This window comes from Streptomyces sp. NPDC006140 (genome assembly GCF_040628815.1).
Lineage (GTDB): Bacteria > Actinomycetota > Actinomycetes > Streptomycetales > Streptomycetaceae > Streptomyces.
Genome location: NZ_JBEXTS010000001.1, coordinates 1026498 through 1117799, shown reverse-complemented (window position 1 = coordinate 1117799; position 91302 = coordinate 1026498). Strand labels below are relative to the sequence as shown.

At 71.1% G+C, this 91302-nt stretch carries 83 protein-coding genes (1 of these 83 cut by a window edge); 31 read left to right on the top strand and 52 right to left on the bottom strand.

All coding sequences use genetic code 11. The features are described 5' to 3' along the window. Positions 1–175 precede the first annotated feature (175 nt). The 4 genes from ABZ386_RS05165 to ABZ386_RS05150 form a co-directional block, all read right to left on the bottom strand. The gene (locus ABZ386_RS05165; protein ID WP_351349351.1) at positions 176–541 is read right to left on the bottom strand and encodes a DUF3618 domain-containing protein; all 366 of its coding nucleotides are present in this window, start codon (positions 539–541) and stop codon (positions 176–178) included. Then, a complete protein-coding gene (locus tag ABZ386_RS05160; protein WP_351349353.1) occupies positions 538–957 on the bottom strand; it encodes a phage holin family protein in 420 nt (139 codons plus the stop codon). The genes ABZ386_RS05165 and ABZ386_RS05160 overlap by 4 nt, the downstream gene beginning before the upstream one ends. An 82-nt stretch (positions 958–1039) precedes the next feature. Then, positions 1040–1762, bottom strand: coding sequence for a hypothetical protein (locus tag ABZ386_RS05155; protein WP_358963650.1), 723 nt, complete (start codon positions 1760–1762; stop codon positions 1040–1042). Continuing rightward, positions 1759–1914: a hypothetical protein gene (locus tag ABZ386_RS05150; protein WP_351349359.1), complete on the bottom strand. Its 156-nt coding sequence runs from the start codon at positions 1912–1914 to the stop codon at positions 1759–1761. The genes ABZ386_RS05155 and ABZ386_RS05150 overlap by 4 nt, the downstream gene beginning before the upstream one ends. A 154-nt stretch (positions 1915–2068) precedes the next feature. On the opposite strand from ABZ386_RS05150, the gene dapA reads away from it, so the two are divergent. Continuing rightward, positions 2069–3013, top strand: a complete 945-nt coding sequence (gene dapA, locus ABZ386_RS05145) for a 4-hydroxy-tetrahydrodipicolinate synthase (protein ID WP_355727265.1) — start codon at positions 2069–2071, stop codon at positions 3011–3013. On the opposite strand, the gene ABZ386_RS05140 is transcribed toward dapA, so the two are convergent. The 6 genes from ABZ386_RS05140 to ABZ386_RS05115 all read right to left on the bottom strand — a co-directional run bounded on the left by ABZ386_RS05140 (position 3014) and on the right by ABZ386_RS05115 (position 7372). Then, positions 3014–4225: a WD40 repeat domain-containing protein gene (locus tag ABZ386_RS05140; protein ID WP_351349365.1), complete on the bottom strand. Its 1212-nt coding sequence runs from the start codon at positions 4223–4225 to the stop codon at positions 3014–3016. It lies immediately after the preceding gene. Next, a complete protein-coding gene (locus ABZ386_RS05135; RefSeq protein WP_356619244.1) occupies positions 4222–4779 on the bottom strand; it encodes a SigE family RNA polymerase sigma factor in 558 nt (185 codons plus the stop codon). Before ABZ386_RS05135 ends, ABZ386_RS05140 begins: the two co-directional genes overlap by 4 nt. A gap of 166 nt (positions 4780–4945) precedes the next feature. Next, positions 4946–5170, bottom strand: a complete 225-nt coding sequence (locus tag ABZ386_RS05130) for a hypothetical protein (RefSeq protein WP_114251346.1) — start codon at positions 5168–5170, stop codon at positions 4946–4948. A 106-nt stretch (positions 5171–5276) separates the two neighbouring features. Continuing rightward, positions 5277–6266 carry a 2,3,4,5-tetrahydropyridine-2,6-dicarboxylate N-succinyltransferase gene (gene dapD, locus ABZ386_RS05125; protein WP_351349226.1) on the bottom strand — a complete coding sequence of 330 codons (990 nt, stop codon included), beginning with the start codon at positions 6264–6266 and terminating at the stop codon, positions 5277–5279. Positions 6267–6482: 216 nt separating this feature from the next. Beyond that, positions 6483–7052, bottom strand: a complete 570-nt coding sequence (locus tag ABZ386_RS05120; RefSeq protein WP_356619223.1) for a TetR family transcriptional regulator — start codon at positions 7050–7052, stop codon at positions 6483–6485. Beyond that, on the bottom strand, positions 7052–7372 hold the full coding sequence (locus ABZ386_RS05115) for a multidrug efflux SMR transporter (protein WP_114251359.1): 321 nt from the start codon (positions 7370–7372) through the stop codon (positions 7052–7054). The genes ABZ386_RS05120 and ABZ386_RS05115 overlap by 1 nt, the downstream gene beginning before the upstream one ends. A 182-nt stretch (positions 7373–7554) precedes the next feature. Here ABZ386_RS05115 and ABZ386_RS05110 point away from each other — a divergent pair, with 182 nt between their 5' ends. Then, complete coding sequence (locus tag ABZ386_RS05110) at positions 7555–8388, top strand: AbfB domain-containing protein (protein ID WP_351349233.1); 834 nt, start codon at positions 7555–7557, stop codon at positions 8386–8388. 58 nt (positions 8389–8446) lie between these two features. On the opposite strand, the gene ABZ386_RS05105 is transcribed toward ABZ386_RS05110, so the two are convergent. From ABZ386_RS05105 to ABZ386_RS05070, 8 genes are read right to left on the bottom strand one after another with little or no spacing between them, the layout of a single operon-like run. Further along, the gene (locus ABZ386_RS05105; RefSeq protein ID WP_031117370.1) at positions 8447–8779 is read right to left on the bottom strand and encodes a metal-sulfur cluster assembly factor; all 333 of its coding nucleotides are present in this window, start codon (positions 8777–8779) and stop codon (positions 8447–8449) included. Further along, complete coding sequence (gene sufU / locus ABZ386_RS05100; RefSeq protein ID WP_351349237.1) at positions 8776–9246, bottom strand: Fe-S cluster assembly sulfur transfer protein SufU; 471 nt, start codon at positions 9244–9246, stop codon at positions 8776–8778. The genes ABZ386_RS05105 and sufU overlap by 4 nt, the downstream gene beginning before the upstream one ends. A gap of 18 nt (positions 9247–9264) precedes the next feature. After that, a complete protein-coding gene (locus ABZ386_RS05095; RefSeq protein WP_351349240.1) occupies positions 9265–10521 on the bottom strand; it encodes a cysteine desulfurase in 1257 nt (418 codons plus the stop codon). Continuing rightward, positions 10518–11282, bottom strand: a complete 765-nt coding sequence (sufC, locus tag ABZ386_RS05090; RefSeq protein ID WP_114251363.1) for a Fe-S cluster assembly ATPase SufC — start codon at positions 11280–11282, stop codon at positions 10518–10520. Before sufC ends, ABZ386_RS05095 begins: the two co-directional genes overlap by 4 nt. Positions 11283–11289: 7 nt before the next feature. Continuing rightward, positions 11290–11607, bottom strand: a complete 318-nt coding sequence (locus ABZ386_RS05085; protein WP_358963647.1) for a non-heme iron oxygenase ferredoxin subunit — start codon at positions 11605–11607, stop codon at positions 11290–11292. Continuing rightward, a complete protein-coding gene (sufD, locus tag ABZ386_RS05080) occupies positions 11604–12788 on the bottom strand; it encodes a Fe-S cluster assembly protein SufD (RefSeq protein WP_358963644.1) in 1185 nt (394 codons plus the stop codon). The genes ABZ386_RS05085 and sufD overlap by 4 nt, the downstream gene beginning before the upstream one ends. A gap of 59 nt (positions 12789–12847) precedes the next feature. Next, positions 12848–14269, bottom strand: a complete 1422-nt coding sequence (gene sufB, locus ABZ386_RS05075) for a Fe-S cluster assembly protein SufB (RefSeq protein ID WP_031117376.1) — start codon at positions 14267–14269, stop codon at positions 12848–12850. After that, a complete protein-coding gene (locus ABZ386_RS05070; protein WP_356504099.1) occupies positions 14266–15009 on the bottom strand; it encodes an ArsR family transcriptional regulator in 744 nt (247 codons plus the stop codon). Before ABZ386_RS05070 ends, sufB begins: the two co-directional genes overlap by 4 nt. 161 nt (positions 15010–15170) lie before the next feature. Between ABZ386_RS05070 and ABZ386_RS05065 the strand changes: the two genes are divergently transcribed. From ABZ386_RS05065 to ABZ386_RS05050, 4 genes are read left to right on the top strand one after another with little or no spacing between them, the layout of a single operon-like run. Then, entirely contained in the window at positions 15171–15965 is a 795-nt protein-coding gene (locus tag ABZ386_RS05065; RefSeq protein WP_358963641.1) for an AAC(3) family N-acetyltransferase, read from the top strand. Between the two features lie 49 nt (positions 15966–16014). Further along, positions 16015–16938, top strand: coding sequence for an ABC transporter ATP-binding protein (locus ABZ386_RS05060; RefSeq protein WP_351349257.1), 924 nt, complete (start codon positions 16015–16017; stop codon positions 16936–16938). Beyond that, positions 16935–17711, top strand: a complete 777-nt coding sequence (locus ABZ386_RS05055; RefSeq protein ID WP_351349260.1) for an ABC transporter permease — start codon at positions 16935–16937, stop codon at positions 17709–17711. The genes ABZ386_RS05060 and ABZ386_RS05055 overlap by 4 nt, the downstream gene beginning before the upstream one ends. A gap of 54 nt (positions 17712–17765) precedes the next feature. After that, positions 17766–18773, top strand: coding sequence for a COX15/CtaA family protein (locus ABZ386_RS05050; protein WP_351349263.1), 1008 nt, complete (start codon positions 17766–17768; stop codon positions 18771–18773). Here the strand turns inward: ABZ386_RS05050 and ABZ386_RS05045 are convergent. From ABZ386_RS05045 to ABZ386_RS05035, 3 genes are all read right to left on the bottom strand, one after another. Next, a complete protein-coding gene (locus ABZ386_RS05045) occupies positions 18770–19876 on the bottom strand; it encodes an amidohydrolase family protein (RefSeq protein WP_351349266.1) in 1107 nt (368 codons plus the stop codon). The genes ABZ386_RS05050 and ABZ386_RS05045 overlap by 4 nt on opposite strands. A gap of 149 nt (positions 19877–20025) precedes the next feature. Further along, complete coding sequence (locus ABZ386_RS05040) at positions 20026–20358, bottom strand: hypothetical protein (RefSeq protein ID WP_355717118.1); 333 nt, start codon at positions 20356–20358, stop codon at positions 20026–20028. A 67-nt stretch (positions 20359–20425) separates the two neighbouring features. Beyond that, on the bottom strand, positions 20426–21343 hold the full coding sequence (locus ABZ386_RS05035) for a heme o synthase (protein ID WP_020273976.1): 918 nt from the start codon (positions 21341–21343) through the stop codon (positions 20426–20428). 383 nt (positions 21344–21726) lie between these two features. On the opposite strand from ABZ386_RS05035, the gene tkt reads away from it, so the two are divergent. Genes tkt through pgl form a run of 5 tightly spaced genes read left to right on the top strand, consistent with a single transcriptional unit; the run spans position 21727 to position 28365 of the window. After that, positions 21727–23814: a transketolase gene (gene tkt, locus ABZ386_RS05030; RefSeq protein ID WP_351348803.1), complete on the top strand. Its 2088-nt coding sequence runs from the start codon at positions 21727–21729 to the stop codon at positions 23812–23814. A 34-nt stretch (positions 23815–23848) separates the two neighbouring features. Further along, a complete protein-coding gene (gene tal, locus ABZ386_RS05025; protein WP_355717112.1) occupies positions 23849–24967 on the top strand; it encodes a transaldolase in 1119 nt (372 codons plus the stop codon). Positions 24968–24971: 4 nt separating this feature from the next. Further along, positions 24972–26495: a glucose-6-phosphate dehydrogenase gene (zwf, locus tag ABZ386_RS05020; RefSeq protein ID WP_355717109.1), complete on the top strand. Its 1524-nt coding sequence runs from the start codon at positions 24972–24974 to the stop codon at positions 26493–26495. Then, positions 26492–27583 carry a glucose-6-phosphate dehydrogenase assembly protein OpcA gene (gene opcA, locus ABZ386_RS05015; protein WP_351348812.1) on the top strand — a complete coding sequence of 364 codons (1092 nt, stop codon included), beginning with the start codon at positions 26492–26494 and terminating at the stop codon, positions 27581–27583. The genes zwf and opcA overlap by 4 nt, the downstream gene beginning before the upstream one ends. Next, the gene (gene pgl, locus ABZ386_RS05010) at positions 27580–28365 is read left to right on the top strand and encodes a 6-phosphogluconolactonase (RefSeq protein ID WP_351348815.1); all 786 of its coding nucleotides are present in this window, start codon (positions 27580–27582) and stop codon (positions 28363–28365) included. The genes opcA and pgl overlap by 4 nt, the downstream gene beginning before the upstream one ends. Before the next feature lie 68 nt (positions 28366–28433). Here pgl and ABZ386_RS05005 read toward each other — a convergent pair whose 3' ends face one another. From ABZ386_RS05005 to ABZ386_RS04980, 6 genes are all read right to left on the bottom strand, one after another. Beyond that, positions 28434–33356, bottom strand: coding sequence for a DUF3320 domain-containing protein (locus tag ABZ386_RS05005; protein ID WP_358963638.1), 4923 nt, complete (start codon positions 33354–33356; stop codon positions 28434–28436). 158 nt (positions 33357–33514) lie between these two features. Continuing rightward, positions 33515–34354, bottom strand: coding sequence for a carbohydrate ABC transporter permease (locus ABZ386_RS05000; RefSeq protein ID WP_355717101.1), 840 nt, complete (start codon positions 34352–34354; stop codon positions 33515–33517). After that, entirely contained in the window at positions 34351–35718 is a 1368-nt protein-coding gene (locus ABZ386_RS04995; protein WP_355717098.1) for an ABC transporter permease subunit, read from the bottom strand. The genes ABZ386_RS05000 and ABZ386_RS04995 overlap by 4 nt, the downstream gene beginning before the upstream one ends. Positions 35719–35724: 6 nt before the next feature. Next, the gene (locus tag ABZ386_RS04990) at positions 35725–37050 is read right to left on the bottom strand and encodes an ABC transporter substrate-binding protein (protein ID WP_351348829.1); all 1326 of its coding nucleotides are present in this window, start codon (positions 37048–37050) and stop codon (positions 35725–35727) included. A 37-nt stretch (positions 37051–37087) separates the two neighbouring features. Further along, positions 37088–38710 (bottom strand): glycoside hydrolase family 13 protein, encoded by a 1623-nt coding sequence (locus ABZ386_RS04985; protein ID WP_351348832.1) that lies wholly within the window; start codon positions 38708–38710, stop codon positions 37088–37090. Positions 38711–38845: 135 nt separating this feature from the next. Continuing rightward, positions 38846–40117, bottom strand: coding sequence for an ABC transporter substrate-binding protein (locus tag ABZ386_RS04980; RefSeq protein WP_358963634.1), 1272 nt, complete (start codon positions 40115–40117; stop codon positions 38846–38848). 121 nt (positions 40118–40238) lie between these two features. Between ABZ386_RS04980 and ABZ386_RS04975 the strand changes: the two genes are divergently transcribed. From ABZ386_RS04975 to ABZ386_RS04965, 3 genes are read left to right on the top strand one after another with little or no spacing between them, the layout of a single operon-like run. Beyond that, entirely contained in the window at positions 40239–40754 is a 516-nt protein-coding gene (locus ABZ386_RS04975) for a PadR family transcriptional regulator (protein ID WP_351348838.1), read from the top strand. Then, complete coding sequence (locus ABZ386_RS04970; RefSeq protein WP_114251384.1) at positions 40751–41506, top strand: ABC transporter ATP-binding protein; 756 nt, start codon at positions 40751–40753, stop codon at positions 41504–41506. Before ABZ386_RS04975 ends, ABZ386_RS04970 begins: the two co-directional genes overlap by 4 nt. Before the next feature lie 48 nt (positions 41507–41554). Next, positions 41555–43837, top strand: coding sequence for an FtsX-like permease family protein (locus tag ABZ386_RS04965; RefSeq protein ID WP_351348841.1), 2283 nt, complete (start codon positions 41555–41557; stop codon positions 43835–43837). 103 nt (positions 43838–43940) lie between these two features. On the opposite strand, the gene pgi is transcribed toward ABZ386_RS04965, so the two are convergent. The 12 genes from pgi to uvrC all read right to left on the bottom strand — a co-directional run bounded on the left by pgi (position 43941) and on the right by uvrC (position 59565). After that, positions 43941–45593: a glucose-6-phosphate isomerase gene (pgi, locus tag ABZ386_RS04960; RefSeq protein ID WP_358963631.1), complete on the bottom strand. Its 1653-nt coding sequence runs from the start codon at positions 45591–45593 to the stop codon at positions 43941–43943. A gap of 75 nt (positions 45594–45668) precedes the next feature. Next, complete coding sequence (locus ABZ386_RS04955) at positions 45669–46937, bottom strand: MFS transporter (RefSeq protein ID WP_351348847.1); 1269 nt, start codon at positions 46935–46937, stop codon at positions 45669–45671. A 122-nt stretch (positions 46938–47059) separates the two neighbouring features. After that, entirely contained in the window at positions 47060–47395 is a 336-nt protein-coding gene (locus ABZ386_RS04950; RefSeq protein ID WP_078066843.1) for an RNA polymerase-binding protein RbpA, read from the bottom strand. Positions 47396–47603: 208 nt separating this feature from the next. Further along, positions 47604–47834, bottom strand: coding sequence for a preprotein translocase subunit SecG (gene secG, locus ABZ386_RS04945; protein WP_009300451.1), 231 nt, complete (start codon positions 47832–47834; stop codon positions 47604–47606). Between the two features lie 101 nt (positions 47835–47935). Further along, positions 47936–48712 (bottom strand): triose-phosphate isomerase, encoded by a 777-nt coding sequence (gene tpiA / locus ABZ386_RS04940; RefSeq protein WP_351348851.1) that lies wholly within the window; start codon positions 48710–48712, stop codon positions 47936–47938. A gap of 5 nt (positions 48713–48717) precedes the next feature. Next, a complete protein-coding gene (locus ABZ386_RS04935; RefSeq protein WP_356619234.1) occupies positions 48718–49929 on the bottom strand; it encodes a phosphoglycerate kinase in 1212 nt (403 codons plus the stop codon). 140 nt (positions 49930–50069) lie between these two features. Further along, entirely contained in the window at positions 50070–51077 is a 1008-nt protein-coding gene (gene gap / locus ABZ386_RS04930) for a type I glyceraldehyde-3-phosphate dehydrogenase (protein ID WP_351348857.1), read from the bottom strand. A gap of 245 nt (positions 51078–51322) precedes the next feature. Next, complete coding sequence (locus ABZ386_RS04925) at positions 51323–54277, bottom strand: M14 family zinc carboxypeptidase (RefSeq protein ID WP_358963628.1); 2955 nt, start codon at positions 54275–54277, stop codon at positions 51323–51325. 149 nt (positions 54278–54426) lie between these two features. Continuing rightward, complete coding sequence (gene whiA / locus ABZ386_RS04920) at positions 54427–55416, bottom strand: DNA-binding protein WhiA (RefSeq protein WP_351348863.1); 990 nt, start codon at positions 55414–55416, stop codon at positions 54427–54429. Then, positions 55407–56486 (bottom strand): uridine diphosphate-N-acetylglucosamine-binding protein YvcK, encoded by a 1080-nt coding sequence (gene yvcK / locus ABZ386_RS04915; RefSeq protein WP_351348866.1) that lies wholly within the window; start codon positions 56484–56486, stop codon positions 55407–55409. The genes whiA and yvcK overlap by 10 nt, the downstream gene beginning before the upstream one ends. Beyond that, a complete protein-coding gene (gene rapZ / locus ABZ386_RS04910; protein WP_037757037.1) occupies positions 56483–57442 on the bottom strand; it encodes an RNase adapter RapZ in 960 nt (319 codons plus the stop codon). The genes yvcK and rapZ overlap by 4 nt, the downstream gene beginning before the upstream one ends. Beyond that, on the bottom strand, positions 57439–59565 hold the full coding sequence (gene uvrC / locus ABZ386_RS04905) for an excinuclease ABC subunit UvrC (protein ID WP_355727437.1): 2127 nt from the start codon (positions 59563–59565) through the stop codon (positions 57439–57441). The genes rapZ and uvrC overlap by 4 nt, the downstream gene beginning before the upstream one ends. Before the next feature lie 264 nt (positions 59566–59829). Between uvrC and ABZ386_RS04900 the strand changes: the two genes are divergently transcribed. The 4 genes from ABZ386_RS04900 to ABZ386_RS04885 all read left to right on the top strand — a co-directional run bounded on the left by ABZ386_RS04900 (position 59830) and on the right by ABZ386_RS04885 (position 63262). After that, entirely contained in the window at positions 59830–59979 is a 150-nt protein-coding gene (locus tag ABZ386_RS04900; RefSeq protein ID WP_198678498.1) for a hypothetical protein, read from the top strand. Positions 59980–60234: 255 nt separating this feature from the next. Beyond that, entirely contained in the window at positions 60235–61185 is a 951-nt protein-coding gene (locus tag ABZ386_RS04895) for a hypothetical protein (RefSeq protein WP_351349371.1), read from the top strand. Between the two features lie 128 nt (positions 61186–61313). Further along, a complete protein-coding gene (locus tag ABZ386_RS04890) occupies positions 61314–62357 on the top strand; it encodes a LacI family DNA-binding transcriptional regulator (RefSeq protein ID WP_355727177.1) in 1044 nt (347 codons plus the stop codon). After that, positions 62354–63262: a carbohydrate kinase gene (locus ABZ386_RS04885; RefSeq protein ID WP_358963624.1), complete on the top strand. Its 909-nt coding sequence runs from the start codon at positions 62354–62356 to the stop codon at positions 63260–63262. Before ABZ386_RS04890 ends, ABZ386_RS04885 begins: the two co-directional genes overlap by 4 nt. Positions 63263–63511: 249 nt before the next feature. Here the strand turns inward: ABZ386_RS04885 and ABZ386_RS04880 are convergent, their stop codons facing one another. Continuing rightward, entirely contained in the window at positions 63512–64375 is an 864-nt protein-coding gene (locus tag ABZ386_RS04880) for a helix-turn-helix domain-containing protein (protein WP_358963621.1), read from the bottom strand. A 101-nt stretch (positions 64376–64476) separates the two neighbouring features. On the opposite strand from ABZ386_RS04880, the gene ABZ386_RS04875 reads away from it, so the two are divergent. Beyond that, positions 64477–65028 carry a YceI family protein gene (locus tag ABZ386_RS04875; protein WP_356504122.1) on the top strand — a complete coding sequence of 184 codons (552 nt, stop codon included), beginning with the start codon at positions 64477–64479 and terminating at the stop codon, positions 65026–65028. A 69-nt stretch (positions 65029–65097) separates the two neighbouring features. Here ABZ386_RS04875 and uvrA read toward each other — a convergent pair whose 3' ends face one another. Beyond that, positions 65098–68118 (bottom strand): excinuclease ABC subunit UvrA, encoded by a 3021-nt coding sequence (uvrA, locus tag ABZ386_RS04870; protein ID WP_356501395.1) that lies wholly within the window; start codon positions 68116–68118, stop codon positions 65098–65100. Positions 68119–68340: 222 nt separating this feature from the next. Here uvrA and ABZ386_RS04865 point away from each other — a divergent pair, with 222 nt between their 5' ends. The 5 genes from ABZ386_RS04865 to ABZ386_RS04845 all read left to right on the top strand — a co-directional run bounded on the left by ABZ386_RS04865 (position 68341) and on the right by ABZ386_RS04845 (position 72556). Next, positions 68341–69027 (top strand): maleylpyruvate isomerase family mycothiol-dependent enzyme, encoded by a 687-nt coding sequence (locus ABZ386_RS04865; RefSeq protein WP_358963618.1) that lies wholly within the window; start codon positions 68341–68343, stop codon positions 69025–69027. 35 nt (positions 69028–69062) lie between these two features. Then, the gene (locus ABZ386_RS04860; protein ID WP_358963616.1) at positions 69063–69719 is read left to right on the top strand and encodes an MBL fold metallo-hydrolase; all 657 of its coding nucleotides are present in this window, start codon (positions 69063–69065) and stop codon (positions 69717–69719) included. Between the two features lie 322 nt (positions 69720–70041). Next, positions 70042–70917 carry an ABC transporter substrate-binding protein gene (locus tag ABZ386_RS04855; RefSeq protein ID WP_356618334.1) on the top strand — a complete coding sequence of 292 codons (876 nt, stop codon included), beginning with the start codon at positions 70042–70044 and terminating at the stop codon, positions 70915–70917. Then, entirely contained in the window at positions 70914–71807 is an 894-nt protein-coding gene (locus ABZ386_RS04850) for an amino acid ABC transporter permease (RefSeq protein ID WP_355720699.1), read from the top strand. Before ABZ386_RS04855 ends, ABZ386_RS04850 begins: the two co-directional genes overlap by 4 nt. Then, the gene (locus ABZ386_RS04845) at positions 71804–72556 is read left to right on the top strand and encodes an amino acid ABC transporter ATP-binding protein (protein WP_114251403.1); all 753 of its coding nucleotides are present in this window, start codon (positions 71804–71806) and stop codon (positions 72554–72556) included. The genes ABZ386_RS04850 and ABZ386_RS04845 overlap by 4 nt, the downstream gene beginning before the upstream one ends. Positions 72557–72622: 66 nt before the next feature. Here ABZ386_RS04845 and aroQ read toward each other — a convergent pair whose 3' ends face one another. Beyond that, a complete protein-coding gene (gene aroQ / locus ABZ386_RS04840) occupies positions 72623–73096 on the bottom strand; it encodes a type II 3-dehydroquinate dehydratase (RefSeq protein ID WP_356527104.1) in 474 nt (157 codons plus the stop codon). Positions 73097–73199: 103 nt separating this feature from the next. Here aroQ and ABZ386_RS04835 point away from each other — a divergent pair, with 103 nt between their 5' ends. Together ABZ386_RS04835 and ABZ386_RS04830 are read left to right on the top strand one after the other, a co-directional pair. Beyond that, positions 73200–74246, top strand: coding sequence for a S66 peptidase family protein (locus ABZ386_RS04835; RefSeq protein WP_358838714.1), 1047 nt, complete (start codon positions 73200–73202; stop codon positions 74244–74246). Between the two features lie 95 nt (positions 74247–74341). Further along, positions 74342–75616, top strand: coding sequence for an MFS transporter (locus tag ABZ386_RS04830; protein WP_355720709.1), 1275 nt, complete (start codon positions 74342–74344; stop codon positions 75614–75616). Positions 75617–75624: 8 nt separating this feature from the next. Here ABZ386_RS04830 and ABZ386_RS04825 read toward each other — a convergent pair whose 3' ends face one another. The 7 genes from ABZ386_RS04825 to ABZ386_RS04795 form a co-directional block, all read right to left on the bottom strand. After that, positions 75625–76725, bottom strand: a complete 1101-nt coding sequence (locus tag ABZ386_RS04825; RefSeq protein WP_355720712.1) for an ionic transporter y4hA — start codon at positions 76723–76725, stop codon at positions 75625–75627. A gap of 71 nt (positions 76726–76796) precedes the next feature. After that, positions 76797–77102, bottom strand: a complete 306-nt coding sequence (locus ABZ386_RS04820) for a hypothetical protein (protein WP_355720715.1) — start codon at positions 77100–77102, stop codon at positions 76797–76799. A 130-nt stretch (positions 77103–77232) separates the two neighbouring features. Continuing rightward, positions 77233–78234: a TerC/Alx family metal homeostasis membrane protein gene (locus ABZ386_RS04815; protein ID WP_351331609.1), complete on the bottom strand. Its 1002-nt coding sequence runs from the start codon at positions 78232–78234 to the stop codon at positions 77233–77235. A gap of 231 nt (positions 78235–78465) precedes the next feature. After that, positions 78466–80475, bottom strand: coding sequence for a TerD family protein (locus tag ABZ386_RS04810; RefSeq protein WP_358963612.1), 2010 nt, complete (start codon positions 80473–80475; stop codon positions 78466–78468). Between the two features lie 76 nt (positions 80476–80551). After that, the gene (locus ABZ386_RS04805) at positions 80552–81130 is read right to left on the bottom strand and encodes a TerD family protein (protein ID WP_114251411.1); all 579 of its coding nucleotides are present in this window, start codon (positions 81128–81130) and stop codon (positions 80552–80554) included. Positions 81131–81269: 139 nt separating this feature from the next. Beyond that, positions 81270–83414, bottom strand: coding sequence for an excinuclease ABC subunit UvrB (uvrB, locus tag ABZ386_RS04800; protein ID WP_351331614.1), 2145 nt, complete (start codon positions 83412–83414; stop codon positions 81270–81272). A gap of 40 nt (positions 83415–83454) precedes the next feature. Continuing rightward, positions 83455–84327, bottom strand: a complete 873-nt coding sequence (locus ABZ386_RS04795) for an MHYT domain-containing protein (RefSeq protein WP_351331616.1) — start codon at positions 84325–84327, stop codon at positions 83455–83457. A gap of 286 nt (positions 84328–84613) precedes the next feature. Between ABZ386_RS04795 and ABZ386_RS04790 the strand changes: the two genes are divergently transcribed. Together ABZ386_RS04790 and ABZ386_RS04785 are read left to right on the top strand one after the other, a co-directional pair. After that, complete coding sequence (locus ABZ386_RS04790; RefSeq protein ID WP_356669479.1) at positions 84614–85486, top strand: glycerophosphodiester phosphodiesterase family protein; 873 nt, start codon at positions 84614–84616, stop codon at positions 85484–85486. Positions 85487–85537: 51 nt separating this feature from the next. Next, positions 85538–86092, top strand: a complete 555-nt coding sequence (locus ABZ386_RS04785; protein ID WP_356669481.1) for a methylated-DNA--[protein]-cysteine S-methyltransferase — start codon at positions 85538–85540, stop codon at positions 86090–86092. 34 nt (positions 86093–86126) lie between these two features. Here the strand turns inward: ABZ386_RS04785 and ABZ386_RS04780 are convergent, their stop codons facing one another. After that, positions 86127–86555 carry a VOC family protein gene (locus ABZ386_RS04780; protein WP_351331621.1) on the bottom strand — a complete coding sequence of 143 codons (429 nt, stop codon included), beginning with the start codon at positions 86553–86555 and terminating at the stop codon, positions 86127–86129. 106 nt (positions 86556–86661) lie between these two features. Here ABZ386_RS04780 and ABZ386_RS04775 point away from each other — a divergent pair, with 106 nt between their 5' ends. Next, on the top strand, positions 86662–87570 hold the full coding sequence (locus ABZ386_RS04775; RefSeq protein ID WP_358963609.1) for a pseudouridine-5'-phosphate glycosidase: 909 nt from the start codon (positions 86662–86664) through the stop codon (positions 87568–87570). Positions 87571–87884: 314 nt separating this feature from the next. Beyond that, positions 87885–88790, top strand: coding sequence for a sugar kinase (locus ABZ386_RS04770; protein ID WP_358963606.1), 906 nt, complete (start codon positions 87885–87887; stop codon positions 88788–88790). A 33-nt stretch (positions 88791–88823) separates the two neighbouring features. Here the strand turns inward: ABZ386_RS04770 and ABZ386_RS04765 are convergent, their stop codons facing one another. Continuing rightward, entirely contained in the window at positions 88824–89627 is an 804-nt protein-coding gene (locus ABZ386_RS04765) for a methyltransferase domain-containing protein (RefSeq protein ID WP_351331627.1), read from the bottom strand. Positions 89628–89888: 261 nt separating this feature from the next. On the opposite strand from ABZ386_RS04765, the gene ABZ386_RS04760 reads away from it, so the two are divergent. Beyond that, positions 89889–91016, top strand: coding sequence for a magnesium and cobalt transport protein CorA (locus ABZ386_RS04760; protein ID WP_351331629.1), 1128 nt, complete (start codon positions 89889–89891; stop codon positions 91014–91016). A gap of 47 nt (positions 91017–91063) precedes the next feature. Here the strand turns inward: ABZ386_RS04760 and ABZ386_RS04755 are convergent, their stop codons facing one another. Further along, on the bottom strand, positions 91064–91302 hold the 3' portion of the coding sequence (locus tag ABZ386_RS04755; RefSeq protein ID WP_351331631.1) for a CBS domain-containing protein. It continues 187 nt past the right edge of the window; only the last 239 of its 426 coding nucleotides appear in the window; its start codon lies beyond the right edge, outside the window; its stop codon occupies positions 91064–91066.

Sequence of the window (91302 nt, the reverse complement as noted above, 5' to 3'; positions counted from 1 at the left end):
CGGGGGGTGTCCGCCCGCAGCGGTTGGCGCGTCAACGAACGGTTAGTCGGTTCGCAAGTCGATCGCGCCGTTCCGAGGACGGACACCCCCCGACACGGCCCCGACCCACCACCCGGCGTCAGGCGAAGACGCACACCCCCACACAGCCGCACAGGCCGCCGCAGGCGTTCCCACGTCACCGATGCCCGTGCGCATGCCTCCACCGCACGACCCCGACAGCCACCACGGCCCCCGCCGCCCCGGCCATCAGCACCGGCTTCGGATGCCGCATCCCGGCCTGCACCACAGTCCGCACCGGCCGAGGCCCCACATGCGCGGCCCGATCCTGCACGGAGTGCCCCGCCTGCGCCGCACTGCTGCGCAACTGCACCGTCATCGCCCCGGCCTTGTCCCGAAGGTCGGCGGCCCGCGCCAGCGCACGCCCCTTCACATCGGCCTTCCCGGCCAACTCCTCCACGGTGTTCCCGAGTTCACCCCGCGTCCGCTCGATCTGACGCCGCAGCTCATCGGGCCCCTTCGCGCCACCCGTCGGCTCCGTCATCGATGCGCCCTTTCCTTGATCTCCTCGACGTCCGCCTTCACGCTGCCGATCGCCTGCTCGGGCGTCGGCGGCGCGGCCCGCCGCAGCTGCCCCCGCCCCATCGCGGCCAGCACCGCCGCGATCAGGAACAGCACCCCCGTCACGATCAGCGCCGCGGCCCACACGGGCAGTACCAGCGAGAGGGCGGCGACACCCGTACCGGCCAGCGCGAGCAGCCCGGCGTACGCGACAGCGCCCGCCGCACCGAGCAGCCCACCGCCACGCCCTGCCCGCCGCCCCTTCTCGGCCAGCTCCTCCTTGGCGAGAGCCACTTCCTGCCGTACGAGCCGGGAGAGCTGCTCCGCGGCCTGTCCGACGAGCTCACCCACGGAGTGGTGCTCGTCGTGCACGGCCCGATGTTCCATGGTCCCGGTCACGGTGTTCCGCCTCCTCTCGAAGTAGGAAACCCCGAGTACCCGGACACCCCCCGACTACCCACACGGCCAGGCCCCACCGCTCCTACCCCCGGGAGGCACCCCCACTCCCCCGCTCCCGAAGCCGAGCCAGCTGCACCTGAAACCAGTCGAGCCGCGCCTGCAACAACGCGGCCTCGGCGACAAGTTCAGGCACCCCCATCCCCTCCGCCGCCTCCACCCCCATCACTCCGCCCGGCCTCGTCGCTCCGCCCGGCCCCACCCGCACCCTGCCACCACCGGCCACGACCCGCACCCCGTCCCCCGCCAGCCGCACGAACCCGGCCGGCGACAGGGAAGCCCGCCCCCGCAGGCACCCCCGGCAGCAGGGCGCGAGCGCCCGCCACCCGACTCGCCCCCACCCGGCGTCGACCAGCGCACTCGCCCCGGCGCCGCAGGCACAGGGCCCCACTGTCACGACCCGCACCCGCTGCCGCGCATAGCGGAACCCACGCTCGAAGCGGATGTAGGCCCCGAGGACGGAGACCTCCAGCAGGACGGCGGCCCGATGGTCGTCCGCGCACAGCAGCGCCTCCGCCGCGGCCCGGTCGTGCACGCAGTGGAAGCCGCAGTCGCAGCGGCGGTGCGGCACCCGGTGCCGCAGCCCGTACACGCAGGACGCGTCGGCCACCACGCCGTACGGCAGCGCGCCACCCAGCGACACGCCGGTGAACCCGGCCCGGGTGCCGTCCTGGGACAGCACCGGGTGGGCGATCTTGTATCCGGTCGGCGGCTCCGTCGGACGCTCCGCCGGAAGCCGCAGCCTCATCGGACGACCGGAACCTCTTCGGACGCGGTCTCCTCGACGTCCCGGAGGTCAGGGAGGTCAGCGAGGGCAGGGAGCTCGATCCCCTCGTCCCGGACCTGGTCCTGCGGCTGCTCCTCCGCGACCCCGATGGCCAGTGCCTTGCCGAGCTTCATGACGCCTCCCATGACATCCCGTCCGCGACCGTCCTGGCCATGGTGACTCATCCCGCCCCCGCTGGGAAGAACACCCACTCCTGAAGCAACCCTTAAACATATCCTGAAGAAAAATTAAGTAGAGCTACGCAATCACGCTGCCGACACTACTCGCATGACAACATCACCCCCCGCCAGCGCCCCTCATCACCCCGCCCGCACAGCCCACAGCGCCCGCACCCCCCACTTCGGTCGCACGCTGTGCGCCATGGTCACCCCGTTCTCCCGCTCCGGCGCCCTGGACCTGGACGGCGCCCAGCGCCTCGCCGCCCACCTGGTCGCGAACGGCTGCGACGGCCTCGTCCTCTCCGGCACGACGGGTGAGTCCCCGACCACCACCGACGCCGAGAAGTCCGCCCTGATCGCGGCGGTCCGCGAGGCCGTGGCGGACCGGGCCTCGATCGTCGCGGGCGTCGGCACCCCCGACACCCGCCACACCGCCGAACTGGCCCGGGAGGCCGAGAAGGCGGGCGCGGACGGCCTGCTGGTGGTGGCGCCGTACTACAGCAGGCCCCCGCAGGACGCGATCGAGGCCCACTTCCGCGAGATCGCCGATGCCACCGGACTCCCGCTCATGCTCTACGACATCCCGGCCCGCACCGGCACCCGCATCGAACCGGAGACGCTCCTCCGCCTCGCCGGCCACCCCGGGATCGTCGCGGTCAAGGACTGCTCCAACGACTTCCTTGCCGCCCAGAAGGTCCTGGCCCGCACGGACCTGGCGTACTACGCGGGCTGCGATGAGCACAATCTCGCGCTGTACGCCGTGGGCGGCGCCGGTTACGTCAGCACGGTCGCGAACGTGATCCCGAACCACCTGCGAGCCGTACTCGACGCGTTCGACGCGGGCGACACGGCAGAGGCCGCCCGCCTCCAGCAGCGGGCCACTCCCCTCATCGAGGCGATCATGTCGGCAGGCCTGCCGGGCACCGTCACCACCAAGGCGCTCCTCACCGCACTGGACCTGCCCGCGGGCCCGGTCCGCGCGCCCCTGCGGCCCGCCGGCCGCGCCACGGCCGACGGGCTGCTCTCGCTGCACGGGGACCTGCTCAACAGGTGATCACCGCTCGGCGAACACCGGCTCCCACCGCCCCTTGGTGTTGTCCTCGGGCGACCGGAATCCACTGAGCGGAGTCGTCTTCTCGCCGCCGATGGTCACCAGCACCAGCCGCTGGTGGTACTCGTTGCCATCGGGCCCGATGTCCCAGGCGACGAGCGAGTTCCCGTCCGCCCAGGCGAGCAGCTGCTGCCCGCGCACCTCGCGCTGCTTGCCGGTGCGCGCGTCGAGGACGAAGGAGGACGTCTTCCACTTCTGCCCCGCGAACGGACCGGCGACGAGCTGCCCGTCCGGCGACACCCTCGCCTCGACGGACCAGTCCAGGTACCGGTCCGGCACGGGCCCGGGGACTTCCTTGCCGGTGAAGTCGTAGAACGTCTCACCGGGTTCGGTGGTCATCCCGGACCAGACGAGACGGCCGTCGCGGGTGAACGCGAAGTCCTGGCGGGAGTTGATGGACCCGTCGGGGTTGTGCGCGCCCCCGCCGACCCTCACCCCGGCCCAGGAACTGCTTCCGGAGGCCACGTCGATGACGTGGAACCCGGTCCGGGACGACTCCGTGAACGGGGGGTCCCATCCCTCGGAACCCTCGATCTTCACCAGCCGGTCGGGATTCTCGCTGTACGTCGTCGCGACGAGCTTCCTGCCGTCGGACGAGAACTCCACACCCGCCACCGGCCGGTCGACCGGGATCCACCGCTTGACCTGGCCGCTCGCCAGATCGAGCAGCCCGATGCGCGGCACGGGCAGGTCCCGCTCCAGGACCGCGGCGGTCGTCATCCCGGGGGCGACGGCGACGTACGACCAGCGGTCGTCCTTCGCGTACTTCTTCGTCCTCGGGTTCAGCAGCCAGTACGTACGTTCCGAGACGGCACGGTCGGCGGACTGCTCGACGGTCGCCCTGGTGAAGTACGCGGCCAGCGCGACCCGCCCGGCCGCGATCATGTCGCGCGGCGGCGACTGGTCCGGGTGAGCGGTGATGCCGCTCTGCTCCACCCCGCCCGAGGGACGGACGTCCTCCTTGCCGGAGTCCAACACGGGCACGGCCACGGCCACGGCGACCACGGCGGCGGCCGCCGCGGCGACGGTCGCGAACCGCCGGCTGCGACGGCGCCGGCGCACGGCCAGCACGCGGTCGGCGAAGCCGGGCGGCGCGGGCTGTTGCCCGGCGGCCTGGTCGCGCAGCGCGTCACGCACGAGTTCGTCGACGTTCACTGACGGACCTCCACGGGCGAGTAGTCACGGGACGACGGCTGCTCGGCGGCGGCCGGCCCCAGGGCGGCCAGCTCGGGCGCGAGGGCACGCAGCCGGGCGAGGGAGCGGTGGGTGGCGGACCGGACGGTGCCGACGGAGCAGCCCAGGATGCGGGCCACCTCGCCCTCGGGCAGGTCCTCGAAGTAGCGCAGCACCAGCACGGTGCGCTGCCGCGCGGTCAGCCGGGCCAGCGCGCCGCGCATGACCAGACGCAGCTCGGCGGCGCCGGAGGCGTCCGGATCGGTACCGGTCTCCGGCGGTTCGGCGACGCTCAGCTCGCGCCGCGGCCACTTCAGCCGCCAGCGGCTGACCTGCTGCCGGTAGAGGACCTGCCGGACGTAGGCCTCGGGTTCGTCGATGCGGTGCCAGCGGCCCGCCGCCTTGATCAGCGCGTTCTGCAGCAGGTCCTCGCCCGCGTGCCGGTCGCCGCCGCTCAGCAGGACCGCCGTCTTCAGCAGCGCGGACGACCTGTTCGCCACGAACTCCCGGAAGCTCTCCTGCGCTTCGGCATCCATCGTCACCTTCGCTCTCCCCCGGGGCGGGCCCGGTGCCCGCTCCCCGTACTCCTTGTGACGCGCGCGAGGTCCTCCCGCTATGCCACCTGCCAGGAACAAAAACGGGACGGCCCGTATCGCAGGCGCCTGCGATACGGGCCGTCCCCTCGACGTGCCCTCCGGCGGCTCAGTTCCAGGCGTACCCGTCACCGAACAGCAGCGTGTGCTCCAGCACGTCCTCCATCGGGTCGTCGACCTGGCCCGTGTTGATCAGGCCGATTCGGGGGCCGTTGTGCGAGTTCTTGTTGGTCTCGTCGGCGTGCGCGGCCCCTGCCGGCAGCCAGTACACCGCCAGCACCGCGACCGCCCCCACCAGACAGCGCGCCACGGCCCGCCCCCGCTCGTTCCTCATGCCCCGGTCCTCGTTTCGTCGGTTCGGCGAATGATCGGACACTGCGTCCACCCGTTCATCTGCCAAGCCCACCACGAGGTCACGCCCGGTCATCCGTACGGGATCGTCAGTTGTGACTGTGCAGGATCTCGTTCAGCCCGCCCCACACCGCGTTGTTCGGCCGGGCCTCGACCGTGCCGGTGACCGAGTTGCGGCGGAAGAGGATGTTGGAGGCGCCGGACAGCTCGCGGGCCTTGACGATCTGGCCGTCGGGCATGGTGACGCGGGTGCCGGCGGTGATGTACAGGCCGGCCTCGACGACGCACTCGTCGCCGAGCGCGATGCCGACGCCCGCCTCGGCGCCGACCAGGCACCGCTCGCCGATGGAGATGATCACGTTGCCGCCGCCGGACAGCGTGCCCATGGTCGACGCGCCGCCGCCGATGTCGGAGCCGTCGCCGACCACGACACCCGCCGAGATACGGCCCTCGACCATCGACGTGCCGAGCGTGCCGGCGTTGAAGTTGACGAAGCCCTCGTGCATGACGGTGGTGCCCTCGGCGAGATGGGCGCCGAGGCGGACCCGGTCGGCGTCGGCGATGCGGACGCCCTTGGGGGCCACGTAGTCGGTCATGCGCGGGAACTTGTCGACGGAGGTCACCTGGAGGTGCAGGCCCTCGGCGCGCGCGTTGAGCCGGACCTTCTCCAGGTCGTCGACGGCGACCGGGCCGAGCGAGGTCCAGGCGACGTTGGCGAGGAAACCGAAGATGCCGTCCAGGCTCTGGCCGTGCGGCTTGACCAGGCGGTGGGAGAGCAGGTGCAGACGCAGGTAGGTGTCGTGCGCGTCGATCGGCTTCTCGTCGAGCGAGGCGATGACCGTGCGGACCGCGACCACCTCGACGCCCCGGCGGGCGTCCGGGCCGATCGCCGCGGTCGCGCCACCGCCGAGCAGCTCCGCGGCACGCTCGGCGGACAGCCGCTCGGTGCCGGACGGGCCGGGCTCTTCGACGAGCTCGGGCGCGGGGAACCAGGTGTCGAGGACGGTGCCGTCGGCGGCGATCGTGGCGAGGCCGGCGGCCACGGCGCCGGTGGTGCGAGGAGCAGTCGTGTCGGTCATGAGGGCAACCTAACCGGCGGACGGCGGTCGATGCGAACCGGTGCGGGGCCGTCTCACGGGACGGGCGGTATCCACCCCTCGAAGACGCCCCTCAGCAGCACGGACACCGCCGCCACGACGCCCGCGGCGGCGACCCCACACCCCAGAGACATCACCACCACCGGCATCACGCACCCGCATCACCACCACCGCCCCCGTCGCCCCCATCGCCCCCCGTCACCGTCTCCCCTCCCCCGCGCCCCCGCCAGCACCCGCGAGCACCCGCCCCAACACCTCCCGCGCGTACGCCTCGTCATACGGCACCCCCGTCAGCAGCACCTGCAGGCAGATCCCGTCGACGACCGCCACCAGCGCCCGCGCGGTGACGGGATCCGTCCGCCGGGACAGCTGCTCGGCGACGTCCTCGGCCCACTCGGCGGCGACGGGCCGCAGGGCGGGCCGGCGCAGGGCGGCCAGGTACAGCTCGTACTCCAGCTCCACCCCCGTGCGGTCGCCGGAGAGCCACTGCCCGATCCACCCGGCGAGTTCGGCGGCCAGGTCGGTCCGGGGGTCGTCCAGGCCACCGCACGAGGCGATCACCTTGGCGAAGCCCTCGTTGGTCTGCCGCAGCGCGGCGACCAGCAGCTCGTCGAGGGTCTTGAAGTGGTACGTCGTGGAGCCGAGCGGCACGTCGGCCTCGGCGGCGGCGGTGCGGTGGCTCAGCCCCGCGATCCCCTTCGAGCCGACGACCCGGATCGCCGCGTCGATGATCCGCTGCCGCCGCTCGGGGTCGTGGCGCCGGGGCATCAGTGGGCACCGCCCAGGTTCAGCACCACGACGCCGACGATGATCAGCCCGATCCCGGCGGCCTTGGCGACGGTCATCCCCTCGCCCAGGAAGACGATGCCGATCGTGGCGATGGCGGCCGTGCCGACCCCGGCCCAGATGGCGTAGGCCGTGCCGACGGAGACGGTCTTCAGCGTCTGCGCGAGCAGCCCGAAGGAGAGGAGGTAGCCCAGGAGCGTGAGGAGCGAGGGCCCGAGCCTGCTGAACCCGTCGCTGTACTTCATGGCGGTGGTCGCGCCCACTTCGGCGGCGATGGCGCCGGCCAGCAGCAGATAACCCATGTGTACGAGCGTACACATCATTTGTACGGCCGTACATAACGAGGCCCCGGATACCGAAGAGAAACCGCTCTCACCAAACGAGCCACACCAGTCCCACGTGTCCACTACGGTGTCCACCCGATCACACACCGGGCCCCCACAACCGCGCCGCCGTCAAGGGTGCCCCGCCGGAGGAACAGCGCATGTCAGAAGAGAAGTCCCGGCCGCCTCAGGACCGACCCTGGGAGAGCGGCTGGGCCCCGGACACCACCCGGGCACCGGGAACGCGACGGCTGTGGCTGGCGGGGGCCCTCGCCCTGGCCACGGTCACCGCGTGCGTCACGGCCATCACCGTGATGAACCGGGAGTCCGCCGAGCCGACCCCCCAGGCGGCGGAGCCGACCACCCTCAGCAGTTCGGCCCCGGGCGGCCTGATCTCGTTCGCGACGCCCTCCGAGGGCGGCTCCGCGAAGCCCGGCGCGGGCCGCGCCCACCCGTCCCCCACTCCGGCGAGCAGCGCTCCCAGCGCCTCTCCGAGTCCGGAGCCCCGTACCACGGCCCCCGAGCCGCCGAAGGCGTCCACCGCTCCGTCGAAGCGCCCGAAGCCCCCGTCCTCCCCCGGCATATCCATACGCGCGGTCAACTTCCCCGACCGCTACTGGCGGGTGCGCGACGGCTATGTGCGCCTCGACCAGATCGGCTCGGGTTCCGAGCAGCGCGAGGACGCCACCTTCCGGCGCGTCGCCGGCCTCTCCGACTCCTCCTGCTACTCCTTCACCACCGCGGACGGCCGCTACCTGCGCCACCGCAGTTTCGTCCTGGTCGCGAACCGGGACGACGGCTCGTCCCTGTTCCGCAAGGACGCCACGTTCTGCCCCCGCGTCTGGTCCCCGTCGGGAACGCTCTCGCTGGAGTCGGTCAACTACCCGGGACGCTTCCTGCGGCACCGCGACTTCCAGGTCCGGCTGGACCCCTACGAGCACAGTCACCAGTACCACTCGGACGCGTCGTTCCAGCTCGTGCCCGGGCTGGGCTGAGCATGCGTGAGGGCGGCACCCCGGGAAGGGTGCCGCCCTCACGTGCGTCAGCGGGATCTCAGACGTTGAACCCGAGCGCCCGCAGCTGCTCCCGGCCATCGTCCGTGATCTTGTCCGGGCCCCACGGCGGCATCCAGACCCAGTTGATGCGCAGCTCGTTCACCAGGCCGTCCGTGGCGGACTTGGCCTGGTCCTCGATGACGTCCGTCAGCGGGCAGGCCGCCGACGTCAGGGTCATGTCGACGGTCGCGATGTTCGCGTCGTCGATGTGGATGCCGTAGATCAGGCCCAGGTTGACGACGTCGATGCCCAGCTCGGGGTCGACGACGTCCATCAGGGCCTCACGGAGTTCCTCCTCCGAGGCCGGCTTCATCTCCACGGTCTCGCTCATGCCGTCGTCTCCTTCTCGGCGTCGGCTCCGCCCAGCACCTGGGCCGTCGCGTCCTTCCAGGCCATCCAGCTCAGCAGGGCGCACTTCACCCGGGCCGGGTACTTGGACACCCCGGCGAACGCGACCGCGTCCTCCAGGATGTCCTCCATCGCGTCGTCGGGCTCGAGCTTCCCCTTGGACTGCATCAGCTCCAGGAAGCTCTCCTGGATCTTCCGCGCGTCCGCGAGGTCCTTGCCGACGAGGAGGTCGTTCAGTACGGACGCGCTCGCCTGGCTGATCGAACAGCCCTGGCCCTCGTACGAGACGTCCTCGATCCTCGTGCCGTCGTACTTCACACGCAACGTGATCTCGTCGCCGCACGTCGGGTTGACGTGGTGCACCTCGGCGTCGCCATCCCGAAGACCACGCCCGTGCGGGTTCTTGTAGTGGTCCAGGATGACTTCCTGGTACATGGAGTCCAGCTTCACGGTCTCAGCTCACGCCCTTCAGCCGAAGAAGTTCCGAACGTGCTCCAGGCCGTCGACCAGCGCGTCGATCTCGGCCGGCGTGGAGTACAGATAGAACGACGCTCGCGTGGTCGCAGGAATTCCGTACCTCAGGCAGACCGGCCGGGCGCAGTGGTGGCCGACCCGGACCGCGATGCCCTGCTCGTCGAGGACCTGGCCCACGTCGTGCGGGTGGATGTCCCCGAGGGTGAAGGAGATCGCCGCGCCGCGCTCCTCGGCCGTGGTCGGGCCGATGATGCGCAGGTCGGGGACCTCCAGCAGCCGCTTGACGGCGTACTCGGTGAGCGCGTGCTCGTGGGCGAGGATCTTGTCCATGCCGATCGAGTTGAGGTAGTCGATCGCCGCGCCGAGACCGACCGCCTGGGCGACCGGCGGGGTGCCCGCCTCGAACTTGTGCGGGGCGGGAGCGTACGTCGACGAGTGCATCGACACCGTCTCGATCATCTCGCCGCCGCCGAGGAACGGGGGCAAGTCCTCCAGCAGCTCCTGGCGGCCCCAGAGCACGCCGATGCCGGTCGGGCCGCACATCTTGTGGCCGGTGAAGGCCACGAAGTCGGCCTGCAGGGCCTGCACGTCCAGCGGCATGTGCGGGGCGGCCTGGGAGGCGTCGACGCAGACCAGGGCGCCGACCTCCTGGGCGCGGCGCACGATCGCCTCGACGGGGTTCTGGGTGCCGAGGATGTTGGAGACCAGCACGAAGGAGACGATCTTCGTCTTCTCGGTGATGACCTCGTCGATGTTCGACAGGTCCAGGCGGCCGTCGTCGGTGAGGCCGAACCACTTCAGCTTCGCGCCCGTGCGCTGCGCGAGCAGCTGCCACGGCACGATGTTGGAGTGGTGCTCCATCTCCGTGACGACGATCTCGGTCTCGGAGTCCACGCGGTAGGGCTCGTCGGCCCAGCCCAGCATGTTCGCCACGAGGTTGAGCGACTCGGAGGCGTTCTTGGTGAAGATCACCTCGTCGCGGCTCGGCGCGTTGATGAACGCGGCGACCTTGTCGCGCGCGCCCTCGTACAGCGCCGTGGCCTCCTCGGCGAGCACATGCACACCGCGGTGGACGTTGGCGTTGTAGCGCTCGTAGTACTCACTGAGGGCGTCCAGCACCTGGCGCGGCTTCTGGCTGGTCGCCGCGTTGTCCAGGTACACGAGCTTCCGGCCGTCGTGGACCTGGCGGTCCAGGATCGGGAAGTCCTTGCGGATCGCCTCGGTGTCGAGAAGGCCCGGCAACTGTGTCACTCGGATGCGCCACCCTTCGTGTAGGCCTCGTAGCCCTCTTCCTCCAGCTTGTCGGCGAGCTCGGCGCCGCCGGACTCGACGATCCGGCCGCCGGAGAAGACGTGCACGTGGTCGGGCTTGATGTAGCGGAGGATGCGCGTGTAGTGCGTGATCAGCAGGGTGCCGACCTCGCCCGTCTCGCGGACGCGGTTCACGCCCTCCGACACGACGCGCAGGGCGTCGACGTCCAGGCCGGAGTCGGTCTCGTCGAGGATCGCCATCTTCGGCTTGAGCAGCTCCAGCTGGAGGATCTCGTGGCGCTTCTTCTCACCGCCGGAGAAGCCCTCGTTGACGTTGCGCTCGGCGAAGGCGGGGTCCATGTTGAGGCGCTCCATGGCCTCCTTGACCTCCTTCACCCAGGTGCGCAGCTTGGGGGCCTCGCCGCGGATGGCGGTGGCGGAGGTGCGCAGGAAGTTGGAGACGGAGACGCCGGGGACCTCGACCGGGTACTGCATGGCGAGGAAGAGGCCGGCGCGGGCGCGCTCGTCGACGGACATCTCCAGGACGTCCTCGCCGTCGAGGGTGACGGTGCCGCCGGTGATCGTGTACTTGGGGTGACCCGCGAGGGAGTAGGCGAGGGTCGACTTGCCCGAGCCGTTGGGGCCCATGATGGCGTGCGTCTCGCCCTGCTTCACGGTGAGGTCGACGCCCTTGAGGATCTCCTTCGTGGCGTTGTCGGCCTCGACGGTGACGTGCAGGTCTCGGATTTCAAGCGTTGCCATGGGTGCCTCAGGACTCCTGGGTGAGGGAGACGAGCACGTCGTCCCCTTCGATCTTTACGGGGTATACGGGGACGGGGCACGTCGCCGGAAGGGCGTCGGGCTTGCCGGAACGGAGGTCGAAGCGCGAGCCGTGCAGCCAGCACTCGATGTGGCAGTCGTCGACCTCGCCCTCCGACAGGGAGACGTTCGCGTGCGAGCAGATGTCGTGGATCGCGAACACCTCGCCCTCGGTCTGCACGATGGACACGGGCGTGCCGTCGAGTTCCACCCGCTTCGGGGTGTCGTCCTCCAGCTCGCCCAGTCCGCAGGCGCGTACGAAGGTCATGCGACCGCCGCCTCCAGCTCCTCCTCGATCTTGGCGATCAGGCGCTCCTCGATGTCGGGGAGGCCGATCTGCTGGACCAGCTCGGCGAAGAAGCCACGGACCACCAGGCGGCGCGCCTCGTACTCCGGGATGCCGCGGGCCATGAGGTAGAAGAGCTGCTCGTCGTCGAAGCGGCCGGTCGCCGAGGCGTGGCCGGCGCCGACGATCTCGCCGGTCTCGATCTCGAGGTTCGGTACGGAGTCCACGCGCGCCCCGTCCGTGAGGACCAGGTTGCGGTTCATCTCGTACGTGTCGGTGCCCTCGGCCTTGGCCTCGATGAGCACGTCGCCGATCCACACGGCGTGCGCGTCGTCGCCCTGGAGGGCGCCCTTGTAGACGACGTTCGACTTGCAGTGCGGGACGTTGTGGTCGACGAGGAGGCGGTGCTCCTGGTGCTGGCCCTGGTCGGTGAAGTAGAGGCCGAACAGCTCGGCCTCGCCGCCGGGGCCGGCGTACCGCACCCGCGGGTGCAGCCGGACGACGTCGCCGCCGAAGGTGACGACGACGGACTTGAAGGAGGCGTCGCGGCCGACGAGCGCGTTGTGCTGGGCGACGTGGACGGCCTTCTCGTCCCAGTCCTGGACGGAGACGACGGTCAGCTTGGCGCCGTCGCCCAGGATGTAGTCGACGTTGGCCGCGAGCACCGCGTCGCCGGTGTGGTCGATGACCACGACGGCCTCGGCGAAGGCGCCCAGCTCGATCACCTGGTGGCCGAAGGCCGTGCCGCCCTCGCCGTGCACCGCGATACGGATGGGCTCGGTGAGGACGGTCTCCTTCGGGACGGTCACGACCGAGGCCTTCTCGAAGGCCGAGTAGGCCTGGGCGGCGACCCGGTCCACCGGGGTGCCCGCCTTGCCGAGCCGCGCGTCGTCGCGTCCGACGGCCTCGACGGTGACGCCCTCGGGGGCCTGGACGTCGACCTTCACGCCGTTTCCGTTGGCGACGGCGGTGCCGTCGTGCAGACCGCGCAGGCGCTCCAGCGGGGTGAACCGCCACTCCTCCTCACGGCCGTGCGGGACGGGGAAGTCCGCCACGTCGAAGGAGGGGGGCGCGCTCATGCGCGTGGCGACGGTCGACTCCGCGGCGACCGCGATCGAGCCCGCGGTCGTCGACCCCACGGGGATGTTCTGGGCCTCAGCCATGGCTGTCGTAGTGCTCTCTTTCCGTTACGTAAGGGCTTGATGGACGGACGGCGGCGGGATCAACCGACCGCGCCCTCCATCTGCAGCTCGATCAGCCGGTTGAGCTCCAGCGCGTACTCCATGGGGAGCTCCTTGGCGATGGGCTCGACGAAGCCGCGCACGATCATCGCCATGGCCTCGTCCTCGCTCAGGCCGCGGCTCATCAGGTAGAAGAGCTGGTCCTCGGAGACCTTGGAGACGGTCGCCTCGTGGCCCATGGACACGTCGTCCTCGCGGACGTCCACGTAGGGGTAGGTGTCCGAGCGGGAGATCGTGTCGACGAGCAGCGCGTCGCAGAGCACGTTCGACTTGGAGCCCGGGGCGCCCTCGCCGATCTCGATCAGACCGCGGTAGGAGGTGCGGCCGCCGCCGCGCGCCACCGACTTGGAGACGATGTTCGAGGAGGTGTTCGGGGCCATGTGGACCATCTTGGCGCCCGCGTCCTGGTGCTGGCCCTCGCCGGCGAAGGCGATGGACAGGGTCTCGCCCTTGGCGTGCTCGCCCATCAGGTAGACGGCCGGGTACTTCATCGTCACCTTGGAGCCGATGTTGCCGTCGATCCACTCCATGGTCGCGCCCTCGTAGGCCACGGCGCGCTTGGTGACCAGGTTGTAGACGTTGTTCGACCAGTTCTGGATGGTCGTGTAGCGGCAGCGGGCGTTCTTCTTGACGATGATCTCGACGACCGCGGAGTGCAGCGAGTCCGACTTGTAGATCGGGGCGGTGCAGCCCTCGACGTAGTGCACGTACGCACCCTCGTCGACGATGATCAGGGTGCGCTCGAACTGGCCCATGTTCTCCGTGTTGATGCGGAAGTAGGCCTGGAGCGGGATCTCCACGTGGACGCCCGGCGGCACGTAGATGAAGGAGCCGCCCGACCACACGGCGGTGTTCAGCGCGGCGAACTTGTTGTCACCGGCGGGGATGACCGTGCCGAAGTACTCCTTGAAGAGCTCCGGGTGCTCCTTCAGCGCGGTGTCCGTGTCGAGGAAGATGACGCCCTGCTCCTCCAGGTCCTCGCGGATCTGGTGGTAGACGACCTCCGACTCGTACTGCGCGGCGACACCGGCGACGAGGCGCTGCTTCTCCGCCTCGGGGATGCCGAGCTTGTCGTAGGTGTTCTTGATGTCCTCGGGCAGGTCCTCCCAGGACTCCGCCTGCTTCTCCGTGGAGCGCACGAAGTACTTGATGTTGTCGAAGTCGATGCCGGAGAGGTCCGAGCCCCAGTTCGGCATGGGCTTCTTCTCGAACAGGCGCAGGCCCTTGAGACGGAGCTTGGTCATCCACTCCGGCTCGCTCTTCTTGGAGGAGATGTCCCGGACGACGTCCTCGCCCAGGCCGCGACGCGCCGACGCACCGGCATCGTCCCGGTCGGCCCAGCCGTATTCGTACTTGCCCAGGCCCTCGAGCTCAGGGTGGGCAGTCTCCGTGGGGAGAGTCATGCGGGGTTCCTCCCGGCCGTGCTTGCAGATGCGTTGTGGGAAATCTTGGGGATGAACGTCGTGCAGACGCCGTCGCCGTGCGCGATGGTGGCGAGCCGCTGTACGTGCGTACCGAGCAGCTCCGCGAAAAATTCCGTCTCCGCCTCGCACAGCTGCGGGAACTGCTCGGCGACGTGGGCGACCGGGCAGTGGTGCTGGCAGAGCTGCTCACCCTTCTGGGGGTGGGGCGCGCTGCGCGCCGTAGCAGCGTACCCGTCCGCGCTCAGGGCCTTGGCCAGCGCTTCCGTCCGCTTCTCGGGCGGAGCGGCCTCGACCGCCGAGCGGTAGGCGCCCGCCTGGGCGGCGATCCGCGCGCGGGCGAAGGCGGCGATCGCCTCGCTGCCGCCCTCGCGGTCGGCGATCCAGCGCAGGGCGTCGGCCGCGAGCTTGTCGTACGACTGGTCGAAGGCGTCCCGGCCGCAGTCGGTCAGGGCGAACACCTTGGCGGGCCGGCCGCGGGTGCGCGCGCCGTAGACCCGCTGCTCGCGGGCTTCCACGACACCGTCGCCCGCGAGGGCGTCGAGGTGCCTGCGTACGGCCGCCTGGGTGAGGCCGAGCCGCTCGGCGAGCTCCGCGACGGTCGAGGGGCCGTGGTCCAGGATGGATCGCGCGACCCGGTTGCGCGTCGAGCGCTCCCCGGTCGCGAACTCCTCCTGCGGGGCCCCCGTGGGGGTCTCCCGAGCCTCGCCGACGTTTTTCACAACGCCATTGTTGCGTAATTCCTCCGGGGCGGGCAAGCCGCGTCCGGCCCGCCCTACGGTGCCCTGCGTCACTTAGGCATACCTAAACTGACCTGCGGAAATGATCTCTGATCGATCAAACCGGTGGCATGCCACAGCCACTTCCGGGACACTCCCGAACCATGCCCACACCCCCTCCGACCGGCCCTCTTGTCACCCAGGACACCCTGCGCGCACAGCTGCGCGAGCTGGGTGTGCGGCCCGGCGAGACCCTCCTCGTGCACTCCTCGCTCAGCTCCCTCGGCTGGGTCAACGGCGGCGCCGTCGCGGTCGTGCGGGGACTGCTCGACGCGCTCGGCCCGGAGGGCACGCTGGTGGTCCCCACCCAGACCGGCAAGCTCTCCGACCCCGCCCTGTGGAGCAAGCCGCCGGTACCCCCCGAGTGGTGGACGGCCATCCGCGCCACGATGCCCGCCTACGACCCGAGGATCACGCCCGCGAGCGGGGTCGGCGTCGTTCCGGAGACCGTGCGCACCTGGCCCGGCGCGCTGCGCAGCGCGCATCCCCAGACCTCGTTCGCGGCGATCGGGCCCCGCGCGGCGGAGGTGACCGAGGGGCACGCGACCGACTGCCGGCTCGGCGAGCACAGCCCGCTGGCGACCCTGGAGGCGATGGGCGCCCGGGTCCTGCTGCTCGGCGCGGGCTACGCCACCTGCACCAGCTTCCACCTCGCCGAGTACCGGATCCCGTCCCCGCGCGTCGCCGTGGGCCGGCCCGGGCCGAAGGGCTGGGAGACGGTGATCGAGGTGTCGATCAGCTCGGACCGCTTCGACGAGCTGGGCTACGACTTCGAACGGGACCGTCCCGTCGTCCGCGGCAAGGTCGGGGCGGCCGAGGCGCGGCTGTTCCCGGTGGCGGACGCGGTGGCCTACGCCGAGCGGTGGCTGGCGGTGCACCGGCCGCGCGAGGAGGAGTAGCCGCACCCCCCGGACCGGGACCCCACGCGCGTACCTAGACTCTGGACCCATGCGAAGTGAGCCCGTGGTCCAGGTCCAGGCCCTGGTGAAGCGGTACGGCACGAAGACCGCGGTGGACGGGCTCGACCTGGTGGCCCGCCAGGGCGTGACCGCCGTGCTCGGCCCGAACGGGGCGGGCAAGACGACCACGGTCGAGACCTGCGAGGGGTACCGGAAGCCGGACTCCGGCACGGTGCGCGTCCTGGGCCTCGACCCGGTCCGGGACTCCGCTGACCTGCGGCCCCGCATCGGCGTGATGCTCCAGTCCGGCGGCGTCTACTCGGGCTCCCGCGCCGACGAGATGCTCCGCCACGTGGCCAGGCTGCACGCCCATCCCCTGGACGTGGACGCGCTCATCGAGCGCCTCGGACTCGGCTCCTGCGGCCGTACGACGTACCGGCGGCTGTCGGGCGGGCAGCAGCAGCGGCTCGCCCTCGCCATGGCCGTGGTCGGCCGCCCGGAGCTGGTCTTCCTGGACGAGCCGACCGCCGGGCTCGACCCGCAGGCCCGCCGCGCCACCTGGGACCTGGTCCGGGACCTGCGCGCCGACGGCGTCTCCGTGATCCTCACCACGCACTACATGGACGAGGCCGAGCAACTCGCCGACGACGTGGCGATCATCGACGCCGGCCGGGTCATCGCCCAGGGCTCCCCGGAGGAGCTGTGCCGGGGCGGCGCCGAGAACACCCTCCGCTTCACCGGCCGGCCCGGCCTGGACGTGGGCTCGCTGCTCAAGGCCCTGCCCGCCGACTGCTCCGCCGCCGAACTGACACCGGGCTCCTACCGGGTCACCGGCAAGGTCGACCCGCAGCTGCTCGCCACGGTCACCTCCTGGTGCGCCCAGCACGGCGTGATGCCGGAGAAGATCTCGGTCGAGCGGCACACCCTGGAGGACGTCTTCTTGGAGCTCACCGGCAAGGAGCTGCGCTCATGACCGCCACCGGCACGGGGATGTACACGCCGAAGCCCGGCGCGGCCCCCCTCCCCCGCATGATCGCGGCCCAGGCCGCACTCGAGACGAAGATGCTGCTGCGCAACGGCGAGCAGCTGCTGCTCACCGTCGTCATCCCGACGCTGCTGCTGGTGCTCTTCAGCACCGTGGACATCGTCGACACGGGCTCCGGGAAGGCGGTCGACTTCCTCGCCCCGGGCATCCTCGCGCTGGCGGTGATGTCGACGGCGTTCACCGGCCAGGCGATCGCGACCGGCTTCGAGCGCCGCTACGGCGTGCTGAAGCGGCTCGCCTCCTCGCCCCTGCCGCGCTGGGGCCTGATGACGGCGAAGACGCTGTCGGTGCTGGTCACCGAGGTGCTCCAGGTGGTCCTGCTGACGGTGATCGCCTTCGCGCTCGGCTGGTCGCCCCAGGGCAACCCGCTCGCCGTGCTGCTGCTCCTGGTCCTCGGTACGGCGGCCTTCTCGGGCCTCGGGCTTCTGATGGCCGGGACCCTGAAGGCCGAGGCGACGCTGGCCGCCGCCAACCTGGTGTTCCTGCTGCTGCTCGTCGGCGGCGGGGTCGTCGTCCCGCTCGACAAGTTCCCGGCCGGAGCGCAGGACGTGCTCGGCCTGCTGCCCATCGCCGCGCTGTCGGACGGTCTGCGGGACGTCCTCCAGCACGGGGCCGGGATGCCCTGGGGCGACCTGGGGATCCTCGCGGTCTGGGCGGTCGCGGGGCTGGCGGCGGCCGGGAAGTTCTTCCGCTGGGAGTAGGCAAGGTGTCCTGTGACCGACCCTCGTGAAAGCGTGCACAAGCGGCCGCCTACGATGGGACGCGTGCCGAAAGTGACCCCCGCCGACGCCAGGGCGGCCCTGCGCAACCCGCTCGCCTTCATCGCCGAGCGCTGGACCCCACAACCCCGTACGGTCCAGCGCGCGGCCCTCTCCGCGATCCTGATGTCGGTGCTCATCGTGGTCACCGGCGGTGCCGTACGGCTGACCGGCTCGGGCCTGGGCTGCCCGACCTGGCCCAAGTGCACCGACGACTCGCTCACCGCCACCAGCGCGATGGGCTTCCACGGCGCCATCGAGTTCGGCAACCGCATGCTGACGTACGTGCTGTGCGCCGCCGTCGGCTGGGCGATCATCGCCGCGCGCTCGCAGAAGCCGTACCGGCGCGGTCTGACCCGGCTGGGCTGGGCGCAGTTCTGGATCGTGATGAGCAACGCGGTGCTCGGCGGCATCGTGGTGCTGGTCGGTCTCAACCCGTACACGGTCGCGGCGCACTTCGTGGCGACGTCCGCGCTCATCGCGGTGGCCACGGTGATGTGGCAGCGCACCCGTGAGGGCGACGCGCCGCCGCGCCCGCTGGTCGGCAAGGCCGTGCAGCAGCTGGTGTGGTTCCTGGTGGCGGCGGCCGTGCTGCTCATCCTGGTGGGCACGGTGGTCACCGGCGCGGGTCCGCACGCGGGCGACTCCAGCGAGGTCGAGCGGATGCCGGTCGACTGGGAGACGGTGAGCAAGCTGCACGCCGTGCTCGCGTGGATCGTGGTGACGCTGACGTTCGCCCTGTGGTTCGTCCTCAAGGCGGTCGACGCGCCCAAGGGCCCGCTGCACCGCACCCGCGAGCTGTTCCTGATCCTGCTCGCGCAGGGCGTCATCGGTTACGTCCAGTACTTCACCGACCTGCCCGAGGTCCTGGTCGGCCTGCACATGCTGGGCTCGGCCGTGATGTGGATCTGGGTCCTGCGGGTGGTGCTGTCGCTGCGGGAGCGCCCGGAGGTCATGGCCGACGTGCCCGGCCCCTCGACCGAGGCGACTCTGAGCAAGGCCTAGCCGAGTCCGTAGACCCGCCGCGCGTTCCCCGACGCCAGCATCCCCGCCACCCGCTGCGCGTCGGTCAGTGACCAGGCGCCCTCGGCGACCCAGGTGCCGAGCACCCTGCCGAGGGCCTCGCGGAAGAGGCGGGCGCCCACCACGTGCAGTTCGGGCAGGCCCTGCGCCCCGGTGGAGAAGAGGATCTTGCCGAAGGGGGCCAGCTCCAGGATCTCCGCGAGGACCGTCGCGGCGCGGGCGCCGGTGCGGACCAGGGCGGCGCCGGAGTCGACGTAGACGTGCGGGAAGACGCCGGCGAGATGGGCGGCGTGCCGGTGGTACGGATAGCCGTGCAGCAGGACCAGATCCGTGCCGAGCCCGGCCGTGGCCCGTACGAAGTCCGTCAGCAGCACCGGGTCCGTACGGTCGATGCGCAGGCCCGGCGCGCCGAGCCCCGCGTGCAGTTGGAGCGGCCGGCCCGAGGCGACCGCGCTCCACAGCAGGTGCCGCAGCAGCACGGGGTCGCTCAGCTCCCCGCCGACCCCGCGCCCGGCGAGCCAGCGGCCGACGGCACCGCGCACCTCCCCCGGCCCGGGCGGCTCGGGCGCGAGCGCGAGGCCGTGCCGTACGCCGGCCACGGAGGTGAACGCGACGGCGTGCGCGGCGGCGGCGTGCACCGACTCGGCGAGGTTGGCGAGGAAGGACTCGACGGTTCCGGAGGTGTCCGCGACCTGCTCGGCGAGCAGTTCCAGGCGGACGATCTCGTGGGCCTCGGCCGACCCGGCGGTGGCCAGCTCCCCGGGGCCGGTCAGATCCCCGGGCAGGCCGGTGTCGACCAGGTAGGTCGTGATGCCGCTGCCGCGCAGGAGACGGCGGCCGGACTCCAGGACGCCCAGTTCGCGGCGGCGGGCGAGGTAGCGGGCGGGCGGGCAGTGCGGTTCGAGACCGAGCAGGGGCGGGCACCAGCGCCGCACGGCGAAGCCGGTCTGGGTGTCGAAGAGGGTGGTGCCGGCGGCGGGTGGGCCCTCGGTGCGGGAGAGGTGGGCCTCGAAGGTGCCGAGGCCCAGCTCCGTGCGGAGTACTCCGTGGCAGTACTGGTCCACCAGTGACGGCGTTTCGATCATCCGGGCCTCCCGGTGTGGACCCTGTTGTTCCTGTGGGTCCTAACGGGTGAACCGGGTTCAGGTCGCGGTTCCGGGGTGGGGTGCCCGTGTTGTTCGGCGGGTGCGGGGCGGTTGTGGCTGGTCGCGCAGTTCCCCGCGCCCCCGGAAAGTCAGTCGTTCTTGGGGCCGCCTACTTGGATGCCCGCCATGCGCGACCACTCGTAGCGGCCCGTCTTGACCTTCGCGGCGAATTCACCGTCGAAGGACTCGTGGCGGGTGATGCCCGACTTCTCCAGCGCCTTCTCGGCGATCTGGAAGGACGGGGCGACCAGGTCGCCCCAGTTGCCGTCCTCGCCGACCAGGACGATGCGGGCGCCGCGCTCGCCGAGGTAGGCGACCTGGCCCTCGGCGCCGCCGTGGGCCTTGGAGAACGAGGTGATCTGCTGGGCCAGCCGGGCCGCCTTGCGCTCGGCCTTCGGGTCTGCCTGCTGCGTCTCTGCCATGACCAGGATGCTACTCACGGGTAGATCCACTCGCGAGGGCAGGGCGGTGTGACGTACGTCCGTCGCCTCAGCGCAGGAACGGGTCGACCGCGACCGCCACGAACAGCAGCGACACGTAGGTGATCGACCAGTGGAACAGGCGCATCTCCTTCAGCTTGGCGCCCGTCACCTCCGCCTTCGCGCGGTTCTGCAGGCCGTGCGCCTCCCAGAGCCAGAAGCCGCCCGCCAGCAGGGCGACCGAGGTGTAGAACCAGCCGGTGTAGCCGAGCGGGGTCAGCAGCAGCGAGACGGCGACCATGACCCAGCTGTAGATCACGATCTGCTTGGCGACGACCTTGTTGGAGGCGACCACCGGCAGCATCGGCACGCCCACGCGCGCGTAGTCCTCCTTGACCTTCATGGACAGCGGCCAGTAGTGCGGCGGCGTCCAGAAGAACATGACGAGGAAGAGGATGATCGGCGCCCACGACATGGAGTTCGTGACCGAGGACCAGCCGATCAGCACGGGCAGGCAGCCGGCGATGCCGCCCCACACGATGTTCTGCGAGGTACGGCGCTTGAGGATCATCGTGTAGACGACCACGTAGAAGAGGAGCGCGCCGAGGGAGAGCCAGGCGCTCAGCCAGTTCACGGTGAGGCCGAAGAGCAGGGTGGAGGTGATCGCCAGGGTGATGCCGAAGGCGAGGCACTCGCGCGGGCTGACCATGCCGGTGACCAGCGGGCGCTGCGAGGTGCGGTCCATCAGCGCGTCGATGTCGCGGTCGATGTACATGTTGAGCGCGTTGGCGCCGCCCGCGGACATGTAACCGCCGACGCAGGTCAGCAGCACCAGCGTCAGGTCGGGCACGCCCTGCTGCGCCAGGAACATCACCGGGACGGTGGTGATCAGGAGCAGCTCGATGATCCGCGGCTTGGTGAGAGCCACGAACGCCTTGACACGGGCCCCGAACGGCCGGTGGGCCGGGCTCTGGTCCGTCCCGAGCATCCCCGCTGGACGGGATTCAACGGCCGTCACGCACACCCCTACAGAGACATCCCAGCGAGCCTCAGCCGTGTGAAGTCCCGGTAAAGGCTCGCGCGTACCACGCCACTTTAGACGTTGCCCAGAGCCGGACATTCGCGGGGGTCCGGTCGTGTTGGAGGGCGGCTCCCGAAGGGCGCGCCGAAGCTCGATTGAGCACCCGGATGAGCGGCTCCGTATTCACCTGTCGAATGCGGTACGGCCCAGTCAGGAGGCGGATCGGAGCCGACCCCGGCACTCTGGAGTGACTCGAAAGAACGCACGTCCCGCGGGGGTAGGCTCGACTGCGGCCGGTGGGCGCCCCGATACACCGGCATCCGACATGTGGAGAGGAGCCCTGACCCAGGGTGAGCACCAAGCCGACCACCACAGACCTCGAGTGGACCGAGTTGGACCAGCGGGCCGTCGACACCGCGCGTGTCCTGGCCGCCGATGCCGTACAGAAGGTCGGTAACGGCCATCCGGGTACGGCGATGAGCCTGGCGCCTGCCGCCTACACCCTCTTCCAGAAGGTGATGCGGCACGACCCGGCGGACGCCGACTGGGTCGGGCGGGACCGCTTCGTGCTGTCCGCCGGCCACTCGTCCCTGACCCTCTACACCCAGCTGTACCTGGCCGGCTTCGGCCTGGAGCTGGACGACCTGAAGTCCTTCCGCACGTGGGGGTCGAAGACCCCGGGTCACCCCGAGTACGGGCACACGACCGGTGTGGAGACGACGACCGGCCCGCTGGGGCAGGGTGTCGCGAACGCGGTGGGCATGGCGATGGCCGCCCGCTACGAGCGGGGCCTGTTCGACCCGGAGGCCCCCGAGGGCGAGTCGCCCTTCGACCACTTCATCTACTGCATCGCCGGTGACGGCTGTCTGCAGGAGGGCATCTCCGCCGAGGCGTCCTCGCTGGCCGGTCACCAGAAGCTGGGCAACCTGATCCTGCTGTGGGACGACAACCACATCTCGATCGAGGGCGACACGGAGACGGCCGTCTCCGAGGACACGGTGAAGCGGTACGAGGCCTACGGCTGGCACGTGCAGCGGGTCGAGCCGCAGGAGAACGGCGACCTGGACCCGGCGGCGATCTTCGAGGCCGTCCAGAAGGCCAAGGCCGTCACGGACCGGCCGTCGTTCATCGCGATGCGCTCGATCATCGCCTGGCCCGCCCCGAACGCGCAGAACACCGAGGCCGCCCACGGCTCGGCCCTGGGCGACGACGAGGTCGCGGCGACCAAGCGGGTCCTGGGCTTCGACCCGGAGCAGAGCTTCGAGGTCTCCGACGAGGTCATCGCCCACACCCGCAAGGCGCTGGAGCGCGGCCAGGCGGCCCGGGCGGTGTGGGAGAAGTCCTTCCAGCAGTGGCGGGACAACAACCCCGAGCGCGCCGCCGAGTACGACCGGGTCGCCAAGGGCGAGCTGCCGGCCGGCTGGGAGGAGAAGATCCCGGTCTTCGAGGTCGGCAAGGGCGTGGCCACGCGTGCCGCCTCGGGCAAGGTCCTCCAGGCGCTCGGCGCGGTGATCCCCGAGCTGTGGGGCGGCTCGGCCGACCTGGCGGGCTCGAACAACACCACGATCGACAAGACCAGCTCCTTCCTCCCGGCGGACAACCCGCTGCCGGAGGCGGACCCGTACGGGCGCACGATCCACTTCGGTATCCGCGAGCACGCGATGGCCGCCGAGATGAACGGCATCGCGCTGCACGGCAACACCCGGATCTACGGCGGCACCTTCCTGGTCTTCTCCGACTACATGCGCAACGCGGTGCGGCTGTCGGCGCTGATGCACCTGCCGGTGACGTACGTGTGGACGCACGACTCCATCGGTCTCGGTGAGGACGGCCCGACCCACCAGCCGATCGAGCACCTGGCCAGCCTTCGTGCCATTCCGGGGCTGAACATCGTGCGCCCGGCGGACGCCAACGAGACGGCCATCGCCTGGCGCGAGATCCTGCGCCGCTGGACGAAGGAGTTCGGCAAGGGCCAGCCGCACGGTCTGGCGCTGACGCGTCAGGGCGTGCCGACCTACGAGCCCAACGACGACGCCGCGCGCGGCGGTTACGTCCTGTTCGAGGCCGAGGGCGGTGAGCCGGAGGTCATCCTGATCGCCACGGGCTCGGAGGTGCACGTCGCCGTCGAGGCGCGCGAGCAGCTCCAGGGCGCCGGCGTGCCCACGCGCGTGGTGTCGATGCCGTCGGTGGAGTGGTTCGAGCAGCAGGACCAGGGGTACCGGGACAGCGTCCTGCCGCCGTCCGTCCGCGCGCGTGTCGCGGTGGAGGCCGGGGTGGGTCTCACCTGGCACAAGTACGTCGGGGACGCCGGCCGCATCGTTTCCCTGGAGCACTTCGGTGCTTCGGCCGACGGCAAGGTCCTCTTCCGCGAGTTCGGCTTCACCGCCGAGAACGTGGCCGCCGCCGCCCGGGAATCGATCGCCGCAGCCCAGCGCTGACGCTCATATACGACACGTAGGAGATGGAATTTCCATGACAGACGCACTCAAGCGCCTCTCCGAGGAAGGCGTCGCGATCTGGCTGGACGACCTGTCCCGCAAGCGGATCACGTCCGGCAACCTCGCCGAGCTGCTCGACCAGCAGCACGTCGTGGGCGTCACGACCAACCCGACGATCTTCCAGAAGGCGATCTCCGAGGGCGACGGCTACGACCAGCAGCTGTCCGACCTCGCCGCCCGCAAGGTCACCGTCGAAGAGGCCATCCGCATGATCACGACGGCGGACGTCCGTGACGCCGCCGACATCCTGCGCCCGGTCTTCGACGCCACCGGCGGCCAGGACGGCCGGGTCTCGATCGAGGTCGACCCGCGCCTGGCACACAACACCAAGGCGACGGTCGCCGAGGCCAAGCAGCTCGCGTGGCTGGTGGACCGGCCCAACACGCTCATCAAGATCCCGGCGACCGAGGCGGGTATCCCGGCCATCGCCGAGACCATCGGCCTGGGCATCAGCGTCAACGTCACGCTGATCTTCTCGCTGGAGCGCTACCGCCTGGTCATGGACGCGTTCCTGACCGGCCTGGAGAAGGCCAAGGAGCGCGGCCTGGACCTGTCGCAGATCCACTCGGTGGCGTCGTTCTTCGTCTCCCGCGTGGACACCGAGATCGACAAGCGGATCGACGCGCTCGGCACCGACGAGGCCAAGGCGCTGCGCGGCAAGGCCGCCATCGCCAACGCCCGTCTCGCCTACCAGGCGTACGAGGAGGTCTTCTCCTCGGACCGCTGGAACGCGCTGGAGCGCGAGGGCGCCAACAAGCAGCGTCCGCTGTGGGCCTCCACCGGCGTGAAGGACAAGGCGTACAAGGACACCATGTACGTCACCGAGCTGGTCGCGCCGAACACGGTGAACACCATGCCGGAGGCGACCCTGTTCGCCACCGAGGAGCACGGCGAGATCACCGGCAACACCGTCGCCGGCACCTACGAGCAGGCCCGGGCGGATCTCGACGCGGTCGAGCGGCTCGGGATCAAGTACGACGACGTGGTCCGGCTGCTGGAGGAGGAGGGCGTCGAGAAGTTCGAGGCGTCCTGGACCGACCTGCTGAAGTCGACCGAGGCCGAGCTTCAGCGCCTCGCCCCCTCGGAGGGCTGAACAGGTGTCGAGCAGCAACCCGCTGCGTGACCCCGCGGACCGACGGCTCCCGCGTATCGCGGGGCCGTCGGGCCTGGTCATCTTCGGCGTCACGGGCGACCTGTCCCGCAAGAAGCTCATGCCCGCCGTGTACGACCTCGCCAACCGGGGTCTGCTGCCGCCGGGCTTCTCGCTGGTGGGCTTCGCCCGCCGCGAGTGGGCGCACGAGGACTTCGCGCAGGAGGTCCACGACGCGGTCAAGGAGCACGCCCGCACGCCCTTCCGCGAGGAGGTCTGGCAGCAGCTCATCCAGGGCATGCGCTTCGTGCAGGGCACGTTCGACGACGACGACGCGTTCGAGCGGCTGCGCTCCACGATCGAGGAGCTCGACAAGGCGCAGGGCACGGGCGGCAACTTCGCCTTCTACCTGTCCGTGCCGCCGAAGTCCTTCCCGGTGGTCATCCAGCAGCTGAAGAAGCACGGACTGGCGGACCAGACCGGCGGCTCCTGGCGGCGCGCGGTCATCGAGAAGCCGTTCGGCCACAACCTGAAGTCGGCCGAGGAGCTCAACAAGGTCGTCCACGAGGTCTTCGCCCCGGAGCAGGTCTTCCGCATCGACCACTACCTGGGCAAGGAGACCGTCCAGAACATCCTGGCGCTGCGCTTCGCCAACACGATGTTCGAGCCGATCTGGAACCGGTCCTTCGTGGACCACGTGCAGATCACCATGGCCGAGGACATCGGCATCGGCGGCCGGGCCGGCTACTACGACGGCATCGGCGCCGCCCGTGACGTCATCCAGAACCACCTGCTCCAGCTGATGGCGCTGACCGCGATGGAGGAGCCGGCCTCCTTCGACGCGGACGCGCTGGCCGCCGAGAAGACCAAGGTGCTCGGCGCGGTGAAGCTGCCGAAGGACATGGGCCGGGACACCGTCCGCGGGCAGTACGCGGCGGGCTGGCAGGGCGGCGCGAAGGTGATCGGCTACCTGGACGAGGACGGCATCGACGCCTCGTCGAAGACCGACACGTACGCGGCGGTCAAGCTGGAGATCGACAACCGCCGCTGGGCGGGCGTCCCCTTCTACCTGCGCACCGGCAAGCGCCTGGGCCGCCGCGTGACGGAGATCGCGGTCGTGTTCCAGCGGGCGCCGCACTCCCCCTTCGACACGACGGCCACCGAGGAGCTGGGCTCCAACGCGATCGTCATCCGCGTCCAGCCGGACGAGGGCGTCACGGTCCGCTTCGGCTCGAAGGTGCCGGGCACCTCGATGGAGATCCGGGACGTGTCGATGGACTTCGCGTACGGCGAGTCCTTCACGGAGTCCAGCCCGGAGGCGTACGAGCGTCTCATCCTGGACGTCCTGCTCGGTGACTCGAACCTCTTCCCGCGCACCGAGGAGGTCGAGCTGTCCTGGAAGATCCTCGACCCGATCGAGGAGTACTGGGACAAGAACGGCAAGCCCGCGCAGTACCCGGCCGGTACCTGGGGGCCCGTCGAGGCGGACGAAATGCTCGAGCGACACGGACGGAGCTGGCGCCGGCCATGAAGATAGACCTCACGGACACCACGGCCAGCAAGGTCAACAAGGCGCTGGTGCAGGGCCGCCGGGCGATCGGCACCCCGGCGGTCGGCATGGTGCTCACGCTGGTCATCGTGACGGACGAGGAGAACGCCTACGACGCGCTGAAGGCGGCGAGCGACGCCTCGCGCGAGCACCCCTCGCGCACGCTGGTGGTCATCAAGCGCGTCTCCCGCTCGCCCCGCGACCGTACGCAGTCCCGCCTGGACGCGGAGGTCCGGGTCGGCGCGGAGGCCGGCACCGGTGAGACGGTGGTGCTCCGGCTGTACGGCGAGGTCGTCGACCACGCCCAGTCGGTGGTGCTGCCGCTGCTGCTGCCGGACGCGCCGGTGGTGGTGTGGTGGCCGGTGAACGCGCCGCTCGACCCGGCGAAGGACCCCCTGGGGGCCCTCGGGCAGCGCCGCGTCACCGACACGTACGCCTCCGAGCAGCCGGTGCGGGACCTGGCGACCCGGTCCGGGACCTACACCCCCGGCGACACGGACCTGTCCTGGACCCGCATCACGCCCTGGCGTTCGATGCTGGCCGCCGCGCTCGACCAGGTCGCGTGCGAGGTCAGGGCCGTCGAGGTGGAGGGCGAGGAGTTCAACCCGAGCTGCGAGCTGCTGGCGATGTGGCTGGCGGACCGGCTGAACGTGCCCGTGCAGCGCTCGCTGTCCGGCGGCCCCGGCCTCACGGCGGTCCGCATGGACACCAACTGCGGCCCGATCACCCTGGACCGGGCCGACGGCTCCCTGGCCACCCTCTCCATCGAGGGCCAGCCCGACCGTGCGGTGGCGCTCAAGCGCCGTGACACGGCCGAGCTGATCGCGGAGGAGCTGCGGCGGCTGGACCCGGACGACACGTACGCGTCGGCGCTGCGGTACGGCGTGGACCGGTTGAAGGCCTCGTCGCCCGTGCCGTCGGTGCCCAAAAGTGAGGGGCGAGCAGGACTCGCCCTCCCCGCTCCCGTCGAAGCGGCTGCGAAAGCTCCCGCTGCGGAAGCGACGGCGCAGGCACCGGTGAAGCAGGAGCCGCCCAGGCTGGAACCGGTACGGAAGGCGACGACGAAGTGAGTACGGCACCGCAACTGGTCGTCCACCGGGACAAGGAGCTGATGGCGCAGGCCGCGGCGGCCCGGCTGATCACCAGGATCGTGGACGCACAGACCTCCCGGGGCTCGGCGTCGGTGGTCCTGACGGGCGGCCGCAACGGCAACGGCCTGCTGGCCGCGCTGGCCGCGGCGCCCGCCCGGGACGCCGTGGACTGGAGCCGGATCGACCTGTGGTGGGGTGACGAGCGGTTCCTGCCCGAGGGCGACCCGGAGCGCAATGTCACGCAGGCGCGGGAGGCACTGCTCGACTCCGTGCCGCTCGATCCGAAGCGGGTGCACGCGATGCCCGCGTCGGACGGTCCCCACGGCAACGACGTGGACGCGGCGGCGGCCGCGTACGCGGAGGAACTGGCGGGGGCGGCGGGCCCGGAGAACCACGGCCCCGTCCCCACGTTCGACGTGCTGATGCTGGGGGTCGGCCCGGACACGCACGTGGCGTCGCTGTTCCCGGAGCTTCCGGCGGTCCGGGAGACCGACCGCACGGTGGTCGGCGTCCACGGCGCACCGAAGCCGCCGCCGACGCGGGTGACGCTGACCCTGCCGGCGATCCGGGCGGCGCGGGAGGTCTGGCTCCTGGCCGCGGGTGAGGACAAGGCACAGGCGGCGGCGATCGCGCTGTCCGGCGCGGGAGAGATCCAGGCACCGGCGGCGGGGGCGTACGGCCGCAGCCGGACACTGTGGCTGCTGGACGCGGCGGCGGCCTCGCAGTTGCCGCGTTCGCTGTATCCGCCGGCGTCGGCGTAAGTGGTGGCGGCGGAGGCCTTCGGGCCGCCGCCGCTCCTCCTTCCCTGCCCTCAGCCGAGGCCCGGTCGTCAGCGAGCCGCTCTGATGCGCTCGGGTCCGCCCTCCAGTCGTTGCCGACGGTGCAGTTCCTCGATGTCGGCAGCCAGACAGTCGCGGATGTCCTTGCCCGTGCGGCGCCATCCGAAGAACTCACAGGCCAGTTTGATCAGTTCGTCCCGTGACATGCCGGGGCACTCGGCGGCCAGCTCGGCCAACGCCACATACCGCTCGGCGGGGGCGATGTGCACGACCTTACGCACCGTCTCGCCGTCCCCCGGCTGCCTGGCCTTCAGCGCATGGTGCCCTACGGCATCGAAGAAGGCACCGTCCGAGGTGACGAGACCGGAGATGACCAGGGCACGGGCCACTTCCCGGACGTTGTCCCGGATACGGTTGCCGGCCCGTCCCACGCCCCAGGCTTCGCGGGCCCGCTGCACCAGCAGGTCCTCGTGGATGGGCCCCTCGGTCTCGATCACCTGCGCCAGCAGCGTCCGCAGCGCGGGACGGGCCTCCGGCGTGTGCAGTTCGTACCGCGGGCTGACCACCACCTGGCTCGTGGTGTACGGCACGCTCCATTCGCGTTCGACGGTGGTGTCCACCGGCACCCGCTCGTACTCCACCTCCGACCGGACCGGTGTACGCGGCGACGGCACCGCCGGCAGGCCACCACCCTCTTCGGCCGCGACCGCCGGTATGCCGGTCTCCGCCGCGTCAGAGGCCGGGGCATGCGGCACCGCAGAACTCGGGGCGAGCGGCCCCTGGGCCACTGCCTGCTCCACTGCCTCGCGCAACCGGAGTTCGGCAGCTGCGCGACCCCGGTACCAATCGGTGCCCCAGATGCGGTACAGGCGCCAGCCGAGCCCGTTCAGGACCTGCTCGCGCAACCGGTCGCGGTCGCGGGCGGCTTTGGACGAGTGGTACATGGCGCCGTCGCACTCGATACCCACGGCGTACGCTCCCGGCAGCTCAGGGTGGCGCACACCGAGGTCGATGCGGTATCCGGCAACACCGACTTGTGGCTGGACCTCGTAACCCCAACCGCGCAAGACGGCGAGGACGGACTCTTCGAAGGGGCTGTCCGGCTCGGCGTCGGACTGCACGACATCCCGGGCGAGGACGGCCGGGCCGTTCTCGGCGTACTCGAGATAGCGCTTGAGGTACTGCACGCTCTCGTTGGAGCTGTCGGCCAGGCTCGTGCCGCGGAAGGAGGCCACGACCTCCATGCGATAGCGCGCCCGGGTCACCGCCACATTGAGGCGACGCCAGCCGCCCCCCTTGTTGATGGGGCCGAAGTTCAGTCCCACCTTGCCGTGTTCGTCCGGCCCGTAACCCACGGACATGATCATCACGTCGCGCTCGTCGCCCTGCACGGACTCCAGATTCTTGACGAAGAAACCGTCGAGACGATCCTCGGTGAAACAGTGGTCGAGGTCGGGGCGCGCCAGCCGGGCCTGTTGCACTGCCTGGTCGATCGCCGAGGCCTGAGCCTGGGAGAGGGCCACCACTCCGAGGGTCCTGCCCGGACGGGTGTCGAAGTGGTGGAGGACCCGCCGGGCGACGAAGTCCGCCTCGGTTCGGTTGTCCCGGCGGCCTCCCCGGTCATAGACGCCGTCGGCCTTCAGAAAGGTGACACCGACGTCGTTGCCCTCGTCGAGGGCTCCGGGGAAGGTCACCATGGAGTTGGCGTAGAACTCGTGGTTGCTGAAGGTGATGAGGTTCTCGTGGCGGCTGCGGTAGTGCCAGCGCAACGGGAGTTCTCGCAGGGCGCCGGCCTTGCAGGCGTGCAGCAGGGACTCGAAGGCATCCGGCGCTTCCTCGTCGTATTCGTCGGAGTCGTCGTCGACCGAAGCGTCGAAGAACGAGGTCGGCGGCAGCTGTTTGTCGTCACCGGCGACGACAAGCGTCCGCCCCCGGTAGATGCAGTTGACCGCGTCACCGGGCCGGACCTGGGACGCCTCATCGAAGATGACCACGTCGAAGTGGAAGTCGGGAGGCAGGAACTGGCTGACCGTCAGCGGACTCATCATGAAGCACGGCTTGACCGACTGGACGACCTCGCGAGCCCTGCCGAGGAGTTCACGCACCGGCATGTGCCGCGTCTTCTTCTCCGCCTCCCGGACGATCACCGCGCCCGCGCCGCCTCCGAAGCGCCTGGGCCGTCGCTTGTTGCACGCCTCGATGACGGCACCTCCAGCGGCGGCGATCAGCCGCCGGTCGGCCTCCTGGAAGTCGGTGACCCGCGCGTTCAGGTCCTCGGAGCGCGTGCTGCGCAGACGCTTGTCCGTGGCGAGGAGGTCATCGGCCCACGCACGCAGCAAGGCCTGTTCGACGATGTCGGGCAGCCGGTCCGGTTCGACACCCCGCTCCGCCGCGCTCGTGACGAGACCGTCCGCACCGTGCCGGGCGAGGACGGAGAGGCCCGCGACATGGGCGTGCCACTCGTCAGGCCCCTCTCGGTCGGCGCCGAGGGCTTCGACCACCTGCTGCGCCTGGTCGAAGGTGCCCAGCAAGGAGGGCGAGAGCTGGGTACGGCGGCCGGAATCGAACAGGTCGAGCAGAGCGGTCACCGACCGGCTCCACCGCTCGGCACGGCTGGTGATGGCAGCACACCATGAACTCAGCGAGGTGCGCACGTTCTTCGCGAGGAGAGCCGGGAGGTCGTCGGGGTCGGCATCATCGGCGAGGCGGTCGGCGAGGGCTTCCCGACGGACGGTTTCGCTGCTCAGTGCGGTGATGCGATCAGCCGTCGCCAGTGCGCGGTCCAGGTCATCCAGCGCGCGCGTGGTCCGCGGGGTGTATCGACCGAGGAGTGCCGTGTGGCCGTCGGCCAGCCGCGTCACCTCGGCAGCGGCGGTGTACCAGGCCAGGGCCTGATCCAGGCGAGCGGGCAGAGACTTGCCCCAGGTGCCGGTGCGGGTGAGCTCAAGCACAGACGCGCGGTCCGCCTTGTACTGGGCGGAGAAGCGGGCCAGCATCCCGCGGTGCTGCCCGGCGAAACGGGCCACCAGGCCGGGCAGTTCCGCTTTTCCGAGAACCTGCTCCCCGAAGACGTCGGCGGCAGCTTCGCGGGCGGCGGTCTCCGCCTCCAGGGCTTGGCGGAGTTCCTGTGCTGCCTCGTAGGCCCGGCGCAGGTTCTCGGCGACGAACCAGCCGTGTGGCGGACGGTGGTCGGCAGCTGCGAGGTCGGCGAGCTCGCACAGGGCGAACGCCGCATCAGCACCGTCCGGCTTGGGCATGCCGAAGAGGTCGGCGAGCTGGGCAAGCTGGACGGACACGTCGTCCGGTAGGCCGTTGTCCGCCGGGACTGCCTCGGAAGGCAGGCCCGCCCGCAGCGTCCGCACCATCTGCTGAACTTCCCGTACCGAACGGGGTTGGTCCTGCGTGGCCGCGAAGGGACGGTGCCCGCCCGCGGTCACCAGGGCGTCCAAGGCGTCGGCTGCCTCGGAGACCACTTGGTGGGCGTCCGTGCCGACCAGACCCCTCCAAGGGAAGGCCTCGCCCTCAGCAGCGGGGCGCCAGGCACGGCTGACGGCCTGCGATGCGGCAGCGATGTCCAGTACGGCGCCGGCGCTCAGGCCCCGGACGGCCTTGGCGTTTTCGGCTCTCAGCGGCAGGTTCGGGGTACCTGCCTGCTCCAGCAGCACGAGGCGCCCGAGGACGTCGTGCAGGGTGCGCTGCAACGGTTCGCGCGGCTGGTTCATGGCGGCGGCGTAGGCGGACAGTTCCTCGCGCAGTCTGCGTGCCCGTTCCAGTTCATGTGCCGCGGCCCCGGTAACGCGCGCTTCGGTGGTCAGGACCCGGGCCAGTTCCGTGGCGACGGCCTTCTTGCTCGTATCACCGCTGTGCAGTGCCATGACGAAGTCGCCGAGGCCCACCCCGCGCAGCCGGTTGCGTACGACATCGAGCGCCGCCGCCTTCTCACTCACGAACAGCACACTGCGGCCGGCGTGCATGAGGGCCGCAATCATGTTGGTGATGGTCTGGCTCTTGCCGGTACCGGGCGGGCCGCTCATCACGAACGACCGGTTGTCCAGGACCGCGGCGATGCACTGACGCTGTGACGCGTCGGCGTCGAGGACCAAAGGCGTCTTTTCGGGAAGCTGGACCTCGTCGATGCGATCCAGGTCGGGCGGTTCGAACCCGATCAGGTCGTCGGGCAGTCCCGCGTCAGGGCCGAGGGCGGCAGCCCGTACGAGCGGGTGCGCGAGGATCTGGTCCTCGTTCTGCTGCAGGTCCTGGTACATCGCCTCGCGGTGCGAGGCGAACAGGCCGAGCACGACCTGCTCGCGCACGGACCAGCCTTTCAGGCCCACCGCCACGGAGCGGGCCGCGGCAAGCACGGCGGGCAGATCTCCCACGTCGGTGCCCGTGACCGGGCTCCAGTCGACGCCAAGCCGTTCGAGTTTCACGGCGAGTGCGGGATTGTGGATGCGCTCCTGGTCGTCGGCCAGATGGAGTCGGTAGCGGCGGTGACTGTCGCGGCGGAGCTCCACGGGCACCAGGACCAGCGGTGCGGCACTGCTTTCATGCGCCTCCGCCTCACACCAGTCGAGCATGCCGACCCCGAGCCACAGCACCCACAAGCCGTAGTCGTTGTACATCTGCCCGGACTTCTGGCGCAGTTGGTAGAGCGCCGAGTCCAGAGACGCCTGGGTGGTCTTCTGGGTGACCAGCCCGGGCCGGGTCCGCCCGTTTGCGATCCCGGCCCGGTCACCCTCAGACTCGGATGGGAGAAGCGGGGCGAATTCCCAGCCCTTGGCGAGCTCCGCCAGGAGAGCGCCGACGCCGGGCGAGGTGATCTCCAACGTCGACGTCCTGGTATGGCGGAAATTCAGCAGGCGATTGCGGCCACCCATATCCAGCAGTGAGTTGCGCCAGTCGTCGAGGACTGCCTTCAGGCGCCCGAGGTTCGGATCGCCGATGGAGGACGCGGGTCGGGTCTGGTGGGGCATGCAGTGCAACCTCCTGCGAAGGCACAGGGGCAGCCAGCCTCACAGCCCCCTGGAGGTATCTACCTATCAGTTCCGATCTTCCCGCACAGCGTGGATCACCTACAAGATATGCATTAGTTGTGAAACTTGTGACCGGTTGACGCTCTCCGGGGGCTCGACTACTTCACCGAGCCCGCCATCACGCCCTGCACGAAGTGCTTCTGGAACGCGAAGAACACCACGACCGGCACGATCAGGGACAGGAACGCCCCGGGGGCCAGGACGTCGATGTTGCTGCCGAACTGGCGTATCTGGGACTGGAGTTCCACCGTCAGGGGCTGGGAGGAGCTGTCGGCGAACAGCAGCGCCACCAGCATGTCGTTCCACACCCACAGGAACTGGAAGATGGCCAGGGAGGCGATCGCCGGGCGGCCGACGGGCAGGACCAGGCGCGTGAAGATGCGCCACTCGCTGCCGCCGTCCATCCGGGCCGCCTCCAGCATCTCCTTCGGCATCTCGGCGAAGTAGTTGCGCAGCAGGAACACCGCGAACGGCAGGCCGTAGGCGACGTGGAAGAGGACGACCCCGGGGATCGTGCCGAACAGGCCGAGCTGCCCGAAGAGTTTGGCGACCGGCAGCAGGCCGATCTGCACGGGCACCACCAGCAGGGCGACCACGACCAGGAAGACCGTGTCCCGCCCGGGGAAGTCCAGCCACGCGAAGGCGTACCCGGCGAGTGCCGCCACGACCACGACCAGCACCGTCGTCGGCACCGAGATCAGCACCGTGTTCCAGAACGCCTGGGTGATGCCGGCGTTCTCCAGCAGCGCCGAGTAGTTGTCGAAGGACAGCTGCCCCGGGCTGGAGAACACCGTCCACCAGCCGCCCTTCGCCGTGTCCTCGGCGGACCGCAGCGAGGACAGGAAGAGTCCGGCCAGCGGGGTCATCCACACCAGCCCCACGACCACGAGGAAGGCCTGGACGACTCCGTTGCCCAGGGAGCGCCGTACCGCGTTCATCGCTGACTCCTCTTGAAGCGGCGGACGTTGAACACCATCGCCGGGACCACCAGCAGCAGGAGCAGCACGCCGAGCGCGCTGCCGAGGCCCTGGTTGTTGCCGCCGCCGAACGACACGAGCCACATCTGCGTCGCGAGCACGGTCGCGTCCTCCTGCACGGGCCCGGGCGCGATGATGTAGACGAGGTCGAAGACCTTCATCACGTTGATGACGAGGGTGACGAAGACGACCGTGAGGACCGGGGCGAGCAGCGGCACCGTGATGCGGCGGAAGATCTGCCATTCGTTCGCGCCGTCCATGCGGGCCGCCTCCAGCGCGTCCCGGGGCAGGGTCGACAGGCCCGCCCCGATGAGGACCATCGCGAAGCCGGTCCAGATCCACAGGTAGGCACCGATGATCGCCGGGGTGACCAGCGCCGGGCCGAGCCAGGAGACGCCCTCGTAGGGCGCGGCGAAGTTGGACGACGGCAGTTTCACCGCGTACGAGCCCGGTTCCAGGCCCTCGAAGCGGAAGGAGCCGTCGGCGGCGGTCGTCGTCGTGGCGACCGGCTCGCCGTCGCGGACCGCCTCGACCTTCATGCCGGGCAGTCCGCTCTCCCGCGCGTCGACCTTGCCCTGCTTCCCTCCCCCACCGGGGGTGAAGTCGAGGTAGACGACACCGCGCAGTTCGTCCGCGGCGGCCTTCCGCCCCGCCGCTCCGGAGGCGGGCCGGGCGTCGCCGGGCAGGTCGGCGGGCTGCACGCCGACCAGGCCCAGCGTCACCGCGTCCCCGGGCGAGACGGACGCGCTCGTGCGGTAGGAGCCGTCCTTCTCCTTCGTCAGGCCCTGTCCGTCACGCGCCCGGGCCGTCGGGTAGGAGGACTGCTCCTTGAACGCGTCGTGCACCGAGACGACCGCCGCGTTCAGCACGCCCTTGTCCGGGTCCTCGTCGTAGGCGAGGCGGAAGATGATGCCGGCGGCGAGGAAGGAGACCGCCATCGGCATGAAGAGGAGCAGTTTGAAGGCGGTGGCCCAGCGGACCTTCTCCACCAGGACGGCCAGGATCAGGCCGAGCCCGGTGAGCAGGGCCGGGGCCACGACGACCCAGATGGCCGTGTTCCGCACGGCCTTGAGGGTCGCCGGGTCGCGGAACATCTCGGTGTAGTTCTCGCCGCCGACGAAGGTCGTCCCGGAGGCGTCGAAGAAGCTGCGGCCGACGCTGAACAGCACGGGGTAGACCACGAGCGCGCCGAGCAGCAGCAGCGCCGGGAAGACGAACAGCAGGGCGACGATCCTGCCGCGCCGCCGCAGGCGCCGGGTGCGGTCGGTGACCGGGCCGGGCGGCGGCGTCGGCGGGCTCGTCTCCTTCACGAGGGTGGCTGTCATGGCGGATCAGTCCTGGTACGCCTTGGCCGCCGCGGCCTCCAGCTTCGCCGCGGTGCCCTTCGGGTCGGACGGGTCGCGCAGGAAGTCCTGGAGGAGCTTCCACTCGCCGGCGCCCTTCGTGCCGCCGAAGGCCGCGGGAGCCTGGTCGGACATGTCGAAGCGGACCGAATCGCCCGCCTCGACCAGGGACTTGGCGGTGGCGCGGGTGACGTCGTCGCCGTAGGAGGCGAGGTCGAGCTTCTTGTTCGGGGAGAGGAAGCCGCCGGCCTCGGCCCACACCGCGGAGGCCTCCGGGGTGGCCAGGAACTCCAGGAGGGCCTGGGCGGCCTTCTGGTTCTTGCCGTCCTTGAGGACGACGGCGGCGTCACCGCCGCTGACGACCGGGGCCTCGCCGCCGCCGACCGCCGGGAACGGGAAGAAGTTCGCGTCCTCGCCGACCTTCTTGCCGAACTGGTCCTTGGCGACACCGGCGACGAAGTCGCCCTCGTAGACCATGCCGGCCTCGGGCTCCGGCCCGAACACCTTCTCCACCGAGCCGGGGAAGTCGGTGTTCAGGGCGCCCTTCTGGCCGCCCGCGATGAGCTGCTTGTCCTTGAAGAGCTTGCCCAGCGTCTCCAGTGCCTCGACCACGCTCGCGTCCGTCCACTTCAGCTTGTGCGCGGCGAGGGCGTCGTACTTCTCGGGCCCGGCCTGGGAGAGGTAGATGTTCTCGAACCAGTCGGTGAGCGTCCAGCCGTCCTGACCGGCGACGGAGAACGCGGCGAGCCCGGAGTCGGAGACGGTCTGCCCGGCCTTGAGCATCTCGTCGTAGGTCTTCGGGGGCTTCACGCCGGCCTGGGCGAGGGCGTCGGGGCTGTACCAGACGGTCGACTTGTGGGCGGCCTTGAAGTACAGGCCGTACAGGGTGCCGTCGACGCTGCCGTACTCCTTCCACACGGGCGCGTAGCCCGCGTCGACGGACTGCTCGGTCTTCTTCGACAGCGGCTTGAGCCAGCCCTTCTGCGCGAACTGCTTGAGCACGCCGACCTGCGGGACCATCACGACGTCCGGGGCGTTGCCGCCCTCGATCTTGCTGCCGACGACGGTGGAGACGTTGTCGCCGGTGGACGTGAACTGCGTCTTGGCGCCAGTCTTCTCGGTGAAGGCGTCCAGCACCTTCTGGAAGTTCTTCTGCTCGGTGCCGGACCAGACACCGGCGACGGTGACGGTCTGGCCGTCCAGGGACTTGTCGCCGCCGCCGGCCGCGACCGGGCCGCCGCCGCAGGCGGTCGCGCCGAGTGCCAGGACGAGGGCGGTGCAGCCGGTGAGCAGGGTGGTACGTCGTCGCATCATCGTTGATGTCCCTTCGGGGAGTTGACTTGCGGGTCGTTCAGGAACGGATCCACCAGGCGGCCGTGGAGCCGGAGAGGACTCCGGGCGGGCAGGGGCCGCTGGTGAGCAGGGGGGAGCCGGGGACCGGCGCGGGGGTGGGGGCGGTGCCGAAGTTGACGGCGCACACCAGGCCGTCGCCCCGCTCGAAGGCCAGGACCCCCGGCGGGGTGTCCAGCCAGCGCAGCGTGCCCTCGCCCAACTGGGGCAGCGCGGCGCGCAGTTGCAGACCGTCGCGGTACAGGTGCCAGAAGGAGCGGGTGTCGGCGAGGGCGCGGTCGGTGGCGTATTCGGCGAAGTACTCCGGCTGCGGCAGCCACGGCTTGGCGCTCTCCACGCCCGGGGTGAAGCCGAACGGCGAGGCCTGGCCCGACCAGGGCAGCGGCACCCGGCAGCCGTCGCGGATGCGGGCCCTGCTGCCGGTGCGGCGGAAGATCGGGTCGGTGAGCACGTCGTCGGGCAGGTCCACGACCTCGGGCAGACCCAGCTCCTCGCCCTGGTAGATGTAGGCGGCTCCGGGCAGCGCCAGCATCAGCAGGGCGGCGGCACGGGCGCGGGCGGCGCCGAGTCCGCTGCCCTCGGTGGCGGGTTCGCCGTAGCGGGTGACGGTGCGGACCTGGTCGTGGTTGTTGAGGACCCAGGTGACGGTGGAGCCCGTCCCGGCGATGTCGTCCATGGCCTCGGAGATGACCTTGCGGAAGGCGTCGGGGTCCCAGGGCGCGCTGAGCAGGTCGAAGAAGAAGGCCTGGTGCAGTTCGTCGGGGCGGACGTACTGGGCGTGCTCGCGGGCGGTGGGGACGGAGACCTCGCCGACGAGGAGGCGGTCGCGGCCGTCGCGCTCGGTGTACTCCTCGCATATGGAGCGCCAGCGGCGCCACACGTCGTGGACCTCGGGTTGGTTCCAGGCGAGCGGGTTGACCGAGTCGCGGGTACGGGCGTCGGCCTCCGGGTCGTCGGAGTCGGGCAGCTGAGGGTGCTTGAACAGGCCGGCGGCGACGTCGATGCGGAAGCCGTCGATGCCCCGGTCCAGCCAGAAGCGCAGGATGCGGTCGAACTCGGCGGGGATCTCGGGGTTGCGCCAGTTCCAGTCGGGCTGCTCGGGCGCGAACATGTGCAGGTACCACTGGCCGGGCCGCCCGTCGGGCTCGGTGACCCTGCTCCAGGCGGGGCCGCCGAACATGGAGTGCCAGTTGTTGGGCGGCTCGGAGCCGTCGGGGCCGCGGCCGTCGGCGAAGTGGAAGCGGGCCCGGGCGGAGCTGCCGGGCGGGGCGGCGAGCGCTTCGCGGAACCAGGGGTGCTCGCTGGAGCAGTGGTTCGGGACGATGTCGAGCAGCACCTTGATGCCGAGCCGCCGCGCGGACCCGACCAGCAGGTCGAACTCGCCGAGGTCGCCGAAGAGCGGGTCGACGTCGCAGTAGTCGGCCACGTCGTAGCCGTGGTCGTGCTGCGGCGAGGGATAGAAGGGGCTCAGCCAGATCCCGTCGACGCCGAGCTTCTTCAGGTACGGCAGCCCGGCCCGGACCCCGGCGAGATCACCGATGCCGTCGCCGGTGCTGTCGAGGAAGCTGCGGACGTAGACCTGGTAGATGACCGCGTCCCGCCACCAGTGGTACTTACTCAGCATGCATGCATGTTAGGTAGCGGCTTCAGAAGGGTGTCAACGAAAAGAACAGAAGTAACCGGCCAGTTGGCCTGACAAACAGGTACTTACTCGGACACACCGAAGCCAGTTGAGATGCCCTCGTTACCTAACATGTAACTAGCGGCTGGAGATGGCCGCCAGTTCCCGCGCCAGTCGCCGCACCGCCGCCTCGGGCGTCTGCCGCCCGGCCATCGCGTCGTGCACGACCGCCTGCACCACCAGGCTGACCTGGTCGTAGTGCGGGCTCTTGGGACGCGGCTCGGCCGCGAGCACGCTCGCGCGCAGGGTCGGCAGGTAGGGGAACCTGCGGATGAGCGCGGGGTCCATGTAGAGATCGGCCCGCACGGGTGGCAGCGCGCCCCGCGTGAGGACCTGGCGCTGGACGGGCTCACCGGTGAGGTACGCGATCAGGCGCGCGGCGGAGTCGGGGTGCCGGGCGTGCGTGCTGACGGCCAGGTTGGAGCCGCCCAGGACGCTCGTCCCCGGCCCGTCGGGTCCGGGCAGGGGTACGGCGCCGACCTTCCCGGCGAGCCGGGAGCCCGGGGCGGAGGCGCCGACGTAGGCGTACGGCCAGTTCCGCAGGAAGAGCAGCCGGCCGTCCTGGAAGGCCTGCTTGGACTCCTCCTCCTTGTACGTCAGCGCCTCTCTCGGGATCCAGCCCTCGCGCACCCCGCGCGCCAGGAAGCCGATGCCCTCGCGGGCCGCCGCCGAGTCGACCGTGACGCGCTCGCCCTCGTCGCCGAGGATCGAGCCGCCCGCCGAGTAGACGGCCTCGGCCGCGTTGACGGTGAGGCCCTCGTAGGGCAGGAACTGCCCGGCGTACCCGTCGAGGCCGTGCTTCGGGGCGATGGTCTTCGCGTACCGCTCCAGCTCCGCCCAGGTGCGCGGCGGCTCGACGCCCTCCTCCTCCAGGACGTCCTTGCGGTACAGGAGCAGTCCGGCGTTGGTGACGTACGGGACGGCGTAGAGCTGTCCGTCGTAGGTCGCCGTGTCCACGACCGGCGGGAGGAAGGTCTTCAGCGGGAAGCGGTCGCGCGGCAGGGGCCGGATCCAGCCCGCGGCGGCGAACTCCGAGGTCCAGTTGACGTCGATGTTGAGCACGTCGAACCGGCTGCGGTCACCGTCGCGCAGATCGGTGGCCATCTGCGCCCGGGTCTCGTCGGCCGAGTCGGGCAGTTCGACCAGCGTGACCTTCTCGCCGGGGTGGGTGCGGTTCCAGCCCTCCAGCAGGGGGCCGAGATAGCCGGTGAGGTCCCCGGCGGTGGCCAGGGTGAGCGGCCCGCGACCGCCCTCCGACGGCTCCCCGGCCTGCGCTCCGGCGGCGATGTAACCGGTCAGGACCACGACGAGAACGAGGAGGCCCCTACCGGCGGCATGGATCCACCGCATAGGTTCCTCCCTATACACCGGCGACGGGCACCCTTGCCCGGAACAGAGGCCATGTATACCTGTTAGGTATGGGCGATACTAGGGCCTGGAGCACATTGGACCGGACAGGAGGACTGCACGCGTGCGCCTGCCCCTCCTGGCACTCCTCGCCCGCGGACCCGCCCACGGCTACGAGCTCAAGCAGGACCTTGAGCAACTGCTGGGCTCCGCGTACCCTCAGCCGAACGTCGGCCAGATCTATGTGACCCTCGGCCGCCTCGAGAAGTCGGGACTGATCGAGGGCGAGGACGTGGCGCAGTCCAGCCGGCCCAACAAGAAGGTCTACCACCTCACCGACGCCGGGCGGGAGGCGCTGCGCGCCTGGTTCGAGGAGCCCGAGGACGAGCCGCGGGTTCGGGACGAGTTCTTCATGAAGCTGGCGCTCGCCCCGCAGACCGGCCTCGCCGACCAGATCTCCCTGATCAACCACCAGCGGCGCCAGTACCTGAACACGATGCGGCAGCTGTCGAAGCTGGCCGCCGCCGAAGACCGCGACAACCGCATCGCCCATCTGCTGATCGAGGGCGCGATGCTGCACCTGCAGGCCGACCTCGACTGGCTGGAGCGGTGCCAGGAAGAGCTGGAGGAGCTGGAGTGAGCGACGACCGTCCCGCTCCTGTGCTGCGCGCCGAGGGGCTGGTGAAGACCCACCACGGCGAGGGCGCGCCCGCCCATGCCGTGCGCGGGGTCGACCTGTGCGTCCGGCAGGGCGAGTTCGTGGCGATCACCGGCCCGTCCGGCGCCGGCAAGTCGACGCTGCTGCACCTGCTCGGCGGGCTCCAGCGGCCGGACGCGGGCAGCATCTGGCTCGACGGCGAGTGCACCGACGCCTACAGCGAGGCCCGCTGGGCGGTGGAGCGCCGCAAGCGCATCGGGATCGTCTTCCAGTTCTTCAACCTCGTGTCCAACCTGTCCGTCGCGGACAACGTGGAGCTGCCCGCCCTGCTCGCCGGGGTCCCGCCGAAGCAGGCCCGGGCCGAGCGGGAGCAGCTCCTGGCCGAGCTGGGCCTGACCGGCAAGGAGCGGAGCATGCCGGGCGAGCTGTCCGGCGGCGAGCAGCAGCGCGTGGCCCTCGCCCGGGCGCTGGTCAACCATCCGCCGCTGCTGCTGGCCGACGAGCCCGCGGGCAGCCTCGACAGCAAGGGCACCCGCGAGGTGATGCGGCTGCTGTCCCGCTTCCACCAGCGCGGCCAGACGATCCTGCTGGTCACGCACGACGCCCGGCTGGCGAGCGCCGCGGACCGGGTGATCAGCTTCTTCGACGGCCGCATCGCCGACGACGCGACCCTCGACGGCGGCACCCCGCCGCGCCGCGCCGGCATATCGGGCGTACTGGAGCTGAAGGACTGACATGCGCGTGTACGACGTGTACGACGATCCCCGGAGGGGCTGACCCGTATGCGAGCCACCCTGCGCTGGGCCCACTCCGATCTGCGCACGCACCGCGGCGAGGCGCTGTTCCTCGTCCTCGCCACCGCGGGCATCGTCGCCTCCCTGCTGCTGGCCACGGCCCTGTTCGGGTACGCGACCAACCCCTGGCAGCGCGTCTTCACGCAGTCGCACGGCGCCCACGTGTGGCTGCACACCGACACGACCGCCGACACCGGCAGGCTGGCGGAGCTGGACGGCGTCGACGCCGTCGCCGGCCCCTACCCCACCGCCGCCACCACCGTCTCCGCACGCGGCAGCCGCGCCTCCGTCGAACTGCGCGGCACCCCGGAACGCCCCTCCGTCGGCCGCCCGCCGATCGTCTCCGGCCACTGGCTGGACCCCGCGACCCCGAACGGCGTGGTCCTGGAGAGCCGCCTCGCCCGCGCCCTGCTCGCCGAACCCGGCGACACCCTCACCGTGCCCGGCACCGCCCGAACGCTGACCGTCGTCGGCCTCGCCGACAGCGCCGAGCCGCGCTACCGGCCCGGTGAGCAGCCAGGACTGGTGTGGGCGCTGCCCTCGGCCGTGCCGGACCCCGGCGGCCAGGTGATCGGGCTGCGGCTGACGGACCCGGGCGACACCTCCTACGTCGTCCAGCGGGCCGTGACGGTGCTGGGTGCCGGGGCGATCGGCGAGGTGTCGACGTGGCAGCAGGCCCGGGCCGAGGCACAGGGCGACAACCGGCTGCTCGGGCAGGTGCTCGGCCTGTTCGGGCTGGGCGCGCTGGTCGCCGCGGGGCTCGCCGTGCACGGCGCGATCGGCACCCGCATCCGGGGCCACCTGCGCGACCTCTCCGTACTGAAGGCGATCGGCTTCACCCCCGGCCAGGTGGTCCGCGTCTTCCTGCTCCAGCACCTCGCCTACGCCCTGCTGGGCGCCGTGGCCGCCGCCGCGCTCGCCGAGGCCCTCGGCAGCCGGATCCCGGGGCGGCTCGGGGACGCGGTCGGGGTGTGGCAGGGGCTGCCCGGGCACACCGTGGCGCTGCTCGTGATCCCGGTGGGCGCGGTGCTGTTCATCGGCGCGACCACCGGGCTGGCCGCCTGGCGGGCCGGGCGCGTGCCGCCGGTTCCGGTTCCGAGGCCCGCCGCGACCCCGGGCGGGCGGCTGTCCGGCGTGGCCCGCCGGGCGCTCGGCATGCGGATCCCGCCCGCGCTGGTGCTGGGCTGGCACAAGGCGTTCACCCGCCGTCCCCGCTCCCTGGCCACGGTCGCCCGGCTCACGCTGCCGCTGCTGCTGATCGTCGTGGCGATGAGCGCCTGGACCACCCTCGACCGCTTCCACAGCAGGCCCGAGCGGATCGGGCTGCCCACCACGCTCAGCGTCCGCGCCGACACCGGCCTCACCGACCGGCAGGCCCGCACCCTGCTGGAACGCGACCCGCAGGTGGCCGACGCCTACCCGGGCGTCGAAACGGCCGCCCTGGTCCCCGGCCAGACCGCGACCATCGCCCTGCGCGGCCTCGGCACCCACCAGGAGCCCTACCCGTACACCCTCGCCGAGGGCCGCCCCGCCCGCGGCGCCGACGAGGCCGTGGCCGGGCAGGGGCTGCTCGACCTGCTGGACGTGCGCGTCGGCGACTGGGTGCGGATGACCGTCGGCGACCAGCCACAGATCCTGCACATCGTGGGCCGCAGCATCGAACCGGAGAACGCCGGCCGGGTCATCTCCACATCCCTCGACACCCTCCGCGCCAACGACCCCGGGCTCCGCCCCACCCTCTACGAACTGCGCCTCGACCCCGGTGCCGACCCCCGGGAGGTCGCCGACCGGCTCGCCACGGCCGGACGCGGCCACCTGGACGTGCACACCGTGACCAACCCCGCCGACGGGCTCTCCCCGCTGCGCGCGGTGGTCGCCGGACTGATCGCCGTCCTGGCGCTGATCGGGCTCATCGAGCTGCTGACCGCGATCGGCGGCACCGTCCGCGAGAGCGAACGGGACCTGCTCGCGCTGAAGGCCATCGGCCTGTCGCCCCGGCAGATCACGGCGATCACCGTCACGGCCACCGGCCTCACCGCTCTCGCGGCCGTGCTCGCCGCCACCGCCCTGGGCCTTCCGCTGGCCTACTGGCTGATCGACGCCCAGGGCAGCTCCAGCGGCATCGGCGCCGGCATCGCCCAGGGCCCGTCCGCCCCGCTCATGCTGCTGCTCGGGGCGGCGGCGGTCCTCTGCGCGGCGGCCCTGGCCGCCGTACCCGCCGCCCGGGCGGCACGCCGACGGCTGGCGGACACGCTGAGCGCGGTGGCCTGACGGGCGGGAAACGAACGCGGCGCCTCCCGCCCGGCAGCCTCCCGCCCGGCGGCCTCTTGACCAGCGGCCTCAACCGTCCGGCGGTCTCCCACCCCGCGGCTCGTCACTGACGCCCGCGCAGCTCCCGGTACGTCGCGACCAACGCCTTCGTGGAAGCGTCCAGGCCCTCGACCTCCGCGCCCTCCGTCAGCGCGGGCTCGACGCGCTTGGCGAGGACCTTGCCCAGCTCCACGCCCCACTGGTCGAAGGAGTCGATGTTCCACACCGCGCCCTGCACGAACACCTTGTGCTCGTAGAGCGCGACCAGCTGACCGAGGACGGACGGCGTCAGCTCGGGCGCCAGGATCGTCGTCGTCGGGTGGTTGCCCCGGAACGTCTTGTGCGGCACCAGCTCCTCCGGCACGCCCTCGGCCCGCACCTCGTCCGGCGTCTTGCCGAAGGCGAGCGCCTGCGTCTGGGCGAAGAAGTTGGCCATCAGCAGGTCGTGCTGCGCCTTCAGCTCGTCGCTCAACTCGGCGACCGGCCGGGCGAACCCGATGAAGTCCGCCGGGATCAGCTTCGTTCCCTGGTGGATGAGCTGGTAGTAGGCGTGCTGCCCGTTGGTGCCCGGCGTGCCCCACACCACCGGCCCGGTCTGCCACTCCACCTCGCGCCCGTCCCGGCCGACGTACTTGCCGTTGGACTCCATGTCGAGCTGCTGGAGGTAGGCGGTGAACTTGGACAGGTAGTGGCTGTACGGCAGCACCGCGTGCGACTGGGCGTCGTGGAAGTTGCCGTACCAGATGCCCAGCAGGCCCAGCAGCAGCGGCACGTTGGACTCGGCGGGCGCGGTCCGGAAGTGCTCGTCGACGATGCGGAAACCGTCGAGCATCTCCCGGAAGCGGTCCGGGCCGATCGCGATCATCAGGGACAGGCCGATCGCGGAGTCGTAGGAGTAGCGGCCGCCGACCCAGTCCCAGAACTCGAACATGTTGGCCGTGTCGATGCCGAACTCGGCGACCTTCTCGGCGTTCGTCGACAGGGCGACGAAGTGCTGGGCGACGGCGGCCTCGTCACCGAGCGCGGCCAGCAGCCAGGAGCGCGCGGAGGTGGCGTTGGTGACCGTCTCGATGGTGGTGAAGGTCTTGGAGGCGATGATGAACAGCGTCTCGGCGGGGTCGAGGTCGCGGATCGCCTCGTGCAGGTCGGCGCCGTCCACGTTCGACACGAAACGCAGGGTCAGGGAGCGGTCGGTGAAGGCGCGCAGCACCTCGTAGGCCATCGCGGGCCCGAGGTCGGAGCCGCCGATGCCGACGTTGACGATGTTCCGGATCCGCTTGCCGGTGTGGCCGGTCCACTCGCCCGAGCGCACCCGGTCCGCGAAGTCGGCCATCTTGTCGAGCACCGCGTGCACACCGGGCACCACGTTCTCACCGTCGACCTCGACGACCGCGTCCCTCGGCGCGCGCAGCGCGGTGTGCAGCACGGCCCGGTGCTCGGTGGTGTTGATCTTCTCGCCGCGGAACATGGCGTCCCGCAGCCCGAACACGTCGGTGGCGGAGGCCAGTTCGCGCAGCAGCCGGAGCGTGTCGTCGGTGACGAGGTGCTTGGAGTAGTCGACGTACAGGTCGCCGACCCGGAGGGTGTACGCGGTGCCGCGGCCGGCCTCGGCGGCGAACAGCTCGCGCAGCCGGACATCGCCCAGCTCCTCGCGGTGCTTGGCCAGTGCCGTCCACTCGGGCGTCTGGTTGAGCCTGGTACGGCCGTCTGCGTTCATCTCGGACTTCAGCCTCTTTCCTGTCCTGCCTGTGCTGCTGCGTAACCGCCCCGCTGCCGGTCCCAACCTAGTTGATCAGCGGTTGCCGTGGCCTGTCGTCGCACCGTCCTGCGGCGCAACAACAGGTACGTCCGGACGGCGCCCCGGTATCAGCGCGGTGACGGCCAGGACGAAGAAGGCGGCGGCGAGCAGGGCCGGGGTGTTCTCGCCCCAGGCCGTGGCGGCGGCTCCGCCGAGCAGCGCGCCGAGGGGCGCTCCCGCGATCGCGAGCGTCCGGTAGGCGGAACTCACGCGGCCCAGCAGCTCGGCGGGGCTGCGCTGCTGCATCAGCGTGGTGGTGTTGACGTTCCACACCATTCCCATGAACCCGAAGACGGCCAGGGCCGCCACCAGCGCGACCATGCTGCGCACCGAGCCCATGACGAGGAGCGCGGCGGTCTGCGCGGTCCCGGCGACGAGCACCATGCGCATCCGTCCGAAGCGGGCGACGAGCCGGCCGCCGACGGCTCCCCCGGCCAGGCTGCCTGCCGTGTACGCGGTCATGGCCGCCGCGTATCCCGCGTTGCCGGCGTCGAGCCACCCGGTCACCAGGACCACGAGGGTGGCGACGAGGGCGCCCATGCCGATGTTGCACAGGGCAGTGGCGGCGCACAGACCGCGCAGGGCCTTGTCCCGGGCCAGCGCGCGCAGCCCTTCGGCGATCTCCCGGCGCAGTGTGCTACCCGCCGGTCTCGGCTTCCGGTCGGGCGCGGCGGCCGGCAGCGAGGCGATCAGCGCGGCGGCCACCAGGAAGGTCACGGCGTCGGCCGCGAACGGCACGGCCGCCCCGGCCGCGAGCAGCAGCGGCACGAGGGGCCCGCCCAGCAGGCCGCCCGCGATGCGCTGGCCGGTCATCAGCCGGGCGTTGGCACTGCCGAGCGCGTCCCGGTCGACCAGGGCGGGCAGCAGCGCCGTGGCCGCGTTGTCGAAGAGGGTCTGCAGGGTGGTGAGGGCGAAGGCCAGCACGATGAGCAGGCCGATCGAGGCGTGGCCGAGGGCGACGGCCACCGCGAAGGCGGCGACCAGCAGCCCGCGTGACGCGTCCACCAGCCACATGGCGCGCCGCTGGTCCACGCGGTCGGCGACGGCCCCGCCGAGCAGGCCGAAGACGATCCAGGGCAGATAGCCGCAGGCCGTGACGGAGGCGATGAGCAGCGGCTCGTCGGTGAGCGTGACGGCCAGAAGGGGCAGCGCGGCCGTGCGCAGCGCGTCGCCGAAGCTGGACAGCACGGCGGCGCTCCACAGCCGCCCGAAGCTCCCGCGCCACGCGGGCGCGCGCACGCTCTCCACGTCGACCGTCGTCACTGCTCCCCCTCACGGTTCGCCCGATGCACAAACCGTAGAGGGCACCACTGACAATCGGTCGCCGGCGGACCGGGAAAGCAGCTCCGGCCGGGCACCCGCTGGTGCCCGGCCGGTCTCAACTCCTAGATCTCGCCCCGCAGTTTGGCGAGCGCCTCGGCGAGGATCGCCTCGCCGTCCGCGTCGCTGCGCCGTTCCCGCACATACGCCAGGTGCGTCTTGTAGGGCTCGGTGCGCGGCGGGTCCGGGGGGTTGTCCCGGTCCTGGCCGGCCGGAAAGCCGCAGCGGGGACAGTCCCATGTGTCGGGCACCTGCGCGTCGCTGGCGAAGCTCGGCTGGGTCTCGTGTCCGTTGGAGCACCAGAAGGAGACGCGCAGCCGGGGCGCGGACTCGCCGCGCTCGGCCTCGCCCATCGGCCCCGCCCCGACCCGGCTTCCCCGGATCGCGTTGCCACTTGCCACGGTCGTAACTCCCTGCGTGATGGTGCCGCGAAGCGAGTCGGCGTTCCGCTTCGCCGCGAGCGCCTCAGTCTACGTAAGGCCCAACGCGCGTCCAGTGATTGGAGTTACAACCCTCACACCTAGACGCAAGCCCCATGATAGGCCGCGCTCAGCTGCGCGTACCGAACATGGGGCCCTACGTGCGAGTTCCGTGCGGATTGCGGCTCGGTCAGTTGTTCACCTTCATCAGGATGCCGAGCACGACAATGCACGCGAACCACAACAGACCGACCACGACGGTGATCCGGTCGAGGTTGCGCTCGGCGACCGAGGAGCCGCCGACGGAGGACTGCATGCCGCCACCGAACATGTCGGAGAGGCCGCCGCCCTTCCCCTTGTGCATCAGCACCAGCAGCATCAGCAGCAGGCTGAAGACGATCAGGGCGATGGAGAACCCCAGAACCACGGCTGGACCAACTTCCTCGGATGCGGATGGACGACGCGGGGCCCAGCACAGCGCTGGACCCCGCAAGGGTACGACGGATCGCCGCTACGGCCTACTCACTGGTCGCGGAAGCGCACGATCTTGACGAACTCGTCGGCGTCCAGGGAAGCGCCGCCGACCAGGGCGCCGTCGATGTCGGCCTGGGCCATGATCTCGGCGACGTTGCCCGACTTCACCGAGCCGCCGTACTGGATGCGGATCTTGTCGGCGACGTCCTGGGTGTACAGCTCGGCGAGCTTGCCGCGGATCGCCGCGCAGACCTCCTGGGCGTCCTCGGCGCCGCAGACCTTGCCGGTGCCGATGGCCCAGACGGGCTCGTAGGCGATCACGATGGTCTCGGCCTGCTCGGCGGCGAGGTCCTTCAGGCCGCCCTCGACCTGGGCGAGGGTGTGGGCGACGTGGTTGCCCGCCTCGCGGACCTCCAGCTCCTCGCCGACGCACAGGATGGGGGTCAGACCGTGCTTGTAGGCGGCCTTGACCTTGGCGTTCACCAGCTCGTCGGTCTCGCCGTGGTACTGGCGGCGCTCGCTGTGGCCGATGGCGACGTAGGTGCACTTCAGCTTGGCCAGCATCGGGCCGGAGATCTCACCCGTGAAGGCACCGCCGTCGTGCGCCGAGATGTCCTGGGCGCCGTACTTGATCTTGAGCTTGTCGCCGTCGACCAGGGTCTGCACGGAGCGCAGGTCGGTGAAGGGCGGCAGGACGGCGACCTCGACGGCCTCGTAGTCCTTGTCGGCCAGGGCGAAGGCGAGCTTCTGGACGTGGGCGATGGCCTCGAGGTGGTTGAGGTTCATCTTCCAGTTGCCCGCCATCAGCGGCGTGCGCGTGCTCATGTAGGTCAGTCCTCCAGTGCGGCGAGGCCGGGGAGCGTCTTGCCCTCGAGGTATTCGAGGGAGGCGCCGCCACCGGTCGAGATGTGGCCGAATGCCGTCTCGTCGAAGCCCAGGGTGCGCACGGCGGCGGCGGAGTCGCCGCCGCCGACCACGGTGAAGCCCGGGGAGTCGATGAGTGCCTGGGCGACCGCCTTGGTGCCCTCGGCGTAGTCGGGGTGCTCGAAGACGCCCATGGGACCGTTCCAGAAGACGGTGGCGGCGTCGGCGAGCTTGGACGCGTACAGCTTGCGGGTCTCGGGCCCGATGTCGAGGCCCTCCTGGTCGGCCGGGATGGCGTCCGCGGCGACGGTGGTGGGGTTGGCCGGGGCCTTGGTCTTCAGGTCCGGGAAGTCGGCCGCGACCAGGGTGTCGACGGGCAGGACCAGTTCGACACCGGTCTTCCCGGCCCGCTCGATGTACTCCTGGACGGCCGGGATCTGGTCCTCCTGAAGGAGGGACTTGCCGATCTCGTAGCCCTTGGCCTTGAGGAAGGTGTAGGCCATGCCGCCGCCGATGAGGATGCGGTCGGCCTTGCCGAGCAGCTGGTCGATGACGGCGAGCTTGTCGGAGACCTTGGCGCCGCCGAGCGCGACGACGTAGGGCCGCTTGACGTCGTCGGTGAGCTTCTTGAGAACGCCGACCTCGTTGGCGATCAGGTAGCCGGCGTAGTGCGGCAGCCTCGCTGGGAGGTCGTACACGGACGCGTGCTTGCGGTGCACGGCGCCGAAGCCGTCGCCGACGTAGACGTCCGCGAGGGCGGCGAGCCGGTCGGCGAAGGCGCCGCGCTCGGCGTCGTCCTTGCTGGTCTCGCCGGCGTTGAAGCGGAGGTTCTCGACGACGGCGACCCGGCCGTCGGTGAGGCCGGCGACGGTGGCCTGGGCGGATTCGCCGACCGTGTCGGTCGCGAACGCCACGTCGGCGCCGAGCAGCTCACCGAGGCGCGCGGCGGCGGGAGCGAGGGAGAAGACCGGGTCCGGGGCGCCCTTGGGGCGGCCCAGGTGGGAGGCGACGACCACGCGGGCGCCCGCCTCGGCCAGCGCCTTGACGGTGGGCAGCACAGCGCGGATGCGGCCGTCGTCGGTGATGGTGGTGCCGTCCAGCGGCACGTTCAGGTCGGCGCGGACGAAGACCCGCTTGCCGGCGACGCCTTCGGAGAGAAGTTCGTCGATCGTCTTCATGAAGGGGACTCCTGGGGAGGGCTCGTGATCGCTCGGAAGCGCTCGTGATCCAACATGATCAGGACGTGAGTCAGGGCTCGGGCGGCGCGTCCCTGCGCCGCCCGAGCCCTGCTCTCACATCGAGGTGCCTGCTCTGGATATCAGAGCTGGTCGCCGACGAAGACCGTGAGGTCGACGAGGCGGTTGGAGTAGCCCCACTCGTTGTCGTACCAGCCGATGACCTTCACGTTCTTGCCCTCCTGGACCATGGTCAGGGAGGAGTCGAAGGTGCAGGACGCCGGGGCGTTGACGATGTCGGAGGAGACGATCGGGTCCTCGGTGTACTCGAGGAGGCCCTTGAGCTCGCCCTCGGCGGCCTTCTGGAAGGCGGCGTTGACCTCTTCCTTGGTGACCTCGCGGCCGAGCTCGACGACCAGGTCGGTGACCGAGCCGGTCGGGACCGGGACGCGCATCGCGATGCCGTCCAGCTTGCCCTTGAGCTGCGGCAGGACCAGAGCGGTGGCCTTGGCGGCACCGGTCGTGGTCGGGATGATGTTCTCGGCGGCGGCACGGGCGCGGCGCAGGTCCTTGTGCGGGAAGTCCAGGATGCGCTGGTCGTTCGTGTACGCGTGCACCGTCGTCATCAGGCCCTTGACGATGCCGAAGTTCTCGTCGAGGACCTTGGCCATCGGCGCCACGCAGTTGGTGGTGCAGGAGGCGTTGGAGATGACGTGGTGGTTCGCCGCGTCGTACTTGTCCTGGTTGACGCCCATCACGATGGTGATGTCCTCGTCCTTGGCCGGAGCCGAGATGAGGACCTTCTTGGCGCCGCCCGCCAGGTGCTTCGCGGCGTCTTCCTTCTTGGTGAAGATGCCGGTCGACTCGATGACGATGTCGACGCCCAGCTCGCCCCACGGGATGTCGGCGGGGTTGCGCTCGGAGAGGACCTTGATGGTCTTGCCGTCGACGGTGATCGTGTCGGCGGTGTGGGAGACCTCCTGCTTGAGGCGGCCCAGAATCGTGTCGTACTTCAGCAGGTGAGCGGTGGTCGCGGTGTCACCCAGGTCGTTGACAGCCACGATCTCGATGTCTGCACCCTGCTCCAGCAGCGCGCGGAAGTAGTTACGACCGATGCGGCCGAAGCCGTTGATGCCTACGCGGATCGTCACGAACCGATCTCCTCGTTGGTACGCCGGCCATGAAGAGCCGGCGAGCTCTGTTTGGGATGTCCCCGACCGCCTCCGACCCTACCTCCCTGAGGCCCCGGTGGTGACATCCAGATGCCCCATACACGGCAGGGCGGTCCGTACCGGCCAGTAGGGGTACGGACCGCCCGCCTCCGGAGAGCGAGATCACTCGATTTCGCTACACGGAGTGGTGCCTGTTGACCCGGGAGTTCCCCCTCCGGGGCAGGTCACACGTCCAGGGACGCGAGTGCCTTCTTCATCAGGGCCGCCCGGTCGCCGGGCGTGGCGACGTGCTCCAGGCCGAAGCCCAGCAGCACGGTGTCGTCCGTGGTGACCGCGCCGTACGTCTGGACGAGGGCCCCGGTGCGGGTCCAGTCCTTGGTGACGGCCGGGCTGCCCGCGGGCGGCCCGGCGACCTTCCAGACGCCGAGCGAGCTCTCGAAGCCCTCGGTCTCCTTCGCCGTGCCGCCGACGACGAGCGAGGCCTCGTCGGCCAGGACGCCGTAGCCGCCGGTGCCCGGGTCGGTGACGTAGCTGATCGAGATCTCGACGGTCCGGCCGGCGTAGGCGCTCAGGTCGAACTCCACCTGCTGCCAGCCGCTGGAGGTGCCGGTGAGGCTGTGCCACGATCCGGTGCTGCCGGTGGCGGTGCAGCCGTCGTCCGACTGGGTCAGGTAGTGCTTCAGCCAGGGGTGCTCGCGGACGTAGAAGCCGCCCTCGCAGTCCGTCGGCACCGTGGTCCTGGTGGCGCCGCCCGCCTCGGGCAGGGTCGTCCAGTCGTCGCCGCCCGCGGTGTGGGCCTCGACCAGGACGTTGTCGTAGCCGGGCTCGGTGTCCCACATCAGCCGGCTGCGCAGGGTGGGCCGGTCGGCCGCCGTGACGCCGGTGAGGTCCACGGTGCGGGTGAGGCGCTTGTAGGCGTCGTCGGTGTGGACGGCGGCGGCCATCGAGGAGCCCGCGTAGGGGCCGAAGGGGTTGACCGCCCCGGCGAACTGTCCGGCGCCCTCGCTCGCGAACTGCGGGAACTTCTCGGCGGGCAGTTCGTCGGAGGTGACGCCGTACCGGCCGGCCTTGTCCAGCGGGTTGCCGGGCGCCGCGGCGAGCGGTCCCGTGAAGCCGCCCAGCTCGCCGGAGCCGGTGAAGCCGGTGGCTCCGGCCGCCGAGGTCCGGCTGTAGGCGCCCAGGTAGTACTGGCTGAAGTCGTCGGACAGGGTGCCGCCGCCGAGGTCGACGCTGCCGCCGGCCTGCTCGCCGGCCTCGATCAGCCGGCCGCCCTCGTTGAGGAAGGCGCGCAGCTGCAGCTGGGTGGCCTTGCCGGGGACGCCCGCGCCGGTGTAGTGGACGACCGTGTCGAAGTGACTCAGCACGCCGAGCGCGTCCGGCGCGCCCCGTTCGGCGACGTCCCAGACGGCCGCCCGGCGGCCGTTGGCCTTGAGCGCGTCGACGTACTTCTGCGCCTGCGTGGCGGTCGCGCCCTCCTCGGCGACGACGAGGGTGTCCGCGCGGGGCCGTTCGGCGACGGTGTAGGTGAAGCGCTCGCTGGAGACCTTCTTGCCGTTCCGCGTCTCCGCGGTGAACCACACCTCGACCTTGTCGCCCGGGTCGCCGTCCTTGACCTTCGCCCGGTACTCGTCGAAGTAGAGGTTGTCCTCACCGCCGTAGGTCTCGCCGCCCTTCCAGGGCTTGAGCGCCATGTCCTCGGTGCGGCCGCCGTTGACGCGGTACTTCAGCTCCTTGTCGCGCAGCGACTTCCGTGCGACGACGGAGACCTCCTGGTCGGCGCCGCGCGAGTACGACACCGGGAACCCGGCCGGGGTGAAGTCGGCGGCGCTCAGGCCGACCGACGAGGACGGCCGGTCGGGGTGGGCGGCGGACTCGGCGACGGAGAGCGCGAACGGGACGTTCTTGGCGAACTCCTGCTGGATCAGCTTCTCGTCGTCGGGGAAGGTGAAGATCGACCGGCAGTCGGACGCCTTCCACTCGTCGTTCGGGTCGGCGTTGGAGGCCGTCTGACAGGTCGACATCTCCGGGGTGAACATCGCCAGGCCGTTGACGTTCGCCGCGTGGCCGTCGGCCTCGCCGTTGGTGGTGTACAGCTCGGAGGAGACCTGCGGGTGGTAACCGGGGATCGCGGGGTTCTCGGGCGTACCGGCGAGCGCCTCGTACACCACGTCGTCGGGGGTGGACGTGGCCACCTGCCAGCCGACCCCGTAGAGGATGAGTTCGGCGGCGGAGTGGTAGTTGATGCCGTACGTGAAGCCGATCCGCTTCTGGAAGGCGTCCAGCGCCTTGGTCTCCGGCTCGGAGTTGGGTCCGGCGCCGCGGTAAGTCTCGCTGGTGGGGTTGGGGGACGAGCCCTCGTTGTCGTAGCCCCACTTGTAGGCGAAGTTGCGGTTGAGGTCGACGCCGTCGCCGGTGCCGATGACGCCGTCGCCGTTGACGTCCCGCAGGTTCTTGCGCCACAGGCGGTTGGCGTCGTCGGCGAAGGTGTGGTCGTAGCCGTCGGGGTTGGCCGAGATGACGAACCACAGTTCGGTGGAGTCGACGATCTTCTTGACGCGCCGGTCCTTCTTGTAGTTGTCCAGGTAGTGGTGCATCAGGCGCCGGGTCATCTCCGGCGTGATCCACTCTCGGGCGTGCTGGTTGGACAGGTAGAGGACCGAGGGCTTGGAGCCGTCCTTCGTCTTCTTGGCGCCCTTGGTGAGCTTCAGCGCGAGGATGTCCTGGCCCCTGACCGTCTTGCCGATGGAGACGACCTTGGTGAGGCCGGGGTTCTCCTGCGCGGTCCTGAGGATCTCCTCCTTGATGCCGCCCTTGCCGCTGTACGGGCGGAACACGCCCTCGGAGGCGGCCTCGACGCGGGCTTCCGCCTTGGTGGAGAGGTCGTGCTCGGTGAGGTCGACGCCCTGCTTCGCCAGCTTCTTCGCCTGCTGGTCGGTCAGGATGACCTCGATGGTGGCCGTGCCCTTCTCGGGCACCTGCTCGCTGAGTTCGTGGCCGTCCTGGCCGGCCGCGAGCAGCAGGGGCACCTGCTCGTGGGTGACGTCGGCGCGGAAGACCTTGACTTCGTCCGGGTCGGACGGGGGTGTGCGTTCCGGTTGTGCCTGGGCGATGGGCGCGATGCTCGCTCCGCCGATCAGGAGCGCGCCGACAGCGAGGATCGATCTCGCTCTTCGTCTCATGAACCCCCCTAGCGTGGGTTCGCCACAGCAGCGAACAGATGCCAGGCTCATGACAGTCCATGATCGAGTCAAGGGCGCCTCAGCGACACGCGAAAGCCGGTGCCGGTCACCCAAGTGGGCTCCGGCACCGGCTCCTTGACGACCTGTCGTCAGCCGACGAGGTTGTCGGCCAGCTCCTCGCTGAGGTTCGCCTCCGTGCCCGGAATGCCGAGGTCGGAGGCGCGCTTGTCGGCCATGGCCAGCAGCCGGCGGATGCGGCCGGCGACGGCGTCCTTGGTCAGCGGCGGGTCGGCGAGCGCGCCCAGCTCCTCCAGGGAGGCCTGCTTGTGCTCCATGCGCAGCCGGCCGGCCGCGGCGAGGTGCTCGGGGACGTCGTCGCCGAGGATCTCCAGGGCGCGCTGCACCCGGGCGCCGGCGGCGACGGCCGCGCGGGCCGAGCGGCGCAGGTTCGCGTCGTCGAAGTTGGCCAGCCGGTTCGCCGTGGCCCGCACCTCGCGGCGCATCCGGCGCTCCTCCCAGGCCAGCACCGACTCGTGGGCGCCGAGGCGGGTGAGCAGGGCGCCGATCGCGTCGCCGTCGCGGACGACGACCCGGTCCACCCCGCGCACCTCGCGGGCCTTCGCGGCGATCGACAGGCGGCGGGCGGCGCCGACCAGGGCGAGCGCCGCCTCGGGGCCGGGGCAGGTCACCTCCAGGGAGGAGGACCGGCCGGGCTCGGTGAGCGAGCCGTGCGCCAGGAACGCGCCACGCCAGGCGGCCTCGGCGTCACAGGTGGCCCCCGAGACCACCTGCGGGGGCAGGCCGCGGATCGGGCGGCCCCGCCCGTCGACCAGGCCGGTCTGGCGGGCCAGCTGGTCGCCGCCCGCGACGACGCGCACCACGTAGCGCGAGCCTCTTCGCAGCCCGCCCGGAGCCATCACGATCAGTTCGGAGCTGTGGCCGAAGATCTCCAGGATGTCCCGCTTGAGGCGGCGGGCCGCCATCGCGGTGTCCAGCTCCGCCTCGATCACGATCCGACCGCTCACCAGGTGGAGGCCGCCAGCGAACCGCAGGATGGCGGAGACCTCCGCCTTTCTGCAGCAGGTCCGGGTGACGGGGAGCCGGGAGATCTCGTCCTTCACCGCTGCCGTCATCGCCATGGGCCGATCCTTCCATGCATCCGAAAAATACGGTCGTACGCGGCGGCCAACAGCTCCGGGTCGTGCCTCGGGGTCCCGTCGGGCCGGGCCACCGGCGCCAGCTCGACCGCGGCCCCGAACCGCTTGGCGGCATCGGTCAGGGAGTCACGGTCGGGCACGGCGGCCTCGTCGGCCAGCACCACGTCCAGGGCGAGTTTAGGGGCGTGTCGTCCCAAAACCTCCAAATGACGCTGCGGGGAGAAGCCCTCGGTTTCTCCGGGCTGCGGGGCGAGGTTCAGGGAGAGTACCCGGCGGGCCTTCGTCTGCGTGAGCGCGTCCAGCAGCTCGGGCACCAGCAGGTGCGGGATGACCGAGGAGAACCAGGAGCCGGGGCCGAGCACCACCCAGTCCGCGTCCAGGACGGCCTCGACCGCCTCGGGCACGGCCGGCGGGTCGGCCGGCACCAGGTGCACGGACTGCACCTCGCCCGGGGTGAGGGCGACCGTGGCCTGGCCCCGGACCGTGTCCACCTCGTCCGGGCGATCCGGGTCGTGGCCCTTGACAAGGGCCTGGAGCTCCAGCGGGACGGCGGACATGGGCAGCACGCGGCCCTGGGCGCCGAGCAGCCGTCCGACCAGGTCGAGGGCCTGGACGTGGTCGCCGAGCTGCTCCCACAGGGCGACGATCAGCAGGTTGCCGACCGCGTGCTCGTGCAGGTCGCCCTTGGACTGGAAGCGGTGCTGGATGACACGGGCCCAGGTCTGGCCCCAGTCGTCGTCACCGCAGAGCGCGGCCAGCGCCTTGCGCAGGTCGCCGGGCGGCAGCACGCCCAGCTCGTCGCGCAGCCGGCCGCTGGAGCCGCCGTCGTCGGCCACGGTGACGACGGCGGTGAGGTCGCCGGTGATCCGGCGCAGGGCGGCGAGCGAGGCGGACAGGCCCATGCCGCCGCCGAGGGCGACGACCTTGGGCTGGGTGCCGCGGCGGCGCGGCCTCGCGCCCCGGGCCTCGGCGGGCCGGCCGCCCTTTCCGCCGGTGTTGCCCTCGGGCATCACCCGGCGCAGCCGGCTCAGCCGCGGAGTACGTCGTGTCATTCGCGTCCCATGTCCCGGTGTACGACCACCGTCTCCACGCCCTCGGCGGCGAGCCGGGCGGCGAGCTTCTCCGACATGGCGACCGAACGGTGCTTGCCGCCCGTGCAGCCCACGGCGATGGTCACGTAGCGCTTGCCCTCGCGGCGGTAGCCGGTGGCGACGAGCTGGAGCAGCTCGGTGTAGCGGTCGAGGAACTCCTTGGCGCCGGGCTGGTTGAAGACGTACCCCGACACCTCCTCGTTGAGGCCCGTGTAGGGGCGCAGCTCCGGGACCCAGTGCGGGTTCGGCAGGAAGCGGCAGTCGACGACGAGGTCGGCGTCGACCGGCAGGCCGTACTTGTAGCCGAACGACATCACCGTGGCCCGCAGCTCCGGCTCCTCCTCGCCGGCGAACTGGGCGTCCATCTTGGCGCGCAGCTCGTGCACGTTGAGGCTGGAGGTGTCGATCACCAGGTCGGCGTCGCCGCGCAGCTCGCGCAGCAGCTCGCGCTCGGCGTCGATGCCGTCGACGATGCGGCCGTCCCCTTGGAGGGGGTGCGGGCGGCGCACCGACTCGAAGCGGCGCACCAGCGCCTCGTCGGAAGACTCCAGGAAGACGATCCTCCGGGTGACGTTCTTCGCCTCCAGGTCGGCGAGGGACTCGCGGAGGTTGTCGAAGAAGCGGCGGCCGCGGACGTCGACGACGACGGCGATCCGGGCCACGTTGCCCTGGGAGCGGGCGCCGAGCTCCACCATGGTGGGGATCAGCGCGGGCGGCAGGTTGTCGACGACGAACCAGCCGAGGTCCTCCAGGCATTTCGCGGCCGTCGAGCGGCCGGCCCCGGACATGCCGGAGATGATCACCAGCTCGGGGATGGCCGCCTCCGGGACCGGGGCCTTGTCGTTGGGCGTGCCCGTACTCACCTGTGCTCCGTCTCCGGCTTGCTCGTGTTGCCCGTCGTGCTCGTTCACATTCATGTCTCCTGCCCCCGTCGTTCGTCCGGGGCGCCCATCGTCACGGGCTCCCCACTGGAACCCATGGTGCCGGGTTCCTCTTCCATGATCTCTCCAGTCGCCGTGTTGACGGCGGGTGCGGCCGGGGCCGCCTGGGCGAGGGCCGCCGCGATCGTCTCGGCGGTCTTGCGGCCTATGCCCGGGACCTCGCAGATCTGGTCGATGGTGGCGGATCGCAATTTCTTCAACGAACCGAAGTGCTTGAGAAGTGCCTGCTTGCGCGTGTCTCCGAGGCCGGGGACGTCGTCCAGGGGGCTGGAGCGGAAGCGCTTGGACCGCTTGGTGCGCTGGTAGGTGATCGCGAAGCGGTGGGCCTCGTCACGGACCCGCTGGAGCAGGTACAGGCCCTCGCTGGTGCGGGGCAGGATCACCGGGTCGTCGTCGCCGGGCAGCCAGACCTCCTCCAGGCGCTTGGCCAGGCCACACACGGCGATGTCGTCGATGCCCAGCTCGTCCAGGGCCCGCCGGGCGGCCGCGACCTGCGGGGCGCCGCCGTCGACGACCACGAGCTGGGGCGGGTAGGCGAACTTCTTGGGGCGGCCGTCGTCCTCGGTGAGCCCGCCCGGGCCGACCGGGGCGCCCGAGGCGGTGATGACGTCGGGGCCGGCCGGTGTCTCCGTGCCGGTCAGGGCGCCCGGGGAGCCCTCGGCGCCGCCGTCCTTGTCCTCCGTCCACTCGCCGGTCTTCTCCTTCTCGGCGAGGTAGCGCCGGAAGCGGCGGGTGATCACCTCGTGCATGGAGCGGACGTCGTCCTGTCCGGCGAAGCCCTTGATCTGGAAACGGCGGTACTCGCTCTTGCGGGCGAGCCCGTCCTCGAAGACGACCATGGAGGCCACCACGTCGTCGCCCTGGAGGTGGGAGATGTCGTAGCACTCGATGCGCAGCGGGGCGCTGTCCAGGTCGAGGGCGTCGGCGATCTCCTCCAGGGCGCGCGAGCGGGTGGTGAGGTCGGAGGCGCGCTTGGTCTTGTGCAGCACGAGCGCCTGCTGGGCGTTGCGCTGCACGGTCTCCATGAGGGCCTTCTTGTCGCCGCGCTGCGGGATGCGCAGCGAGACGTTCGAGCCGCGCCGGCCGGTGAGCCACTCCTGGACGGGCTCCACGGGGTCGGGCAGGGCGGGGACGAGGACCTCCTTGGGGACGGCGTCCCCGGTCTCCTCGCCGTAGAGCTGCTGCAGGGCGTGCTCCACCAGGGCGCCGGTGGTGATCTCCTCGACCTTGTCGGTGACCCAGCCGCGCTGGCCGCGGACGCGTCCGCCGCGCACGTGGAAGATCTGGACGGCCGCCTCCAGCTCGTCCTCGGCGACCGCGATGAGGTCGGCGTCGGTCGCGTCGGCGAGCACGACCGCGTTCTTCTCCATGGCCTTCTTCAGGGCCTCGATGTCGTCGCGCAGGCGGGCCGCCCGCTCGTACTCCATCTCCTCGGCCGCCTCGCCCATCTGCTTCTCCAGGCGGCGGATGTACGTGTTCGTCCGGCCGGTCATGAAGTCGCAGAACTCGTCGGCCAGTTCGCGGTGCTCCTCGGCGGAGACGCGGTCGACGCAGGGGGCCGAGCACTTGCCGATGTAGCCGAGGAGGCAGGGGCGGCCGGTGCGGGCGGCGTTCTTGAAGACACCCGCCGAGCACGTGCGCACGGGGAAGACGCGCAGGAGCAGGTCGACCGTGTCACGGATCGCCCACGCGTGCGCGTACGGCCCGAAGTAGCGCACGCCCTTCTTCTTGTGACCGCGCATCACCTGCACGCGCGGGTACTCCTCGTTCATCGTCACCGCGAGGTAGGGGTAGCTCTTGTCGTCGCGGTACTTGACGTTGAACCGGGGGTCGTACTCCTTGATCCAGGAGTACTCCAGCTGGAGCGCCTCGACCTCCGTGGACACCACCGTCCATTCCACGGACGCGGCCGTGGTGACCATGGAGCGGGTGCGCGGGTGCAGGCCCGCCAGGTCCTGGAAGTAGTTCGCCAGGCGCTGGCGCAGGCTTTTCGCCTTTCCGACGTAGATCACCCGGCGGTGCTCGTCACGGAACCTGTAGACCCCCGGCGAGTCGGGGATCTCACCCGGCTTGGGGCGGTAGCTGGAGGGGTCGGCCATGTCTCACACCCTACTGGCGAGCACCGACAGTCCGGCCGGAGCGCGGGGCGCGATCAAGGGCTCGGCGGCAGGCAGTTTCCAACGGCATGTCCCGCGCCGGGGTTACGGCGGGCCGGGAGCGGGAATGCAGGCTTCCCACGGGGACACGGCGACGTCCGGCGGACGGAGACCGTGTCGGTGCAGACACAGGTTGTCGATGCGGACCGGCCGCTCCGGGTGCGGAGCGGGCGGGCCACGGGTCGGAGGGCTGCGCAGATGAAGCGGATGCGGATCGAGAAAACCCGGCGGACCGGCCGGGCCCGCCGGTACGCGGACGAGGCGTTCGCGCTGCGCGACGTCCTGGACCCGCGCGACCCCGACATAGTGCGGGCCAAGCGCCTCGCACTCGAGAAGGGCTCGAGCGAGCGCTCGTAGAAGCTCACTGTCGGCTGCGAACGCCCGGGGCGCGCGCCCCGGGCGTTCGCATGTCCTGGGCGCCCCCGCCGGGAGTACATCACTGTCCGGCATCAGGTGTTGTCGGGACCAGGTCAACACGCTTCAATGCGGGGGAACTCGGGACCCTGAACGACGGCGTACGGATGTGAAGAGCCCCCCTGCGCCGGCGGACGGCCCGGGCACCCCGTGCGAACGGTCTGACCAGCCGTCGCCGACTCACAGAGAGGCCGCTGCATGCCGCACGCCCCACAGCACGCGGACGTCGTCACCGCGGAACTGGACTCGGCCCTGCGAGGCGGCCCCTTCCACGTCGCCCTGCGGGCCGCCATCGCCGCCCGCGGGCTGCCGCTGCAGCGGGTGCAGCACCATCTGTCCCGCCACGGCGTGAAGGTCGGTGTCACCAGCCTGAGTTACTGGCAGCAGGGGGCCAGGCGCCCGCAGCGGCCCGAGTCGCTGCGGGCCGTGCGCGCCCTGGAGGAGATCCTGGAGCTGCCCGAGGAGTCGCTGATCCGGCTGCTCGCCGAGTCCGGCGACAGTCTGTCCGGGGGGCAGCGGTCCGCGTCCCGGTCCTACCGCTCCCTCGTCGAGGCCTCCGGGGTCCTGGACCAGCTGCTGGCCGAGCTGGGCTGCCCGCCGGACGGGGGCCTGCACACCCTCGCGCACCACGAGCGGCTCCGGGTCGGGGCGCGGCGCGAGCTGGCCGGGCGGGAGTCGCACCACATCGTGCGCGCCCACCGGGACGGCGTCGACCGGTTCGTGGCCGTCCACCACGGCGACCGGGGAGCCGTGCCGGAGCGCATGGCGGTGCACGCCCTGGAGAACTGCCGTGTCGGACGGGTCCGCCGGCACGGCGACACGGGGGTGCTCGCGGCCGAACTGCTCTTCGACACGCGGCTGCGGGCCGGGGACACGTTCCTCTTCCGGTACGGCGTCGAGGACGGCACGGCGGGCGTCTCACGCGAGTACGTCCGCGGCTTCGACTCCGCCGGCGGCCAGTACGCGCTCCAGGTGTGCTTCGACGCGGCGGCCCTCCCGGTGCGCTGCCACCGGTTCGCCCAGGCCTCGGCGGCGGCACCCCGGAGCGGCTGCCAGGAGCTGGCGATGAGCGGGCGGCACCGGTCGGTGCATCTGGTGGAGCCGCGGGTGCGGGCCGGGTTCCTGGGGATCGGCTGGGACTGGGAGTAGGGGGATCTGGCGGCGGTGCCGGACGGGTGCTGTGTCGCCGTCGGACGTAAACGTTTGCGCAAGCGTTTACGTCCTGCCCTGGATGCGATACGTTCCCCGCCTGGGCGCGCAGCGGAGGAGGAAGCGGCATGCCGACCATGGCCGACGTCGCACGGAGCGCCGGTGTCTCGGTGGCGACCGTGTCGCACGTGCTGAACGGCACCCGGCCGGTGCTGCCGCACACCCGCCAGGCGGTCCTGGACGCCGTGGAGGAGCTCGGCTACACCACGAACACGCTGGCCCGTTCCCTGGTGACGTCCCGTACCCGGTCCATCGGCCTGGCGGTGTCGGCGATCAGCAACCCGTACTTCACGGAGATCCTCCAGGGCGTCGAGGCCGCCGCGCTGGAGGCCGGCTACAGCCTGCTCATCGCCGATCCGCACGACGATCCCCGGCACGAGCGCAAGGTCGTCCAGCTGCTGCACGAGCGCCGGGTGGACGGCATGATCGTCGCGCCCTCCGCCGATCCCCGGGAGCTGCTCGCGTACCTGGGGCGGCACGCCGTGCCGGCCGTGTTCCTGGACCGGCTGGTGGACGCGCCGGGGGCGGACGGCGGTCCGCGTTTCGACCAGGTCTGCTCCGACAACGCCGAACCGACGTCCCGGCTGGTCACCCATCTCGCCGGGCTCGGCCACCGGCGGATCGGGCTGGTGGCGGGGCTGCCGGGGCTCAGCACCACGAGCGAGCGGATCATGGGCTACCGCAGCGGCCTCGCCTTCGCGGGCCTGCCGTACGACGAGCGGCTCCTCGTGCACGGCGACTCGGAGTCGGCCGGCGGCGCAGCGGCCACCGCGGCCCTGCTGTCCCTCGCCGTGCCGCCCACCGCGCTGGTCACCGGCAACAACGCCATGACCATCGGGGCACTGCGGGCGCTGCGCGACCAGGGCCTGTCCGTGCCGGGCGACGTCGCGCTGTGCAGCTTCGACGACTTCGCCTGGGCGGACCTGTTCGCGCCCCGGCTCACCGCGATCGCACAGCCCAGCAAGGACATCGGTGCCCGGGCCGTGCAGGTGCTCCTGGAGCGTCTCGCCGAGCCGGACCGGCCCGCCCGGACCGTGCGGCTGCCCTGCACCTTCGTCCACCGCACGTCGTGCGGCTGCCCCGACCCGTCCGAGAAAGGAACCCCGTCGTGATCGTCGTAGCCGGTGAGGCACTGATCGACCTGGTACCACAGGGCGCAGGCGCCCTGGCGGCACTGCAGCCGGCGCTCGGCGGCGGCCCCTACAACACGGCGGTGGCGCTGGGCCGCCTCGGCTCCCCCGCCACCTTCTGCTCACGGGTGTCGTACGACGCCTTCGGGGAGGCGCTGCTGGACCGGCTGCGGGAGACCGGCGTGGACGTGACGTCCGTGCAGCGGGGCACCGAGCCGACGACGCTCGCCGTCGCCACGGTCGGGGAGGACGGCTCGGCCGCGTACTCCTTCTACGTCGACGGGACGGCGGACCGAAAGTTCACGGCGCCGTCCGCGCTGCCGCCCGGCACCCGCGCGGTCTCCTTCGGCACGTGCTCGCTGGTGCTGGAGCCGGGGGCGAGCGCGTACGAGGAGCTGATGCGCTCGGCGGCCGCGCAGGGCGTGTTCACGGCGCTGGACCCGAACATCAGGGCCGGGCTGATCCCCGACGCGGACGCGTACCGGGCGCGGTTCAAGAGCTGGCTGCCGTCGGTGACGCTGCTGAAGCTGTCCGAGGAGGACGCCCGGTGGCTCGGCGGCACCCCCCAGGAGTGGCTGGCGGCCGGCCCGGCGGCGGTCGTGATCACCCGGGGCGGCGACGGGCTGACCGCCTTCACCGCCGACGGCGGCACGTACGCGGTGCCGGGCGAGCGGGTGGACGTCGTGGACACGATCGGCGCGGGTGACACGGTCAACGCGGCCCTGCTGCACGGGCTCGCGGTGCGCGACGCGCTCGGCGGCCGGGCACTGGCCGCGCTGGGCCCCGACGGCTGGACGGAACTGCTGGGCTTCGCGGCCCGGGCGGCGGCCGTGACGTGCTCACGCGCGGGTGCCGAGCCGCCGTACGCGCACGAGCTGGACGACTGACCGGGGGCCGGGCATCCTCCAGCGGCCGGTGGCAGGCCCAGGCGCGTCGGCCGGGCTGCCACCGCTCACACCGCGCCGGGGCGCCTCAGCCCGTCTCCGCCACCGCTCGCAGCGCGCCGGGACGCCTTACCCCGTCTCCACCACCACCCGCCGCAGGCCAGGGCGCCTCAGCCCGTCTCCGCCACCGCTCGCAGCGGGCCGGGACGCCTTACCCCGTCTCCACCACCACCCGCCGCAGGCCAGGGCGCCTCAGCCCGTCTCCGCCACCGCTCGCAGCGCGCCGGGGCGGCGGCCGTTGAGGCGGTCCAGGGCGGCGGCTGTGGCGTCGTCCGCGGGCAGGTGGACGATGATGCGCTGGCCCTCGTCGGAGAGCGCCAGCGTCTCGTGCAGCAGGCGCAGCGAGCCGGCCTGCGGGTGTTCGAGGTGCTGGGAGCCGGTCCGCCGCGGTGTCGTGGTGAGGTCGGCGAACCGGTCGGCGAACTCCGCCCCGGCCGTCACCGTCAGCTCCTCGGCCAGCTCGGCGAGGTGCGGGTCCCGGAGGGGGACGCCGTGCCGGAGCCGGGCGACGAGGTCGTCGGCCACCCGGTCCCAGTCGCGGTAGGCGCTGCGGGCCCGCTCGTCGGTGAACAGGTGCCGGAGCAGGTTGGGCCGCTCGTCGTCGAGCAGCCCGATGGGGCCGACCAGCCGCTCGTACCCGGCGGTGTGGGCGAGGACGTCGCCGATCCAGTTGACCACCACGGCGGGGGCCGGTTCCAGGCGGTCGAGGACGGCCCGTACGGTCGGGCGCGCCGTGCGGCTGAGCGTCGGGGCCGCCGCGCAGACCAGCGGGTCACCGCCGTCCGCCTCCTTGGTCAGGCGGCGGAGCAGCATCCGGTCGGCCAGGGACAGGTTCAGGGCGTCGGCGAGGGCGCCGAGCACCTGGGCTGACGGGTTGCGGTCGCGGCCCTGTTCCAGCCGGGTGAGGTACTCGACGCTGATGCCGGCCAGCGTGGCCAGCTCGGCGCGCCGCAGGCCGGGGGTGCGCCGCCGGGGCCCCGCGGGCAGGCCGGCCTCCGCGGGGGTGACGGCTTCGCGCCAGGTGCGCAGGTACGTGCCCAACTCGTTGTCGCTCACCCGCCGAACGTACAGCGCCCGCGGGCGCGGAGGGTGGCCCCGTCACTACCAGGCTCCGGCCGGTCTCCCTCCGGGGCCGCGCGGCCCTCAGGGTGGAGGGCATGACGAATGACACCGCCACCACTGCCCTGCCGCTCGCTCCGGGTCACTGGGCCCTCGACCCGTTCCACTCCTCCGTGAACTTCACCATCCGTCACCTGGGCATCGCCAAGGTGCGGGGGCGGTTCGAGCGCCTGGAGGCCGAGCTGTTCGTCGGGGAACGGGCCGAGGACGTGCGGGTCTCCGCGACGGTCGACCTGGCCTCGGTGAACACCGGCAACGCCGACCGGGACGCGCACGTACGCGCCGCCGACCTGCTCGACGTCGAGAAGCGCCCGACGATGACGTACCGCTCGACGCGGGTGTCGGGCGAGGGCGAGGACTGGACCATGGAGGGCGAGCTGACGATCGGCGACGTGACCCGCCCGGTGACGCTCGCCGTGGAGTTCGGCGGGCTGGTCGACGTGCCCATGGACGGCAGGCGGCACGCCGGGTTCGAGGCGACGGGCGAGATCCGGCGCAGCGACTTCGGGCTCGACTTCGCCCCCGGCCTGCTCGGGGACGTGGTGAAGATCCAGCTCGACATGCAGTTCGTGGAGCCGAAGGGCGCCTGACCACGCAGCGAACGCGCCGCGCCCCCACAGGGAGTCCCTGCGGGGGCGCGGCGCGTTCGGCGGGAGCCCTCAGCCCTTGGTCGTGCGCGTGGTCTTCTTCGCGGCGGCCTTGGTGGTCTTGGCAGCTGTCTTCTTGGCGGCGGTGCTGTTGACCGTCTTCGTGGCGGTCCTGCCCGTCCTGGACTGCGCGGGGACCGTCTTCTTGGCCGTCCTGCGCGGTGCCTTCACCGAGGAGGCGTCGCTGATGCGGTCGGCGCCGAGGATCTCCCGCAGGAACTTGCCGGTGTGGCTCGCGGGGACCCCGGCGACCTGCTCGGGCGTGCCCTCGGCGACGACCAGGCCGCCGCCGGCTCCGCCCTCGGGGCCCATGTCGACGATCCAGTCGGCGGTCTTGATCACGTCGAGGTTGTGCTCGATGACGATGACCGTGTTGCCCTTGTCGACCAGGCCGGACAGGACCTTCAGCAGCTTGCTGATGTCCTCGAAGTGCAGACCGGTGGTCGGCTCGTCGAGGACGTAGACCGTGCGGCCGGTGGAGCGGCGCTGGAGCTCGCTGGCGAGCTTGACGCGCTGGGCCTCACCGCCGGACAGAGTGGTCGCGGACTGGCCAAGCCGGACATAGCCGAGGCCGACGTCCTTCAGGGTCTTCATGTGGCGGGCGATCGCGGGGACGGCCTCGAAGAACTCGGTGGCCTCCTCGATCGGCATGTTCAGGACGTCGGCGATGGACTTGCCCTTGTAGTGGACCTCCAGGGTCTCCCGGTTGTACCGGGCGCCGTGGCAGACCTCGCACGGGACGTAGACGTCCGGGAGGAAGTTCATCTCGATCTTGATGGTGCCGTCGCCCGCGCAGTTCTCGCAGCGGCCGCCCTTGACGTTGAAGGAGAAGCGGCCGGGCTGGTAGCCGCGGACCTTCGCCTCGGTGGTCTCGGCGAACAGCTTGCGGATGTGGTCGAAGACTCCGGTGTACGTGGCCGGGTTGGAGCGGGGGGTGCGGCCGATGGGTGACTGGTCCACGTGGACGACCTTGTCGACGAGGTCGTCGCCGTCCACGCGCGTGTGCCGCCCGGGAACGTTCCTCGCGCCGTTCAGCTCGCGGGCCAGGTGCGTGTACAGGATGTCGTTGACCAGGGTCGACTTGCCGGAGCCGGAGACGCCGGTCACGGCGGTGAACACACCCAGCGGGAAGGACACGTCGATGTCCTGGAGGTTGTTCTCCCGGGCGCCGTGCACCGTGAGCTGCCGGGAGGGGTCCAGCGGGCGCCGGATGTCGGGCAGCGGGATGGCCTTCTTGCCGGACAGGTACTGGCCGGTCTGCGACTCCTCGTTGGCGAGCAGCTCCTTCAGGGAGCCGCTGTGCACGACCTTGCCGCCGTGCTCACCGGCGCCGGGGCCGATGTCGACGACCCAGTCGGCGGTCTTGATGGTGTCCTCGTCGTGCTCGACGACGATGAGCGTGTTGCCCATGTCCCGGAGCCGGACCAGGGTCTCGATCAGCCGGTGGTTGTCACGCTGGTGCAGGCCGATGGAGGGCTCGTCCAGGACGTACAGGACGCCGACGAGGCCGGACCCGATCTGGGTGGCCAGGCGGATGCGCTGGGCCTCGCCGCCGGAGAGCGTGCCGGCCGCGCGGTTGAGCGAGAGGTAGTCCAGGCCGACGTCGACCAGGAACCGCAGCCGTTCGTTGACCTCCTTCAGCACGCGCTCGGCGATCTTCTTGTCGCGTGCGGTGAGCTTCAGCTCGCCCAGGAAGTCCGCGCAGTCGCTGATGGACATCGCGGAGACCTCGGCGATGGACTTGCCCATGATCGTGACCGCGAGGACGACCGGCTTCAGGCGCGTGCCCGCACAGGTGGGGCAGGGCACCTCGCGCATGTAGCCCTCGAAGCGCTCGCGGCTGGCGTCGCTCTCCGCCTCGCTGTGCCGGCGCTTGACGAAGGGGACGGCGCCTTCGAAGGCCGTGGTGTAGCGGCGCTCACGGCCGTAGCGGTTGCGGTAGCGGACCTCGACCTGGGTCTTGTGGCCGTGCAGCAGGGCCTTCTTGGCACGCTGCGGCAGGCCCGCGAAGGGGATGTCCGTACGGAAGCCGAGCGCGTCGGCGAGGGCGCCGATGAGGCGGCCGAAGTAGTCCTTGGTGTGGCCGTGCGACCAGGGGTGGATGGCGCCCTCGTCGAGGCTCTTCTCCTCGTCCGGGACGATCAGCTCCGGGTCGACCTCCATGCGTGTGCCGATGCCGGTGCAGTCCGGGCAGGCGCCGAAGGGCGAGTTGAAGGAGAAGGAGCGGGGCTCCAGCTCCTCGAAGGACAGGTCGTCGTACGGGCAGTACAGGTGCTCCGAGTACATGCGCTCGCGCTCGGGGTCGTCCTCGGGGAGGTCGACGAAGTCGAGCACGACCATGCCGCCGGACAGGCCGAGGGCGGTCTCGACGGAGTCGGTGAGGCGGCGCTTGGCGCCTTCCTTGACCGTGAGGCGGTCGACGACCACCTCGATGGTGTGCTTCTCCTGCTTCTTCAGCGTCGGCGGGTTCGACAGCTGGATGGTCTCGCCGTCCACCCGCGCGCGGGAGTAGCCCTTGGTCTGGAGGTCGGCGAAGAGATCGACGAACTCGCCCTTGCGCTCGCGCACCAGCGGCGACAGCACCTGGAAGCGGCTGCCCTCCGGCAGCTCCAGGACCCTGTCGACGATGGCCTGCGGCGACTGGCGGGAGATCGGGCGGCCGCACTCGGGGCAGTGCGGCTTGCCGATGCGCGCGAAGAGCAGACGCAGGTAGTCGTAGACCTCGGTGATGGTGCCGACCGTGGAGCGCGGGTTGCGCGAGGTCGACTTCTGGTCGATGGAGACGGCCGGGGACAGGCCCTCGATGAAGTCGACGTCCGGCTTGTCCATCTGGCCGAGGAACTGCCGGGCGTACGAGGAGAGCGACTCCACGTAGCGCCGCTGCCCCTCGGCGAAGATGGTGTCGAAGGCCAGCGAGGACTTGCCCGACCCCGACAGGCCCGTGAAGACGATGAGCGAGTCGCGCGGGAGGTCGAGCGAGACGTTCTTGAGATTGTGCTCGCGCGCTCCACGAACGATGAGACGGTCGGCCACGCCGGTCCGCACCTTTCTTGAGAGAAGTGACAGGGGCGGGGCCCCCGTCCTTCTCAGACTAGGGGGAGCCACTGACAACGCCGGTCGGATTCACGGGTTGCCAACAAACCCCGGCTCTCCAGCATGCCCGACGCCACGTCCGACCATATAGCACGTGCTTTCGATTTACGGCACTGGTTTACCACCTTCACCCGAAGGTGTGGCGGGGCTAGGGTCAGCACCATGATTGATCACGCGCATGACCTGGCGTCTGTACGTGACGCGACCGAGCTGCTGCTGAGCGCAGTCGGCAAACTGGACAACGCGTCTGTGACGGAGCCGTCACGGCTGCCCGGCTGGAGCCGCGGCCATGTCCTGGCCCACCTGGCCCGCAACGCGGACGCTCTGGTGAACGTCCTGGAGGGCCGCCCCATGTACGTCTCCGGCGAGGCCCGGGACGCCGACATCGAGCGGGACGCCCCGCGCGCCCTCGACGTCCACCTCGCCGACCTGCGCGAGAGCGCGGCCCGCTTCCAGGAAGCCGCGGACGCTCCGGCGGACTGGTCGCGCACGGTGGAGCTGCGGGGCGGGGTCACGGACTCCGCGTCCCGGGTGCCGTTCCGGCGGTGGGTGGAGGTGGAGCTGCACCACGTGGACCTGGGGATCGGGTACGAGCTGGAGGAACTGCCGACGGAGTTCACAGAGCGGGAGATCGCCTTCCTCGCCGACCGGTTCTCCGGGCACCCCGAGGTGCCGTCCACGCGCCTCACGGACGGCACGCGCGCGTGGAGCACGGGGCGGGAGGCGGACGAGCCCGAGGTGACCGTCACCGGTCCCCCGGCCGACCTGCTGGGCTGGCTCGCGGGCAGGCGCACCGGAGCCGCCTTGGCCGTGGCCGGCGGCCCGCTCCCGGCCCTGCCCCCGCTGTAGGCCCGGGGCCATTCCCCCGCTATAGGCTGGCGGACATGACGTACAGCGGACAGGTGACGGTCGGCGGACCTGCCGACGTGCACGAGCTCAAGGACCTGATGATCACCAAGATCGCGGTGGGTCCGATGAACAACAACGCCTATCTGCTGCGCTGTCGCGCCACCGACGAGCAGGTGCTGATCGACGCCGCGAACGAGGCGGCCACGCTGCTCGGCATGATCGGTGACGACGGCATCGCGTCGGTCGTCACGACCCACCGGCACGGCGACCACTGGCAGGCGCTCGCCGAGGTCGTGGCGGCCACCGGCGCCCGCACCTACGCGGGCCGGGACGACGCCGAGGGCATCCCCGTACGGACCGACGTGCTGGTCGACGACGGCGACACCATCCGGGTGGGGCGCGTGGAGCTCACCGCGCGCCACCTGGTCGGGCACACGCCCGGCTCGATCGCCCTCGTCTACGACGACCCGCACGGGCATCCCCATGTGTTCACCGGGGACTGCCTCTTCCCCGGCGGTGTGGGCAACACCCACAAGGACCCGAAGGCGTTCGCCAGCCTCATCCACGACGTCGAGACGAAGATCTTCGACGTCCTCCCGGACGAGACGTGGGTCTATCCGGGGCACGGCAACGACACGACCCTGGGCGCGGAACGCCCGCAGCTGCCGGAGTGGCACGCGCGCGGGTGGTGAGCCACTGCGCGGGGCGCACGCGCGGGGAACGGTATGCCGCGCACGCGCCCCGTGTGAATCATTCGCACACGCCGGCGTCGTACGTACGCTCCCCCTCCACGTAGTTGCGCAGTCAACTGGTAGGAGCCCCGCGCAGGATGACGGCTCCTGGGCGGATGGGCCGCCGGCCTGTCGATCCCCGCCCTCGGCCGGCGGCCCCGGCGTCCGCCGAATTCACGCTCGTGCGGGGCGCGTTCACACGACTGCAACACCCGTTCCCATTATCCGGACATCTGTTGCCGTGACCTCGACAAACGGGAGCGTCGGCTGCCACTCTCCCGCCATGCATCCTGCCCCGCGCGCCCTGCGCCGCGCTGCCGTCGCCGTCGCCCTCCTCGCCGCCGCCGTGAGCTGCGCCCCGCAGCCGGAGGCGTCCTCGGGCAAGCCCTCCGCATCGGCCACCAACGCGTGCGCCCGGGGCAAGCTGGCCACCGAGACCCCGGGCAAACTGACCGTCGCCACCGACGAACCCGCCTACGAGCCCTGGTTCCAGGACGACGACCCCGCGAACGGCAAGGGCTTCGAGTCGGCGGTCGCGTACGCCGTCGCCGAGCAGCTCGGGTACGGCAAGGGCCAGGTCGTCTGGCAGACCGTCCCCTTCAACAAGGCCTTCGCCCCGGGCGAGAAGACGTTCGACTTCGACATCAACCAGGTGTCCATCAGCGAGGAGCGCAGGAAGGCCGTCGACTTCTCCTCCGGCTACTACGACGTGCGCCAGGCCGTCGTCGCGCTGAAGGGCTCCAAGGCCGCGAAGGCGAAGAGCATCGCCGACCTGAAGGACGTGAAGCTGGGCGCCCAGGTGGGCACCACCAGCCTCGACTACGTCGACGACGTGGTGCGGCCCACGCGGCCGGCCGCCGTGTACGCCAAGAACGACCAGGCCAAGTCCGCCCTGAAGAACGGCCAGGTCGACGCGATCGTCGTCGACCTGCCCACCGCCTTCTACATCACCGGGGCCGAGATCACCGACGCGACGATCGTCGGTCAGTTCGAGAACCAGGGCGGTACGCCGGAGCAGTTCGGACTCGTGCTCGACAAGGGCAGCGCGCTCACCCCCTGCGTCTCGCGGGCCGTGGACGCGCTGCGCGAGGACGGCACGCTCAGGAAGATCGAGCAGCAGTGGCTGTCCGACGCCGTCGACGCGCCGGTGCTCAAGTGACGCTGAACAAAGAGGAGCGCACCGAGGGCTCCGGGGAGCCCGAGGCCTACGTCCCGTCCCAGCGGCGCCTGGACCGTGAGCGCTACCGGCGCGCCCGCGCCCGGCGTGCCACCGCGATCGGCGCGCTGTCGACGCTCGTCACCGGAGCGGTCCTCTACCTGGTCGTCGTCAACGCCCCGGGCTGGCCGCGCACCAAGGAGACCTTCTTCGACTGGGGGTACGCGCGCGAGGCGTTCCCGAAGGTGCTCGAAGGGCTGTGGCTGAACGTCCGGCTGCTGCTGGTCTGCGGAGCCGCGGTGCTCGTCCTCGGCATGCTCATCGCCGTCGCCCGGACGCTGCGCGGCCCGGTGTTCTTCCCGCTGCGCGTCCTGGCCGCCGCGTACACGGACTTCTTCCGGGGGCTGCCGCTCATCATCAACCTGATGATCGTCGTCCTAGGTGTCCCCGCGCTGCGGCTCCAGGGGGTGACCGTCGACCCGGTGCTCCTCGGCGGCACCGCGCTCACCCTGACCTACTCGGCGTATGTCGCCGAGGTGTTCCGCGCCGGCATCGAGTCCGTGCACCCCTCGCAGCGCGCCGCGGCCCGCTCCCTCGGGCTCAGCAACCGGCAGGCGCTGCGGTACGTGGTGCTGCCCCAGGCGGTGCGCCGCCAGGTGCCGCCGCTGCTGAACGACCTGGTGTCGCTGCAGAAGGACACCGGGCTCGTCTCGATCGGGGGTGCGGTGGACGCCGTACGGGCCGCCGACATCATCGTCGGTCGCAGCCTCAACTACACGCCGTACATCGTCGCGGGTCTGGTCTTCGTCGCACTGACCATCCCCATGACCCGCTTCACGGACTGGGTGACGGCGCGCATGGACCGCCGGCGGGCCCAGGGAGGAGTCGCATGAGCGAGACGCCCGTGCTGCGGATGGAGTCCGTCCGCAAGACCTTCGGCGGCTCGGTCGTCCTGCGGGACGTCGACCTGGAGGTCGCGCCGCACACGGTCACCGCGCTGATCGGTGCCTCCGGCTCCGGCAAGTCCACGCTGCTGCGGTGCGCGAACCTGCTGGAGGAGATCGACGACGGGGCGATCTGGCTGGACGGCGAGGAGATCACCGACCCGCGCGCCGACCAGGACGCCGTGCGCCGCCGGATCGGCGTGGTCTTCCAGGCGTACAACCTGTTCCCGCACATGACGGTCCTGGAGAACATCACGCTCGCTCCGCGCCGGGTGCACGGCGTGCCCCGGGCCGAGGCCGAGGCACGCGCGCGTGAGCTGCTGGAGCGGCTGGGGCTCGGCGGCAGGGCGGACGAGTACCCGGACCGGCTCAGCGGCGGCCAGCAGCAGCGTGTGGCGATCGTCCGTGCCCTGGCCGTACGCCCCCGGCTGCTGCTGCTCGACGAGATCACCGCCGCCCTCGATCCCGAGTTGGTCGGCGAGGTCCTCACCGTCGTCCGCGGCCTCAAGGACGAGGGCATGACCATGGTGCTGGCCACCCACGAGATGGGCTTCGCGCGGGAGGTCGCCGACCAGGTGTGCTTCCTGGAGGGCGGGGTGGTGCTGGAACGCGGTACCGCGGAGCAGGTCTTCGGGGATCCGCGGCAGGAGCGCACGCGGCGCTTCCTGCGGCGGATCGTGGAGGCGGGACGGTTGTGAGGAGGGGCTGCAAGGGGCGGGCGGTAAGGGGCGGTCGCCAGGTCGGCGGGGCTTACCGGCAGCGGCTCAGGTGTCTGCCTGCCCCGCCCCCGCCAGCGCCGCGACCCGCTCGACGCCGAACACGTACCCCTGCACCCCGCAGCCCGCGATGACGCCGTCGGCGCGCAGCGAGACATAGGAGTGGTGCCGGAAGGTCTCGCGCTGATGGATGTTGGAGATGTGGACCTCCAACACCGGCATGCCGTCACAGGTGTTGAGGGCATCCAGGATGGCGACGGAGGTGTGCGAGTAGGCACCCGGGTTGATCACGATGCCGCAGTGGTTCAGGCGCGCCTCGTGGATCCAGTCGACCAGCTCGCCCTCGTGGTTGGACTGGCGGAAGTCGACCGTGCCGCCGTGCGCGGCCGCCGCCTTGGCGCACAGGGCCTCGACGTCGGCGAGGGTGTCGGAGCCGTAGATCTCCGGCTGGCGCTGGCCGAGCAGGTTCAGATTGGGGCCGTTGAGGATCATGATCGGGGCGTTGGCCAGGGTGCGGGGCACGGTTCCTCCGGTCCGGTCAGGGTCGGGCGGCCCATGGCGGACCGCTGCTCACAGCCGGTTTATCACGGTGCGCCGGCCGCCCGCCGGGCCGTAGCCTCCCGGCATGACGAGCCCCCTCTACCCTCCCAAGCCGTCCCCCGGGGACCGCATCGCCGTCATCTCGGCCTCCGGAGGCCTGCCGGAACTCTTGCCGCTCCCCTACGAGCTGGGTCTGGAACGGCTGCGCGAGGAGTACGAGCTGGAACCGGTCGAGTATCCGGCGACCCGGAAGATGGGCTCGACGCCCCAGGAGCGGGCCGACGACATCCACGCCGCCTTCGCCGCCCCGGACATCAAGGCGGTCATCGCGTCGATCGGCGGGGACGACCAGATCACCGTGCTGCCGTACCTGGACCGTGAGTTGATCCGTGCGAACCCGAAGCCGTTCTTCGGGATGAGCGACAACACCAACCTGCTCGCGTTCCTGCGCAACAGCGGCATCGTCGCCTTCCACGGCGGCAGCGTCATGGGCGAGCTGGGCCGCCCCGGGGCCATGCACCCGCAGACCGCCGACTCCCTGCGCGCGGCCCTGTTCACCCCCGGCCCGTACGAGCTGCGGCCCGCCGAACGGTGGCGCGACATCGACCGGGACTGGGCCGACCCGGCGACCTTCGACGCCGAGCCGGAGACCCGGCCCGGGACCGGCTGGGCCTGGGTGAACCCCGATCGGGTGGTCGAGGGCCGCACCTGGGGCGGCTGCCTGGAGATCGTCGGCTGGCTGCTGATGGCCGACCGCGAGATCGCGCGCGACCTGTCCGAGTACGAGGGGGGCGTGCTGCTCCTGGAGACCTCGGAGGAGATGCCGAGCGCCACGGAGGTCTACCGCACCCTGCGGAACATGGGCGAGCGGGGGCTGCTCCAGCGTTTCCCGGCGCTGCTGATGGGGCGCCCGAAGACGTGGTTCTTCAACCGGCCCAACAGCCCCGAGGAAGCCGCCCGTTACGCCTCCGACCAGCGCGAGGCCGTCCTGCGCGCCCTGCGGGACTACGCCCCCGACACCTTGATCGTCTTCGACGTGGACTTCGGGCACACCGATCCGCAGCTCGTGATCCCGTACGGGGGCACCGTGCGCGTCGACGGACCGGCCCGGCGCATCACGGTCACGTACTGAAGGCCCCTCAAGCCCCCCACGCGCCCCCGTAACCGCCGGTCACCGTGGGTAGTTGACGCGGCATGCACGACGTACGCACCGTAAGGGCACCTTCCATGCCGCGCCTCGCGGCCGCCTCGCTCGCCGGCACGGCCATCGAGTTCTACGACTTCTTCGTCTACGGCACCGCGGCGGCCCTGATCCTGGGGCCGCTGTTCTTCCCGACCTTCTCGCCGGTGGCGGGGACCCTGGCCGCCTTCGCCACCTTCGGCGTGGGCTTCGTGGCCCGGCCGCTGGGGTCCGTGCTGTTCGGGCACATCGGGGACCGGCGCGGGCGACGGCCGGTCCTCGTGGCCTCCCTGCTGCTCACCGGCGCCTCCACGGTCGCGGTCGGCTGCGTGCCGACGTACGACACGATCGGCGTGGTAGCTCCCCTGCTGCTTCTGGTCCTGCGCTTCCTGCAAGGGCTGGGGCTCGGCGGGGAATGGGGCGGTGCGGTGCTGCTGACGGTGGAGCACGCGCCCGCCGAGCGGCGCGGGCTGTGGTCGAGCTTCCCGCAGGTCGGGCCCGCGCTGGGGTTCCTGCTCGCCAACGGTGTGGTGCTGGGCCTGTCGGCGACGTTGTCGGAGGCGCAGTTCGCCGCGTGGGGGTGGCGGGTGCCGTTCTGGGCGGCCGGCGTGCTGGCCGTGGTGGGGCTGTGGCTGCGTTCGTCGCTCGCCGAAAGCCCCAGTTTCCTGGAGATCGACGACCACGCGCGCGTGCCGCTCGCCGAGGTCCTACGCCACCACTGGCGCCTGCTCCTGCTGACCGGTGGTGCCCTCGCGATCGGCTACGCGATCTTCTACGCCGTGACGACCTGGTCCCTCTCCTACGGCACCGAACAGCTCGGGGTGAGCCGCACGGTCATGCTGACCTGCATCATGGGCGCGGTCGTCGTGAAGGGCGCGCTCACACCGCTGGTGGCGCTGCTCGGGGACCGGCACGGCCGCCGCCCCCTGTGCCTGGCCGGCTGCGCGGCCGCCGCCCTGTGGATGTTCCCGATGGTCGCTCTGCTCGCCACCGGCGCGCCGCTGCCGATGTTCCTGGGCTTCCTCGGGGCGATGCTCGCGTTCATCACGATGTTCGCCGTGATCGCCGCGTATCTGCCGGAGCTGTACGAACCGCGGGTGCGCTGCACCGGCGCCGCCGTCGGCTACAACCTCGGCGGGGTCGTCGGCGGCGCCCTCACCCCGATCGCGGCGACGGCCCTCGCCGAGCAGGGCGGGCGGGTGCCGTGGGGTGTGGCCGCGTATCTGACGGCGATCGCGCTGCTCAGCCTGGGTTGCTTCGCGCTGCTGCCGGAGACGCGTCCGGTGCCGGTGGGGACGGCTGCGGAGCCCGCTTCCGGCTGACCGCCGGCCTAGGGATTGATCGCCAGTTCGAGGTACGCCGCGAACAGCACCAGATGGACGCCGCCCTGGAGCGGCGTGGCCCGGCCCGGCACCACGGTCAGCGACGCCACCACCACCGTCAGGGCGAGCAGCACCATGTGGGTGGCGCCGAGGCCGAGGACCAGCGGCCCGGAGAGCCAGACGGACGCGAGCGCCACGGCGGGGATGGTCAGACCGATGCTGGCCATCGCGGAGCCGAGAGCGAGGTTCAGGCTGGTCTGCACCCGGTCGCGGCGGGCGGAGCGCAGCGCGGCGATGGTCTCCGGGAGCAGCACCAGCAGCGCGATGATCACGCCGACGACGGCATGGTGCAGCCCGGCGGCCGCCACTCCGGACTCGATGGTGGGCGACACCCCCTTGGCCAGGCCGACCACGCCGATCAGGGCCAAGCCCAGGAGCCCCAGGCTGGTCTGGGCGGCTCGGGCGGAAGGAGCCGCGGCGTGCTCCTCCGCGGTGATCACCTCGCCCTGCCGGGTGATCGGCAGGAAGTAGTCCCGGTGCCGCACGGTCTGCGTCGCGACGAACAAGCCGTACAGGATCAGCGAGGAGAGCGCCGCGAAGGTCAGCTGGACGGTGGAGAACTCCGGGCCCGGCTTGCTCGTGGTGAACGTCGGCAGGACCAGGCTGAGCGTGGCCAGGGTGGCGACGGTCGCCAGCGCGGCGCCGGTGCCCTCCGGGTTGAAGACCGCCGTGCCGTGCCGCAGCGAGGCGACCAGGAGGCAGCAGCCGACGATGCCGTTGCAGGTGATCATCACAGCCGCGAAGACCGTGTCGCGGGCCAGCGTCGAGCTCTTGTCGCCTCCGTCCGCCATCAGGGTGACGATGAGGGCGACCTCGATGATCGTGACGGCGACGGCGAGCACGAGGGAACCGAACGGTTCGCCGACCCGGTGGGCCACCACCTCGGCGTGGTGCACGGCGGCCAGGACGGCTCCCGCCAGCACCAGGGTCACCAGCGCGACGATCGCGGCCGGAAGATCGCGCCCCCAGGTGAGGACCAGCAGGACGGCGGCGAGCAGCGGCACCAGGGTCGTCCACTGTGCCGCGAGCGGCCTGCGCCGAGCGATCATGCAGTGATCGTCGCAGACGTGAAGGGGCCCCGCACTCCGGTCGTGCGGGCCCCTTCGGGGGTGCGGCCGGGCTACTTGAGGTCGCGTGCGTCCAGCAGGTCGCAGTTGGTGTACACCCGCTCCCCGAGGCAGAGCGCGCCCAGTTGCTCCGCCATCCGGCTGGTCTCGGGGTCGTCGCTGTTGCGCATGGCCTCGTCGTACGACTCGAACTCGATCAGCGCCAGGTAGCGGCGCGGATTGTCGCGGTCCTTCAGGAGCATGCGGTGTGTGGGGCCGCCGCCCGCCCGGTCGGCGAAGCGTTGCCCAGCCTCCTCGAGGAGCTGCTCCATCTCGTCCAAGCGCTCGGTTTCGAAGTCGATGATCTGCACGAACCTCATGGCACCTCCAGCCGACCACGGCGCCCCCGGGCCGGGGAACGCGCTCAAGGAACAAGCAAGCACCGGGACCGGTGGTCGGCAATTCGCCGAGCACCGGTCCCGGTGCTGGTTGTTCCTACGTCCGGCGTGGTCAGACGTCGATGCTGTCCTTCGGGGCGCTTCCGCTCTGCGTCTGCGCCGCCTCGGCCGCCGCCTGCTTCTTGGAAGCCCGCAGGCTGGTGATCGTGGTGACGATCAGGACGGAGCAGATCACGCCGAGCGAGACCGGGATGCTGATCTCGGGGACGTGCACCCCGGACTCGTGCAGGGCGTGCAGCACCAGCTTCACGCCGATGAAGCCGAGGATGATCGACAGGCCGTAGGAGAGGTGAACCAGCTTCTTCAGCAGGCCGCCGATGAGGAAGTACAGCTGCCGCAGGCCCATCAGGGCAAAGGCGTTCGCGGTGAAGACGATGTACGGGTCCTGGGTCAGGCCGAAGATCGCCGGGATGGAGTCGAGGGCGAAGAGCACGTCCGTCATGCCGATCGCGAGCATCACGACCAGCATCGGGGTCATGACCCGCTTGCCGTTCTGCTGGATCCACAGCTTGGTGCCGTGGTAGCGGTCGGCCACGCCGAAGCGGCGCTCGGCGGCCTTGAGGAGCTTGTTCTCCTCCCACTCCTCGTCGTCCTCGTCCGCGCGGGCCTCCTGGATGAGCTTCCAGGCGGTCCAGATGAGGAAGGCGCCGAAGAGGTAGAACACCCACGAGAAGCTGGCGAGGATCGCGGCGCCGGCGGCGATGAAGATCGCGCGCAGGACCAGGGCTATGAGGACACCGATCAGCAGCACGCGCTGCTGGTACTGCGAGGGCACCGCGAACTTCGCCATGATCAGGACGAAGACGAACAGGTTGTCCACGCTCAGTGACTTCTCGGTGATGAAGCCCGCGAAGAACTCACCGGCCGGCTGGCCGCCGCCGAATACCAGCAGGCCGAGCCCGAAGAGCACGGCCAGGACGATCCAGACGACCGTCCAGATTCCGGCTTCCTTGATCGATACGTCGTGCGGCTTGCGGCCGATGAAGAAGTCGACGGCGATGAGGGCGGCAAGGCCCACGATCGTCAGGACCCATAGGGTCACGGAAACATCCACTGCGCCTCCGGCAGTCGTCACGGCAAATGTCAGCGTCGTAGCTGCCGGAGGTCTCTTCCACCCAACGATGGGCCGACGCCCCGGGAGCAGGCCGTATCGACCTGATCCGTATTGACGGGTACGCCGCAGCAGACAGGGAGTACTCCCCTCCGTGCCGACAACAGTACCCAATCACCAAGAACAGGTAAAGCGTTTGGCAAAAGAAAGACCAAAATCCCTGGTCGGAGGGCTTTACGAGTACTTGGTGCGGGCGGCTGCGACCTGGGCGAGCACCTGCTGGAGGACCTCGCTGCCCGGCGGCACGAGCGTCGGCTCGTACGTCCAGGCATGGCCGACCCAGGGGTCGGCGAGGTGGTCGTCGGGCACTGGCGTCAGTCGCAGCAGCGAACGCCACAGCGGGTCGAGCAAAGGCCCGTAGCCGGAGGACTCCTCGCGGTCGGCCACCATCATCAGGTGGACGCCGAAGGCGGGCCCCTCGTCGGCGAGGTAGCGCAGTTGGTTCACGGCCCGGTCGTCGAAGCCGTGCGGGAAGTCGTTGACGATCAGCAGCTGCTGCGAGGTGTCGAAACCGGGCGGGAGGGAGTCGGCGGCGCCTCCCCGGACCGCCATCTGCACCAGATCGACCCGCTGGGTGAGCCGGGTCAGTACGTCCGTCACCCCGGCGGCGCCGCGCGCGGGCGGGCCCGCGAGCACACCGCTGTGCACGAGGGGCGCCAGCGGTTGGGCTCCCGAGCCTGCCGGGTCGACGACGTGGACGGTGAACTCACCCGCCGGATGGACGGCGAGCAGCCGGGCCGCGTGCGCGACCGCCGTCTCCATGGCGAGACGCCCCAGGGCGTGCGCGTCGGTGGACAGTCCCTCGGACGACTCGGTCCGTCCGCTGTCGATCCACAGACCCCGCTCCAGCGGCAGCCGGACCAGCATCGGGATGCGGATCCGGTCGGCCTCGGGGAGATGAAGGTCGCCCAGGCGCAGGGCCATGGGGGTCTCCATCGGCACCCGGTAGGCGTGCCACACAGGGTTGTCCCAGCGGGCGTAGGCCGGCGGCAGGGCGGGTTCGACGACGTCGGCCTCGGCCTTGAGCTGCGCGAGGTCCCGGTCGAGGGCTTCCCTGGCCCGGTCGACGAGCTGGGCGTACCGGGCGCGGGCCGCCTCGCGGGCGGCGTCGCCCTGCCCGCCGATCCGGCTGCGCGGGTCGGACAGAACCTGTTCGAGCTCCTTGTCCATGCGCGACTCGGCGAAGTCGACGGCGCTGCGGTAGGCGGCGGTGGTGCGGGCGAGGTCCTCGAACATGCCCCACACCTGGTTGTACAGCCGCTCCTCCATGGACCAGCCGGTCGCGTCGCCCGCGACGGGCTGCGCGGGCTGTCCGGGTGCGGCCGGCGGCGCGGTGGGCGGAGGCGGGGGCGGAGCGGCGTTCCGGCGGCGCGGATGGCTGTAGTCGATCGGGCCGCCGCCTGCGGTGGGGCCGGCGGGCTGGGTGACGGCCGAGGGGTCCGCAGCGGCGCCCGGATACCCCGGCGGCTGCCCCTGCCCGCCGGACGGCTGGCCGCCGTACGGGGACATCGGGGGTACCGGGCCGGGCTGGGGCGCGGTGCCGCCCTGGTCCGGGCCGAGGGCGGGGGCCGCTGCCTGCCGGGAGCGGTCGCCGTCCGCCGTGCGCGGCGGGGCTGCCTGCACCGAGCGGGCCAGCCCCTGGGCCACGGCGTCGTTGATGCTGCCGGCGAGCTGCTGGGCCTGCGGCAGCCCCTGGTCGGTGAGGAGTTCGGCGAGGCCCCCCGCGTAGCCCTGGCCGACGGCCCGCACTTTCCAGGCGCCCTGCCGGCGGTAGAGCTCCAGGGCGACGACGGCCGACTCGGCGTCCAGGCCGGTGATCGTGTAGCTGGCGATCTCGGCGCCGTCGAGGCCGGTGACGGCGACGTACGGGGCGGCCACGGCGCCGAAACGGACCGGGCCCGCCCCGCCGACGGGCAGGGCGAGCAGCACGCTGACGCGGTGGACGGTCTCCGGCATGGCGTCCAGGTCCACCGCGAGACGGTGGTCTGCGGCGGCCTGCCGGGAGACCTCGAGACCCGGCTGGGTGGGCGCGCCCGGGTGGGCCACCCCCTCCACGCCGTGGATCCTCCCGGCCTCGTCGCTGAGCGCGGCCGCGGCCACGATCGGCGTGTCGGCCGAGACCCGGATCTCGAGACGGACCTGGGAGAGCGGGTGATTCTGCCCCCGCACCAGCTCGGCCGTCATCGCCTTCGTCCCCCTGTGTCGTTGTGTGGTGTCGTGTGCCGCCCGCCGGCCCCTGCGGTCGGGCTCCCGCGCTATGTCAGAGCAGCGGCAGGATGGACGGCATCAGGTCCTGGAACGTACGGCCGTTGGCCGGGTTGCCGAGGGCCGTCATCGTCCAGCCCGAACCGGAGCGGTGCACCTTCGCCATGATCTGGGCCGTGTACTGGCCGCCGCCGGCGAGCGTGTAGCGGGCGAGCTCCTGCCCGTTGGTCTCGTCGACCAGGCGGCAGAACGCGTTCTGCACCTCCTGGAACGTCTGGCCCGTGAAGGAGTTGACGGTGAAGACGATCTGGTCGATGTGGACCGGGAGGCGGGCGAGGTCGACGAGGATCGCCTCGTCGTCGCCGCCCTGGCCGACACCGCCGACGAGGTTGTCGCCGGTGTGGCGCACCGAGCCGTCGTCGCTCACCAGGTGGCGGAAGAAGACGACGTCGACCGGCTGCTTATCCGCGAACAGGACGGCGGAGGCGTCGAGGTCGATCTCTCGCGTGCGCGAGCCGAACAGGCCGCGCCGGGGAGCCGCCTGCCAGCCGAGACCCATGCGCACCGCGGTCAGGCTGCCGCCGTCGTTCTTCTGCAGACTGATGGCCTGACCCTTGGTCATGTTGACGGTCACGCGCTGATTCCCCTCTCGAACGTCCCCTGTTGCCGCGCAGTCGCGGTTGACCTGAACACTACGCAGGGGCACTGACAGCGACGTAGACCGCTCCGCACTTTGTGTCGGTCTTGCAACACTGCGCGTAGGCGGTCCGCTGTCAGGCCAGTCCCGCCTCCTTCATCTGGCGCAGTTCCTTCTTCATCTCGGAGACCTCGTCGCGCAGTCGGGCCGCGATCTCGAACTGGAGGTCCGCGGCGGCGGCCCGCATGCGCGTGGTGAGTTCCTCGATCTGTTCGGCGAGTTCGGCCGCGGGGCGGTCGGTCGGCACCGTCTCCTTGGCCTTGCCCCTGCCCTTGGCGGGCTTGGCCATCTCGGCCGCCTTGCCGAGGGAGGGCACGGGTGCCTTGGTGCCGCCGCCGTCCTTCCTGGACTTGCGGTAGCCCGAGCCGAGCAGCTGCTCGGTGTCGATGTCCTCGCGGGCGATCTGGGCGACGATGTCGTTGATCTTCTTGCGGAGGGGCTGGGGGTCGATGCCCTTCTCCTTGTTGTACGCGATCTGCTTCTCCCGGCGGCGGTTGGTCTCGTCGATGGCCTTCGCCATGGCCGGGGTGATCTTGTCGGCGTACATGTGGACCTGGCCGGAGACGTTGCGCGCGGCGCGGCCGATGGTCTGGATCAGGGACGTGCCGGAGCGCAGGAATCCTTCCTTGTCGGCGTCCAGGATCGCCACCAGGGACACCTCGGGCAGGTCGAGCCCTTCACGCAGCAGGTTGATGCCGACGAGCACGTCATACTCGCCGGCGCGCAGCTCACGCAGCAGTTCGACGCGGCGCAGGGTGTCGACGTCGCTGTGCAGATAGCGCACCTGGATGCCCAGCTCCAGGAAGTAGTCCGTGAGGTCCTCGGCCATCTTCTTCGTGAGTGTGGTGACCAGGACGCGCTCGTCCTTCTCCGTGCGCTGCCGGATCTCGTGCACCAGGTCGTCGATCTGGCCCTCGGTGGGCTTGACGACCACTTCCGGGTCGACGAGGCCGGTGGGGCGGATGATCTGCTCGACGACGCCGTCGGAGCGGGAGAGCTCGTAGTTCCCCGGGGTGGCGGACAGGTAGACCGTCTGGCCGATGCGCTCCTGGAACTCCTCCCACTTCAGCGGGCGGTTGTCCAGGGCGGAGGGCAGCCGGAAGCCGTGGTCGACGAGGGTGCGCTTGCGGGAGGCGTCGCCCTCGTACATGGCGCCGATCTGCGGGACGGTGACGTGCGACTCGTCGATGACGAGCAGGAAGTCGTCCGGGAAGTAGTCCAGCAGGGTGTTGGGCGGGGAGCCGGGCGAGCGGCCGTCGAAGTGCATCGAGTAGTTCTCCACGCCGGAGCAGCTGCCGATCTGGCGGAGCATCTCGATGTCGTACGTGGTGCGCATCCGCAGGCGCTGGGCCTCCAGCAGCTTGCCCTGCTTCTCCAGTTCCGCGAGGCGCTCGGCCAGCTCCTTCTCGATGTCGTTGACGGCCCGCTCCAGGCGCTCGGGCCCTGCGACGTAGTGGGAGGCCGGGAAGACGTAGAGCTGCTGGTCGTCGCTGATGATCTCGCCGGTGAGCGGGTGCAGGGTGGAGAGCGCCTCGATCTCGTCGCCGAACATCTCGATGCGGACGGCGAGCTCCTCGTAGACCGGGAAGATCTCGATGGTGTCGCCGCGGACGCGGAAGGTGCCGCGGGTGAACGCCATGTCGTTGCGCGTGTACTGGATGTCGACGAAGCGGCGCAGCAGCTCGTCGCGGTCGATCTCCTCGCCGACCCGGAGGGGGACCATGCGGTCCACGTACTCCTGCGGGGTGCCGAGGCCGTAGATGCAGGAGACCGAGGCGACCACGACGACGTCGCGGCGGGTGAGCAGCGAGTTCGTCGCGGAGTGGCGCAGGCGCTCGACCTCCTCGTTGATCGAGGAGTCCTTCTCGATGTAGGTGTCCGACTGCGGGACGTAGGCCTCGGGCTGGTAGTAGTCGTAGTACGAGACGAAGTACTCGACTGCGTTGTTCGGCAGCAGTTCGCGGAACTCGTTCGCCAGCTGGGCGGCCAGGGTCTTGTTCGGCGCCATCACGAGCGTGGGGCGCTGGAGCTTTTCGATCATCCACGCCGTGGTGGCGGACTTGCCGGTGCCGGTCGCTCCGAGCAGGACGACGTCCTTCTCGCCTGCCTGGATGCGCCGGGCGAGGTCGGCGATGGCCGTCGGCTGGTCGCCGTTCGGCTGGTAGGGGCTGACGACCTCGAAGGGCGCCACCGTGCGTTCGATCTGGGAAACGGGCCGCATGGAATCCACCGTACGACCCCGCACTGACAACGCGCTCCGATCAGCGGTTCTGCGGGGTGCGGGACCCTCGGTGCTCCACGGGGCGGCGGGGGCGGAACCGCAGGCGGTGCTCGGGGTACTGGACGGCGGTGTGGGTGTGGGCGGGGATGCCGGGCCGCTGCTCGACGGGGGTGACGGTGGGTTTCCCCATGACCATCAGCGGGTCGAACATCACCACGACGCCCGCGAGCAGCAGGAAGGCGAGCGGGCCGACCAGCATGGGTGCGAGCAGGGCCGCGGGAGACTCTCCCGCGGTAGGTTCGGCCGCGCCGTGGAGGTGGACGCTGAGGGCGGCCATCCCGGTGTAGTGCATGCCGCTGACTGCGAGACCCATGACGAGGCTGGCGCCCACGCTCCACAGGAATCCCCTGACCTGGCCGGCCGCCCACAGGGCGGCGGTGGCGGCGCCCATGGCGATCACGACGGAGACGCCGACGGTGAAGGTGTTGTACTCCAGCTTCCCGTCCAGGCGCATGCTGGCCATGCCGAGGTAGTGCATCGACGCGATGCCCAGGCCGGTGATGGTGCCCCCGGTGAACAGGGCCGTTCCGCGGGCTCCCCGGTAGCCGACGATGAAGATCCCGATGCCCACCATCACGATCGCGACGGCCAGGCTCGCGAAGGTCATCGACTTGTCGTAGTGGATCGGGGTCCCGTGCACCGTGAAGCCCATCATCGCGATGAAGTGCATGGTCCATATGCCGGAGCCGATGGCGGCCGAGCCGAGGGCGAGCCAGCCGGGGCGCCAGGACTGGGCGACGAGCATGGACCTGGTGGTGCAGCGCAGGCCCAGGGCCCCGCCCAGACAGGCCATGAGGTAGGCCACCAGGGGTGTGACCAGGCCGTAGCTGAATCCGTCGACCGTGCCCTGCATGCGCGGCTGCCCTTCCCGCCCTTTGCGTCCCGGAATTCCTGATGTGCGCCCCCTCCCAGGACCGCACGAGCGGTCAGGGTTGACGCAGAGAGTATGACCCCCACCGGAATGGTCGAACGACTTTCCGGCAAAGAAACACGGCCTTGCCGCAGTTGTGCGGCACCAGTGAGCGGAGTTGGGTCATCTCCGTTCAACGTGTGGCCATCCTGTACCCCTCTCGCGTTGACCCTCTGCTGTCACAGTGGTGCTGTCTGTGACGTTTGATCGCTCGACGCGAGGAGTACGCATGCACGCGCGCGCTGTTGCCGCCTCGACCACCGCACTCCTGGGGACCGCCGCCCTCCTGTTCCCCGTCTCCCCCGCGCGGGCGGCCGGCGGCGGTGCGTCGCCGCTGGTCATCGCGCACCGCGGGGCCTCCGCGTACGCGCCCGAGAACACGCTGGCCGCCGTGGACAAGGCGGCGGAGCTGGGCATCCGCTGGGTGGAGAACGACGTCCAGCGGACCAGAGACGGCGAGCTGGTCGTCCTCCACGACGACAACCTGCGGCGCACCACCGACGTCGAGGAGGTCTTCCCCGACCGGGCCCCCTGGAAGGTGAGGGACTTCACCGCCGCCGAGATCGCCCGTCTCGACGCGGGCAGCTGGTTCGGCCCCGCGTACGCGGGCGCGCGCGTGCCGACGCTGGAGCAGTTCGTGCACCGCGTCGAGCACCATCACCAGAAGCTTCTCCTGGAGATCAAGAACCCGGAGCTGTACCCGGGCATCGAGCGGCAGACGCTGAAGGTCCTCAGCAACGAGGGCTGGCTCGACCGGCCCCATCTGGCGGGCCGGCTGATCGTGCAGAGCTTCAACGCGGACAGCGTGCGGACGGTGCACGAGCTGAAGCCCGGTGTGAAGACCGGGTTCCTGGGGACGCCGCCCGTGTCGGACCTGCTGGACTACGCCGGCTTCGCCGACCAGATCAACCCCTCGCACCGCTCGCTCTCCCCCGCCTACGTGGCCTCGGTGCAGGCGTTCGACGGGCCGCACGGCAGGCCGATGGAGGTCTTCACCTGGACGGTCGACGACGCGGCGACGGCCCAGCGGGTCGCCGGATACGGCGTCGACGGGATCATCACGAACAAGCCGGACGTGGTGCGCAAGGCCGTGCGCGGGTGATCCGTCGTCCGTCGGGACGGCGTTGTCAGTGGCGGGTCGTACCGTGGGCGCATGGAGAGTCAGGAGCCGGTGGAGCCGCGGGTCGTGTGGGCGGTCGTGGAGAGCGCGATCGGGCCGTTGCTGCTGGCCGCCGGCCGGGACGGCCTGGTCAACGTCGTGTTCCACGCCACGGACGAGGTGCGGGACCGGGCGGTCGAGCGGCTGGCGTCGCGGCTCGGCACCGAGCCCGTCGAGGCGCCCGGCTCCCCGCTGCTGGCCGAGGCGATACGGCAGTTCGAGGCGTACTTCGCGGGTGAGCGCCGCGACTTCGACCTCCCGCTGGACTGGTCGCTGATCTCGGGCTTCAACCGGGAGGTCCTGCGCGAGCTCGCCTCGGGCGTGCCGTACGGCACGGTCGTCGGGTACGGCGATCTGGCCGGGCGGGTCGGCCAGCCCGGCGCCGCCCAGGCCGTGGGCACGGCCATGGGCGCCAATCCGCTGCCGGTGGTGGTGCCCTGTCACCGGGTCGTCGAGAGCGGCGGCGGCATCGGCGGCTTCGGGGGCGGGCTGGAGACCAAGCGGAAGCTGCTCGCCCTGGAAGGGGTCCTGCCCGAGCCCCTGTTCTGAGGCACGGGCCCGGTCAGTCGTAGTGCCGCGCCTCTCAGTCGTAGTGCCGCGCCTCGAAGACGTTGCCGTCCGGGTCGCGGAAGTAGAAGCTGCGCGTGGCCTTGCCCCGTGCTCCGAAGGAGTCGTACGAGAGGTCCGACACCGGTACGGAGCGCTCCTCCAGGCGGCCGAGGAGGGCGTCGAAGTCGCCGCGGGGCAGCGACAGGCAGACGTGGTTGACGGGGTGCCCCGCGCTGTCGGCGGCGCCGGGGAGCATCGTCATGCGTGCCGCGAAGGTCAGCGGCATGAGGTCGAGGATGGTCGCGTCGTTGACGCGGACGGAGGGGAACGGCACCTCCCCGGCGGCGAACTCGGTGAGCCTGAGTGCCTTCAGGCCGACGGCCTTCTCGTAGAAGTCGGCGGCGGCGAGCGGGTCGCGCACCCAGAGGACGACGTGGTCGAGACGTGGTGTGTGGTCCGTCATGCACCCCAGGCTCGTGAGGTCTGTGACAGCCCGCAAGGGTTTGGCCCGGCGCGCCGCCCGCCAGAGATGAGGAAGACCGACTGATCGACTGACAGGAGGCGGGCGCGTGGTGCTGGTGGTGTCCGAAGAAGTGCGGGAGGCGATCGACGCGCGTCGGCCCGTGGTGGCCCTGGAGTCCACGATCATCGCCCATGGGCTGCCCCGGCCCCGCAACCTCCAGGTGGCGTCGGAGCTGGAGACGGCCGTGCGGCAGGAGGGCGCGGTGCCCGCGACCATCGCCGTCCTGGACGGGCGGCCCCATGTCGGGCTGGACAAGGAGCAGCTGGAGCGGGTCGCGAACGAGAACGGGATCCGCAAGCTGGGCCATCGCGATCTGCCGCTCGCGGTGGCGTCCGGGGCGAGCGGGGCGACCACGGTGTCAGCGACGGCGCTGCTGGCCGCGCTGGCGGGCGTCCGGGTGTTCGCGACGGGTGGGCTCGGCGGGGTGCACCGGGAGTGGACGGTGACGCAGGACGAGTCGGCCGACCTGGGGCTGCTGGCGCGGGCGCGGATCACGGTGGTGTGTGCCGGGGTGAAGTCGATCCTGGACGTGCCGTCGACCCTGCAGCGGCTGGAGACCCTGGGTGTCGCGGTGGCCGGTTACGGCACCGACCGGTTCCCGGGCTTCTATCTGTCGGACTCGGGGCATCCGGTGGACTGGACGCTGCGGACGCCGGAGCAGGTGGCGGGCGTCATGCGGGCCCAGGACGCGCTCGACGGGCCCGAGTCGGCCCTGATCGTCGCGAACCCCGTCCCCGAGGAGGAGCAGCTCGATCCGGAGCTGCACGCGCGCGTGCTCGCGGACGCGCTGCACGCGTGCGAGGACGAGGGGATCACCGGCCAGGCGGTCACCCCGTTCCTTCTCGACTATCTGGTCCGGCACACCGACGGCGCCTCCCTGAGCGCCAACCTGGCGGCGGTCCGCGGCAACGTGCGCCTGGCGGCGCGGATCGCGGCGGCCTGGGCTCGGGGATGAACGGGGCCGGGGTCGGCGACGGGGGGCGCGGGGGGCGCTGGTCTGAGGGCAGCGGAGGCCCGGCAGAGCGTGGCGAGGGCTCAGCGAAGGGTGGCAGGGGCTCCGCGGACGGTCGCGGAGGCTCGACGAGGGCCGGAGCTTCGCCGGGGGAGGCCGGGACGCGGCCGGGAGAGGCCGGAACGCGGCCGGAAGGAGCCGGAACCCCCTCGGAAGGGGCCGGAACGCGGCCGGGAGGGGCCGCAGCAGGGTCGGTCGCGGCCGCAGCGAGGTCGGCCGAGGCCTCAGCAGGGTCGGCGAGGCGCGGCGCGGATTCCGTGGCAGGCCGGGCATTGCTCGTCGTCGGGGACGTCATCACCGATGTCGTCGCCCGTCACCGCGGGCCGCTCGCCGTCGGCACGGACACGGCTGCCTCCATCCGCATGGTGCCGGGCGGGGCGGGCGCCAACGTGGCGTGCTGGGCCGCGCACCGGGGCGCTGCGGAGGTGCGGCTGCTCGGGCGTGTGGGGGCGGAGGCTGCCGCCTGGCACGAGCGTGAGCTGATGGCCCAGGGCGTCAGTCCCCGGCTCGTCGTCGACCCGCAGGCTCCGACCGGGACGGTGATCTGCCTGGTGGACGGGGGTGCTTCGGCGGAGCGGACGTTCCTCACCGACAGCGGCGCGTCGCTGCGGCTCGAACCGGCCGACTGGTCGGACGCGCTGCTCGACGGAGTCGCCCGGCTTCACCTGTCGGGCTACCTGCTGTTCTCCGAACCGAGTCGCGCCCTGGTGACGGTGGCCCTGAACGCCGCACGCGCGCGTGGAGTGCCGGTGAGTGTGGACCCGGCGTCGGCCGGCTTCCTCGGGGAGTTCGGCGTCGAGCGGTTCCTGGCGCTCGTCGAGGGCGTGGACGTACTGCTGCCCAGCCGCGACGAGGCGTGCCTGCTGACAGGGCTGACCGACGCGAGCGCGGCGGCTGCCGAACTGAGTCTGCGCATCCCGCTGGTCGTCGCCAAGCAGGGCCACGAGGGAGCGCTCGTGGCCCGCTCGGGGCGGGTGTGCGCCCGCGTCCCCGCCGTACCGGCCACGGCACGGGACACCACGGGTGCCGGTGATGCCTTCACGGGTGCGTTCCTCGCCGCGCTCCTCACGGGGGCGGGGCCGAAGGAGGCGGCGCGGGAGGGCTGCCGGGCGGGAGCGCTGGCGGTGGAGCGGGTGGGCGGCAGACCGCCCGTACCGGGCTGACGGTGCGTACCCGACTGACAGACGCGGCCCGGTTCACGGCGCCTCCGACTGTTTGCGCCCCCACGCCGAGATCATCGGTGCCGTCGTCAGATCAAGCGCCCCGGACGTGACGTTCACCAGATGCCGGTCGATCTCCTGGTCCGTGGCGAGGCCCGCGGTCACCAGCTGGTCGCGGATCTGGCGGATGGTGACGGACTCCAGGGCCGCGCAGGCCGGCGAGACGAGGGGGAAGTAGGCGTCCGCGTGGACCCGGGTCAGACCGGCCTCCCGGAGCTGGCGCGGGAGAGTGCGGCCGCAGGGGAGTTCGGTCCCGCGGTCGGCGAGCAGCTTGCGGAAGCCCTGCCGCAACCGGTTCGCGAGCTGCTGCTCGGGCCCGTACTCGTCGGGGCAGAGCAGGGGCTGGAGGCCGGGGTCGGCGTCCTCGACGAGGAGCCGACCGCCGGGGCGCAGGGCCCTGACCATGGACCGCAAGGCCTGCTCCCGGTCGGTGACGTGGACGAGGGCGAGGCGGGCGTGCACCAGGTCGAAGCCCTCCCCCGGCGGGTCCTGCGCGCCGAGGTCGTGGACGCGCACCTCGACGGGCGGCCGGGCGGCCGGGGCGAGCCGTGCGGTGTCGGTGTCGGTCGCGACGACGCGTCCGGTCGGTCCCACCTTCTTCGCCAGCCAGGACACCACGGAGGTGCCGGCACCGACCTCCCAGCACCGCCAGCCGGACCCGATGCCGAGCGCTTCGAGATGCCGGAACGTCGTGGGGTCGAAGAGCGCGGCGAAGGCGCTGAAGTGTTCTGCCGCCTCGGGCCGCCGGTTGTCGAGGAGGTACCCATCGGTTCGTGTCATGCCGCGATCATCCCAGTTGCCCCACTTGTCGGTAATGGTCGACGCACCGGTATGAAGAACCGCGTCAACGCTCCGGCGCCGAGAACCGCTCCGCAGCCCGCACACGTCGATGTATCGGGGCGTCGGCGCGGCGTTGTCCACAGCCGGGAACCAAGCGGAACGAGCCGTTTCCACAGGCTTACCCGCAGCTCACGTCGGCCTGGCAGACTGACGCGCCAAGGCGCAGGAACGGCGCGAGGAGTTCCACGCAAGGAGATGCGGATGTCCATGGCAGGGAATCTGCGGAAGGTCACGAGCCTCGGCGGGGTCGGCGGCCTCCGCAGGGTGGCCCGGCTGGCCCGGCGACGCCCGCGCGTCGACCTGAGCCACCCGGCCCGGTCCCCGCTGGGCTCCTCGGTGGTGAACTGCGTGACGTACCGGGACGGCGTCCGCATCCCCGCTCGCGGCGATCTGGTGGACGTCGTGGAGCGGGTGCGCAAGCACCGGGAGGGCTTCGTCTGGCTCGGTCTGCACGAGCCGACGGACCGGGAGTTCGCGGGCATCGCCGAGCTCTTCGACCTCCACCCCCTGGCGGTGGAGGACGCCGTCGAGGCCCACCAGCGCCCCAAGCTGGAGCGCTACGGCGAGACGCTCTTCGCGGTGTTCAAGACGGTCTGCTACGTGGAGCACGAGGAGCTCACGGCCACCAGCGAGGTGGTGAACACCGGCGAGATCATGGTGTTCGTCGGCCACGACTTCGTGATCACGGTGCGGCACGGCCGGCACGGCTCGCTGGGTCCGTTGCGCGAGGAGCTGGAATCCGACCCTCAGCAGCTCGCCAAGGGCCCGTCCGCGGTGCTGCACGCGATCGCGGACCATGTGGTCGACGACTATCTGAGCGTCACGGACGCGGTGCAGGAGGACATCGACCAGGTCGAGACGGACGTGTTCGCGGCGGACGGCGCGCGGGCGGACCCGGGGCGCATCTACCAGCTCAAGCGTGAACTGCTGGAGCTGAAGCGGGCGGTGGTGCCGCTCAGCCGGCCGCTGGAGGAGCTCGCCACCCGGCCGATCCGCGCGGTCGACCCCGAGATACAGGCGTACTTCCGTGATGTCTCGGACCACCTGCTGCGGGCGAAGGAGCAGATCGCCGCCTTCGACGAGCTGCTCAACTCCATCCTGCAGGCGCACCTCGCGCAGGTCACGGTCGCGCAGAACGAGGACATGCGGAAGATCACGGCGTGGGCCGCGATCATCGCCGTGCCGACGATGGTCTGCGGGGTGTACGGCATGAACTTCGACCACATGCCGGAGCTGCACTGGAGGTACGGCTACGGCATGGTCCTCGGCGTGATATCCGTCGCGTGCCTGGCGCTGTACCGGGCGTTCCGGCGCAGCGGGTGGCTCTGAACAAGGGGTGACCTGCGCGAGAGCCCTGCGGGCCCTGTGGGGGTGGCCTACGGAGTGGTTCTGGCGTAGACGCTCTCGGCCCAGGAGGCGATCTGGTCGTGCGCCAGGTGCCGGGCGAGGTCGGCTTCGCTGATCATGCCGACCAGGCGCTTGTCCTGGATGACGGGCAGCCGGCGGATCTGGTGTTCCTGCATCTCGCGGAGCACCTCGCTGACATCGGCGTCCGCGTCGATCCAGCGGGGGGTGCCCTTGGCCATCTCGCCCGCGGTGACCCTGGCGGGGTCGT

Coding starts and splice junctions, on each gene's coding strand:
- ABZ386_RS05165 (WP_351349351.1), bottom strand. CDS start 541: ATGACGGAGCCGACGGGTGGCGCGAAGGGGCCCGATGAGCTGCGGCGT.
- ABZ386_RS05155 (WP_358963650.1), bottom strand. CDS start 1,762: ATGAGGCTGCGGCTTCCGGCGGAGCGTCCGACGGAGCCGCCGACCGGA.
- ABZ386_RS05150 (WP_351349359.1), bottom strand. CDS start 1,914: ATGAAGCTCGGCAAGGCACTGGCCATCGGGGTCGCGGAGGAGCAGCCG.
- dapA (WP_355727265.1), top strand. CDS start 2,069: ATGACAACATCACCCCCCGCCAGCGCCCCTCATCACCCCGCCCGCACA.
- ABZ386_RS05135 (WP_356619244.1), bottom strand. CDS start 4,779: ATGGATGCCGAAGCGCAGGAGAGCTTCCGGGAGTTCGTGGCGAACAGG.
- ABZ386_RS05130 (WP_114251346.1), bottom strand. CDS start 5,170: ATGAGGAACGAGCGGGGGCGGGCCGTGGCGCGCTGTCTGGTGGGGGCG.
- dapD (WP_351349226.1), bottom strand. CDS start 6,266: ATGACCGACACGACTGCTCCTCGCACCACCGGCGCCGTGGCCGCCGGC.
- ABZ386_RS05120 (WP_356619223.1), bottom strand. CDS start 7,052: ATGCCCCGGCGCCACGACCCCGAGCGGCGGCAGCGGATCATCGACGCG.
- ABZ386_RS05115 (WP_114251359.1), bottom strand. CDS start 7,372: ATGGGTTATCTGCTGCTGGCCGGCGCCATCGCCGCCGAAGTGGGCGCG.
- ABZ386_RS05110 (WP_351349233.1), top strand. CDS start 7,555: ATGTCAGAAGAGAAGTCCCGGCCGCCTCAGGACCGACCCTGGGAGAGC.
- ABZ386_RS05105 (WP_031117370.1), bottom strand. CDS start 8,779: ATGAGCGAGACCGTGGAGATGAAGCCGGCCTCGGAGGAGGAACTCCGT.
- sufC (WP_114251363.1), bottom strand. CDS start 11,282: ATGGCAACGCTTGAAATCCGAGACCTGCACGTCACCGTCGAGGCCGAC.
- ABZ386_RS05085 (WP_358963647.1), bottom strand. CDS start 11,607: ATGACCTTCGTACGCGCCTGCGGACTGGGCGAGCTGGAGGACGACACC.
- sufD (WP_358963644.1), bottom strand. CDS start 12,788: ATGGCTGAGGCCCAGAACATCCCCGTGGGGTCGACGACCGCGGGCTCG.
- sufB (WP_031117376.1), bottom strand. CDS start 14,269: ATGACTCTCCCCACGGAGACTGCCCACCCTGAGCTCGAGGGCCTGGGC.
- ABZ386_RS05065 (WP_358963641.1), top strand. CDS start 15,171: ATGCCCACACCCCCTCCGACCGGCCCTCTTGTCACCCAGGACACCCTG.
- ABZ386_RS05060 (WP_351349257.1), top strand. CDS start 16,015: ATGCGAAGTGAGCCCGTGGTCCAGGTCCAGGCCCTGGTGAAGCGGTAC.
- ABZ386_RS05055 (WP_351349260.1), top strand. CDS start 16,935: ATGACCGCCACCGGCACGGGGATGTACACGCCGAAGCCCGGCGCGGCC.
- ABZ386_RS05050 (WP_351349263.1), top strand. CDS start 17,766: ATGGGACGCGTGCCGAAAGTGACCCCCGCCGACGCCAGGGCGGCCCTG.
- ABZ386_RS05045 (WP_351349266.1), bottom strand. CDS start 19,876: ATGATCGAAACGCCGTCACTGGTGGACCAGTACTGCCACGGAGTACTC.
- ABZ386_RS05040 (WP_355717118.1), bottom strand. CDS start 20,358: ATGGCAGAGACGCAGCAGGCAGACCCGAAGGCCGAGCGCAAGGCGGCC.
- ABZ386_RS05035 (WP_020273976.1), bottom strand. CDS start 21,343: ATGCTCGGGACGGACCAGAGCCCGGCCCACCGGCCGTTCGGGGCCCGT.
- tal (WP_355717112.1), top strand. CDS start 23,849: ATGACAGACGCACTCAAGCGCCTCTCCGAGGAAGGCGTCGCGATCTGG.
- opcA (WP_351348812.1), top strand. CDS start 26,492: ATGAAGATAGACCTCACGGACACCACGGCCAGCAAGGTCAACAAGGCG.
- ABZ386_RS05005 (WP_358963638.1), bottom strand. CDS start 33,356: ATGCCCCACCAGACCCGACCCGCGTCCTCCATCGGCGATCCGAACCTC.
- ABZ386_RS05000 (WP_355717101.1), bottom strand. CDS start 34,354: ATGAACGCGGTACGGCGCTCCCTGGGCAACGGAGTCGTCCAGGCCTTC.
- ABZ386_RS04995 (WP_355717098.1), bottom strand. CDS start 35,718: ATGACAGCCACCCTCGTGAAGGAGACGAGCCCGCCGACGCCGCCGCCC.
- ABZ386_RS04990 (WP_351348829.1), bottom strand. CDS start 37,050: ATGATGCGACGACGTACCACCCTGCTCACCGGCTGCACCGCCCTCGTC.
- ABZ386_RS04985 (WP_351348832.1), bottom strand. CDS start 38,710: ATGCTGAGTAAGTACCACTGGTGGCGGGACGCGGTCATCTACCAGGTC.
- ABZ386_RS04980 (WP_358963634.1), bottom strand. CDS start 40,117: ATGCGGTGGATCCATGCCGCCGGTAGGGGCCTCCTCGTTCTCGTCGTG.
- ABZ386_RS04965 (WP_351348841.1), top strand. CDS start 41,555: ATGCGAGCCACCCTGCGCTGGGCCCACTCCGATCTGCGCACGCACCGC.
- pgi (WP_358963631.1), bottom strand. CDS start 45,593: ATGAACGCAGACGGCCGTACCAGGCTCAACCAGACGCCCGAGTGGACG.
- tpiA (WP_351348851.1), bottom strand. CDS start 48,712: ATGAGCACGCGCACGCCGCTGATGGCGGGCAACTGGAAGATGAACCTC.
- ABZ386_RS04935 (WP_356619234.1), bottom strand. CDS start 49,929: ATGAAGACGATCGACGAACTTCTCTCCGAAGGCGTCGCCGGCAAGCGG.
- ABZ386_RS04925 (WP_358963628.1), bottom strand. CDS start 54,277: ATGAGACGAAGAGCGAGATCGATCCTCGCTGTCGGCGCGCTCCTGATC.
- whiA (WP_351348863.1), bottom strand. CDS start 55,416: ATGGCGATGACGGCAGCGGTGAAGGACGAGATCTCCCGGCTCCCCGTC.
- yvcK (WP_351348866.1), bottom strand. CDS start 56,486: ATGACACGACGTACTCCGCGGCTGAGCCGGCTGCGCCGGGTGATGCCC.
- rapZ (WP_037757037.1), bottom strand. CDS start 57,442: ATGAATGTGAACGAGCACGACGGGCAACACGAGCAAGCCGGAGACGGA.
- uvrC (WP_355727437.1), bottom strand. CDS start 59,565: ATGGCCGACCCCTCCAGCTACCGCCCCAAGCCGGGTGAGATCCCCGAC.
- ABZ386_RS04900 (WP_198678498.1), top strand. CDS start 59,830: ATGCGGATCGAGAAAACCCGGCGGACCGGCCGGGCCCGCCGGTACGCG.
- ABZ386_RS04895 (WP_351349371.1), top strand. CDS start 60,235: ATGCCGCACGCCCCACAGCACGCGGACGTCGTCACCGCGGAACTGGAC.
- ABZ386_RS04890 (WP_355727177.1), top strand. CDS start 61,314: ATGCCGACCATGGCCGACGTCGCACGGAGCGCCGGTGTCTCGGTGGCG.
- ABZ386_RS04875 (WP_356504122.1), top strand. CDS start 64,477: ATGACGAATGACACCGCCACCACTGCCCTGCCGCTCGCTCCGGGTCAC.
- ABZ386_RS04865 (WP_358963618.1), top strand. CDS start 68,341: ATGATTGATCACGCGCATGACCTGGCGTCTGTACGTGACGCGACCGAG.
- ABZ386_RS04860 (WP_358963616.1), top strand. CDS start 69,063: ATGACGTACAGCGGACAGGTGACGGTCGGCGGACCTGCCGACGTGCAC.
- ABZ386_RS04855 (WP_356618334.1), top strand. CDS start 70,042: ATGCATCCTGCCCCGCGCGCCCTGCGCCGCGCTGCCGTCGCCGTCGCC.
- ABZ386_RS04845 (WP_114251403.1), top strand. CDS start 71,804: ATGAGCGAGACGCCCGTGCTGCGGATGGAGTCCGTCCGCAAGACCTTC.
- ABZ386_RS04835 (WP_358838714.1), top strand. CDS start 73,200: ATGACGAGCCCCCTCTACCCTCCCAAGCCGTCCCCCGGGGACCGCATC.
- ABZ386_RS04830 (WP_355720709.1), top strand. CDS start 74,342: ATGCCGCGCCTCGCGGCCGCCTCGCTCGCCGGCACGGCCATCGAGTTC.
- ABZ386_RS04825 (WP_355720712.1), bottom strand. CDS start 76,725: ATGATCGCTCGGCGCAGGCCGCTCGCGGCACAGTGGACGACCCTGGTG.
- ABZ386_RS04820 (WP_355720715.1), bottom strand. CDS start 77,102: ATGAGGTTCGTGCAGATCATCGACTTCGAAACCGAGCGCTTGGACGAG.
- ABZ386_RS04810 (WP_358963612.1), bottom strand. CDS start 80,475: ATGACGGCCGAGCTGGTGCGGGGGCAGAATCACCCGCTCTCCCAGGTC.
- uvrB (WP_351331614.1), bottom strand. CDS start 83,414: ATGCGGCCCGTTTCCCAGATCGAACGCACGGTGGCGCCCTTCGAGGTC.
- ABZ386_RS04795 (WP_351331616.1), bottom strand. CDS start 84,327: ATGCAGGGCACGGTCGACGGATTCAGCTACGGCCTGGTCACACCCCTG.
- ABZ386_RS04790 (WP_356669479.1), top strand. CDS start 84,614: ATGCACGCGCGCGCTGTTGCCGCCTCGACCACCGCACTCCTGGGGACC.
- ABZ386_RS04785 (WP_356669481.1), top strand. CDS start 85,538: ATGGAGAGTCAGGAGCCGGTGGAGCCGCGGGTCGTGTGGGCGGTCGTG.
- ABZ386_RS04780 (WP_351331621.1), bottom strand. CDS start 86,555: ATGACGGACCACACACCACGTCTCGACCACGTCGTCCTCTGGGTGCGC.
- ABZ386_RS04765 (WP_351331627.1), bottom strand. CDS start 89,627: ATGACACGAACCGATGGGTACCTCCTCGACAACCGGCGGCCCGAGGCG.
- ABZ386_RS04760 (WP_351331629.1), top strand. CDS start 89,889: ATGTCCATGGCAGGGAATCTGCGGAAGGTCACGAGCCTCGGCGGGGTC.